General features: G+C 71.8%; 94 protein-coding genes and 3 pseudogenes (2 of these 97 only partly in view). 58 read left to right on the top strand and 39 right to left on the bottom strand.

The window, feature by feature from the left end:
* The 3 genes from BEK98_RS04515 to BEK98_RS04505 form a co-directional block, all read left to right on the top strand.
* Positions 1 to 242, top strand: the 3' end of a protein-coding gene (locus BEK98_RS04515) for an 8-oxoguanine deaminase (protein WP_094215035.1). 1,138 nt of this gene lie to the left of the window's left edge; 242 of the gene's 1,380 nt are visible here — the last part of the coding sequence; its start codon lies off the left edge, out of view; its stop codon occupies positions 240 to 242.
* A 93-nt stretch (positions 243 to 335) separates the two neighbouring features.
* The gene (locus tag BEK98_RS04510) at positions 336 to 1,862 is read left to right on the top strand and encodes a nucleobase:cation symporter-2 family protein (RefSeq protein WP_279635450.1); all 1,527 of its coding nucleotides are present in this window, start codon (positions 336 to 338) and stop codon (positions 1,860 to 1,862) included.
* Positions 1,863 to 1,930: 68 nt separating this feature from the next.
* Positions 1,931 to 2,551 carry a TMEM175 family protein gene (locus BEK98_RS04505; RefSeq protein WP_244201743.1) on the top strand — a complete coding sequence of 207 codons (621 nt, stop codon included), beginning with the start codon at positions 1,931 to 1,933 and terminating at the stop codon, positions 2,549 to 2,551.
* A gap of 4 nt (positions 2,552 to 2,555) precedes the next feature.
* On the opposite strand, the gene BEK98_RS04500 is transcribed toward BEK98_RS04505, so the two are convergent.
* Both BEK98_RS04500 and BEK98_RS04495 read right to left on the bottom strand, forming a co-directional pair.
* Positions 2,556 to 3,416, bottom strand: coding sequence for a DUF427 domain-containing protein (locus tag BEK98_RS04500; protein ID WP_094215034.1), 861 nt, complete (start codon positions 3,414 to 3,416; stop codon positions 2,556 to 2,558).
* Positions 3,417 to 3,453: 37 nt separating this feature from the next.
* Positions 3,454 to 4,323, bottom strand: coding sequence for an alpha/beta fold hydrolase (locus BEK98_RS04495; RefSeq protein ID WP_094215033.1), 870 nt, complete (start codon positions 4,321 to 4,323; stop codon positions 3,454 to 3,456).
* 302 nt (positions 4,324 to 4,625) lie between these two features.
* On the opposite strand from BEK98_RS04495, the gene BEK98_RS04490 reads away from it, so the two are divergent.
* Positions 4,626 to 6,386, top strand: a complete 1,761-nt coding sequence (locus BEK98_RS04490; RefSeq protein ID WP_094215032.1) for an MOSC and FAD-binding oxidoreductase domain-containing protein — start codon at positions 4,626 to 4,628, stop codon at positions 6,384 to 6,386.
* 18 nt (positions 6,387 to 6,404) lie between these two features.
* On the opposite strand, the gene BEK98_RS04485 is transcribed toward BEK98_RS04490, so the two are convergent.
* Both BEK98_RS04485 and BEK98_RS04480 read right to left on the bottom strand, forming a co-directional pair.
* Positions 6,405 to 7,007, bottom strand: coding sequence for a 3'-5' exonuclease (locus BEK98_RS04485; protein WP_094215031.1), 603 nt, complete (start codon positions 7,005 to 7,007; stop codon positions 6,405 to 6,407).
* 43 nt (positions 7,008 to 7,050) lie between these two features.
* Positions 7,051 to 7,848: a helix-turn-helix domain-containing protein gene (locus BEK98_RS04480; protein ID WP_094215030.1), complete on the bottom strand. Its 798-nt coding sequence runs from the start codon at positions 7,846 to 7,848 to the stop codon at positions 7,051 to 7,053.
* A 96-nt stretch (positions 7,849 to 7,944) separates the two neighbouring features.
* Here BEK98_RS04480 and BEK98_RS04475 point away from each other — a divergent pair, with 96 nt between their 5' ends.
* Positions 7,945 to 8,799 carry an SDR family oxidoreductase gene (locus BEK98_RS04475; RefSeq protein ID WP_425276583.1) on the top strand — a complete coding sequence of 285 codons (855 nt, stop codon included), beginning with the start codon at positions 7,945 to 7,947 and terminating at the stop codon, positions 8,797 to 8,799.
* Here the strand turns inward: BEK98_RS04475 and BEK98_RS04470 are convergent.
* Positions 8,786 to 10,243 carry an MFS transporter gene (locus tag BEK98_RS04470; RefSeq protein WP_094215028.1) on the bottom strand — a complete coding sequence of 486 codons (1,458 nt, stop codon included), beginning with the start codon at positions 10,241 to 10,243 and terminating at the stop codon, positions 8,786 to 8,788. The two genes, BEK98_RS04475 and BEK98_RS04470, sit on opposite strands and share 14 nt — an antisense overlap.
* Before the next feature lie 91 nt (positions 10,244 to 10,334).
* Between BEK98_RS04470 and BEK98_RS04465 the strand changes: the two genes are divergently transcribed.
* Positions 10,335 to 10,736 (top strand): winged helix-turn-helix transcriptional regulator, encoded by a 402-nt coding sequence (locus BEK98_RS04465; protein ID WP_179851447.1) that lies wholly within the window; start codon positions 10,335 to 10,337, stop codon positions 10,734 to 10,736.
* Between the two features lie 13 nt (positions 10,737 to 10,749).
* On the opposite strand, the gene BEK98_RS04460 is transcribed toward BEK98_RS04465, so the two are convergent.
* The 7 genes from BEK98_RS04460 to BEK98_RS04430 all read right to left on the bottom strand — a co-directional run bounded on the left by BEK98_RS04460 (position 10,750) and on the right by BEK98_RS04430 (position 17,638).
* Positions 10,750 to 11,172, bottom strand: coding sequence for an acyl-CoA thioesterase (locus BEK98_RS04460; protein WP_094215027.1), 423 nt, complete (start codon positions 11,170 to 11,172; stop codon positions 10,750 to 10,752).
* A gap of 52 nt (positions 11,173 to 11,224) precedes the next feature.
* The gene (locus tag BEK98_RS04455; protein ID WP_094215072.1) at positions 11,225 to 11,851 is read right to left on the bottom strand and encodes a hypothetical protein; all 627 of its coding nucleotides are present in this window, start codon (positions 11,849 to 11,851) and stop codon (positions 11,225 to 11,227) included.
* Between the two features lie 692 nt (positions 11,852 to 12,543).
* Positions 12,544 to 13,143 (bottom strand): histidine phosphatase family protein, encoded by a 600-nt coding sequence (locus BEK98_RS04450; protein ID WP_094215026.1) that lies wholly within the window; start codon positions 13,141 to 13,143, stop codon positions 12,544 to 12,546.
* 88 nt (positions 13,144 to 13,231) lie between these two features.
* Positions 13,232 to 13,777 carry a DUF4232 domain-containing protein gene (locus BEK98_RS04445; RefSeq protein ID WP_094215025.1) on the bottom strand — a complete coding sequence of 182 codons (546 nt, stop codon included), beginning with the start codon at positions 13,775 to 13,777 and terminating at the stop codon, positions 13,232 to 13,234.
* Positions 13,778 to 13,809: 32 nt separating this feature from the next.
* Complete coding sequence (locus tag BEK98_RS04440) at positions 13,810 to 15,522, bottom strand: trypsin-like serine peptidase (RefSeq protein WP_244201742.1); 1,713 nt, start codon at positions 15,520 to 15,522, stop codon at positions 13,810 to 13,812.
* 401 nt (positions 15,523 to 15,923) lie between these two features.
* Complete coding sequence (locus tag BEK98_RS04435; protein ID WP_094215023.1) at positions 15,924 to 16,355, bottom strand: SRPBCC family protein; 432 nt, start codon at positions 16,353 to 16,355, stop codon at positions 15,924 to 15,926.
* 74 nt (positions 16,356 to 16,429) lie between these two features.
* Complete coding sequence (locus tag BEK98_RS04430; RefSeq protein ID WP_094215022.1) at positions 16,430 to 17,638, bottom strand: pyridoxal phosphate-dependent aminotransferase; 1,209 nt, start codon at positions 17,636 to 17,638, stop codon at positions 16,430 to 16,432.
* Positions 17,639 to 17,720: 82 nt separating this feature from the next.
* Between BEK98_RS04430 and BEK98_RS04425 the strand changes: the two genes are divergently transcribed.
* Entirely contained in the window at positions 17,721 to 18,347 is a 627-nt protein-coding gene (locus BEK98_RS04425; protein WP_094215021.1) for a winged helix-turn-helix transcriptional regulator, read from the top strand.
* A gap of 223 nt (positions 18,348 to 18,570) precedes the next feature.
* On the opposite strand, the gene BEK98_RS04420 is transcribed toward BEK98_RS04425, so the two are convergent.
* The 3 genes from BEK98_RS04420 to BEK98_RS04410 are packed head-to-tail and all read right to left on the bottom strand — an operon-like array spanning position 18,571 to position 22,154.
* Positions 18,571 to 19,371 carry a hypothetical protein gene (locus BEK98_RS04420; RefSeq protein WP_094215071.1) on the bottom strand — a complete coding sequence of 267 codons (801 nt, stop codon included), beginning with the start codon at positions 19,369 to 19,371 and terminating at the stop codon, positions 18,571 to 18,573.
* Positions 19,371 to 20,633 carry a VWA domain-containing protein gene (locus BEK98_RS04415; protein WP_094215020.1) on the bottom strand — a complete coding sequence of 421 codons (1,263 nt, stop codon included), beginning with the start codon at positions 20,631 to 20,633 and terminating at the stop codon, positions 19,371 to 19,373. Before BEK98_RS04415 ends, BEK98_RS04420 begins: the two co-directional genes overlap by 1 nt.
* Positions 20,634 to 20,651: 18 nt before the next feature.
* The gene (locus tag BEK98_RS04410; protein WP_094215019.1) at positions 20,652 to 22,154 is read right to left on the bottom strand and encodes an IucA/IucC family protein; all 1,503 of its coding nucleotides are present in this window, start codon (positions 22,152 to 22,154) and stop codon (positions 20,652 to 20,654) included.
* An 86-nt stretch (positions 22,155 to 22,240) separates the two neighbouring features.
* Here BEK98_RS04410 and BEK98_RS04405 point away from each other — a divergent pair, with 86 nt between their 5' ends.
* On the top strand, positions 22,241 to 23,746 hold the full coding sequence (locus BEK98_RS04405; protein WP_094215018.1) for an IucA/IucC family protein: 1,506 nt from the start codon (positions 22,241 to 22,243) through the stop codon (positions 23,744 to 23,746).
* Here the strand turns inward: BEK98_RS04405 and BEK98_RS04400 are convergent.
* Entirely contained in the window at positions 23,743 to 24,957 is a 1,215-nt protein-coding gene (locus BEK98_RS04400) for an FAD-dependent monooxygenase (RefSeq protein WP_094215017.1), read from the bottom strand. The two genes, BEK98_RS04405 and BEK98_RS04400, sit on opposite strands and share 4 nt — an antisense overlap.
* A 268-nt stretch (positions 24,958 to 25,225) precedes the next feature.
* Here BEK98_RS04400 and BEK98_RS04395 point away from each other — a divergent pair, with 268 nt between their 5' ends.
* Genes BEK98_RS04395 through BEK98_RS04385 form a run of 3 tightly spaced genes read left to right on the top strand, consistent with a single transcriptional unit; the run spans position 25,226 to position 30,019 of the window.
* A complete protein-coding gene (locus BEK98_RS04395; protein WP_094215016.1) occupies positions 25,226 to 26,140 on the top strand; it encodes a HipA family kinase in 915 nt (304 codons plus the stop codon).
* The gene (locus BEK98_RS04390) at positions 26,137 to 26,415 is read left to right on the top strand and encodes an Rdx family protein (protein WP_094215015.1); all 279 of its coding nucleotides are present in this window, start codon (positions 26,137 to 26,139) and stop codon (positions 26,413 to 26,415) included. The genes BEK98_RS04395 and BEK98_RS04390 overlap by 4 nt, the downstream gene beginning before the upstream one ends.
* A 28-nt stretch (positions 26,416 to 26,443) precedes the next feature.
* The gene (locus tag BEK98_RS04385) at positions 26,444 to 30,019 is read left to right on the top strand and encodes an nSTAND1 domain-containing NTPase (protein WP_094215014.1); all 3,576 of its coding nucleotides are present in this window, start codon (positions 26,444 to 26,446) and stop codon (positions 30,017 to 30,019) included.
* A 43-nt stretch (positions 30,020 to 30,062) separates the two neighbouring features.
* On the opposite strand, the gene aceB is transcribed toward BEK98_RS04385, so the two are convergent.
* Both aceB and BEK98_RS04375 read right to left on the bottom strand, forming a co-directional pair.
* Positions 30,063 to 31,688 carry a malate synthase A gene (gene aceB, locus BEK98_RS04380; RefSeq protein ID WP_094215013.1) on the bottom strand — a complete coding sequence of 542 codons (1,626 nt, stop codon included), beginning with the start codon at positions 31,686 to 31,688 and terminating at the stop codon, positions 30,063 to 30,065.
* Between the two features lie 184 nt (positions 31,689 to 31,872).
* Entirely contained in the window at positions 31,873 to 32,490 is a 618-nt protein-coding gene (locus BEK98_RS04375) for a nucleotidyltransferase family protein (RefSeq protein WP_094215012.1), read from the bottom strand.
* 130 nt (positions 32,491 to 32,620) lie between these two features.
* Between BEK98_RS04375 and BEK98_RS04370 the strand changes: the two genes are divergently transcribed.
* The 3 genes from BEK98_RS04370 to BEK98_RS04360 all read left to right on the top strand — a co-directional run bounded on the left by BEK98_RS04370 (position 32,621) and on the right by BEK98_RS04360 (position 36,768).
* Complete coding sequence (locus BEK98_RS04370) at positions 32,621 to 32,947, top strand: DUF5955 family protein (protein WP_094215011.1); 327 nt, start codon at positions 32,621 to 32,623, stop codon at positions 32,945 to 32,947.
* Between the two features lie 117 nt (positions 32,948 to 33,064).
* Positions 33,065 to 33,511, top strand: a complete 447-nt coding sequence (locus BEK98_RS04365; protein WP_244201741.1) for an effector-associated constant component EACC1 — start codon at positions 33,065 to 33,067, stop codon at positions 33,509 to 33,511.
* A complete protein-coding gene (locus BEK98_RS04360) occupies positions 33,508 to 36,768 on the top strand; it encodes a caspase, EACC1-associated type (RefSeq protein ID WP_107428251.1) in 3,261 nt (1,086 codons plus the stop codon). Before BEK98_RS04365 ends, BEK98_RS04360 begins: the two co-directional genes overlap by 4 nt.
* Positions 36,769 to 36,820: 52 nt before the next feature.
* On the opposite strand, the gene BEK98_RS04355 is transcribed toward BEK98_RS04360, so the two are convergent.
* Positions 36,821 to 37,615 carry an IclR family transcriptional regulator gene (locus tag BEK98_RS04355; protein ID WP_094215009.1) on the bottom strand — a complete coding sequence of 265 codons (795 nt, stop codon included), beginning with the start codon at positions 37,613 to 37,615 and terminating at the stop codon, positions 36,821 to 36,823.
* A 273-nt stretch (positions 37,616 to 37,888) separates the two neighbouring features.
* Here BEK98_RS04355 and allB point away from each other — a divergent pair, with 273 nt between their 5' ends.
* Together allB and alc are read left to right on the top strand one after the other, a co-directional pair.
* Entirely contained in the window at positions 37,889 to 39,226 is a 1,338-nt protein-coding gene (allB, locus tag BEK98_RS04350) for an allantoinase AllB (protein WP_094215008.1), read from the top strand.
* A 53-nt stretch (positions 39,227 to 39,279) separates the two neighbouring features.
* Positions 39,280 to 40,410 (top strand): allantoicase, encoded by a 1,131-nt coding sequence (gene alc, locus BEK98_RS04345; RefSeq protein WP_094215069.1) that lies wholly within the window; start codon positions 39,280 to 39,282, stop codon positions 40,408 to 40,410.
* Positions 40,411 to 40,483: 73 nt separating this feature from the next.
* On the opposite strand, the gene BEK98_RS04340 is transcribed toward alc, so the two are convergent.
* Positions 40,484 to 41,233: an SDR family oxidoreductase gene (locus tag BEK98_RS04340; protein WP_094215007.1), complete on the bottom strand. Its 750-nt coding sequence runs from the start codon at positions 41,231 to 41,233 to the stop codon at positions 40,484 to 40,486.
* Between the two features lie 102 nt (positions 41,234 to 41,335).
* Here BEK98_RS04340 and BEK98_RS04335 point away from each other — a divergent pair, with 102 nt between their 5' ends.
* From BEK98_RS04335 to BEK98_RS04325, 3 genes are all read left to right on the top strand, one after another.
* Positions 41,336 to 42,160: an AIM24 family protein gene (locus tag BEK98_RS04335; RefSeq protein WP_094215006.1), complete on the top strand. Its 825-nt coding sequence runs from the start codon at positions 41,336 to 41,338 to the stop codon at positions 42,158 to 42,160.
* A gap of 74 nt (positions 42,161 to 42,234) precedes the next feature.
* Positions 42,235 to 42,867 carry a dihydrofolate reductase family protein gene (locus BEK98_RS04330; RefSeq protein WP_094215005.1) on the top strand — a complete coding sequence of 211 codons (633 nt, stop codon included), beginning with the start codon at positions 42,235 to 42,237 and terminating at the stop codon, positions 42,865 to 42,867.
* A gap of 150 nt (positions 42,868 to 43,017) precedes the next feature.
* The gene (locus tag BEK98_RS04325) at positions 43,018 to 43,407 is read left to right on the top strand and encodes a guanyl-specific ribonuclease (RefSeq protein WP_094215004.1); all 390 of its coding nucleotides are present in this window, start codon (positions 43,018 to 43,020) and stop codon (positions 43,405 to 43,407) included.
* Positions 43,408 to 43,461: 54 nt separating this feature from the next.
* On the opposite strand, the gene BEK98_RS04320 is transcribed toward BEK98_RS04325, so the two are convergent.
* Entirely contained in the window at positions 43,462 to 43,662 is a 201-nt protein-coding gene (locus BEK98_RS04320) for a hypothetical protein (protein ID WP_094215003.1), read from the bottom strand.
* A 179-nt stretch (positions 43,663 to 43,841) separates the two neighbouring features.
* Here BEK98_RS04320 and BEK98_RS04315 point away from each other — a divergent pair, with 179 nt between their 5' ends.
* The 3 genes from BEK98_RS04315 (at position 43,842) to BEK98_RS04305 (ending at position 47,416) form a co-directional block, all read left to right on the top strand.
* On the top strand, positions 43,842 to 45,104 hold the full coding sequence (locus tag BEK98_RS04315; RefSeq protein ID WP_425276582.1) for a sensor histidine kinase: 1,263 nt from the start codon (positions 43,842 to 43,844) through the stop codon (positions 45,102 to 45,104).
* Positions 45,105 to 45,475: 371 nt separating this feature from the next.
* Positions 45,476 to 46,153 carry a response regulator gene (locus BEK98_RS04310; protein WP_094215002.1) on the top strand — a complete coding sequence of 226 codons (678 nt, stop codon included), beginning with the start codon at positions 45,476 to 45,478 and terminating at the stop codon, positions 46,151 to 46,153.
* 72 nt (positions 46,154 to 46,225) lie between these two features.
* A complete protein-coding gene (locus tag BEK98_RS04305; protein ID WP_167444084.1) occupies positions 46,226 to 47,416 on the top strand; it encodes a cytochrome P450 family protein in 1,191 nt (396 codons plus the stop codon).
* Positions 47,417 to 47,427: 11 nt separating this feature from the next.
* On the opposite strand, the gene BEK98_RS04300 is transcribed toward BEK98_RS04305, so the two are convergent.
* Complete coding sequence (locus BEK98_RS04300) at positions 47,428 to 48,450, bottom strand: Gfo/Idh/MocA family protein (protein WP_094215001.1); 1,023 nt, start codon at positions 48,448 to 48,450, stop codon at positions 47,428 to 47,430.
* Positions 48,451 to 48,580: 130 nt separating this feature from the next.
* On the opposite strand from BEK98_RS04300, the gene BEK98_RS04295 reads away from it, so the two are divergent.
* From BEK98_RS04295 to BEK98_RS04240, 12 genes are all read left to right on the top strand, one after another.
* Positions 48,581 to 49,318, top strand: coding sequence for a GntR family transcriptional regulator (locus tag BEK98_RS04295; RefSeq protein ID WP_094215000.1), 738 nt, complete (start codon positions 48,581 to 48,583; stop codon positions 49,316 to 49,318).
* A gap of 164 nt (positions 49,319 to 49,482) precedes the next feature.
* Positions 49,483 to 50,487 carry a sugar ABC transporter substrate-binding protein gene (locus BEK98_RS04290; RefSeq protein ID WP_094214999.1) on the top strand — a complete coding sequence of 335 codons (1,005 nt, stop codon included), beginning with the start codon at positions 49,483 to 49,485 and terminating at the stop codon, positions 50,485 to 50,487.
* On the top strand, positions 50,484 to 51,524 hold the full coding sequence (locus tag BEK98_RS04285; protein ID WP_094214998.1) for an ABC transporter permease: 1,041 nt from the start codon (positions 50,484 to 50,486) through the stop codon (positions 51,522 to 51,524). The genes BEK98_RS04290 and BEK98_RS04285 overlap by 4 nt, the downstream gene beginning before the upstream one ends.
* A complete protein-coding gene (locus tag BEK98_RS04280) occupies positions 51,521 to 52,291 on the top strand; it encodes an ATP-binding cassette domain-containing protein (protein ID WP_094214997.1) in 771 nt (256 codons plus the stop codon). The genes BEK98_RS04285 and BEK98_RS04280 overlap by 4 nt, the downstream gene beginning before the upstream one ends.
* Positions 52,292 to 52,431: 140 nt before the next feature.
* Complete coding sequence (locus tag BEK98_RS04275) at positions 52,432 to 53,577, top strand: ROK family glucokinase (RefSeq protein WP_094214996.1); 1,146 nt, start codon at positions 52,432 to 52,434, stop codon at positions 53,575 to 53,577.
* A complete protein-coding gene (locus BEK98_RS04270) occupies positions 53,574 to 54,155 on the top strand; it encodes a sugar kinase (protein ID WP_094214995.1) in 582 nt (193 codons plus the stop codon). Before BEK98_RS04275 ends, BEK98_RS04270 begins: the two co-directional genes overlap by 4 nt.
* 96 nt (positions 54,156 to 54,251) lie before the next feature.
* Positions 54,252 to 57,098 carry a DEAD/DEAH box helicase gene (locus BEK98_RS04265; protein WP_094214994.1) on the top strand — a complete coding sequence of 949 codons (2,847 nt, stop codon included), beginning with the start codon at positions 54,252 to 54,254 and terminating at the stop codon, positions 57,096 to 57,098.
* A gap of 530 nt (positions 57,099 to 57,628) precedes the next feature.
* Positions 57,629 to 59,434: an SWIM zinc finger family protein gene (locus BEK98_RS49845; RefSeq protein ID WP_425276584.1), complete on the top strand. Its 1,806-nt coding sequence runs from the start codon at positions 57,629 to 57,631 to the stop codon at positions 59,432 to 59,434.
* Between the two features lie 124 nt (positions 59,435 to 59,558).
* Positions 59,559 to 60,848, top strand: a complete 1,290-nt coding sequence (gene pcaDC, locus BEK98_RS04255; protein ID WP_094214993.1) for a bifunctional 3-oxoadipate enol-lactonase/4-carboxymuconolactone decarboxylase PcaDC — start codon at positions 59,559 to 59,561, stop codon at positions 60,846 to 60,848.
* A 44-nt stretch (positions 60,849 to 60,892) separates the two neighbouring features.
* Positions 60,893 to 61,528 (top strand): MBL fold metallo-hydrolase, encoded by a 636-nt coding sequence (locus BEK98_RS04250; protein WP_094214992.1) that lies wholly within the window; start codon positions 60,893 to 60,895, stop codon positions 61,526 to 61,528.
* Between the two features lie 36 nt (positions 61,529 to 61,564).
* Positions 61,565 to 62,344, top strand: coding sequence for an exodeoxyribonuclease III (locus BEK98_RS04245; RefSeq protein WP_094214991.1), 780 nt, complete (start codon positions 61,565 to 61,567; stop codon positions 62,342 to 62,344).
* Positions 62,345 to 62,359: 15 nt separating this feature from the next.
* Positions 62,360 to 62,779: a DUF6278 family protein gene (locus tag BEK98_RS04240; RefSeq protein WP_094214990.1), complete on the top strand. Its 420-nt coding sequence runs from the start codon at positions 62,360 to 62,362 to the stop codon at positions 62,777 to 62,779.
* Positions 62,780 to 62,900: 121 nt separating this feature from the next.
* On the opposite strand, the gene BEK98_RS04235 is transcribed toward BEK98_RS04240, so the two are convergent.
* Both BEK98_RS04235 and BEK98_RS04230 read right to left on the bottom strand, forming a co-directional pair.
* Positions 62,901 to 64,466 (bottom strand): CocE/NonD family hydrolase, encoded by a 1,566-nt coding sequence (locus BEK98_RS04235; RefSeq protein WP_094214989.1) that lies wholly within the window; start codon positions 64,464 to 64,466, stop codon positions 62,901 to 62,903.
* A gap of 99 nt (positions 64,467 to 64,565) precedes the next feature.
* Positions 64,566 to 65,303 (bottom strand): hypothetical protein, encoded by a 738-nt coding sequence (locus BEK98_RS04230; protein WP_094214988.1) that lies wholly within the window; start codon positions 65,301 to 65,303, stop codon positions 64,566 to 64,568.
* A 142-nt stretch (positions 65,304 to 65,445) separates the two neighbouring features.
* On the opposite strand from BEK98_RS04230, the gene ggt reads away from it, so the two are divergent.
* A complete protein-coding gene (gene ggt, locus BEK98_RS04225) occupies positions 65,446 to 67,245 on the top strand; it encodes a gamma-glutamyltransferase (RefSeq protein ID WP_208642999.1) in 1,800 nt (599 codons plus the stop codon).
* Positions 67,246 to 67,248: 3 nt separating this feature from the next.
* On the opposite strand, the gene BEK98_RS04220 is transcribed toward ggt, so the two are convergent.
* Positions 67,249 to 69,786 (bottom strand): ATP-dependent Clp protease ATP-binding subunit, encoded by a 2,538-nt coding sequence (locus BEK98_RS04220; protein ID WP_094214987.1) that lies wholly within the window; start codon positions 69,784 to 69,786, stop codon positions 67,249 to 67,251.
* Between the two features lie 160 nt (positions 69,787 to 69,946).
* The gene (gene map / locus BEK98_RS04215) at positions 69,947 to 70,714 is read right to left on the bottom strand and encodes a type I methionyl aminopeptidase (protein WP_094214986.1); all 768 of its coding nucleotides are present in this window, start codon (positions 70,712 to 70,714) and stop codon (positions 69,947 to 69,949) included.
* A gap of 63 nt (positions 70,715 to 70,777) precedes the next feature.
* Between map and BEK98_RS04210 the strand changes: the two genes are divergently transcribed.
* From BEK98_RS04210 to BEK98_RS04170, 10 genes and pseudogenes are all read left to right on the top strand, one after another.
* Positions 70,778 to 71,029, top strand: coding sequence for a helix-turn-helix domain-containing protein (locus BEK98_RS04210; protein ID WP_094215064.1), 252 nt, complete (start codon positions 70,778 to 70,780; stop codon positions 71,027 to 71,029).
* 148 nt (positions 71,030 to 71,177) lie between these two features.
* Positions 71,178 to 71,687, top strand: a pseudogene (locus BEK98_RS51245) (hypothetical protein); the annotation flags it as partial.
* A gap of 1,131 nt (positions 71,688 to 72,818) precedes the next feature.
* A complete protein-coding gene (locus BEK98_RS51240) occupies positions 72,819 to 73,454 on the top strand; it encodes a hypothetical protein (protein ID WP_425276586.1) in 636 nt (211 codons plus the stop codon).
* Between the two features lie 158 nt (positions 73,455 to 73,612).
* Entirely contained in the window at positions 73,613 to 74,455 is an 843-nt protein-coding gene (locus BEK98_RS04200) for a nitrilase-related carbon-nitrogen hydrolase (protein WP_094214984.1), read from the top strand.
* Positions 74,452 to 75,735: an aspartate aminotransferase family protein gene (locus tag BEK98_RS04195; RefSeq protein ID WP_094214983.1), complete on the top strand. Its 1,284-nt coding sequence runs from the start codon at positions 74,452 to 74,454 to the stop codon at positions 75,733 to 75,735. The genes BEK98_RS04200 and BEK98_RS04195 overlap by 4 nt, the downstream gene beginning before the upstream one ends.
* Before the next feature lie 17 nt (positions 75,736 to 75,752).
* A complete protein-coding gene (locus BEK98_RS04190) occupies positions 75,753 to 77,330 on the top strand; it encodes a PucR family transcriptional regulator (protein ID WP_094214982.1) in 1,578 nt (525 codons plus the stop codon).
* 155 nt (positions 77,331 to 77,485) lie between these two features.
* Positions 77,486 to 78,328, top strand: a complete 843-nt coding sequence (locus BEK98_RS04185; RefSeq protein WP_094214981.1) for a nitrilase-related carbon-nitrogen hydrolase — start codon at positions 77,486 to 77,488, stop codon at positions 78,326 to 78,328.
* 31 nt (positions 78,329 to 78,359) lie between these two features.
* A complete protein-coding gene (gene hydA / locus BEK98_RS04180; RefSeq protein WP_094214980.1) occupies positions 78,360 to 79,802 on the top strand; it encodes a dihydropyrimidinase in 1,443 nt (480 codons plus the stop codon).
* A gap of 11 nt (positions 79,803 to 79,813) precedes the next feature.
* Positions 79,814 to 80,833, top strand: a complete 1,020-nt coding sequence (locus BEK98_RS04175; protein ID WP_094214979.1) for a TIGR03842 family LLM class F420-dependent oxidoreductase — start codon at positions 79,814 to 79,816, stop codon at positions 80,831 to 80,833.
* Between the two features lie 130 nt (positions 80,834 to 80,963).
* On the top strand, positions 80,964 to 82,499 hold the full coding sequence (locus BEK98_RS04170) for an NCS1 family nucleobase:cation symporter-1 (protein ID WP_167444083.1): 1,536 nt from the start codon (positions 80,964 to 80,966) through the stop codon (positions 82,497 to 82,499).
* Between the two features lie 461 nt (positions 82,500 to 82,960).
* Here BEK98_RS04170 and BEK98_RS04165 read toward each other — a convergent pair whose 3' ends face one another.
* Both BEK98_RS04165 and BEK98_RS04160 read right to left on the bottom strand, forming a co-directional pair.
* Entirely contained in the window at positions 82,961 to 83,617 is a 657-nt protein-coding gene (locus BEK98_RS04165) for a hypothetical protein (RefSeq protein ID WP_094214977.1), read from the bottom strand.
* On the bottom strand, positions 83,614 to 83,931 hold the full coding sequence (locus tag BEK98_RS04160; protein WP_244201739.1) for a hypothetical protein: 318 nt from the start codon (positions 83,929 to 83,931) through the stop codon (positions 83,614 to 83,616). Before BEK98_RS04160 ends, BEK98_RS04165 begins: the two co-directional genes overlap by 4 nt.
* A 303-nt stretch (positions 83,932 to 84,234) precedes the next feature.
* Between BEK98_RS04160 and BEK98_RS04155 the strand changes: the two genes are divergently transcribed.
* The 3 genes from BEK98_RS04155 to BEK98_RS04145 are packed head-to-tail and all read left to right on the top strand — an operon-like array spanning position 84,235 to position 89,617.
* Positions 84,235 to 88,293 (top strand): CHAT domain-containing protein, encoded by a 4,059-nt coding sequence (locus BEK98_RS04155; protein ID WP_094214976.1) that lies wholly within the window; start codon positions 84,235 to 84,237, stop codon positions 88,291 to 88,293.
* Entirely contained in the window at positions 88,290 to 88,955 is a 666-nt protein-coding gene (locus BEK98_RS04150) for a hypothetical protein (protein WP_094214975.1), read from the top strand. The genes BEK98_RS04155 and BEK98_RS04150 overlap by 4 nt, the downstream gene beginning before the upstream one ends.
* On the top strand, positions 88,955 to 89,617 hold the full coding sequence (locus tag BEK98_RS04145; protein ID WP_094214974.1) for an RES family NAD+ phosphorylase: 663 nt from the start codon (positions 88,955 to 88,957) through the stop codon (positions 89,615 to 89,617). Before BEK98_RS04150 ends, BEK98_RS04145 begins: the two co-directional genes overlap by 1 nt.
* Positions 89,618 to 89,697: 80 nt before the next feature.
* Here BEK98_RS04145 and BEK98_RS04140 read toward each other — a convergent pair whose 3' ends face one another.
* From BEK98_RS04140 to BEK98_RS04130, 3 genes are all read right to left on the bottom strand, one after another.
* On the bottom strand, positions 89,698 to 91,320 hold the full coding sequence (locus BEK98_RS04140) for a hypothetical protein (RefSeq protein ID WP_143684072.1): 1,623 nt from the start codon (positions 91,318 to 91,320) through the stop codon (positions 89,698 to 89,700).
* Positions 91,295 to 92,059: a hypothetical protein gene (locus tag BEK98_RS04135; RefSeq protein ID WP_094214972.1), complete on the bottom strand. Its 765-nt coding sequence runs from the start codon at positions 92,057 to 92,059 to the stop codon at positions 91,295 to 91,297. The genes BEK98_RS04140 and BEK98_RS04135 overlap by 26 nt, the downstream gene beginning before the upstream one ends.
* A gap of 86 nt (positions 92,060 to 92,145) precedes the next feature.
* Positions 92,146 to 92,802 (bottom strand): hypothetical protein, encoded by a 657-nt coding sequence (locus tag BEK98_RS04130; protein WP_094214971.1) that lies wholly within the window; start codon positions 92,800 to 92,802, stop codon positions 92,146 to 92,148.
* 239 nt (positions 92,803 to 93,041) lie between these two features.
* On the opposite strand from BEK98_RS04130, the gene BEK98_RS04125 reads away from it, so the two are divergent.
* A complete protein-coding gene (locus BEK98_RS04125; RefSeq protein WP_094214970.1) occupies positions 93,042 to 93,719 on the top strand; it encodes a 4Fe-4S single cluster domain-containing protein in 678 nt (225 codons plus the stop codon).
* Here BEK98_RS04125 and BEK98_RS04120 read toward each other — a convergent pair.
* Positions 93,694 to 94,887, bottom strand: a complete 1,194-nt coding sequence (locus BEK98_RS04120; protein ID WP_094214969.1) for a macro domain-containing protein — start codon at positions 94,885 to 94,887, stop codon at positions 93,694 to 93,696. The two genes, BEK98_RS04125 and BEK98_RS04120, sit on opposite strands and share 26 nt — an antisense overlap.
* Before the next feature lie 177 nt (positions 94,888 to 95,064).
* Here BEK98_RS04120 and BEK98_RS04115 point away from each other — a divergent pair, with 177 nt between their 5' ends.
* The 4 genes from BEK98_RS04115 to BEK98_RS49840 are packed head-to-tail and all read left to right on the top strand — an operon-like array spanning position 95,065 to position 102,123.
* Positions 95,065 to 97,899, top strand: a complete 2,835-nt coding sequence (locus tag BEK98_RS04115) for a protein kinase domain-containing protein (RefSeq protein WP_167444082.1) — start codon at positions 95,065 to 95,067, stop codon at positions 97,897 to 97,899.
* Positions 97,896 to 99,518 (top strand): hypothetical protein, encoded by a 1,623-nt coding sequence (locus BEK98_RS04110; RefSeq protein ID WP_143684071.1) that lies wholly within the window; start codon positions 97,896 to 97,898, stop codon positions 99,516 to 99,518. Before BEK98_RS04115 ends, BEK98_RS04110 begins: the two co-directional genes overlap by 4 nt.
* A gap of 60 nt (positions 99,519 to 99,578) precedes the next feature.
* Entirely contained in the window at positions 99,579 to 101,588 is a 2,010-nt protein-coding gene (locus BEK98_RS04105; protein WP_094214966.1) for an AAA family ATPase, read from the top strand.
* Positions 101,563 to 102,123, top strand: coding sequence for an FHA domain-containing protein (locus BEK98_RS49840; RefSeq protein WP_244201738.1), 561 nt, complete (start codon positions 101,563 to 101,565; stop codon positions 102,121 to 102,123). Before BEK98_RS04105 ends, BEK98_RS49840 begins: the two co-directional genes overlap by 26 nt.
* On the opposite strand, the gene BEK98_RS04095 is transcribed toward BEK98_RS49840, so the two are convergent.
* A complete protein-coding gene (locus tag BEK98_RS04095; RefSeq protein WP_094214965.1) occupies positions 102,120 to 102,605 on the bottom strand; it encodes a DUF3515 family protein in 486 nt (161 codons plus the stop codon). The two genes, BEK98_RS49840 and BEK98_RS04095, sit on opposite strands and share 4 nt — an antisense overlap.
* A 115-nt stretch (positions 102,606 to 102,720) precedes the next feature.
* Here BEK98_RS04095 and BEK98_RS04090 point away from each other — a divergent pair, with 115 nt between their 5' ends.
* The gene (locus tag BEK98_RS04090) at positions 102,721 to 103,263 is read left to right on the top strand and encodes a TlpA family protein disulfide reductase (protein WP_167444081.1); all 543 of its coding nucleotides are present in this window, start codon (positions 102,721 to 102,723) and stop codon (positions 103,261 to 103,263) included.
* Positions 103,264 to 103,269: 6 nt separating this feature from the next.
* Here BEK98_RS04090 and BEK98_RS04085 read toward each other — a convergent pair whose 3' ends face one another.
* Both BEK98_RS04085 and BEK98_RS04080 read right to left on the bottom strand, forming a co-directional pair.
* Positions 103,270 to 103,935: a hypothetical protein gene (locus tag BEK98_RS04085; protein WP_094214963.1), complete on the bottom strand. Its 666-nt coding sequence runs from the start codon at positions 103,933 to 103,935 to the stop codon at positions 103,270 to 103,272.
* Between the two features lie 238 nt (positions 103,936 to 104,173).
* Positions 104,174 to 105,292 (bottom strand): annotated as a pseudogene (locus tag BEK98_RS04080) (helix-hairpin-helix domain-containing protein); the annotation flags it as partial.
* Between the two features lie 41 nt (positions 105,293 to 105,333).
* On the opposite strand from BEK98_RS04080, the gene BEK98_RS49535 reads away from it, so the two are divergent.
* From BEK98_RS49535 to BEK98_RS04060, 4 genes are all read left to right on the top strand, one after another.
* Complete coding sequence (locus BEK98_RS49535; protein ID WP_208642998.1) at positions 105,334 to 106,797, top strand: site-specific integrase; 1,464 nt, start codon at positions 105,334 to 105,336, stop codon at positions 106,795 to 106,797.
* Between the two features lie 140 nt (positions 106,798 to 106,937).
* Positions 106,938 to 108,701 (top strand): hypothetical protein, encoded by a 1,764-nt coding sequence (locus BEK98_RS04070; RefSeq protein ID WP_143684070.1) that lies wholly within the window; start codon positions 106,938 to 106,940, stop codon positions 108,699 to 108,701.
* Entirely contained in the window at positions 108,698 to 110,854 is a 2,157-nt protein-coding gene (locus BEK98_RS49835; protein WP_094214961.1) for a hypothetical protein, read from the top strand. The genes BEK98_RS04070 and BEK98_RS49835 overlap by 4 nt, the downstream gene beginning before the upstream one ends.
* Positions 110,854 to 111,285: a hypothetical protein gene (locus tag BEK98_RS04060; protein WP_094214960.1), complete on the top strand. Its 432-nt coding sequence runs from the start codon at positions 110,854 to 110,856 to the stop codon at positions 111,283 to 111,285. The genes BEK98_RS49835 and BEK98_RS04060 overlap by 1 nt, the downstream gene beginning before the upstream one ends.
* A 77-nt stretch (positions 111,286 to 111,362) precedes the next feature.
* Here the strand turns inward: BEK98_RS04060 and BEK98_RS49830 are convergent.
* The 4 genes and pseudogenes from BEK98_RS49830 to BEK98_RS49825 form a co-directional block, all read right to left on the bottom strand.
* Positions 111,363 to 111,539 (bottom strand): annotated as a pseudogene (locus BEK98_RS49830) (IS701 family transposase); the annotation flags it as partial.
* A gap of 140 nt (positions 111,540 to 111,679) precedes the next feature.
* Positions 111,680 to 113,419, bottom strand: a complete 1,740-nt coding sequence (locus tag BEK98_RS04055; protein ID WP_094214959.1) for an AIPR family protein — start codon at positions 113,417 to 113,419, stop codon at positions 111,680 to 111,682.
* Positions 113,420 to 113,579: 160 nt separating this feature from the next.
* Positions 113,580 to 115,037 (bottom strand): UvrD-helicase domain-containing protein, encoded by a 1,458-nt coding sequence (locus BEK98_RS04050; protein WP_094214958.1) that lies wholly within the window; start codon positions 115,035 to 115,037, stop codon positions 113,580 to 113,582.
* A gap of 9 nt (positions 115,038 to 115,046) precedes the next feature.
* On the bottom strand, positions 115,047 to 115,343 hold the 3' portion of the coding sequence (locus BEK98_RS49825; RefSeq protein ID WP_094214957.1) for a hypothetical protein. The gene runs 204 nt beyond the window's last position; only the last 297 of its 501 coding nucleotides appear in the window; its start codon lies beyond the right edge, outside the window; it ends in the stop codon at positions 115,047 to 115,049.

Below are 115,343 nucleotides of genomic sequence, written 5' to 3'. Positions count from 1 at the left end.
CGCTGGAGGCCGGCAAGCTGGCCGACCTGGTGCTGTGGAAGCTGGACACCCTCGCCCACGCCTCCATCGCCGACCCGGTGACCGCGCTGGTCTTCGGCGCGGCGGCCCCGGTCACCGCCTCCTTCGTCAACGGACGTCAGATCGTCGAGAACGGCCGCCTGCTGACCGTCGACGAGGACGCCATCGCCCGTTCCACGCGGGACGAGGCCCAGCGCCTGGCGCGCATCGCCGCCCAGGGCTGAGCCCCACAGGACACCGGCCGGGAGGGACGGCTCCCGGTCGGCAGCCGTGGACCCGAGCGGGGTCCATGGCGGCCGTCTCCGGGGCGCGCGTTCATGCGCGCGCCCCGGAACGGTCACCGTCCCCAGGCCCCTCGAGGGGCCTCCGGTCCCGCACGACCGTCGCGCATTACCTCCTTGAAACCCACGTCAGAGCTGACGTGTCTAACCGCGACCGGAGGAGCCGCTGTGACCGCTCAGATCGTTGACCCTGTCGACGAGATCCACCCAGTCGACGAGAAACTCCCCGCAGTCAAGATGGCGACGAGCGGCCTGCAGCACGTGGCCGCCATGTACGCAGGAGTCGTCGCCCCACCCCTGATCGTCGGCGCGGCCATAGGCCTGACCGGCACCGAACTCACCTTCCTCACCGGCGCCTGCCTGTTCACCGCGGGCCTCGCCACCTTCCTCCAGACGCTCGGCATCTGGAAGATCGGCGCCCGGCTGCCCTTCGTCAACGGCGTCACCTTCGCCGGGGTGGCCCCCATGACGGCGATCGTCGCCTCCGCGCACGACAAGTCCGACGCACTGCCGATCATCTACGGCGCCGTGATCGTCGCGGGCCTCCTCGGCTTCGTGGCAGCCCCCTTCTTCAGCAAGGCGGTCCGCTTCTTCCCGCCCGTCGTCACCGGTACGGTCATCACCCTGATCGGCGTCTCCCTCCTCCCGGTCGCCTTCAACTGGGCCCAGGGCCCCAACCCCGCCGCGCACGACTACGGTTCGACCACCAACCTCGGCCTGGCCGGCATCACCCTCCTGATCGTCCTCGCCCTGCGCCGGTTCACCCGGGGCTTCGTGAAGCAGATCGCGGTCCTGCTGGGCCTGGTCGCGGGCACGCTGGTGGCGATCCCGTTCGGTGTCACCGACTTCGGCCCGGTGGCGGACGCGGACGTGATCGGCTTCCCGAGCCCGTTCCACTTCGGCGCACCGCAGTTCCAGGTCGCCGCGATCCTGTCGATGTGCGTGGTGATGGTGGTCTCCATGACCGAATCCACGGCCGACATGCTGGCGCTCGGCGAGATCGTCGAACGCCCCGCGGACGAGCGGACCATCGCGGCGGGCCTGCGCGCCGACACCCTCGGCTCGGCCCTCAGCCCCCTCTTCAACGGCTTCATGTGCAGCGCCTTCGCGCAGAACATCGGGCTGGTCGCGATGACGAGGATCCGCAGCCGGTTCGTCGTCGCCACGGGCGGCGCCTTCCTGGTCCTGATGGGCCTGTGCCCCATGGCAGCCTCGCTGATCGCGGTCGTACCCCGCCCGGTGCTGGGCGGCGCGGGCGTGGTCCTGTTCGGCTCGGTGGCGGCCAGCGGCATCCAGACCCTGGTCCGGGCCGGCCTGGAGAAGGACAACAACGTCCTGATCGTCGCGGTGTCCCTGGCGGTGGGCCTGATCCCCATCACGGCGCCGGACTTCTACCACGCCTTCCCCGAGACGGCGCGGATCGTCCTCGACTCGGGCATCTCGACGGGGTGTGTGGCGGCGGTCCTGCTCAACCTGGTCTTCAACCACCTGGGCCGGGGCCGCGAGGCCGAGGACGTCACCCACCCGATGGAGTCGGGCGAGGAACTGGCGCCCGCGCACTGAGCGCTGTTCGCCCAGGGGGTACGGCGAACAGCCGTACCCCCTGCGGCGGATGGTGCACCCTGTGTGCCATGTTGAACGAGTCGAGCCGTGTCGAGGCCTTCAGCGACGGTGTGTTCGCCATCGCCATCACCCTGCTCATCCTGGAGATCAAGGTCCCCGAGGTCGGCGAACACGGCGGCCTCTGGCAGGCGTTGGGCGCTCAATGGCCCTCCTACGCCGCCTACGTGGTGAGCTTCCTGGTCATCGGCATCATGTGGGTCAACCACCACCAGGTCTTCAGCTACGTCGCCCGCGTCGACCGCACGCTGATGTTCCTGAACCTGCTGGTGCTGATGGTGGTCGCCGCGGTGCCGTGGCCGACGGCGATGCTCGCGGAGTACCTGCGCGAGGACAAGGCCTCGCATGTGGCGGCCGCGGTCTACAGCCTGGTGATGGTGCTGATGGCCGCCGCCTTCCAGGCCCTGTGGTGGCATCTCACCCGCACGGGCCACCTCTTCGACGCCCGCGTCGACGTCCGGGCGGCCAGAGCGACCCGGGCCCGCTTCGCCCTGGGCTCACTGGCCTACCCGGTGACGGTGGGCCTGGCCTTCGTCTCGGCCCCCCTCACCCTCGCCGCGCACGGCCTGATCGCCCTCTACTACGGCTTCAACCAGGTCCCGGTGCCGACCGTGTCCAGGCAGCCCGAGTGACCGGTCAGCCGGCCTTGACCTCGTCGACGTCGAGGCCGCGGTCGACGCCGTGCGCGATGACGTTCTGCCCGGGTTCGAGGTGCAGGCGCGTGCCGTCGAGATACACCTCGACCTTGTCCGGTTCGAACGACACCAGGTCGCTGATCCGGTCGACCTCCCGGTAGGCGTCGCGGTACGTCCAGGCGGCGCGACGCGCGTCGCCGATGTCGTAGTAGTCGCACAGGCCCTTGTAGGGGCAGAACGTCCGGTCGTCGACGGGGCGCAGCCGGGTCTCGTCGATGTCGGCGCGGGGGACGTACCAGCGCGGGGCGAATCCCGACTCGAAGAGCACGACGGGGTGCTCGGAGCGGGCGATCACGGCGTCACCGAGGCGGACTTCGAGGGTGCGGGAGGTGGTGCGGATGTCGATGCGGTGGTACGGGTCCGCCGCATGACCGAGGATGCGTTCGTCCTCCTCGTAGAAGGCGTCCATCGCCCGCCAGGCGAAGGCGATACGGCCCTGGAGCTCGGCGGCGTGCTTGGGCAGTGCGGTGAACTCCCAGGCGGCGCGTTCGGCGGTGCGCCCTCCTGCGTGCACCGCGTACCAGGCGGTGTCGCCGAGGTCCTTGTGGTGGGTGACCTTGCCGCTGGTGACCAGGGTCTGCTCGTTCACGTCCTCTCGGGGGAAGTAGGCGACGGGATAGCGGCCCGGCTCGTGGAGCAGGACGACGTTCTCGCTGTCGGCGATCCAGGTGTCGTCGAACCGCACGCGCATACGACGGCGCAGCCGCTCGGCGAACAGGAGGCGCTCGGGGAGGGGTTCGGGGGTGAGGAAGTGTCCGATCGCGCCGGCGGAGAGGGGGCCTTGCTGCCAGGACAGTCCCATGACGGATTCCTTCCGGTTACGGCGTGCGCCCCGCGCGTCAGACGAGGACGCGGGCGAGGAAGTCGCGTATGTGCTCGGTGATGGCCCCGAGGTGGCTCTCCAGGGCGAAGTGTCCGGACTCGAGCAGGTGGATCTCGGCATCGGGCAGGTCCTGGCGGAACGCCTCCGCACCCGCGGGGCCGAAGATCTCGTCGTTCGCGCCCCAGACCGCCAGCAGCGGGACCTGGGAGTCGCGGAAGTACTGGTGGACCTGCGGGTAGAGGTCCACGTTGGTCGGGTAGTCGCGGAACAGCCTGAGCTGGATCTCGTCGTTGCCGGGCCGGTCCAGCAGCGCCTGGTCGTGCACCCAGTTGTCGGGGCTGACCAGGCTCGGGTCGGCGACCCCGTTCACGTACTGCCACCGGGTGATCTCGGGAGTCAGGGCACCGCGCATGGGGGCCTCCGTGTCCGGGCCCGGGGTCCTGGCATAGGCGAAGACGCCCTCCCAGAAGGGCTTGACGAAGCCCTCTTCGTAGGCGTTGCCGTTCTGGGTGATGATCGCCGTGATCCGGTCCGGGGCCTGGAGCGCGAGCCGCCAGCCGATGGGGGCGCCGTAATCCTGCACGTACATCGCGAACCGGTCCACGCCCAGCTGCCCGAGCAGGCCGGAGGTGACCTCGGTGAGGGCGTCGAAGGAGTACGGGAAGTCCTGCGGGGAGGGCATCGCGGACTGGCCGAACCCGATGTGGTCGGGGGCGATCACGTGGTACCGGTCGGCGAGCGCCGGGATCAGGTGGCGGAACATGTGCGAGCTGGTGGGAAAGCCGTGGAGCAGTACGACAGCGGGCGCCTGGGGGTCACCGGCCTCTCGGTAGAAGACGTCGAGGCCGTTGACGGTGGCGGTGCGGTGGTGGACCGGGGAGACCATGGCACTAACCCTTCTTTTGCGATTCACCGGTTAGATCTCCAGTCGAGCATCCTCGATCTAACCTGTCAAGACGCTTTTGATGGTTAAGTGAACGCCGCCCTGCCTCCAGGCTCCGTCCTTGCGCTGTCATCGGCCAGCTCAGGAGGAGTGCGCCGAGCCGGCGGCGAGCCAGACAAGGGCGAGCCGGAAGCGGTGATCACGGAATCGCGGCGGCACTGACACGGAACTACGATCGGTTCGAGCGCTCACGTCACGGCGCCATGAGGGACTGCCCCGGCCGGCCACCCCGCAGGAGGTCCGCAATGGCGACGCTGCTGTCCGTCAACGTGGGGATGCCCCAGGACGTGTCCTGGCAGGGAAGGACCGTCCACACCGGAGCCTGGAAGGCCCCCGTCCAGGGTTCTCGTATGGTCCGGCGGCTGAACGTCGAGGGAGACGGCCAAGGGGATCTCGCCGGGCACGGCGGCGAAATGCGCGCCGTCCTCGTCTACCAGCTCCAGTCCTACGAGTACTGGCGGAAGCAGCTCGGTCGCGACGACCTGACCTTCGGGATCTTCGGGGAGAACCTCACGGTCGACGGCCTGCCCGACGACGAGGTGTGCATCGGCGACCGGTACCGCATCGGCGAAGCCGAGTTCGAAGTCACCCAGCCGCGCGTCACCTGCTACCGCGTCGGCATGCGCCTGGGCGAACCCACCATGGCCTCCCTGCTGGTCGCCCACCACCGCCCCGGCTTCTACCTGCGTGTGATCAGCGAGGGACACGTCCAGGCCGGCGACGAGATCACCCTCACCCGCAAGGGCCCGGAAGAGCTCAGCGTCGCCGACACCGACGCGCTGCTCTACCTGCCCGACCGTGACCCGGCACAGCTGCGCAGGGCACTGAACATCCCTGCTCTCAGCCCCGGATGGCAGCAGTCCTTCCGTGAACTCGCCGCCGCCCAGCAGCCCAAGCAGGAACCGGGATGGCCCAGTGAACGCGCCGGCACCCGGCAGCCCGGAGAGGGGCCGGGATGGCCGGGCTTCAAGGCCATGCGCGTCGCCCGCATCGTTCCCGAGACCCCCACCATCTCCTCGGTCTACCTCGACATCACCGACGGCACACCCCTGCCCGAGAACCGCCCGGGCCAGTACCTCTCCGTCCGCCTCGCGGTCGGCGACGCCGCCCCCACGGTGCGCAGTTACTCCCTGTCCTCCGCACCCACGGCCGGCACGTACCGCATCAGCGTCAAGCACGAGCCCCACGGGCAGGTCAGCCGCTACATCCACGACACGCTCCGGCCCGGCGACCTCCTGGACGTCGCCAGCCCGCGCGGGACGTTCGTACTCGACGAAAACACCCGCCCCGTCGTCCTCGTCTCCGCGGGGATCGGCGCCACTCCCGTGCTCTCCATGCTCCACCAGCTCGCCGCCACGATGGACCCACGCCCCGTCTGGTGGATCCACACCGCCCACGACCGCGCTCACCACGCCTTCGCGGACGAGAGCCACGCGCTCCTGGCGCAACTCCCCGACGCCCACGAGCACATCTACTACACCGCCGAAGCCCCACATCCGGACGAGGACCACATCACCCAGGGCCGCCCGAACGCCCGGTCGCTCGCGGCGCTGGGCATCCCCGCCGACGCGGACGCCTACCTCTGCGGACCGGTCGCCTTCATGGACGACCTCGGCGGCTTCCTGCGCGACCACGGTCTGCGCCCCGAGCGGATCCACACGGAACAGTTCAGCGCCCTCCCGGCCATCAACCCCGGCATCACGCCCACGGCCGCCGTCCGACCGCACCAACCACCCGGCCCCCCGGGCACCGGCCCGCTCATCACCTTCGCCCGCAGTGGCATCACCACCACCTGGTCACCGGCCCACGCCTCACTCCTCGACCTCGCCGAGGCCTGCGACATCCCCACCCGCTGGTCCTGCCGCACCGGCGTCTGCCACACCTGCGTCACCCACCTCGTGGCAGGCGACATCACCTACACCACCCCACCCCTCGAACTCCCCGAACCCGGCACCGTCCTGGTCTGCTGCAGCGAACCGACTTCCGAGGTCGTCCTCGATCTCTGATCGGCCTTTGCCACGGCTTCAACCCGACCCGGCAGGCCCCGGCCAGGCCATGAGGTTGGCCAGCAGTTCGGCCTGTTCGACCGCGTCGTCGAGGGCATGGTGCGTGTGACGGCGGCGGGACAGCAGATGCCTCGGCATGGTGCCCTTGGCCACCGCCCGCAGCGGCAGGCCCGCCTTGGCGGCGTACAGCGTCTTCATGTCCAGGCAGCCCGAGTGACCGAAGGGGCTCTCGCCGGTGAAGCGGATCAGGTACCAGTACAGAAACGTCCAGTCGTACGACGCCGGGTAGCCGCACATCACCGGCTGCGCGCCGACGCTGACCTCGCGGACCCAGGTGGAGAACTCGGTGAGGGCGACTGCCGGTTCCACGCCCTCGGTCTGCAGCCGCGCCCGGTCCAGGCCGCTGACCGCCAGCGCCTCCGGGACGAACTCATCGGAGATCGGCCGGAGTTCGCGGTAGAAGGTCCACTCCTCGGGGTCGGCCGGGCGGAACCCGTCGGCGTCCTGGGTGCCGGCGACGGCCGCGCCCAGGCTCAGCATGGAGTACGGCCCCGGGATCGGGCCGTCGGCCTCGATGTCGACGGAGATGTAGCGGCTGGGCTTGACGCGTCGTGCGGGCATGGGACCGGAGCATGGCAGCCGGGGCTGTCCTGCGCATCCGAATTCAGGCGCGGGGCCCCGCCTGGCACGGCATTGACGAAGGCAGCCGGCCGGTGAAGTACGAGCGGGGCGGTACGCCCATCAGGGTGCGGAAGTCGGTTGTCATGTGGGACTGGTCGTAGTAGCCGGTGGTGGCGGCCAGTTCGGACCAGGGGGCGGTCGTGGCGCGGTCGATGACCGTGCGGACGCGGTTGATGCGGGCGTAGTGCTTGGGGGAGACGCCGACGCCTTCGGTGAAGAGGTTGCGCAACTGGCGTTCGCTGACGGCCAGTTCGCGGGCCACGTCACGGACCTGGGCGGGTGCGCGGTTCGTGTGGACCGACAGGGCGTCGACCCCGGCCCGCAGAAGGGCCGTCCGGGCGGGGTCCGTCGCGGCGGACAGCAGCTCGGGCAGTGCCTCGGCGAGGTGCGGCACCGCCTCCCGCGGATCCAGCCACCGCACCTCGCGCGCGAGCCGGTGTGCCGTCCGGCCCGGCAGCTCGTCGAGCGGTACGACCCGGCCGACCAGGTCGGCTGCCGGGACGCCCAGCAGGGGGCGGGCCGTGCCGGGCGCGAGGTGCAGCTCCACACAGGAGACATGGGCCTTGCGCTCGTAGTACCCGGCACGCACCCGTGGCCCGACGGCCAGCACATCGCGGTGCCCGTCCGGACCCACGCGGAGCACCACCTTGGTGACCGCGTCGGGAAGGTGGACGAAGGCCTCGACGGGCGGGTCGGTGACGGACACGGTCCGCACCCCCGCGATCCAGGGGCGCAGGGCCTCGGGCGTGGTCAGGGCCTGCTCGGCGGTGGCGTTCGGCACCCCTCCACCGTAAGGGCGCCGCACCGCCTTCCGGGCGGGCGAACCGTGCCGGAATCTCCAAGAGTCGGGCGCCCGGTTCACCCCACCGTGGACCTCATGATTCTGGTGACGGGTGCCACGGGCACCATAGGAAGCGACGTGGTACGACAGCTCGCGGCGCGCGGCGAGAAGGTGCGCGCCCTGACCCGCGACCCGGCGAAGGCCCGGGTGCCCGCCGGGGTGGAGGTGGTGCGCGGGGACTACCTCGACCATGGCTCCCTGGCCGGCGCGATGGCGGGGGTGACGGCCGCGTTCCTGTTGCGTCCCCCCGGCCCGGAGGAGGGGCACGACCTGGGGCTGGTCGAGGCGGCGCGGGCCGCGGGGGTGCGCAGGCTGGTGAAGCTCTCCGCCATCGGGACCGGCGATCCCGAGGTCGGCCCGGCCGGTGTGTGGCATGTGGAGGGAGAGCGGGCGGTGCGGGAGAGCGGGACCGAGTGGACGGTCCTGCGGCCCTCGTCGTTCGCCTCCAACACGCTCAGCTGGGTGCGGGAGGTCGGGCGGGGCGAACCGGTGCCGAACATGACCGGCGACGGGGAGTCGGGTGTGATCGACCCGCGGGACGTGGCCGAGGCGGCGGTGCGGGCGCTGGTCGACGGCGGGCACGCGGGGCGGACGTACACGCTGACCGGGCCGGAGGCCATCAGCGTTCCCGGCCAGGCCACGGTGCTCGCCTCCGTCCTCGGCCGCCCGGTCGCCACCCGGGACCTCTCCCCGGAGGAGACCCGCGAGCATCTGCTCACCGCCTGGGGCTTCGACGAGGCGCAGGCGGACGGCGTCCTGACCGGCACCGCCTTCGTCCGCGGTGGGGGCAACGCGATCGTCACCGAGGACGTCCGCCAGATGCTGGGGAGGCCGGCCAGGACGTACCGAGAGTGGGCGCAGGACCACAGGGAGGCGTTCAGCGGGGAGTGACAGGGGAGTCGGTGCCCGGCCGCAGCACCGCCGCCGCCAGTACCAGAGCCGCCACCGCGATCCCCGTGGCGACCCGGAACGCCAGCCGGTAGCCCTCCGCCGTGGCCGGGATCAGGTCCGCGCCCCGGCCGAGCACGGTGTCGGTGCGGCTCGCGGCCAGCGTGGTCAGGGCCGCCAGGCCCAGCGAACCGCCCACCACCTGCGTGGTGTTGAACAGTCCCGACGCCAGCCCCGCGTCCTCCTCCCGCGCCCCGGACATCGCCAGTCCGGTCAGCGCGGGCATCGCCGCCGCGAACCCGGCGGACAGCAACAGCAGCGGCGGCAGGACGTCGACGGGGTACGAGCCGTCGACGGGGGCGCGGCTCAGCAGGGCCATCCCGGCGGCGATCAGCACCAGGCCGGCGAGCAGCACCCGGTAGCCGCCGAACCGGGCGACGGTCCGCGCCGACAGACCCAGCATCAGCACACCGATGGCGATCGGGGCCGGAAGGAAGGCGGTCCCGGTCGCCAACTCGCCGTAGCCGAGCACACGTTGCAGATACAGCGCGCCGATGAACTGGAAGCCGTACATCGTGCCGATCATCAGCACCTGGACCGCGTTCGCGCCGGTCAGCAGCCGGGAGCGGAACAGGCGCAGGCGCAGGAGGGGGCGGGTCGCCCGGGCCTGGCGCACGGTGAACGCCGTGAACAGGGCGAGCGCCAGGGCCGCCATGAGGAGGGTGGCGGTCAGGGAGCGGTTGCCTGCGCCGACGATGTCGTACACCGTGAGCATCAGCGCACCCGTGACGAGCGCGGCTCCCGGGTAGTCGGCACCCCTGCCGAGTCCGCCACCGCGCTCGGGCGCGAGGACGCGCACCGCCGCCAGCCAGGCGACCGCGCCGATCGGCAGGTTGATCAGGAAGATCCAGTGCCAGTTCAGGGCCTGGGTCAGGGCGCCGCCGAGGAAGGTGCCGAGCGCCCCGCCCGCCGCGCCGACCGCGCTGAACACCGCGATGGCGCGGGCCTGTTCCCGCGGCTCGGGGAAGAGAGCGACCAGCATGCCGAGGACCACGGCCGAGGCCATCGCCCCGCCGACACCCTGCAGCGCCCGGGCCGCGATCAGCACACCCTGCCCGGTCGCCGTCCCGCACAGCACCGAGGCCGCGGTGAACACGGCGAGCCCCGAGGTGAACATCCGCTTGCGGCCCACCAGGTCACCCATTCGGCCCACCAGCAGAAGCAGCCCGCCGAAGGCGATCAGATACGCGTTGACGACCCAGGCGAGCCCCGGTCCGCTGAAACCGAGGTCGCTCTGGATGGCGGGCATCGCCACGGTGACGATGTTGCCGTCCAGGATCGTCATCAGGGTGCCCGCGCACAGAACTGCGAGGGACGTCCAGCGGGAGTACGTTCGTGACGGTGCCACCGTCGCCGGTGACGGGCTGTTGTCGATCGCGGTTGACATGGCTCCCCGTTCTTCATGCGCACCTTGGTGCACGACTTGTAACGGGGTTCATCGTGGGTGACCATGGAGGTCGGCGTAAGGAGGCAGTCCGATGTCCCAGAGGAACACCGGTGTTACCGTCCAGGCAGTCAACGCGCAGGCGTGCCCCGTCCGGGAAGTTCTTGACAGGGTGGCCGGCAAGTGGAGTGTGCAGATCCTTGTCGCGGCCGCTCAGGGGCCCATCCGTTTCACGGAGTTGGAGCGCGGTATCGAGGGCATCAGCCGCCGCATGCTGACGCTCACCCTTCGCAACCTGGAGCGCGACGGCCTGGTCACGCGTACCGTGCATGCGACGGTGCCGCCGAAGGTGGAGTACGAACTCACCCCGGTCGCCCTCGAGTTGCACCAGACGCTGCAGCGGCTGACCGACTGGGCCGAGAACAACAGGGTGTACATCGCCGAGGCACGGGCGACCTACGACGCCGAGCACCAGCCCGAGTTGCTCGACGCGTAGGCGGCTCGGACGGCTAGAGGCCGAAGAGGCTGAGGTCCGCGGACAGTTCCTTGAACACCGCGTCGGGGTCGGCGATCAGCTTGCGCTCCTCCAGGTTCAGCAGGCCGCCCACCGCGGTGATCTCGGCCGCCACCGTGCCGTCGGTCTTGCGTATCTCCTGCCGGATCCGGAAGGTCTTGCCGCCGCTCCACTCGAACGCGCAGGTCACGTCGACCTCGTCACCGGCCAGCAGCTCGCGTTTGTAGCGGATCGTCGTCTCCAGCGCCACCGGGCCGACGCCCCGGCCGACGAGGCCTGCCTGGCTGATGCCGGCGGCCTGGAGCAGCGACCAGCGGGCGTGCTCCGCGTAGTTGATGTACACCGCCTGGTTGAGGTGCCCCTGCACGTCGGTCTCGTAGCCGCGGACGGTCACACGGACGGAAAACGGTTCGGCCACTGCTTGCCCTTCTCGCGTTCGGATCTTCGGTCAACCGATCCTGGCACGCCGCTCACACCCGGCGTGGAGAGGCCAGCAGATAGCGGACCCGCGTGCGCGGCTCGGTGTACTCGCCGGTCTGCCAGCCCGCCCGCTCCAGCGTGGCCGCACACGCCCGCAGCCTCTCCTCGTCCGGCGCGTACACGGCTACCGCCTCCGGCTGCGGGGTCGCGCGCACCCGGTAGCCCTCGCCGTCCGGGCCCGACGGCCGATGCCCTGCCGCCTCCAGGGTGAGCGCTGCGGCCCGCACCAGATGCGTCCGCTCCCAGCCGCAGGGGCGGTCGGTCGCACCGCCCGGGTTGGTCATCCGGCGCAGCTCCAGCAGCCCCTGCCAGGCGCTGTGCACCTCCCGCAGCCGGGCCGCCTCCGACGCGGGCGCCTCCTCCTCGCCGCCGACGCGCGCCGCGAACACACCGGCGGACGGCGCCGGCTCTTCCGGGGCCTCGGGCACCGACTCCGCCTCCCGTATGCGATGCCCTGCCGGGGTCAGGAAGTGATCGTGCGGCGGGCGCGGGTGCCGGAAGGCGAGCCCCCGCTTCACCAGCGCGGCCAACTGTGCCTCCGTCCCGCGCAGCCGCCCGGTGACCTCGTCGGCGCCCTCGATCACCCGCCGCTGCGCGGCGCTCGGCGCTCGGCTCACGGCGTGCTCCCTCCGCTGTGTCGTCACCTCGGATCCGCCAGGTGAGCGGCCCCTTCGAAGCGTACGACCGGGGTCTGACAACGGGCCGGGGCTGCCGAGTCTTGCCGACCGCCGGGCGGCACGCCCTGGACCGGCGACGGGCTGGGGTCGGCCCAGAACCTCGGGGGTTGCAGCTGGGCGGGGGTGGGCCGCGCGACTCGGCGCTGACGAGGTGCCGCCGCGCCCACCCGTGCCGCCCCAGCGGCACGACTGCCCGCAGCTGGGGCGGTCGGCACAGCAGACGCCCGCTGCCTGCGGCTGGGGCGGCCGGGGTGGCAGGCGCTCGATTGCCCGCGCCTGGGGCGGTCGGCACGGCAGGACTCGATTGCCTGCGGCTGGGGCGGCTGGGGCGGCTGGCACGGCGGGCGTCCGATGGCCTGCGGCTTGGGCGGTCGGCGCGGCGGGCGTCCGATGGCCTGCGGCTTGGGCGGTCGGCGCGGCGGGCGTCCGACGGCCTGCGGCTTGGGCGGTCGGCGCGGCAGGCGCGCGACTGCCCGCGCCTGGGGCGGCTGGCAGGCGGGCGTCCGACTGCCTGCGGCTAGGACGGCCGGCACGGCAGGCGCCCGACTCCCCGCAGCTAGGGCGGCCAGCGCGGCAGACGCGCGACTGCCCGCGGCCAGGGCGCGCGGCACCGCAGATGCCCGTCGGGGCGGTCAGGTGGGTGGGCGGACGTTCCAGCCCGCCACCACCGGGCGACCGTGCTCCGTGCCGAGGCGGGACAGGGTGCCTGTCGCCAGTTGGAAGAGGGCGCCGTGTTGGGGGCGCAGGCCGAGGCGGCGGGCGGTGAGGACGCGGAGGAAGTGGCCGTGGGCGACCAGGACGACGACCCCCTCGGTGTTGGCGAGCGCGGCGTCCACCTTGCCCAGCATCCGGTCGGCGCGCTCCCCGACCTGCTCCGGACTCTCCCCGGGGTGCTCGGGCGGGCCCGGCGCGACCCCGTCCGTGAACAGGAACCAGTCGGGCCGGGTGCGCTGGATCTCCACGGTGGTGATGCCCTCGTACCCGCCGTAGTCCCATTCGCGCAGGTCGGCGTCGACCCGGGCGTCGTGGATCCCGATCAGTTCGGCGGTCTCCCGGGCCCGCTGCAGGGGGCTGACGAAGGCGGCGCCGACGCGGTGCGAGCGGATCAGCGGCACCAGCCCGCGCGCCTCCTCCCGGCCGTGCTCGGTGAGCGGTACGTCGGTCCAGCCGGTGTGCCGTCCGGACCGCGACCACTCGGTCTCACCGTGCCGGACGAGAAAGAGGTCACCCACGTCAGCGCCCTTCCCGCTCGCTTCCCAGCACCGTGTCACACGGTCGCGGCGCCCCGCAGGGCGGACTGGGCCAGACGGGCCGCAGCGCTCAGTTCCCGGCCGGCGTGCGGTGCGGTGGCGCCATGGACAGGGTTTCGCCGCAGGCGTCGATCACGGCGGTCCTCCGGTGCCGGTCCAGGACCGGGACGACGGTGCGGTCGGAGTCGTGCGGGGCCCAGACCACCGCCTCGCTCTGCCGCACGCACCAGTCGTCGGCACCCTTCGTGCCGTAGGGCGTGTAATGCAGGTCGACGGTGACCGTCGCCTTCGCGGAGAGGGGGAACGAGGCGGGGTGCCCCGGTCCGGCGCCGTCGATGCTGTCCGCCTTCCCGTTGTGGATCTCGATGCCCGGGTAGCCGTCGAACACACAGCTGTCCGGGCTCTTGTTGACGGCGGTCAGCCGTGCGTCGGCCCGGCTGCCGCCCTTCTCCTTGCCGAGCAGGACCAGCGTCCACTTCAGGGATCCGGTCCGGCAGTTGCCCAGTGGCGTGTCGTCCGCTTCGGAGGTGGTACCGCAGGCCGTCAGGGCCAGTCCGGCCATGAGGATGGTCATGAGGACGGCCAGGCCGCCACTCAGACGAGTCGTCGTTCGCATCGTTCCCCCTGAACCTGTGCGTGGGTGAGTGGTCAAGTGCCGGGATAGACCAGCGTGTTCTCCGCGCCGAGTGCCTTCGCGCCGGTGTCGGCGTACAGCGTCGTCTCGCCGTCGGACCAGCGGACGATGAGGTCGTCCCGGGTGCGGTTGGGGGTGTAGTCGCCCGCCGTCATGACCAGGTCGTGCTTCCACAGGGCGTTCGGGCCGCGCAGCCGCGACTTGGTGCCCAGTCCCGCGGCCGAGGTGCCCGGATAGGCGTCGAGTTCGCCGTCCGCCCAGCGTACGAGGACGTCCCAGGTGGCCTTGCCGCTGAAGTTCCCGCTGGTGAGCAGAGTGGTGTTCTTCCAGGCGCCGTTCGGTGCCAGCAGGCGCTTCTCGGTGCCGAAGGTGCCGGCGCCGACCGAGGTGTAGAGGGTCAGTTCGCCGTCGGACCAGCGCACCAGCAGGTCGGTGGCGTTCGTGCCGCCGTGGAACTGCCCGGCCGAGATCTGCACGGCGTTCTTCCAGACCGAGCCGGGCTTCGCCATCCGGACCTCCTGGCCCAGGCCCGCCGCGCTGACGTCCGGGTAGAGGGTGACCTCTCCGTCGGACCAGCGCACCAGCAGGTCGGACAGATCGCCGCCGGCGAAGTCCCCGCCGGTGATGGTCCGGGCGTGCGTCCAGGTGGAGTTGGCCCGCTGGAGCCGCTTCCGCGGCAGGAATCCGCCCTTGCCGTCACCGGGGTACAGCGTGGTCTCGCCGTCGGACCAGACCACGACCAGGTCACTGCGGTGATCGCCCGTGTAGTCACCGGAGGCGGTCAGCCTGGCGTGCTGCCACCGCCCCGCTCCGCCCGGGAGCTTGGCCTCGATCCCCTTGTACGGGGGCAGGTCGGACGGCGGATCCTGCCCCGCGACGGCGTAGGCGAGGAGGTTGGCGGCGTCGGTGCCGAACGCCGGGGCGTAGCTGATGTAGTCGACGTTCGCGTCGTTGCCGCCGCCGTTGTAGCCACCGAGGTTGCCGATGACGTGACCGGTGGTGGCGCCGTCCTTGTAGTCGGTGATCCAGGGGCTGCCGGACACACCGCCGTAGTAGCCGCCGCAGGTCATGGACATCTGCCGGTACCCGGGGAGTTGCTTCGTCGGCACGGTGCACTTGAGGGCGCGTCCGGCGCCGTTGTGCGCGTGCGACGGGTACCCGACCACCGTGACGTTCCGGTGCGTGTAGCCGGACGGCTTGGTGAAGGTCAGCCCGCCTCCCACGGCGTCCTGGAGCTGCTTGCCCTGCTGGTTGGCCGAGACCCGGGCGAACGCGGTGTCCAGGTCGGACCAGGGCTTCCGGGTGGTCGTCGAGCCGTTGTCGGGGACGTAGCGCGGGTCGAGGAAGATGTGCTGGATGTGGAAGATGCCGTACGGCTGCCGGTCGGGGCCCGCTCCCTTCACGAACTTCGGGACGAAGATGTAGTCGTTCTTCATGCTCAGCCCGCAGTGGGCCGCGGTGAGCACGATGTTCTTCGAGGCGGTGGCGATCACGCTGCCGGTGCAGTGCCAGGCGGTGCCGCTCGGCCCGCTGGAGCCGAAGAACGTTCCCACGAGCCGGGTCCCGCCGTACGGAGTCCCCTTGGGCGGGGCTGCCGCCGCAGCACCCGGCTTCCCGGACGCGGACGGCGCCGAGCGGAACCCGTCCAGCGGCCGGGCGTCCGCCATGCGCCGCGCGGTCCAGAACCGGGCGGCTTCCTGCGCCTCCCGCCCCGCGTCCGCCGTCACGGGCGGGGTCGGAGACGGCGAAGGCGAAGGCGATGCGGCCCGTGCGGCCGGAGCCAGGAGCCCGAGTATCACCGCGGACAGGACGGTGACGACCGTCCGGCCCCTTCGGTACGACAACAAGTACGTTCCCCCCGGTGTCACGAAAGCCGGACCAGGAGGACGAGCGGCCGCCGGTGCGACGCTGGTCAGGCGCGCACACGGGCGACTTCGCCACGAACTCCGGTGGATCCCCCTGGTCGTGCCCGCCGCAGGATGACGACGGGACCCAGGCGATCTTCGCATACGCCTGTTCGACGGCGTGCGTGACACAGGCAGCCGCCCGCGGGGCGTACGAAAGCCCCCTGTCGGTGATCACATACGGCGTTCACCGACAGGGGGCAGTGGCCCGGCTTTCCTCCGCCTCACCGTCCCTGTTCCGCGTACTCCTTGAACTGCTCCAGATCACTGCGGACGAGCCGTTCGATCGCGGTCGCCTGAGCGAATCCCTTCGGCCCGCCGAATGTCTCCCGGACGGTGTCGGGGTCGTACTCCAGCCGTGCCTGGACCCGGGTGTGGCCCTGGTCGATCGGCTGCAGGGAGAAGGAACCTCTCAGCTCCGGGGCGCCCGTGGTGCGCCACTCCATCACGCGTTCCCCCGTACGGTCCGAGACCTGGGCGTCCAGCTCCCGGGTCCCGCCGCTCGCTTCGACGTTCAGATGCGTACGGCCTCCCTCCTCCGTGCGGGCGTTGCGCACGCCGGCCACGAAGCGTGAGTAGTCCTCCACCCGGTGGAGGCTGTCCCAGGCCCTGTCGATGGTCACCCCGACGTCGACGTGTTCTTCCAGCGTGCTCATGGCTCACCTCCGGGGTCGGATGCTGGCCCGTACCTTCTGTTTCCAGTGTGCGCCCGGCACGGGATCACGCATCGTCACTGTCGGTAGCCGCTCAGGAACCGTCCGATCCGTCCGATCGCCGCCTCCAGGTCGTCCGCGTGGGGGAGGGTCAGGATGCGGAAGTGATCGGGCTTCGGCCAGTTGAAGCCCGTGCCCTGGACGACCTGGATCTTCTCCCGCAGCAGCAGGTCCAGTACGAACTTCTCGTCGTCGTGGATCTTGTGGACCTTCGGGTCCAGGCGCGGGAAGGCGTACAGCGCGCCCTTGGGCTTCACGCAGGACACGCCCGGGATCTCGTTGAGCTTCTCCCAGGCCACGGTGCGCTGCTCGTACAACCGGCCGCCCGGAGCGGCGAGTTCGCCGATGGACTGGCGGCCGCCGAGCGCGGCCTGGATGGCGTACTGGGCGGGCGCGTTGGCGCACAGGCGCATGGAGGCCAGCATGGTCAGGCCCTCCAGGTAGTTCTTCGCGTGCTGCCTGGGGCCGGTCACCACCAGCCAGCCGGAACGGAAGCCCGCCACCCGGTAGGTCTTCGACAGGCCGCAGAAGGTGAGGACCACCAGGTCGGGGGCGAGGGCGGCGGCCGAGTGGTGGACGGCGTCGTCGTAGAGGATCTGGTCGTAGATCTCGTCGGCGAAGACCATCAGGCCGTGCCGGCGGGCCAGGTCGAGGATGCCCTCCACGACCTCCTTCGGATACACCGCGCCGGTCGGGTTGTTCGGATTGATGATGACCACGGCCTTGGTGCGGTCGGTGATCTTCGACGCCATGTCGGCCAGGTCCGGGTTCCAGTCGGCCTGTTCGTCGCACAGGTAGTGGACGGCCTTGCCGCCGGCCAGGGTCGTCACCGCCGTCCAGAGGGGGAAGTCCGGCGCGGGGATGAGGATCTCGTCGCCGTCCTCGACCAGGGCCTGTACGGCCATGGACACCAGCTCCGAGACGCCGTTGCCGAGGAACACGTCGTCGACGCCGACCTCCAGGCCCAGGTTCTGGTAGCGCTGGGCGACCGCGCGGCGGGCGGAGAGGATGCCGCGCGAGTCGGTGTAGCCGTGCGCCTGCGGCAGCATCCGGATCATGTCCTGGAGGATCTCCTCCGGCGCCTCGAAGCCGAACAGCGCGGGGTTGCCGGTGTTCAGGCGCAGCACGCTGTGGCCCGCCTCCTCCAGTGCGTTGGCGTGCTCGATCACCGGGCCGCGGATCTCGTAACAGACCTCGCTGAGCTTGTTCGACTGCCGGAACTCCATGCGTCCCTCCGGGGAACTCGTGTTGCTTGGTTTTACCAAGTAGGAGCTTGGAAAGTCCAACGACATGTCTAGACTGCGGGTCATGTCACCTCGCCGAAGCTACGACCAGTACTGCTCCGCAGCCCGCGCGCTCGACCTCGTCGGCGACCGCTGGACCCTGCTGATCGTCCGCGAACTGCTGGCCGGCCCCCGCCGCTACACGGACCTGCACGCGGACCTGCCCGGCGTGAGCACGGACGTACTTGCCTCACGGCTGAAGGACATGGAACGGGACGGGCTGACCAGCCGGCGGCGGCTGCCGCCGCCCGGTGCGGCCTACGTGTACGAACTCACCGGGCGAGGGCGCGAGTTGCTGCCCGTGCTGCAGGCGCTGGGCACGTGGGGCGAGGGCGAGCTGGGCGAGCGGCGGCCGACCGACGCGGTGCGCGCACACTGGTTCGCGCTGCCCTTGCTGCGCGCGTTGCAGGGGGAGGGAATCGTCGAAGTGCGGCTGGAGGAAGGGGAGTTCCACCTGTACGCCGGGGCCGAGGAGGGGCCGGTGTACGGCGACGGGCCCGCGCCCGGTGAGGCGGACGCGCAGTTGGCGATGGACGCGGGGACGTGCGAGGCCGTGGCCCGCGGAGAGATGACCCTCACGGACGCCGTCCGGGCCGGGCGGGTCACGGTGACCGGCGAGGGCACGGTCGCCAAGGCGCTGCGGGAGGCGTGAAACGGGGATCCCGGGCCGGGCCGAGCGCACGGGGCGGCGGGGCCGGGGCCGGGGCCGGCAGCCCGCAGCGCTCCGGCCAGGCGCCGCGCGACGGCGGGCCGGGCGGCCGACGCGCGTGCGCCGTGCCGCCGCCCCGGACCACGACTCTTCAGCCGACCGAGTCGGGCGGTCCGGTGGGAAAGCGGAAGGCCCGCCGGCGGGCGGGCCTTCGGCCACAGCGGGCTCAGACGTTCGACGGTACCCGGGACGGCCGCCCCGAGCCCCGTGTCAGCGCATACCCGCCGATCCCCGCGAGAGCGGCGAGCATGCCCCCGATAGCGGTCCACACCCACCGGTCGGACCACCAGCCGGAGGACCAGCCGTCGTCGGGTTCGAGGCTCGACAGCACCGCCGTCTTCGCATCGTCCTCCTTCGCCTGGGACTTGACGGCCACGCCCGGCACGAGCGGCTCGGCCAGCGAGCCGTCCACGGCCGCCGCGCCGCCGATGTCCTTGGAGTCGACCCGCACCTCGGCGCTCACCGGCTGGCCCAGGTCGGAGGCGCCCAGGTCCACCACGGTCAGGCGGACGTAGTACGTGCCCGGCAGCGGGTCGTTGGCCCACGGCTCCGACCAGGCGCGCACCGTGCGCAGCACACAGGCCAGCTCGACCGAGGACGCCCCCTCGGCGGCGGTGCGGGTCGCCGCGCCGTACTGGCAGGACTGGCGGCGCCGCAGACCGTCGTACACGTCGATCTGCCAGTTCTGCGTCCCGTGCGTGGCGGGCAGCTTCACGGTCGCCTTGACCGTCGGGCGCTGCCCGGCGTCAGCGGGGAACGACCAGTACAGGTAGTCGCCGGTGGAACCGGACGCGGTGGCCTGCTGCCCCTGCTCGATCTCGGTCGCCGTACGGAAGGACGTGCCGGCCCGGGTGGGCGCCTTGCCGTCGTCCGTGGCGCTCGGCGACGGGGAGGAGTCGGCGGCCGCGGGTCCCGCGGCCAGCCCGAGCGCCAGCAGCGCGGTGCTCAGTACTCGCGTGATACGCATCAGTTCGTCCTCCAGACCGCGACCCGCCAGCGCGACAGCCAGCCCCACAGCAGACCGGCCAGGAAGCCGGCCAGCACCAGCGCACCCAGCAGCCACCAGCCGCGCCCGAGGCCGAAGGAGGCCACGTCGCCCGCCTTGCTCGGACCGTCCACGACGTCCACGGTCAGCTCCAGCGGCAGACCCGGGGACGTCTTGACCCCCGCGGCGGCCGAGAAGGAGTTGGTGACCTGGAGACACACGGTCTCGGCGGTGGCGGTGTCGTCGTCGCTCTCCGGCTTCGGGTAGCGCAGACCGGTCGAGATCACGTCCGTCCGGCCGGTGCCCGCGGCCTCACCGCGCACGATCTCGCGGCCGTGCACGGTGACCGCACGCAGCAGCACGCCGTAGTCCGGGTTCACCGCCCGGTCGTCCGCCACGCTCACCGAGGCGCGCAGCTCCTGGCCGGGGTCGACGTCCACCTTGTACCAGCGCTGCCGGCCGAACTCCTCACGATCCGTGTAGAGCCCGGACTTGAGCGACGGCGCCTTCGCGCACTCGGCCGCGCCCTCGGTGGCCACCGGCGTCACCACCGGATCGGCGGCCCGGTCGACCAACTCCCCGACCCGGTCGCTGAGTTCTTCCTTGTGCCGTACGTCGGTGTAGGTGCCGCCCGTCGCGTCCGCGATGCAGCTGAGCTGGTCGCGGGTCTTGGCGTCCGGCACCAGGCCGAGGGTGTCGATGGTCAGCCCGATGCCCTTGGCGGCGATCTCGCGGGCCACCTCGCACGGGTCGAGCGGCTGGCAGGTGTCCTCGCCGTCGCTGATCAGGACGATACGGCGGGTGCCGTCACCGCCGTCGAGGTCGGCGGCCGCCTTCTGCAGCGCGGGGCCGATCGGCGTCCAGCCGGTCGGCGCCAGGGTGGCCACCGCGGTCTTCGCCTCGGTCCGGTTCAGTGGGCCGACCGGGTAGAGCTGAGCGGTGTCCTTGCAGCCCGTTATGCGGTCGTTGCCGCGGTAGTTGGCGCCCAGGGTGCGGATGCCGAGCTGGACCTCCTCCGGGGTCGCGTCGAGCACCTCGTTGAACGCCTGCTTCGCGGCGGCCATCCGGGAGCCGCCGTCTATGTCCCGCGCCCGCATGGAACCGCTGACGTCCAGCACGAGTTCGACCTTCGGAGCGGGCTGCTCCGTCTCGTCGGCCACAGCCGTGGACGGGACGGCGAGCCCGGCCGTCAGGGCGGCGAGCAGAGCGCAGACGCCCGCCGCCAGCCGTTGTCTTCTGATCATCGGCGGATCTTATTGATCTCAGGCGCCGGGCTCCAAAACGAGCGGGTTCGGCAGCAGGGCCCACTGGTCGCCGGGGGTGTCCGGGGACAGCCGCATCAGCGTCAACGCCTTGGTGGGCAGCGGGCCTTCGCACAGGGCCGTCAGGTCGGGGGTGCGGGGCAGGTCCGGCAGTGCGGCCCTCAGGGCCGCGCCCAGGGCGGGCCCCGAGCCCGCCGTGCCGGCGAGTGCGCCCGCCACCAGGGAGCCGAACAGCTTGCGGCGCAGGGTCGGCACGTCGTCCGTGATCAGCCGGCCGGTCAGGGCCGGCGGGGTGATGCCGTGACCGGACAGCCGGGCCGGGCTGATGCGGATGTCGGCGAGGTCGCGGTAGACCAGGCGGAGCGGGGAGTTGTCCGCCGAGAGGACCACCAGGAGGTTCTGGCCGTGGGCCTCCAGGGCCACCCCGAGGTCCAGCAGGCGCAGACCGACCGTGAGGGCGAGGCGGGCGAACTCGGCCAGCCAGGCCGGGGAGTCCGGCAGGTCGGTGGTGGCCAGCGCCGCCACCGGCAGCACCCGCTCGCCCGGGCCCGCGTACGCCTCGGGCGACTCCCGCAGCACCGCGGCCAGATCGGGGGAGTGCGCCGCCGCGCCCAGGGTGCGGGTCATGTGCAGCAGCCCGTCCGTGCGCGCTGCCAGCTCCGTGGCGAAGGCCGACAGGGTCGCGGCCGCCCCGACGGAGTACGCGGAGATGTCCCGCACCGAGGAGGTCAGCCGGGCGCTCAGCGCGGTCTTCACATGCGGCCCGTCGGGCAGGGCGAGGGTGCGCAGGGCCATCAGCGGGTGCGCGGGGCGCCAGGGGTCGTACGGCCGCTTGAGCACATGGGCCGCCTGCCAGGGGTGCACCGGCAGCAACAGGCGCTCGCTGTCCCGCAGTTCCTCCGGCCAGTCCCCGGACACCAGGCACTCGGCGGCCGGTACGGCGACCGTGCCGAGACCGACCACCGGCCGGTGCTCCGGGCCGTACGCCAGCTGGTCCGCCACCGAGAAACCCGGCCGGGACCGGCAGTTGGGGTGGAACGGATGGCCGTCCACCACCCGCTGCTCCCACTCCCACTCCCGCTCGGGCCACTCCTTCGGATGATCCGCGCCGGCCCGGGACAGCGCCAACGAGGCCACACTGTGCCCGAGTTCAATCGCCAGACCCGCCGCGTGCGGCACCGCGAGGTCGCTCATCAGGCGTGCCGGATCGTCGTAGCGCTCCCGGTCCAGGCGGACGGCGGTGACGTACCCGCCGGTCGCGTACGGGTCCGCGTGCGGGCCGTGCAGGGTGCGGCCGTCGGCCAGCCGCAGGGCCAGGCTGTGCGCCCCCCGGAGCCGGCCGGTGACCCACGGCAGGGGCTCATGGGCGAGCCCCCGCCACAGCCGGGTCAGCACCGCCGCGCGGGCACCCGGCAGCTCGGCCGTGTACCGGGGCAGCAGGCCGGGCCGGACGGCGGCCAGCTCCTCGGCGATCTCGGCCTCTGCGGTGGGGGAGTGGTACACGGGGGCTCCTCGGATGCGGGCAGCTCGGGGCACGATTGTCAGGGACGGCATTCATACTTGTTGCTCGGGCCCAGGACGAAGAACGAATGGATCGCGTGGACCTCAAGCCTCCCGCCGACACCGTCGGACAGCGTGCCGACGCGTACGCGGCCGCACCCCTGCTCAACTGCCTGCTGCGCGAGGTCGCCGAGCCGCATCAGTCCCCAGGGCCACGGCCGGTCTTCCGGCTGCCCGGCACCGGCCGCCTGCTGCGCGTAAAGCCGGGGCGGCGGCCCGCCGACCCCGAGGTGCACGCTGCCGGGGACTGGCACCGCCTCGGCCACTCCGAGCTGGTCAAACTGGTCGCCGAGGAGCTGCGCCGGCACACCGGGCTGTCCAACGGCGACCTGCCCGCCGAGATGATCGACAGCCGGGACGCGATCGCCGCCCTGCTCACCGCCCGTACCCGGGCCACGGCGCCCGAGGACCCGTACCTGCGCTCCGAGCAGTCCCTGATCACCGGCCACCCCTACCACCCGGCTCCCAAGGCCCGCGGCGGCGGCCCGGTCGCGTCCTGGCTGCCGTACGCCCCCGAGGCGCACGCGCACTTCCCGCTGGTGCTGCTCGGCGTCCGCGAGGACCAGGTGGCCGAGGAGGGCGACACCAGCGCCCTGGACGCCCTCGGCACGGCCCCGCCCGGCTACCGGCTGCTGCCCGCCCACCCCTGGCAGCTCGACCTCGTCGCCCGCGACCTCGCCCCGGCCTTCGCCGACGGCCGCCTGGTCCGGCTCGGCACCACCGCCTTCGACGCCTGGCCGACGGCGGCCATCCGCACGGTGTACGAGCCCCGGCGCGACCTGTTCCTGAAGTTCAGCCTCGACGTGCGCATCACCAACGACATCCGCCGGCTGTGGCGCCACGACCTCCTGAAACTGCACCGCACCGACACGGCCGCCGGCGCCGCCTTCGCCGCCATGGGCCCGCCCGCGGCCTGGCTGAGCGACCGCGGCTACCGCACCGCCGCCTTCGCCTTCGAGGAGCTGGCCGTGCTCGTGCGGGACGGGCTGCGCGGCCACCTCCTGCCGGATGCCACCCCGCTGCTCGCGGCCGGGCTCGCGGAGGGCTTCGAGGGCAGCCCACTGGCCGCCACGGCCGATCCGGACGCCTGGTGGGAGGCGTACCTGCGGCAGGTGATCCCGCCCGCCCTCACGGCGTTCGACGCCCACGGGGTCGTCCTCGAGGCGCATCTGCAGAACACCCTGGTCGCCGTGGACGCGGCCGGCACGCCCGTGCAGGTACTGTTCCGGGACGCCGAGGGCGCCAAGGTGCTGCCGGACGTCCCCCGGACCGCCGGCTGGGAGCGACTCGTCTACTGCCTGGTCGTCAACCATCTCAGCGAGATCGCCGCCGCCCTCGCCGAACACCACCCCGGCCTCGACCCGTGGCCCGCCGCCCGCCGCGAACTCGCCCGCCACGACCTGCCCGAGATCCCCGCCCTGCTCACCGCACCGACCCTGCCCGGCAAGACCAACCTGCTGCTGCGCTGGACACACGCGGACGGCGCGGACGCCCGCTATCTGCCGCTGCCGAACCCGCTGGCCGAAAGGGGTTAGTCCGTCAGCTCCCGCCCGCCGAACGCCCCGGTCCCGTCCGCCTGCTTCCACCAGGTCTCCAGTCCCGTCCGGTCGAGCGTCCGCCAGTCCGGGGTCTCCTGGACCAGGGCCCGGCCGAGCCGTCGCCCCAGGTCGACCATGACCCGGCCGGCGGGCGCGCGTGCGGCGTCGTAGGCGGCCAGGGCGTCGGACCAGGTGGCCGTCGACGTCAGGGCCGACTCCAGGACCGTGGCGTCCTGGAGCGCCTTGACGGCACCCGCGCCGGTGTGCGGGCGCGCGACAGCGGCCGCGTCGCCCATGAGCAGCGCGCGGCCCACCGCGTAACGGGGCGCCGTGAAGTCGTACATGGGCTGGAGGAACAGCTCGTCGTGGGTCGTCGCCCGTACCAGGTCGCCCCAGTAAGGAGGCAGCAACTCGGCGGCGACGTACGCCAGATGGGTGCGCAGTCCGTCGCCCGCGGTGCCCGGAGGCAGGCTCGTGGGGGTCTGGAGGCCCTGGTCGAGGCCCGGCGGCGGGGCCGTGTACAGGACCCAGTTGACCCGGTGGCCGCCGTCGGTCCCGTCCGGGATCCGGTACACGATGAGATGGCCGCCCTCGAAGACGACGTAGCCGCACTCGTCCTCGGCCCACAGCTCGGGGTCGCGCAGCCGGGCCGATGGGTAGGCGCCGCGCCAGGCCAGGTATCCGGCGTACTCGGGGCGGACATCGGCGCACACGGCCGTACGCACCGCCGAGCGGTAGCCGTCCGCGCCGATCACCACGTCGTACCGCTCGGTGCGCCCGCCGGCGTGCACCTCGGCGCCGTCCGGTGTCACCTCGACCGCCTCGACCGCCGAGCCGGGCCGGAAGTCCGCCGCCTCGGGCACCCGGCGACGCAGTGCGTGCCAGAGCGGGCCCCAGTTGTAGGTGCGGAACGGGAAGGGCATCACGGCGATCTCGCGGCCCAGCGGGCCGTTCGCCGCCGTGTCGTCCCGGACGTACCAGCGGCGGCGCACGAGCCGGACCCACGGCATCGAGGCGTCGAGATGGCCCGCCGCCTCCAGTTCCGCGTAGCGGGCGTTGTGTACGGCGAGCCCGACTCCGCGGTCGGCCAGGCGGCCCGCCGCACGCTCGTACACCGTGATCCCCTCGGCCCCGCCCCGCCCCAGCGCGAGCGCCGCCGCGCATCCCGCGATGCTGCCGCCCACGACCGCGACCCTGCCACCACGCATTGCGAGTCTCCTCGTCGTCCCCCGGCGCCGGTCCGGTACGCCGCGCGAGACCATGCTGCCAGCCCGGCGATCACCCGGCCTCCGGAATCCGCACCGACGGCCGGATCCCGCCCCGGCTCACTCCGGCCGGTGCGCCGCAGCGCCCCGTGAGGGGCGCGGGGCTGTGCTCGACATGCGACTCCGTGGCGGGCGCGACCAGCCACAACGGCGCATCGGCCGACCGACGGCCCATCGCGGCACCCCACGCGGAGCGCTTACGCTGGCCGGTGTGCTGCGCGACGTGACTGCTGTTCGATACGTGACCCCGCTCAGGTCCGGCGGCTCCGTGCCCGGAGTCGTCGAGGCCGACGACCTCGGCACGTACGTCGTGAAGTTCACCGGCTCGGCACAGGGCCACAAGGCACTGGTCGCCGAGGTGATCGTCGGCGAACTCGCCCGCGCGCTCGGCCTGCGCTTCCCCGAACTGGTCCTGGTCCACTTCGACCCGGCCATCGCCGACGACGAGCCGCACCAGGAGGTGCGCGACCTGCACGGGGCCAGCGCGGGCGTCAACCTCGGGATGGACTATCTGCCGGGTGCGAAGGACTTCACGCCCGAGATCGCGAAGGTCTTCCCCGTGGACCCCCTGGAGGCGGGCCGGATCGTCTGGCTCGACGCCCTCACCGTCAACGTGGACCGCACGGTCCACAGCTCCAACCTGATGGTCTGGCCGACGCTCGGCACCGTGCCCCCGCGCCTGTGGCTCATCGATCACGGCGCCGCCCTCGTCTTCCACCACCGCTGGGACACCACGACCCCGGGCAAGAAGTACGACTTCCGCCACCACGCCCTCGGCCACTACGCCCCCGACGTCCGGGCCGCCGACGCCGAACTGGCCCCCCGCGTGACCGAGGAACTGCTGCGGGCCGTCGTCGCCGAGGTGCCGGACCCCTGGCTGGCCGAGGACGCCGGTTTCGCCACGCCCGACGACGTACGCGCCGCCTATGTCGACTACCTCCTCACGCGCGTACGGCTGTCCCAGGAGTGGCTGCCCACCGACTTCCCGAGCCGCGCGGAACTCGCGGCCGAGGAGGCCGCCCGCGCGGCGAAGACCCAGCAGGGCCGCCCGGCCTGGCTCAAGCGGGTCCCCGACCTGCACGGCAAGCCGGCGGCGGAACAGGATTGGTCGGTGCACCTCGGATGACCCACCGCGTCCAGATCGAGTACTGCACCCAGTGCCGCTGGCTGCCCCGCGCGGCCTGGCTGGCACAGGAGCTGCTCACCACCTTCGAGACCGAGCTGACCGAGCTGTCGCTCAAGCCCGGCACCGGCGGTGTCTTCGTCGTCCGCGTGAACGACGAGGTCGTCTGGGACCGCCGCGAACAGGGCTTCCCGGAGCCGACGGCGGTCAAGCGCCTCGTCCGCGACCGGGTGGCCCCGGGAAAGCCGCTGGGCCACTCGGACAGGGCCGCCGAGTGATACCGGCCCGGCCGGCGGCCGCCGCCCGGTGAAGGTAACCCGGAGGACGAGCCTCGACCTCACGTCGCTGCTTTTAGGACTGGTCTTCGGCGTCGGCACCAACCTCCTCACCGCGGACCCGGACGGCTGGTGGGCGCCGCTGCGCGCCGTGAACCGCTACGCCGCCGTGTGGCTTCCGGCCGGCGTCGCCGCCGTGGTCGCCCGGGAACTCGGGCAGCGGTGGCGGGAGCGGCGCCGGGTGCCCTGGACGCGGGACGACAGCCCGTATCCCGGTCTGGAGGCCTTCGCCGAGGACCGCGCGGACGTCTTCTTCGGCCGTGAGGACGAGACCCGGGACGCGGTGCGCGCCCTGACCGCCGCCCGCTCGCCCGCGCAGCGCGTGCTCACCGTGGTCGGCCCGTCCGGCTGCGGAAAGTCCTCGTTCGTGGCGGCGGGACTCCTGCCGGACCTCAGGCGCCGCCGCTGGGCGGTCCTCGGCCCGCTCAGACCCGGCTCCAGCCCCTTCCTCGCCCTGGCGCAGGCCCTGACCCCGCGCTCCGCCGAACGGCAGGGCGACACGGCCGTACGCCTCGCCCGCGAGTTGCGCCGAGAAGCTTTGACCGGAAGCGAACTGACGGTCTTTTCGGCCGCGCTGGGAGCGGCCGCCCAGGGACACCGGGCGCGGATCGTCCTCGCGATCGACCAGTTCGAGGACGTCGTCCGGATGACCTCGCCCACGGAACGCGAGCTGTTCCTGCGGGCGTTACGGACCGCCGTACGCTCCCACCCGCAGCTCCACCTGGTCCTCACGCTGCCGTCCGGCTTCCTGCACGACCCCGAACTGCGGCCGTACGACGACCTCCTGCGCACCCGCTTCCCGCTCGGCACGCTCACCTCGCGGCAGACCCGGGCGGTCATCGCGGGCCCGGCGCGGGCCGCGGGCGCGGACATCGCCGAGGAGGTGGTGGACGACCTGGTGGTCGAGGCCACCGAGGGCGACGCCCTGCCCCTGCTCGGCCAGGTCCTGCGCGATCTGTACGAGGCGGCGGGCCCGGACCACGTCATCGGGCCGGACCTGCTGGCGCGGACCGGCCCGCTGTCCCAGGCCATCGCCCGGTACGCGGAGGGCACCTACGCGCGGCTCGTCGCCGAGCATCCCGAACAGCGGGTGGAGGCGGTGCTGCTGAGGTTCGTCGCCTGGGACGAACGGGGCTTCTCCCGGCAGTCCGTGCGCAGAGCGTCCCTGGACGCGGCCGGACTGGCGGTCGTCGAGGACCTGCGCCAGGCCCGTCTGGTGACGGACGTCGACGAGGGCGAGGCCTGTGACCTGGTCCACGAGGCGCTGCTGCGGCACTGGCCCCGGCTACGGGAGCTGACGGAACGTCACCGGGACGTACTGCGCCGCCTCACGGACCTCGAACGCCGGGCAGCGGCCTGGCTGGCGAACGACCGGTCCGCGGATGACCTGCTGCACGGGCAGCGGCTCGCGCAGGCACGGGAGCTGGTCGCTGTGCACGGCACCTCCCCGGCCCTCGCCGAGCTGGTCGCCGCCTCCCGGGCCAGGGCGGAGACGGCCGCAGGGGAGCGCGCCGACGACCTCGCGGAACGGGCACAGCAGGCCTACGCGCTGCGCGGGGAGCGCCGGTTGGCGCTGGGGCTGGTGGCCGCGGCGGCACGGGAGTTCAGGGCGACCGAGAAGGTCGCGCTGACGCTGTGGGGGATCGGACACGACCCGGTGGTCGACAGCCTCGGACTCGGGCACGCGGGGGAAGTTCTCGCGTTCGGCTGGGATCCGGGGAGCGGGCAGCTGCGGACGATAGGGGCGGAGGGCGATCTGTGTACCTGGACGGCTCGTGGTGACCTGGTCGCCCAGGAGTCCTTGGGGCTCGGGGAGTTGCGAGGCGCGGGCATCGGCGGGGACGTCTACTGGGTGGACACCCGTGAGAAGCTCGCCGTAAGGCGCTTCGACGCTCCGGAGTTCTGGTCCGCCACGGCCGCGGCAGGTCCCTTCGGAGACCGGGCGCTCGGGCTGTCACCGGACGGCTGGCGTGCCGCCGCCCAGCTGGCCCACACCGGCGTCGACATCATCGACTTCACGCCGGTGCCGCAGGGACGGCTCGCGGAGGTGCGGCACTCCTACGAGGCGCCGCCGGTCAAGGCGCTGGCGTGGTCGCCCGACGGCTCCCGCCTCGCGCTGTTCGCCTGGAACGAGCTGAACGTCGTACGCCTGCCGGACGGCGACCCGGCCTGGCGTCTCGTCAGGGGCGACGACGAACTCCCGGGCACCACCTCGTGGTTCGCCTGGGCCCCGGACGGCCGTCGAGCGGCCGAGGTGTCCGGCCGGACCCTGCGGATCAGGGCCGCCGAGGACGGCACGGTCCTGGACGAGTGGGACACCGGAGCGGAAGTCGGTGGTGTCTTCTGGTCGCCCGACGGAGAGCTGGTGGCCGCGGCGGTGTCCGACGCCGGCCGGGGAGCGAGCGCGGCGATCACGGTGTGGCGGGTCGCCGACCACACGCTGCTGCGCCGGCTGCGCGTCCCCTGGGGCGCCGAGGAGATCGCCTGGCGCGCCGACAGCGGCTGCTTCGCCTGGCGGTCGCGGTTCAGCGGCGTGTGGATCGGTGATCACGGCTCGTGGCGTCCCCGGCCGCTGCCGGGCGGTCTGCTGCGCAGCGTCTCGTCGGAAGCCGGGCGGGTGGCCGCCACCGTGCAGGGAGGCGATGCCGTGCATGTGACGGAGCCCGGCACCGGCGCCGGACCGCGGAAGGTCGTCACGGCTCGCGATCCGAAGCCGGTGCTGCTCGCCTGGCGGCCGGGGGCGGACCGGCTGGCGGTCTCCTTCGCCGGCGGCCGGGTGGAGATCGTGGACCCCGCCTCGGGCCGCTGTGCTGCCGCGATGTCCACGGCGTACGACATGGTGGACGGCGTGCTGTGGTCCCCGGACGGTTCGCTCCTCGCCACCGTCAGCCATGACTTCGTGACGGCCACCTACCGCATCGAGGTCTGGGACCCCGTGACCGGGAGCCGTACCGCCCGGACCGAGGACATCGAGCGCGGCACCGGGATGCCGGCCTGGAGCCCCGACGGCCGTCGTCTGGCGACCGCCGAGAGAGAGGGCCCCCTGGTCGTCCGGGACGCCTCGACCGGGCGTCGGCTGCTGGACATCCCCGTAGGAGAGGGGGCAAGCGCCGGCGCGGCCTGCTGGTCGCCCGACGGACGCCGGCTCGCCTTCCTCGACGGGGAGTCGGCCGTACGGATCTGCGCCGCCGGCGACGGCACACCCTTGGTGCGCTCCGCCGCCACCTACGGCAGGGCCGCCGTACTCCTGTGGTCCCCCGACGGACGCCTGCTCGCGACCGCGGGGGACGGGTGGGTCGCCTTCTGGCGGGCGGAGACGGGAGCGTGCCAGGCCGTGTCCAGGCTGGCGTGCCGGGTGCCGCTGGACGCGTACTGGTCCGGCGACGGCCGCTCGTTCGTCGTGATCGGCGAGGACCACCGCCGCTACACCTGGTCGCTGCCCGACGGCACGGACGCCCGGACTTGCGAAGCGCTCCTGGAACGGGTCGCGGCCGAGCCGGCCGAGCTGACCGCCGAGGAGCGCCGGCGCCACGGGCTGCCCACGTGAACGCCCCCGGCGCCGAGCGGTGCCGGGGGCGTTCTCCGGGATGTCAGCCGCGCAGCTGCTCGTACGCCGGCAGGGTGAGGAAGTCGGCGTAGTCCTCGTCGAGGGACACCTGGAGCAGCAGGTCGTGGGCCTCCTGCCAGTGGCCGGCCGCGAAGGCCTCCTCGCCGATCTCCTTGCGGATGGCGTCCAGTTCCTCGGCGGCGACCTTGCGGGCCAGCTCCGGGGTGGCCCGGTCGCCGTTCTCGAACTCGACGCCCGCGTTGATCCACTGCCAGATCTGGGAGCGGGAGATCTCGGCGGTGGCCGCGTCCTCCATCAGGTTGAAGATGGCGACCGCGCCGAGGCCGCGCAGCCAGGCCTCGATGTACCGGATGCCGACCTGGACGGCGTTGACGAGACCGTGGTACGTCGGCTTCGCCTCCAGCGAGTCGATGGCGATGAGGTCGGCCGCCTCGACGCGGACGTCCTCGCGCAGTCGGTCCTTCTGGTTGGGCTTGTCGCCGAGGACCCGGTCGAAGGACTCCATGGCGATCGGGACCAGGTCGGGGTGGGCGACCCAGGAGCCGTCGAAGCCGTCGTTCGCCTCGCGGTCCTTGTCGGCGCGGACCTTCTCGAACGCGACCTTGTTGACCTCGGCGTCCCGGCGCGACGGGATGAACGCCGCCATGCCGCCGATCGCGTGCGCGCCGCGCTTGTGGCAGGTGCGGACGAGGAGTTCGGTGTACGCCCGCATGAACGGGGCCGTCATGGTCACGGCGTTGCGGTCCGGCAGCACGAACTTCGCCCCGCCGTCACGGAAGTTCTTCACGATGGAGAACAGGTAGTCCCAGCGGCCGGCGTTCAGACCCGCGGCGTGATCGCGGAGTTCGTAGAGGATCTCCTCCATCTCGTACGCCGCCGTGATCGTCTCGATCAGGACGGTGGCGCGGATGGTGCCCTGCGGGATGCCGAGGTAGTCCTGCGCGAAGACGAACACCTCGTTCCACAGGCGGGCCTCGAGGTGCGACTCGGTCTTGGGCAGGTAGAAGTACGGGCCCTTGCCGAGGTCCAGCAGGCGCTGGGCGTTGTGGAAGAAGTACAGGCCGAAGTCGACGAAGGCGCCGGGGACCGGCTTGCCGTCGGCGTCGACGAGGTGGCGCTCGTTCAGGTGCCAGCCGCGCGGGCGCATGACGACGGTCGCCAGCTCCTCGTTCGGGCGCAGGGCGTACGACTTGCCGGTGCGCTCGTCCGTGAAGTCGATGGTCCGGGTGTAGGCGTCGACCAGGTTGATCTGGCCGAGGACCACGTTCTCCCAGGTGGGCGCGGAGGCGTCCTCGAAGTCGGCGAGCCAGACCTTGGCGCCCGAGTTGAGCGCGTTGATGGTCATCTTGCGGTCGGTGGGGCCGGTGATCTCGACGCGCCGGTCGTTCAGCGCGGCCGGGGCCGGGGCGACCTTCCAGGAGTCGTCCGCGCGGACGGCGGCCGTCTCCGGGAGGAAGTCGAGCGTGGAGGTGCGGGCGATCTCGGCGCGGCGGTCCGCTCGGCGGGCGAGGAGGTCGTCACGGCGCGGGGTGAACCGCTGGTGCAGCTCCGCCACGAAGGCGAGCGCCGCGTCGGTGAGGACCTCCTCCTGCCGGGGCAGGGGCTCGGCGTCGACGATGGCCAGCGGGGACGGCGCTGGTGCGGACATGAGCTGTCACTTCCTTCAGCGGTGGCACCGGGTGCCAAGTGGCACGAATAGGGCGGTGAGCGCCCGCTGTGCGGTCGGACGCTTCTGAGCAGTGGATACTAGTTTCCTCATTGTGGAACTTCAATGGTTTGTTGATATCGAGATTCTCTGGGTCGAGGCAAGGTGGCGCTCGGTGCCACCCCGTTCACTCAAGGTGGCTCAGGTCGGCCTCGGTGTCGATGTCGTACGGCTCGGCCACGTCCGCACACTCCACGAGCCGGACCGCCGAGGCGTGTTCCTTCAGGTAGGCGCGGGCCCCGCGGTCGCCGGTGGCGGTCGCCGCGATGCCCGCCCAGTGGGCCGCGCCGAACAGGACCGGATGCCCGCGCTCGCCGTCGTAGGCGGCCGAGACCAGCGACCCGTCGCCCTCGTACGCACCGAGTACCCGGGTCACCGCATCCGGCCCGATCCCCGGCTGGTCGACCAGGCTCACCAGCGCCGCGCGCACCCCCGTACCGGCGAGCGAACCGAGCCCGGCGCGCAGGGAGGAGCCCATGCCCTCGGCCCAGTCGGGGTTGTCGACCAGCACGCAGCCGCTCAGCTCGGCCCGCTCCCGGACGTCGTCCGCCTGCGCCCCGAGCACGACGTGGATCCGGCCGCATCCGGCCGCGCGCAGCACGCCGACCGCGTGTTCCACCAGGGGGCGCCCCCGGTGCTCCAGCAACGCCTTGGGCCGCCCGCCGAGCCGTCTGCCGCCGCCGGCCGCGAGCAGCAGCCCGGCGATCTGCTCGTGTGGGTCCCGTGGGTCCCGCTTGTGCGTCATGCGTCCTGCATACCTGACGCGGGCCGCGGCGGCCGGTTTCCTTGGGCTGAATTTCGGTCCGCGCTGTGGCGCCGCCGCACGGCGTGGCGTTTACTGGCCCGCGCACGAGGGCGTGCGAGGGGGGAGGGCTGTGTTGCGGAGCTTGGGGCAGAGGTCGGTGACCGGCAGCGACGAGGACACCAGAGTGGCGGAACTGCGGACCGCCGTGTCCCGCCTGCGCCGCGAGCTGGCGGCACTCCCGTCGGAGTTCCCCGACCGGGACATAGCCGAGGACGAACTGGCCACCCTGGCCGCGATGGCCGCCGGCGGTATGCCGGAGATCCCACGCCTGCGCAGGTCCCTGTTACTGATAGCGGGTGCGATCGGCTCGGTGAGCGCGCTGGCGCGGGGCCTGTCGGGGGTGCGGGAGGCGGTGGACCTGTTCGGGGAGCCGCCGCGCGACCGGCCGGGCGGTTGAACCGGCCTTCCGTCAAGCTCGGTTGACAACTTCCACGAAAGACTGCGGCCGTCTCCTCCAGCCCGCCACACTGTCGATACGCCGCGTCGATGGTCATACGAAAACGGGGGGCTGTGTATGAACGCGACGAGCCTGTGGGACGAGTCCGCCCCGGACCCCGAACCGACCGTATGGCTTCGGATCGACCTGGATCCGGACACCGACCCCGCCAGAGCGGACCGGATCACCCGGCAACTCCGAAGAGAGATAAAGGAGTTGAGGGGCGTCATCTCGGTCGCCGCGGAGTCGGCCGGACCGCCGCCCCCGCCCGGCGCGAAAGGCGACCCGGTCACCATCGGCGCGATCATCGTCGCGCTGAGCGCTTCCGGTGGCGTACTCACGGCACTGGTCGGCACCCTCAGCGACTGGCTCGCGCGCCGCTCCGAACGGGACGTCCTCGTCGTCACCATCGACGGCGACACCCTGGAACTCCCGGGTCCCACCGATGCGGAGCGGGCCGCCCTCGTCGAGGCCTTCGTACGCCGCCACACCGACGGACACCGCACGGACTCCGACGCGTCATGAGCCGCCGGTTGGCGCTGCTGATCGCCACCTACGAACACGAGGACCCAGGGCTGCGGCGGCTGACCGCCCCGGCCCACGACGTCGAGGCGCTCGCCGCGGTGCTGCGCGACCCGGAGATCGCCGGATTCGACGTCAGAACGCTCGTCAATGAACCCCACCACCGGGTCGGCGAGGCGGTGGCCGACCTCTTCGAGGGCCGCCGCACCGACGACCTCGTGCTGCTCTACTTCACCGGCCACGGCCTCAAGGACGAGGACGGCCGCCTGTATCTGGCGATGCGGAACACGCGCAGGGAACGCCCGCTGTTCACCTCGCTGCCCGCCGCGCAGGTCGACCAGGCCCTGTCCGACTGCGCCTCGCGCCGCAAGGTGCTGATCCTGGACTGCTGCTACAGCGGGGCCTACCCGGAGGGCCGCGTCCCCAGGGCCGACGACGGGGTGCACACGTTCGCACAGTTCCACGGCTCGGGCCAGATCGTGCTCACTGCGTCCGACGCCATCAGGTACGCGTTCGAGGGCGACCGGCTCAGCGGCTCCGCCGACCAGTCGGTCTTCACCCGCCACCTCGTCGAGGGCCTGCGTGAGGGCAGCGCCGACCTGGACGGCGACGGCAACATCACCATGGACGAGCTGTACCGCTACGTCCACGACCACGTGATCGACGAGATGCCGCAGCAGCGGCCGATGATGCGGAACAGCGTCGAGGGCCGGATCGTCATCGCCCGCAACGTCAACTGGTCGCTGCCCGCCCATCTCGGCCACGCCCTGGCGAGCCCGCTCGCGGCCGAACGCCTGTCCGCGCTGGAGGTGCTCGACCATCTGCGCCGGCTGGGGAACGAGGTGGTCCGAGCCAAGGTGGAGCAGGAGATCGGGCGGCTGGCGGAAGACGACAGCCGCATGGTGTCCCAGGCGGCGGAACGGCTGCTGGGCGGGGCGGGCACCGCGACGCCGGTGGTGGTCCCGCGGCCGGGTGGGGAGGGTGTGCGGGAGAGGCCGGTGCCGTCGCAGCCGGCTGGGGAGGGTGTGCGGGTGACGCCGGTGCCGCCGCAGCCCGGTGGGGTGGATGCGCGGGTGACGCCTGTGGGATCGCAGCGGGGTGGCGCGGGGGCCCGGACGCCGGTGGGTTCGCAGTCCGGCGGGGAGGGTACGCAGGCGACGCCGATGGGATCGCAGCCCGGTGGGATGGGTGCGCGGGTGACGCCGGTGCCATCGCGGCCCGGCGGCGCGGATGCCCGGACAGCGCCGTCTCCGCGGGCGCAGGGCGACGCGCCCGCGGAGACCGGACCGCTGCCGACGGCTCTCGTAGTTGCGCTTGTCGAAGCGTGGGTGGTCTTGGCGGACTGGTGGCCTGCAGCCGCGTCGAGCGGCCTGCAGTGGCTCCGAACGCTCACGCGCGCGTTGAGTCTCCGGACGCTCTGCGGTGGGTCGGCCCTGCTCGCGGTCGCGCTGACGATGGGAGCGCTGCTGCAGCGCAACGAGGCATACGCCCGGTTCTCCTCCGAGGAGTGGGGCAGCATCACCTGGTACTTGGCCGGCCTGGCCGGGGTCGCTCTTGCCGGGGGAGTGTGCACCCTGGTCCCCCGCGCTGGAGCGCTGACCGGACCGGGCCTGGTGCTCGGGGCCGCGACCGCCTCGCTGTGGGGGCTGGTGTACTTCGCCGGGTCGGCCGCCGGTGATCCGCATGCGCCGGACGCGGCCATCCCGTTGGGACTCGCCGCGCACGCCGCACTCCTGGCCGCCGCATGCCTCGCCCTGGCCGCCCTGATCAGGAACCCGGAGGTGCGCTTCGACCTCCGGCCGCCCCGGGCGCTGTGGAGCTACGTGGTGGTGGGCACGGCCTGCGGTGTGGCCGTCGTCGGAGCCCTGGCCGGCGTACTGCTGCTGGACGAGTCCGCGGGGCTGCGGGAGTACTTCGACTACCCGGATCTCGCGCTGAGCTCCCACGCCTTCGTGGTGGTCGTGGTGGCCGCGCTCGCGGTGCCCGGGTGCGCGGCGGCCGTGGCTCCGCGCCGGTTCGGCTACTGCCTGGTGCTGGGCTGGGCCGCGGGCACCCTGGCGGTGGCCGCCGCCACCCGGGCGCGATTCACCTCGTTCTACCAGGAGTCCCTCGACAACGTCGCGCTCGCCGCCGGGGCCCTGGTGGCCCTGCTGCTGCTCACGACCGTACTGGCCCGCTGGGCCAGGACGGCCGAGCGGCCCGTGGCGCGACCGCGAGGGAGAGTTCTGATGGCGGCGCTGGTCGTCCTGCCCCTGCTGGCGGGCTCGGCCGGTGCCGTCGTCGATGTCCGGCTGCACCGCGCGCGTGTCGCGGTGCAGCCGCTCGACCTGGTGCTCAGCCCGCACGGCGACCGGCTCTATGTGGTGAGTCTGCTGCGCCGGGCCTCGCAGGAGAAGCCCGAGGGTCTGTCGGGAGAGGTCACGGTGCTGGATCCGGCGACGGGCCGGACGACCGGGCGCCGCACGCTCCTCGTGAAGGCCGCGAACGACGCGGCGCTCACGAGGGACGGACGCTATCTGTATCTGGCCCAGCCCTATGGCGGCACCGTGACGGTCGTCGCCACCGAGGAGATGGAGCCCTTCGGCGATCCCCTGCGACTGAGCGGCAGGCCCTCCATGATCCACGTCACCACCGGGGACCGAGCCTGGGTGGCCGGCACTCCCTCCGGGGCCTGGTCGGCGATCGACACCAAGAACGTCAAGCTCACCGTACGTACCGTCACCCCCGGCAAGGGGTGGCAGGTCGCCGCGGTGAACAACGAAGGCACCCGGATCTACACGGGCAAGGGCAGCACGGTCACCGGGTACGGCCTGGCCGACGGCAAGCCCGTCGGCAGCCCCGTCCAGCTCGCCGACGAGGCCGTCGACCTGGCTTTCGACCCCATCGACGACTCCCGCCTCTACGTGGTGGAGGACGGCAAGGACACCAGCACCGTCGTGGCCGTGGACACGCGGACCGGCACGGTCGAGGGCCGGACGAGCGTGCCACTGAGCTTCTTCGGTCACCGGGTGGCGGTCAGCCCCGACGGCCGCCGCCTCTACGTGGCAAACCAGGACTACGACGGACAGCTCTTCGTCATCGACACCGCCACGATGAGGACCCTGGCCAGGCCCGTCGATCTCCCCGGCCTGGCCTCGGACATCGCGGTCAGCCCGGACAGCAGCCGTGTCTTCGTCGCCCTGACCGACAAGGGCGAGGTCGTCACGTTCCCGGCGAACGACCCCCACGCGATCTCACGCTTCACCTTGAAGCAGCCCTGACGCCGGGGGGCCGCACACCCGCGGCCACGCGACGATCCGCGGTCCGCTCCCCTCAGGTGCCAGAACTCGCCAGCGCCTGGGAAAGCTCCACGGCGATCCCCTGCAGTACCGGCACGATCTTGTCCGTCGCCGCCTCGGTGACCCGTCCCGCGGGCCCGGAGATCGAGATCGCCGCCGCCGTGGGCGAGTCCGGCACGGACACCGCGAGGCACCGCACCCCGATCTCCTGCTCGTTGTCGTCCACGGCGTAACCCAGCCGACGTACATCCTCCAGCGCGGCCAGGAACCCGTCCGGCGTGGTGATGGTCTTCTCCGTCGCGGCCGGCATGCCGGTGCGGGAGAGAAGCGCGCGCACCTCCGCGTCGGGCACGGAAGCCAGCAGCGCCTTCCCCACACCCGTCGAGTGCGGCAACACCCGCCGGCCCACTTCCGTGAACATCCGCATCGAGTGCTTCGACGGCACCTGCGCCACGTACACGATCTCGTCACCGTCCAGCAGCGCCATGTTCGCCGTCTCGCCGGTCTCCTCGACCAGGCGGGCGAGGTACGGTCGCGCCCAGGTGCCGAGCAGCCGGGACGAGGATTCGCCGAGCCGGATCAGCCGAGGGCCGAGCGCGTACCGCCGGTTCGGCTGCTGGCGTACGTAGCCGCAGGCCACCAGCGTGCGCATCAGGCGGTGGATGGTGGGCAGCGGCAGCCCGCTGGTCGCGGACAGCTCGCTGAGGCCGACTTCGCCGCCCGCGTCCGCCATCCGCTCGAGCAGGTCGAAGGCACGCTCCAGGGACTGGACCCCGCCGCTGGCGGAGGATTTGGCGGAGTCGGTGGTGCTGGCGTTGGACGTCGGCACGGCGCGTTCCTTTCGGGACTGGCAGGAAGGGCAGAAGCCTACCCGGCAGTCGGTTGACTCCCTGCTTGTACGTAGCTACGTTCTGCTTGCTGGAATTCTAATTCCGCTTTGTGGAAACGTCCAGAGTGGGCACTCGTGGAGTACTGCCCAGAAGTGTGCCTCTTGACGGCGGGGTGGCGGGAGTGAAGACTCCTTCAACAGAACGTTGAATTCCGTTACGTGGGTGTAAATCCCGTTTCCTGGAAGTAAACGGCGGCAGAGAGAGGGGTTCGGGTGTCCGACGCTGAACTGGTGCTGCGCTCGACGCGCGTCATCACTCCGGAAGGGACGCGGGCCGCCACGGTCACCGTGTCCGCCGGCAAGATCACGGCCGTACTGCCGTACGACGCCGAGGTCCCGGCCACGGCACGCCTGGAGGACTTCGGCGACCACGTCCTGCTGCCCGGCCTGGTCGACACCCACGTGCACGTCAACGACCCGGGCCGCACCGAGTGGGAGGGCTTCTGGACCGCCACGCGCGCGGCGGCGGCCGGCGGCATCACGACGCTCGTCGACATGCCCCTCAACTCCCTCCCGCCGACCACGACGGTCGAGAACCTGCGGGTGAAGCAGCGGGTCGCCGCCGACAAGGCGCACATCGACGTCGGCTTCTGGGGCGGCGCCCTGCCCGACAACGTCAAGGACCTGCGCCCGCTGCACGACGCCGGGGTCTTCGGCTTCAAGGCGTTCCTGTCGCCGTCGGGCGTGGACGAGTTCCCGCACCTCGACCAGGACCGGCTCGCCCAGTCCCTGGCGGAGATCGCCGGCTTCGACGGCCTCCTCATCGTGCACGCCGAGGACCCGCACCACCTCGCCGCCGCCCCGCAGCAGGGCGGCCCCAAGTACGCCGACTTCCTGGCCTCCCGCCCGCGCGACGCCGAGGACACGGCCATCGCGAGCCTCATCGCCCAGGCCAGGCGCCTGGGGGCGCGCGTGCACATCCTGCACCTGTCCTCCAGCGACGCCCTGCCGCTGATCGCCGCCGCCCGCGAGGAGGGCGTCCGGGTCACGGTCGAGACCTGCCCGCACTACCTGACACTGACGGCCGAGGAAGTCCCCGACGGCGCCAGCGAGTTCAAGTGCTGCCCGCCCATCCGCGAGGCCGCCAACCAGGACCTGCTCTGGCAGGCGCTGGCCGACGGCGTCATCGACTGCGTCGTCACCGACCACTCGCCCTCGACGGCCGACCTGAAGACCGACGACTTCGCCACCGCGTGGGGCGGCATCTCCGGCCTCCAGCTGAGCCTGTCGGCCGTGTGGACCGAGGCCCGCAAGCGCGGCCACGGTCTCGACGACGTCGTCCGCTGGATGTCCACGCGGACGGCCGCCCTGGCCGGCCTGCGCGACAAGGGAGCCATCGAGGTCGGCCGTGACGCCGACTTCGCCGTGCTCGCCCCGGACGAGACCTTCACCGTCGACCCGGCCGGCCTCCAGCACCGCAACCGGGTCACCGCGTACGCCGGTAAGACCCTGTACGGCGTCGTGAAGTCCACCTGGCTGCGCGGCGAGCGCATCGTCACCGACGGCGAGTTCACCGAGCCGAAGGGCCGGCTGCTCTCCCGCCCCCAGTGAGCCACCTTCCGCACCCGCACCCCGCCGACTCCCGAAAGGAACCCCTGATCACCGTGACGGCGCAGCAACATTCGAGTTGGGCCAGCTTCACCGGCGACGCGAACCCGTACGGAGGAGGCGACCCGTACGCGGACTACCGCACCGTCGACTTCCCCTTCACCCAGTACGCCAACCTCGCCGACCGGCAGCTCGGCGCCGGAGTCATCGCCGCCAACGACGAGTTCTTCGCCCAGCGGGAGAACCTGCTGCTGCCCGAGGCGGCCGAGTTCGACCCCGAGCACTTCGGCCACAAGGGCAAGATCATGGACGGCTGGGAGACCCGCCGCCGGCGCGGCGCCTCCGCCGAGCACCCCTGGCCCACGGCCGAGGACCACGACTGGGCGCTGGTCCGCCTCGGCGCACCGGGTGTCGTGCGCGGCATCGTCGTCGACACGGCCCACTTCCGCGGCAACTACCCCCAGGCCGTGTCGGTCGAGGGTGCCTCGGTGCCCGGCTCCCCGTCGCCCGAGGAGCTGCTGTCCGACGACGTGAAGTGGACGACGCTGGTCCCGCGCACGGCGGTGGGCGGCCACGCGGCGAACGGCTTCGCCGTCTCCGTCGAACAGCGCTTCACCCACCTGCGCGTCAACCAGCACCCCGACGGCGGCATCGCGCGCCTGCGCGTGTACGGCGAGGTCGTACCCGACCCCGAGTGGCTGTCGGTCCTCGGCACCTTCGACGTGGTCGCCCTGGAGAACGGCGGCCAGGTCGAGGACGCCTCCAACCTCTTCTACTCCCCGGCCACCAACACCATCCAGCCGGGCCGCTCCCGCAAGATGGACGACGGCTGGGAGACCCGCCGCCGCCGCGACCAGGGCAACGACTGGATCCGCTACCGGCTGGCCGCCCAGTCCCAGATCCGCGCGATCGAGATCGACACGGCCTACCTGAAGGGCAACAGCGCCGGCTGGGCCTCCGTCTCCGTCAAGGACGGCGAGAGCGGCGAGTGGACCGAGATCCTCCCGCGCACCCGCCTCCAGCCCGACACCAACCACCGCTTCGTGCTCCCGCAGCCGGCCGTCGGCACACACGCGCGCGTGGACATCTTCCCCGACGGCGGCATCTCCCGCCTGCGCCTCTACGGCACCCTGACGGAGACGGGCACGACCGCCCTGTCGACCCGCCACCAGGAGCTGGGCGGCTGATCCACCCTCACACGCGCGTGGGGCGCACCGGCCTGGACAGCACTGGCGCGCCCCACGTGTCCGCCGGGAAGGCTCAGGCCGCGTGTCCCCCGTCGACCGCGAACTCCGCGCCCGTCACGTAAGCCGCCTCCGGCCCCGCCAGGTAGGCCACCATCGAGGCCACCTCGTCGGGAGTCCCGAACCGCCCCAACGCCGTCATCCCCGCCTGCGCGGACGCATACGGCCCGGACGCCGGGTTCATGTCCGTGTCCGTCGGCCCGGGATGAACGATGTTCGCGGTGATCCCCCGTTCCCCCAGCTCGCGCGCGAGCGCCTTCGTCAGCCCGACCAGCGCCGCCTTGCTCGTCGCGTACAGCGTCCCGCCCGGCCCCGGCACCCGCTGCGTCATGCACGTACCGATCGTGACGATCCGCCCGCCGGCCGGCATCCGCGCGGCCGCCGCCTGCGAGGCCAGGAACACCCCGCGCACGTTCACCGCGAGCACCCGGTCGACGTCCTCCAGAGTGAGCGTGTGCAGCGGGCCCAGCAGCCCCACGCCCACGTTGTTCACCAGCACGTCGAGCCCGCCGTACACCTCCGCCGTACGCTGCGCCGCGCCCGCCGCCTCCCCGGCGTCCGCCGAGTCGGCGCGCAGGGCCACCGCCCGGCGCCCCAGCGCCTCCACGGCCCGTACCACGTCCTCGGCCGCCTCCTTGCCGTGCACGTAGGTCACCGCCACATCCGCACCCGCGCGCGCGAGCCGCAGCGCGACCGCCGCCCCGATACCCCGGCTGCCGCCGGTCACCAGGGCCACCTTGCTCTTCAGACTTCCCTGAACTGTCATGCCTCCATCTCAGCGGCGGCGCAGTCCGTCCGCTGGCGGCGAACGGACACCGAATCCGGCCACCGTCGGAACTCTTCGCTCCATCTCCCGCGTTCTCCCCGCGTGACCCTTCAGCAAGAGATCGTCGGCAACGCCATGCAGATGGCGGTCGTCAACCTGCACCCCGGCCAGACCGTGTACTGCGAGGCGGGGAAGTTCCTGTTCAAGACGACGAACGTGACCATGGAGACCCGCCTGTCCGGCCCCTCGGGCAACGGCAACGGCAACGGCGGTCAGCAGAGCGGCTCGGGCGGCGGCATGGGCGGCATGCTGCGCCAGGCCATGGGCACCGCCATGCAGGTCGGCCAGCGCATGCTGGCAGGCGAGTCGCTGGCGTTCCAGTACTTCAGCGCCCAGGGCGGTGAGGGCACGGTCGGCTTCGCGGGCGTGCTGCCCGGCGAGATGCGCGCCCTGGAGCTGGACGGCACGCGCGCGTGGTTCGCCGAGAAGGACGCCTTCGTGGCCGCCGAGTCCACCGTCCAGTTCGGCATCGCCTTCCAGGGCGGCCGCACCGGCATGAGCGGCGGCGAGGGCTTCATCCTGGAGAAGTTCACCGGGCACGGCACGGTGATCATCGCGGGCGCGGGCAACTTCATCGACCTGAATCCGGCGGACTTCGGCGGCCGCATCGAGGTGGACACCGGCTGTGTGGTCGCCTTCGAGGAGGGCATCCAGTACGGCGTCCAGCGCGTCGGCGGCCTCAACCGCCAGGGCATCATGAACGCCGTCTTCGGCGGCGAGGGCCTGTCCCTGGCCACCCTGGAGGGCAACGGCCGGGTGATCCTGCAGTCCCTCACCATCGAGAGCCTCGCCAACGCCCTGAAGAAGGCCCAGGGCGGCGACAAGCAGGGCCCGACCGGCGGACTGTTCTCGACCCACACCGGCTGAACCGATGAGTTGCGGGTGTGTGCGAGGTCTGAGGTGATGACAACAGATCCCGCACCCGGAAGAAGGCACCCGCCATGGGCAAGCTCGTCTCCACCATCTTCGTCACCCTCGACGGTGTCTACCAGGCGCCCGGCGGTCCCCAGGAGGACACCAGCGGCGGCTTCGACCAGGGCGGCTGGAGCTTCACGTACGGCGACGACGACTTCGGCCGGTTCGTCGTCGAGGTCTTCGACCGCGCGGGCGCCTTCCTGCTCGGCCGCCGTACGTACGACATCTTCGCCGCCTACTGGCCGAAGATGACCGACCCGGCCGACCCGATCGCCGGCAAGCTGAACGCCCTGCCGAAGTACGTCGTCTCGTCCACGCTGACGGCACCGGAGTGGTCCGGCACCACCGTGGTCGGCGGCGACCTCGCCAAGGAGGTCGAGGCCCTCAAGGAGCGCACGGACGGCGAACTCCAGATCCACGGCAGCGGCGCCCTGGTCCGCTCCCTGCTGGACCTGCGGCTGATCGACACGCTGCACCTGGTGACCTTCCCGGTCGTCCTCGGCGCCGGCCGCCGCCTGTTCGCGGAGGGCGCGGTCCCCACCCGCTTCCGGCACACCGGCGGACGCGTCACCGGCGGGGGCGTCTCCATCCAGTCGTACGACCTGCTGGGCGCCCCGGAGTACGGGTCCTACGAACTCCCCGAAGACGCCCAGGCCTGAGGCGAGCCACGGCTGGCCGGCGGCCCCTGTGGGGACGGTGTGGGGGTCGCCGGTCGGGAGGTTAACTTCCTGAAAACTCATCGGACTTGACGGGAAAATCTTCAACTTTGTCGTTGACATGCCAACGTCTACGCGCGTCATCATGGAGCCATGAGATTCCCCCCACGCGCAACACGCATCGGCGCTGCAGCCGCCCTCCTGTCCGCCCTCCTCGTGGGCGGCACCGTCTCCGCCACGACGGCGAACGCCGCCTCGGTCGGGAGCATCTGCTACAGCGCCCTGCCGTCGCAGGCGTACGACACCCTGGACCTCATCGACCAGGGCGGTCCCTTCCCGTACTCGCAGGACGGCACCGTCTTCTCCAACCGTGAAGGCGTCCTGCCCAAGCAGTCGTCCGGCTACTACCACGAGTACACGGTGAAGACCCCCGGCTCCTCCACGCGCGGTGCCCGACGCATCGTCACCGGTGAGGAGACCCAGGAGGACTACTACACCTCGGACCACTACGCCACGTTCGACCTGATCGACTTCGGCTGCTGAGCCGTACGGTCCGGTCCTAGGGAACGGTGCGCCCGGCCGGGGTCCGGTCCGCGCTCAGCCGGACCTCCGGCCGTCCGCGACGGCGAACAGCGCGAACGCGAGCAGCACGAGCGCCACGCTCGCGTAGACCTCGTAGCCGTCGAGGAAGCCGATCCGCTGCACGAGACCCACGTGCCAGTCGGTGAACTCGTGCACCAGGCCCAGCACGCCCTGCACCAGGGCGATGAATCCGAGAAGTTCCAGCAGTTGTCTCATGGCACGACCCTCGCCCCGCGGCCTCCCCCCACACATCGGCCGCGGGGTGAGTCGCGTGTGCCGCAAGGCTGACGTCCCGCCCGGGCGGAATCACCGAAAGTCCATGGCGGTGCGACTTTGGTCGGCGATCCGCAGCGGGGGGCGGTCGCCGGAGCCGGTGCTGCGTAGATTTGTCGATCGTGAGTAGTGACGAACCGGCGCGGGCGCCGCAGGAGTTCGCGGGCCGCCGGTGGCTGTTCCCGTCCGCCCTGATGCACGAACTGGACCCGGACGCCGAGTCCTCGGGCCGACGGCCGCGGCGCACCGCGCGCGACTGGGTCGTCGACTTCTCGTGCTTCCTGCTGGCCGTCGTCCTCGGCCTGGCGGCAGCGGACGCCCTGCCCAAGGAAGCCGGACTGCCGCACTCCGCCGCCGTTCTCGACCAGACGCTGGGCGCACTCGCCTGCGGGGCGCTCTGGCTGCGCCGCCGGTGGCCGGTCGGGCTCGCCGTCGCGATGATCCCGTTCGGGTTCCTGTCCAACACCGCGGGTGGCGCCGCGATGGTCGTCGTCTTCACCCTCGCGGTGCACCGGCCCTTCCGCTACGTCGCCTGGATCGGCGGCGTCGACCTCGCCCTGCTGCCGCTCTTCTACTGGCTGCGCCCCGACCCCGAACTGCCCTTTGCCGGTGTCGTCGCCTTCAGCGTGCTGCTCACCGTCTCCCTCGTCGGCTGGGGCATGTTCGTCCGCTCCAAGCGGCAGCTCATGCTGAGCCTGCGCGACCGGGCCCGGCGCGCGGAGACCGAGGCGCGGCTGCGCGCCGAGCAGGCGCAGCGGCTCGCCCGCGAGGCCATAGCCCGCGAGATGCACGACGTGCTCGCGCACCGGCTCACCCTGCTCAGCGTGCACGCCGGAGCCCTGGAGTTCCGGCCGGACGCGCCGCGCGAGGAGATCGCGCGGGCCGCCGGGGTCATCCGGGAGAGCGCCCACGAGGCGCTGCAGGACCTCCGGGAGATCATCGGCGTACTGCGGGCCGGGGAGTCCGACGACGCGGCCGGGAGCCGCCCGCAGCCGACGCTGGCCGCGTTGGACGCGCTGGTCGCCGAGTGCCGTGAGGCGGGCATGAAGGTCACCCTCGACCAGCGCGTCACCGACCCGGCCGCCGTCCCCGCCTCGGTCGGCCGCACCGCCTACCGCATCGCCCAGGAGACCCTGACCAACGCCCGCAAACACGCCCCCGGCACCGAGGTCACCGTCCAGGTCACCGGCACCCCCGGGTCCGGCCTGACGGTCACCGTGCGCAACCCCGCCCCCGAATCCGACGTCCCGCCGGTCCCCGGCTCCGGCCAGGGCCTGATCGGCCTGACCGAACGAGCCACGCTGACCGGCGGCCGCCTGGAGCACGGGGCGACGGCGGACGGGGGCTTCGAGGTGCGGGGGTGGCTGCCGTGGGGCGGGGACTAGGGCCACTCCGGCGGAGGGGGCGTGGCCGGCGTCCAGGGTGGAGGGGGCGTGGCGGGTGTCCGGCGGAGGGGCCGTGGCGGGTGTTGGGTCGAGGGGGCGTGGCGGGCGTCGAGTGGAGGCGCTGTGGCGGGCGTTGGGCGGAGGGGCCGTCGCCGGGGTCGGGCGGAGAGGCTATGGCCGGGGTCGCGCCGAGGGGCCGTAGCCGAGGTCGCGCCCAGGGGCCGTAGCCGGGGTCGAGCGGAGCGGCTGTGGCCGGGGTCGGGCCGACAGGCCCTGACCGGCGTCGAGCCGACAGACCCTGGCCGGCGGCCGGCCGCCGTCGTGGCCGGGACCTGCCCGCCACCCCGCATCCCCGTGATTACGTAACCCCCATGACTGCGACTCCGATCAGACTCCTCCTCGTCGACGACGACCCCTTGGTGCGAGCCGGACTTGCGCTGATGATGGGCGGGGCCGGGGACATCGAGATCGTCGGGGAGGCGGCCGACGGCGGTGAGGTCGAGGACGTGGTCCAGCGGACCCGGCCGGACGTCGTGCTCATGGACATCCGGATGCCCTCGGTGGACGGACTGACGGCCACGGAGCGGTTGCGCGGCCGCAAGGACGCCCCGCAGGTCGTCGTGCTCACCACCTTCCACGCCGACGAGCAGGTGCTGCACGCCCTGCGCGCGGGGGCCGCCGGGTTCGTGCTCAAGGACACCCCGCCCGCCGAGATCGTCGACGCGGTGCGCCGGGTCGCGGCCGGGGAACCGGTGCTGTCACCCGCCGTCACCCGCCAGTTGATGCGGCACGCGGCCGGCACCGCGGCGGACTCCCGGCAGGCACGCGCGCGGGAGCGGCTGACCGCGCTCAACGCGCGCGAGCGGGAGGTCGCCGTCGCCGTCGGCCGGGGCCTGGCCAACGCCCAGATCGCCGCGGAGCTGTTCATGAGCGTGGCCACCGTCAAGACCCACGTCTCCCGCATCCTCGCCAAGCTCGGCCTGAACAACCGGGTCCAGATCGCCCTGCTGGCCTATGACGCGGGACTCCTCGACGAGGACGGGCACTAAGCGGGAACCCCGCGCGTTGTCCCTGCACCGGGAGGTGCCCGGTGGGCCTCGGGGGAGTCCGGAAGGGGAGCGATGGACAGGCAACACGTGGTCGATCTGGGGGAGTTCGGGGACGCGTTCCGCCGGGACCCGCATCCGGTGTACGAGCGCCTGCGCGAGCAGGGTCCGGTGCACCGCGTCCGGCTGCCGGGAGCGGACGAGAACTACGAGACCTGGCTGATCGTGGGGTACGAAGAGGCGCGGGCGGCCCTCGCCGACCCCCGGCTGGCCAAGGACGGCTCCAAGATCGGCGCGGCCTTCCTGGACGAGGAGATGATCGGCAAGAACCTGCTGGCCACCGACCCGCCGCAGCACACCCGCCTGCGCGGCCTCGTCACCCGCGCGTTCACGATGCGCCGGGTGGAGCTGCTGCGCCCGCGGATCCAGCAGATCACCGACGACCTGCTGGACGAGATGATGCCGCGCGGCCACGCCGACCTCATCGACGCGCTCGCCTTCCCGCTGCCCATCACCGTCATCTGCGAACTCCTCGGCGTCCCGGACATGGACCGCGCCGAGTTCCGGAAGCTGTCCACCGAGGTGGTCGCACCGACCAACGGGAACACGGAGTACGAGGCGATCATCCGCCTCGGCGAGTACCTGACCGAGCTGATCGAGGACAAGCGGTCCGCCGGACCGACCGACGACCTGCTCAGCGACCTGATCCGTACGACCGCCGAGGACGGCGACCGGCTCTCCCCGCAGGAACTGCGCGGCATGGCCTTCCTGCTGCTCATCGCCGGCCACGAGACCACGGTCAACCTCATCGGCAACGGCGTCCTGGCCCTGCTCACCCACCCCGACCAACTCGCCGCCCTCCGCGCCGACATGAGCCTCCTGGGCGGCGCCGTCGAGGAGATGCTGCGCTACGACGGTCCGGTGCAGAGCGCCACGTTCCGGTACGCCGCCGAGCCCCTGGAGATAGCCGGCACGGCGATCGAGCAGGGCGAGCACGTGGTGGTCGGCCTCACCGCCGCCCAGCGCGACGGCGACCGCTACGGCGACCCGCACCGGTTCGACATCCGCCGCGACACCCGCGGCCACCTCGCCTTCGGCCACGGCATCCACTACTGCCTGGGCGCACCCCTGGCCCGCCTGGAGGGCCGCACGGCCATCGGCTCCCTCCTGGAGCGCGCCCCCGGACTGGCGCTCGACGGCTCCCCGGGCGAGTGGCTGCCGGGCCTGCTGATGAGAGGGATGCGCAGCCTTCCGGTGCGCTGGTGAGCCGACCGGGCTCAGCCGTACGAGGGCTGGGCCCGGCCCTGGATCTCCGCCAGCCGGACGGGGCGGCGCTCCCGCCGGGACACCTCGCAGGCCTCGGCGATCCGCAGCGCCTGCAGGGCCTCCTGGCCGTCGCACGGGTTGGGCCGCTGGCCGCGCAGCACGTCGACGAAGGCGCACAGCTCGGCCTCGTAGGCGGGCCCGAACCGCTCCAGGAAACCGGCCCACGGTTTGTCCGCGGGCGGCGGCCCGGTCGGCTCGGTGGATGCGACGGGCGTACGGTCGTCCAGGCCCACCACGACCGTGTCCCGCTCCCCGGCCAGCTCCATGCGGACGTCGTAGCCGGCGCCGTTCAGCCGGGTCGCCGTGGCCGTGGCCAGCGTGCCGTCGTCCAGCGTGAGCAGCGCCGCACCGGTGTCGATGTCACCGGCCTCGCGGAACATCGCGGGGCCGGCGTCCGAGCCGGTCGCGTACACGTCCACCACCTCACGGCCCGTCACCCAGCGCAGCACGTCGAAGTCGTGGATCAGCGTGTCCCGGAACAGCCCGCCGGACAGCGGCAGCCACTCCGGCGGGGGAGGGGACTGGTCCGAGGTCATCGCCCGTACGGTGTGCAGCCGGCCGAGCCGTCCCGAGCGCACCGCCTCCCGGGCGCCCGTGTACCCCGCGTCGAAGCGCCGCATGAAGCCCATCTGGAGGACCGTGCCGGCCGCCTCGACCTCGGCCAGCGCGGCCAGCGTGCCCGGCAGGTCGAGGGCGATCGGCTTCTCGCAGAAGACCGGCAGGCCCGAGCGTGCTGCCCGACCGATCAGTTCGGCGTGCGCCGCCGTGGCCGTGGTGATCACCACCGCGTCCACGCCCCACTTGAAGATCTCGTCCACCCCCGGCGCCGCCGTCTCGCCCAGGCGGTGGGCCAGCCCCTGTGCCCGTGCCGGATCCGCGTCCGTCAGGATCAGTGATCCGACCTCGCGGTGGCGGCTCAGCGTGTTCGCATGAATGGTGCCGATGCGGCCCGTACCGATGACCCCGATGCGCATGGAAACAAAGTGAGGGCGGACCCCGTACGCTGTCAATGCAAATGTCCGGACAATCTGACTACACAACTTCCCGTCAACCGAGCACAGGGCTACGCTCGGGCCCGTGCCGAAACCAGATGTGGACCCGACCGTGTCACTCGACCTCCGTGTGGACCGTAGTTCCCCGGTGCCGTTGTACTTCCAGCTCTCCCAGCAGCTGGAGGCCGCCATCGAGCACGGCAGCCTCACGCCCGGCAGCCTCCTGGGCAACGAGATCGAGCTGGCGGCCCGGCTCGGCCTGTCCCGGCCCACCGTCCGCCAGGCCATCCAGTCCCTCGTCGACAAGGGCCTGCTGGTCCGCCGCCGGGGCGTGGGCACCCAGGTCGTGCACAGCCAGGTCAAGCGCCCCCTGGAGCTGAGCAGCCTCTACGACGACCTGGAGGCGGCCGGGCAGCGGCCCGCGACCAAGGTTCTGGTCAACACCGTCGTCCCCGCCTCCGCCGAGGTCGCCGCCGCGCTCGCCGTCGCCGAGGGCAGCGACGTCCACCGCATCGAGCGCCTGCGCCTCGCGCACGGGGAGCCGATGGCCTACCTGATCAACTTCCTGCCGCCCGGCCTGCTCGACCTGGACACCAACCAGCTGGAGGCCACCGGCCTGTACCGGCTGATGCGCTCCGCCGGGATCACCCTGCACAGCGCCCGCCAGTCCATCGGAGCCCGCGGTGCCACGGCCGCCGAGGCCGAGCGGCTCGCCGAGGCGGAGGGCGCCCCGCTGCTCACCATGCAGCGCACCACCTTCGACGACACCGGCCGCGCGGTCGAGTTCGGCGACCACACCTACCGTCCCACCCGTTACTCCTTCGAGTTCCAGCTGCTCGTACGGCCCTGAGCGCACACCGGTCATTCGTCGCAATGTCCGGACAATGCGACGGGTGGGCGCTCCCCGGTCGTGTCAGCAGTGTTCCCCGTGTTCGATACTGGAGCGTTTGGGGCCGCTGAGGTCATCACCGGCCCCTTGCGTACGAACGGACACGGCAAGAAGGGCACGGCCTCGTGGCACGGTTTCGGACCTGGGTAGGCATAGCGCTGGCAGGGGCACTCTCCGTGTCCCTGGCGGGGTGCAGCAGCACCGGCGGCAAACGGGCCGAGGACGCCCGCAAGGCCGCCGCCGCCCAGGGCAGGGCGGCGGTGAACACTCCCCGCTGGACCTTCGCGATGATCACCCACTCGGGAGACGGCGACACCTTCTGGGACATCGTGCAGAGCGGCGCCAAGCAGGCCGCCGTCAAGGACAACATCAACTTCCTGTACTCGCACGACGACGAGGCCCAGCAGCAGGCCCAGCTGGTGGACGCGGCGGTCGACAAGAAGGTCGACGGCATCATCGTCACCCTCGCCAAGCCCGACGCCCTCAAGGCCGCCGTGGCCCGCGCCGAGAAGGCCGGCATCCCGGTGATCACGGTGAACTCCGGCTCCGCGGAGTCCAAGTCCTTCGGCGCTCTCACCCACATCGGGCAGGACGAGACCGTCGCCGGCGAGGCCGTCGGGGACGAGCTGAACAAGCGCGGCCGCAAGAACGCCCTGTGCATCCTGCACGAGCAGGGCAATGTCGGCCACGAGCAGCGCTGCGACGGCGTCGCGAAGACCTTCCGCGGCAAGGTCGAGAAGCTCTACGTCAACGGGACCAACATGCCCGACGTGCAGTCCGCGATCGGTGCCAAGCTCCAGGCGGACAAGTCCGTCGACGCCGTCGTCACCCTCGGCGCCCCCTATGCCGACACCGCCGTGAAGGCGAAGGCCGACGCGGGCAGCAAGGCGGAGGTCGACACCTTCGACCTCAACGCCAAGGTCGCCGCCGAACTGAAGGACGGCACCCTCGGCTTCGCCGTGGACCAGCAGCCGTACCTGCAGGGCTACCAGGCCGTCGACCTGCTGTGGCTGTACAAGTACAACAGCGACGTTCTCGGCGGCGGTCAGCCGGTCCTCACCGGCCCGCAGATCGTCACCAAGGACCAGGCGGCCGCCCTCGCGGAGTACACCGAGCGGGGCACCCGATGAGCGCCACCGTGGAACGGACCGTTGACGAAAGGATTCTGCAGACCTCGCCGCTGCGGAAGCTGCTCTCCCGCCCCGAACTGGGCTCGATCGTCGGCGCGCTCGCCGTCTTCGCCGTCTTCGGCTTCGCTGCCGACGGCTTCCTGCGCGCCGCGAGCCTCAGCACGGTCCTGTACGCCTCCTCGACGATCGGCATCATGGCCGTACCGGTGGCCCTGCTGATGATCGGCGGCGAGTTCGACCTGTCGGCAGGCGTCCTGGTGACGTCGTCCGCGCTGATCTCCTCGATGTTCAGCTACCAGATGACGGCGAACACCTGGGTCGGCGTGGGCGTGTCCCTGCTGGCCACCCTCGCCATCGGTGCCTTCAACGGCTTCGTGCTCACCCGCACCAAGCTGCCCAGCTTCATCGTCACGCTGGGCACCTTCCTGATGCTCACCGGCATGAACCTGGGCTTCACCAAGCTGATCGACGGCACGGTCTCCACCAAGACCATCGCCGACATGGAGGGCTTCCCGAGCGCCCACGCCGTCTTCGCCTCGACCCTCACCCTCGGCGGCGTCGACATCAAGGTCACCATCCTGTGGTGGCTGGGCCTGGTCGCGCTCGCCTCCTGGGTCCTGCTGCGCACCCGCGCCGGCAACTGGATCTTCGCGGTCGGCGGCAACCAGGACGCGGCCCGCGCGGTCGGCGTCCCGGTCGCCAGGACCAAGATCGGCCTCTACATGGGCGTGGCCTTCGGCGCCTGGATCTCCGGCCAGCACCTGCTCTTCTCCTTCGACGCCGTCCAGTCCGGCGAGGGCGTCGGCAACGAGCTGATCTACATCATCGCGGCCGTCATCGGCGGCTGCCTGATCACCGGCGGCTACGGCAGCGCGGTCGGCTCGGCGGTCGGCGCGCTCCTGTTCGGCATGACCAGCAAGGGCATCGTCTTCGCCGAGTGGAACCCCGACTGGTTCAAGTTCTTCCTCGGAGCGATGCTGCTCCTCGCGACCCTCCTCAACCACTGGGTCCGCAAGCGTGCGGAGGCCACCAAGTGACTCTCGTCGAGCTGACCGACGTCAGCAAGCATTACGGCACCGTCCGCGCCCTCGAAGGTGTCTCCCTGGAGGTCCACCCCGGCGAGATCACCTGCGTCCTCGGCGACAACGGAGCCGGCAAGTCCACCCTCATCAAGATCGTCGCGGGCCTGCACCAGCACGACGGCGGCACCCTGAGCATCGAGGGCGAGGAGACCACCCTCTCCTCGCCGCGCGAGGCCCTGGACCGCGGTATCGCCACGGTCTACCAGGACCTGGCGGTGGTTCCGCTGATGCCGGTCTGGCGCAACTTCTTCCTGGGTTCCGAGCCCCGCCGGGGCAAGGGCCCCTTCAAGCGCCTGGACATCGACTTCATGCGCGAGACCACCCGAGCCGAACTCCTCCGCATGGGCATCGACCTCCGCGACGTCGACCAGCCCATCGGCACCCTCTCCGGCGGCGAACGCCAGTGTGTCGCCATCGCGAGGGCGGTCCATTTCGGCGCGAAGGTCCTGGTCCTGGACGAGCCGACGGCGGCACTGGGCGTGAAGCAGTCAGGTGTGGTCCTGAAATATGTGGCCGCGGCACGCGACGCGGGCCTGGGTGTTGTCTTGATCACCCACAACCCGCACCATGCGTACTTGGTGGGCGATCGCTTCGTACTCCTGAGGCGCGGCACGATGGTGGGCAATTACACACGGGACGAAATCACCCTGGACGAGCTGACCAAGCAGATGGCAGGCGGCGCCGACCTGGACGCTCTGGTCCACGAACTGCAGCGCAGTTGAGGGGCGCGGGGCCGCATCATGTGCGGCTCCGCCTCGGGGCGCGACCAGCCACCGACTGCCCGCACTCGGCCATGGACGCGCGCCCCCTCCCCCTGCCCCGCGCAGCACTCACCGTGAGCGTGCGGCAGAATCGACAGACGATGAGCACCTACCGCGACCTCACCGCCCCCATCGGCTCCCGCCGGGCCCCCGTGCTCCGAACGGTCGGCACCAGGGAACGCCGCTCACACCTGACCGCACCCCGTGTCCCCACCGTAGGCATCGACATCGGCGGCACCAAGGTCATGGCAGGTGTGGTGGACGCGGACGGCAACATCCTGGAGAAGCTCCGCACGGAGACCCCGGACAAGTCCAAGAGCCCCAAGGTCGTCGAGGACACCATCGTCGAACTGGTCCTGGACCTGTCCGACCGCCACGACGTGCACGCGGTCGGCATCGGCGCCGCCGGCTGGGTCGACGCCGACCGCAACCGCGTCCTGTTCGCGCCCCACCTGTCCTGGCGCAACGAACCGCTGCGGGACCGCATCGCCGACCGCCTCGCCGTTCCGGTCCTGGTCGACAACGACGCCAACACGGCCGCCTGGGCCGAGTGGCGGTTCGGGGCCGGCCGCGGCGAGGACCACCTGGTCATGATCACGCTCGGCACCGGCATCGGCGGCGCCATCCTGGAGGACGGCCAGGTCAAGCGCGGCAAGTACGGCGTCGCGGGTGAGTTCGGCCATATGCAGGTCGTGCCCGGCGGCCACCGCTGCCCGTGCGGCAACCGCGGCTGCTGGGAGCAGTACAGCTCCGGCAACGCGCTCGTCCGCGAGGCCAAGGAGCTGGCCGCGGCGGACTCCCCGGTGGCCTACGGGATCATCGAGCACGTCAAGGGCAACATCGACGACATCACCGGCCCGATGATCACCGAGCTGGCCCGCGAGGGCGACGCCATGTGCGTGGAGCTGCTCCAGGACATCGGCCAGTGGCTCGGCGTCGGCATCGCCAACCTCGCCGCCGCCCTCGACCCGTCCTGCTTCGTGATCGGCGGCGGCGTCAGCGCCGCCGACGACCTGCTCATCGGCCCCGCCCGGGACGCCTTCAAACGCCACCTCACCGGCCGCGGCTACCGCCCCGAGGCCCGCATCACCCGCGCCCAGCTCGGCCCCGAGGCCGGCATGGTCGGCGCCGCCGACCTGGCCCGGCTGGTCGCCCGGCGGTTCCGGCGGGCCAAGCGGCGCCGGGTGGAGCGGTACGAGCGCTACGAGCGGTACGCCCAGGCCCGCCGCGACCAGGACAGCGCATGATCGCATCGCTGCCTCATCAGGCCGCGCCCCCGGACGAACCGCGCAGGCCGGCCGAGGACCCGCGGCACAAGGCGAAACGCAGGGCGCTCACCCTGCTGCTCATCGGGCTGCTCATCGGTGTCCCGGCGGGCTATCTGGTGATCTCCGCCAACCAGAGCCGCAACAGCGGCAAGGACAAGGAGGCGAAGTACTCGGCGACCGGCCTCACCCCCGGCTGGCCGTCCAAGGTACAGCGCCGCCTCTACCAGGTGCCGGTCCCGCACCCCGCCGACTACATCGCCTACTACGAGACCAACAACTGGAAGACCAGCCGCCTCTACGTGCAGTTCCGCACCAACAGCGCCGGCCTGGACAGCTTCCTGGGGACCATGGGCCTGCGCCGGGACGCCCTGAAGAAGGACGACATCACCATCGGCTCCCGCGACCAGAAGATCTCCGGCTGGAACTTCACCGGCCCCGGCCCCTGGTCGGGTCTCACCCGCAAGCAGAAGAACCCGGCGCCCACCCAGGACGTGGTCGTCAACATGTCCGACCCGAACTATCCGATGGTGTACGTCGTCTCCCGCACGGTCCCGTAACGGGGGCCTTCGCCGGCCGTCGGAGCCGATTGTCAGACCCCGCCCGTAGAGTCGAAGACGTCTGATCCGACGCATGGACGGGAGGTGGCAGGACGTATGAGCACAGGCACGGTCGCGGTGGCCGAGCGCGCGGGAGGTTCCCGGGAAGCCGGGGACCTCGTTCCGGTGCGCCTCGCGTCCGTCTACCTGCCCGCGCAACTCCCGCGCGAGGGCCGCGTCGCCTTCTGGGACCCCGACGGCGGCCCGCTGCCCGCCGACGGCGACACCGACGAGCTGACCGTCGTACGACCCCATGGAGCGAGCGTGCGCCGCCGGCAGGTGCCCGCGCTGACCCTGCCGCTCGCCGAGGCCCTGCCGCTGCTGGTGCGGGCCCGCCGCGACCCGTCCGCCCACCCGGCCACGGCCTGCTGGGGCGCCGCCGCCCTGCACGCGCTGCGGCTGGTCGCCCGCGGCCGCCTGCTGCCCGGCCTGACCCCGAGCGGCCACGACGCCTGGCGGGCCGGCCCGCTGGAACCCGACGACATCGCCCACCTGCGCGCGGTGGCCGCGGCCCTGCCGCCGGAGGGCCACGCCGTGCCGCTGGCGGACCCCGGGCCGCTCCGGCTGCCCGAGCCCGAGGCCCTGGTCCGCTCCTTCCTGGACGCGGTCGCCGACACCCTGCCCCGTACCCCGGCCGCCCCCCACACCGCCGGCGGCCCCTTCGCCGCCCGCGAGCCCCAGGCACTGCCCGCCGCCCACGACTGGGCGGCGGAGGTCGCCGCCGGCATGGACGCGGGGGTACGGATCTCGCTGCGCCTGGACCTGTCCGCGTACGACGTCTTCGACGCCGGTGCCGTCGAGGGCGCCCGCGCCGCGGGCGCGGCCATCGTCCAGGTGCACAGCCTCGCCGACCCGACCCTGATGGCCGACGCGGCGGCCCTGTGGGCGGGGGAGGCCGACGCGGCCTTCGGGCCACGCGCGCGCGTGGACGCCGCCCTCGCCGTCCGGCGCGCGGCCCGCGTGTGGCCGCCCCTGGACCGGCTCGCCGAGCAGGACGCCCCCGACGTCCTCGCGCTGTCCGAGGAGGAGCTGAGCGAGCTGCTCGGCGTGGCGGCCTCCCGGCTCGCCGCCGCCGGAGTCGCCGTGCACTGGCCCCGGGACCTGGCCCGCGACCTCACCGCCGCCGCGGTGGTCCGGCCCGCGCCCGGCTCGGCGACCGACGGCACCGGGTTCTTCGAGAGCGAGGACCTGCTCCAGTTCCGCTGGCAGCTGGCGCTCGGCGGGGATCCGCTCAGCGAGGCCGAGATGGACACGCTCGCCGAGGCCCACCGGCCGGTCGTACGGCTCCGGGACCGCTGGGTGCTGGTCGAACCGGCCCTGGTCCGCAAGGCCCGCAAGCGGGAACTGGGCCTGCTGGATCCGGTGGACGCGCTGTCCGTCGCGCTCACCGGCACCGCCGAGGTCGACGGCGAGACCGTCGAGGCCGTCCCCGCCGGCGCACTGGCCGCGCTGCGCGACCGCCTCACGGCGGGCCTCGGCCCGGCCGAACCGCCCGCCGCGCTCGCCGCCACCCTCCGCGACTACCAGCTCCGGGGCCTGGCCTGGCTCGACCTCATGACCTCCCTCGGGCTCGGCGGCTGCCTGGCCGACGACATGGGCCTCGGCAAGACGATCACGCTCATCGCCCTGCACCTGAAGCGGGCCCGCACCGAGCCGACCCTCGTGGTCTGTCCCGCGTCCCTGCTGGGCAACTGGCAGCGGGAGATCACCCGGTTCGCCCCCGGCGTCCCGGTGCGCCGCTTCCACGGCCCCGACCGCAGCCTGGACGGCCTCGACGGCGGTTTCGTCCTCACGACGTACGGCACGATGCGCTCCGCGGCGGCCCAACTCGCCGAGCGGCCCTGGGGCATGGTCGTCGCCGACGAGGCCCAGCACGTGAAGAACCCGTACTCCGCGACCGCCAAGGCGCTGCGCACCATCCCGGCCCCCGCGCGCGTGGCCCTCACCGGCACCCCGGTGGAGAACAACCTCTCCGAACTGTGGGCCCTGCTCGACTGGACGACCCCCGGTCTCCTCGGCCCCCTGAAGTCCTTCCGCGCCCGGCACGCGCGCGCGGTGGAGAACGGCGAGGACCAGGAGGCGGTGGAGCGACTGGCCCGCCTGGTCCGGCCGTTCCTCCTGCGCCGCAAGAAGTCCGACCCCGGCATCGTCCCCGAGCTGCCGCCGAAGACCGAGACGGACCACCCGGTGCCGCTCACCCGGGAACAGGCCGCGCTGTACGAGGCTGTGGTGCGCGAGTCGATGCTGGCCATCGAGACCACGGAGGGAATCGCCCGCCGGGGCCTGGTCCTCAAACTGCTCGGCGCCCTGAAGCAGATCTGCGACCACCCCGCGCTGTACCTGAAGGAGGACACCCACGCCGACCGGCTGCCGGCCCGCTCCGGCAAACTCGCCCTCCTGGACGAGCTGCTGGACACCGTGCTCGCCGAGGACGGCTCCGTGCTGGTCTTCACGCAGTACGTCGGCATGGCCCGCCTCATCACCGCCCACCTGTCCGCCCGCGCGGTCCCCGTGGACCTCCTGCACGGCGGCACCCCGGTGGCCGAGCGCGAGCGCATGGTCGACCGCTTCCAGGACGGCGAGACCCCCGTCCTCGTCCTCTCCCTCAAGGCCGCCGGCACGGGCCTGAACCTCACCCGCGCCGGCCACGTCGTCCACTTCGACCGCTGGTGGAACCCGGCCGTCGAGGAACAGGCCACCGACCGCGCCTACCGCATCGGCCAGACCCAGCCGGTCCAGGTCCACCGCCTGGTCACCGAGGGCACGGTCGAGGACCGCATCGCCGAGATGCTGGAGGCCAAGCGCGCCCTGGCCGACGCCATCCTCGGCTCCGGCGAGTCGGCCCTGACCGAACTGACGGACCGCGAGCTGTCCGACCTGGTCTCGCTGCGGAGGACCTCGTGACGACCGGCGACGAGCGACCCGGCGACGCCGCCCGGCGTGCCCTGCGGGCGGCACGGGAGCGGGCGGAGGCCGAGCGCGAGGAGACCGCGCAGGACAAGGCACCCGAGCAGGCCGCCACGGCGCGCCCGAGGCCCGCGGACGCCGCCCGCGCCGCCCTCCGGTCGGCCACGCCTGCCCGACGGGATCCGGACACGGCGACGACCGAGCGAGGCGACTCCCTCGGGCTCGGCGACAAGGACGAGACCAGGGCCACGGGTGGGGTTGTCGGTGGCGCGGTGGATTCCGGTGGCCAGGATGGGTCCTGGGCCTCGGTGGAGTCGGGCGAGCGGGGTGGTTCGCGGGCCTCGGTGGGGTCTGGTGTCTGGGTTGGGGCTGGTGGCGCGGCGGTGTCCGACGAGCGGGATGGGGCCTGGGCCTCAGCGGAGTCGGGCGGCCGGGATGAGTCCCGGGCCTTGGTGGAGTCGGGCGGCCGGGGTGGTTCGCGGGCCTCGGTGGAATCTGGTGTCTGGGCTGTGGCCGGTGGCGCCGCGATGCCCGGTGACCGGGACGAGTCGGCTGCCACGGCGGAGTCCGGTGACCGGGACGAGACCGGTGACCGGGATGAGTCCGTTGCCACGGCGCAGTCCGGTCACGCGGGCGACCGGAGCGCGTCGGAGTCCGGCCACGCGGCCGACCGCAACGCGTCGCAGTCCGGCCACGCGGCCGACCGCAACGCGCCGCAGGCCACCGCACGCCCCGCCGACGCGGCCAGGGAAGCGCTGCGGGCCGCCCGGCGGGAGGCGGTGCGTGCCGAGGCGGAGGCGGCAGGGGCCCGGCGTGGGAGGCGCGCACAGGCGCGGCCCGTCGGTTCTGCACGCCCCGGCGCCGAATCCCGGACCACCGCCCGCGTCCAAGCCGCCCACGACATGCGCCAGTTCCTGGCGAACGCCTTCCGTATGCCGTCCGTTGCCGACGCGGCCGACACGCCCGAGGCGGTGGACGACACCGGTAGGGACACCACCGTCGGTGAAACCGACCGCAGTGAGCCCCGCCCCCCGGCGCCGGCACCCCCGCAGGTCCCCGCCACCATGGCCACCCCCCACCGCGACACCGTACTCCGCCGTACCTTCGCGGCGTTGCCGCCCCGGCCGGATTCGCCGGAGGACCGCGGGTTCGCCGAGACCTGGTGGGGGAACGCCTGGGTCGACGCGCTCGAACAGGGCGCGCTGGACGTCAAGCGGCTGGTCCGCGGCCGGGGTTACGCGGACCAGGGCCATGTGGACGCGATCACCGTGACCCCGGGGCAGGTGCTGGCGTATGTGCGGGGCAGCCGCCCGCGTCCGTACCGGGTGCAGGTGCGGCTGCGCACGCTGGAGGACGCGGACTGGGAGCAGTTCCTGGACGCGGCCGCCGACCGGCCCGGGCACATCGCGGCGCTGCTGGACAAGGAGTTGCCCCAGTCGCTGGCCGACTGCGGTGTGCCCCTGCTCCCCGGCCCCCGCGACCTCGCCCCGCAGTGCAGCTGCCCCGACTCCGGCCACCCCTGCAAGCACGCGGCCGCCCTCTGCTACCAGACGGCACGCCTGCTCGACGCCGACCCCTTCGTGCTGCTCCTGCTGCGCGGCCGGGGCGAGAAGGGCCTCCTCGACGCGCTGTCCCGCCGCAGCGCCGCCCGCGCGGCCCGCGCCGCCCAGGAGGGAGCGCCGCGGTCCCTGCCCGGCGTCCGCGCGGCCGACGCCCTCGCTCCGCGTCGCCTCCCGCCGCTGCCGTCGCCGTTGCCCGTGCCGCCGCACCCCGAGCAGCCCCCGGTCTACCCGGCGGCGCCCGGCGGACCGGACCCCTTCGCCCTGGACCAGCTGGCGACCGACGCCGCCGCCCGCGCGCACGCGCTGCTCGCCACGGGCCGCGACCCGGTCGGTGAGCTGACCCTGTGGCAGGACGCGGTACGCCTCGCCGCCGCCCGCCCCGGTTCCGGCCTGACCGCCACCACCCGCAGCCTGTACGCCACGCTCGCCGCGGCCACCGACCGCACCCCGGCCGACCTGGCCCGCGCGGTCGCCGCCTGGCGGCAGGGCGGCCCGGAGGGGCTGGCCGTGCTGGAGGAGCCGTGGGATCCGCCGGCCGGCCGCTTCGACCGGGCCCGCCCGCTGCTGCTCGCCGCCGACCTCCCGGCGTTCCGCCCCTGGCGCAACCGCCTCACCCACCCCGGCGGCCACGTCCAGCTCCGCCTGGGCCGCGACGGCCTGTGGTACGCCTACGAGTCGGAGCCCGGCCAGGACGACTGGTGGCCCCGCGGCACCCCCGACCTGGACCCGGTCGGCGCCCTCACGGGCCTGGGCACACCGGACGACCTCTGAGCCCGTCGGCGCCCCCACCCCAGGTGAAGGCCGTGTGAGAGTTCCCCGGTGATTCCGAGGGGTCCGGTGTGGACAGTGGGGGCCCGTGAGCCGCGCGCTCGGCGGTGCCGGTTAGCGTGGAGCAGTGAGTGAGACGAAGACCCCCGCCCTCCAGTACCGCTTCGACGGCCCCGAAGACGCCCCGGTCCTCATCCTCGGCCCCTCCCTCGGGACGACGTGGCACATGTGGGACCGGCAGGTCCCGGAGCTGACGAAGCAGTGGCGGGTCTTCCGGTTCGACCTGCCGGGCCACGGCGGCGCCCCCGCCCACCCGGCCGGTTCCGTCGGCGAGCTGGCGGCCCGCCTGCTGGTCACGCTGGACACGCTCGGCGTGCAGCGCTTCGGCTATGCCGGCTGTGCGCTGGGCGGCGCGATCGGCCTCGAGCTGGCCCTGCGCCACCCCCAGCGCCTCGCCTCGCTGGCGCTGGTCGCCACCTCGCCCCGGTTCGGCACCCCCGACGAGTTCCGCCAGCGCGGGGTGATCGTCCGGACCAACGGGCTCGACCCGATCGCCCGGACCTCGCCCGAGCGCTGGTTCACCGGCGGGTTCGCCGCCGCGCAGCCCGCCATCACCGAGTGGGCCGTACAGATGGTGCGCACCACCGACCCGGGCTGCTACATCGCCGCCTGCGAGGCCCTCGCCGGGTTCGACGTGCGGCCCGAGCTGGCCCGGGTCGACGCGCCGACCCTGGTGCTGGTCGGTTCCGACGACCAGGTCACCGGACCGGCCGAGGCCCGCACCCTGGTCGCGGGGATACCGGACGCCCGGCTCGCGGTCGTGCCCGGCGCCTCCCACCTGGTGCCGGTGGAACAGCCCGCCGCCGTCACCGACCTGCTGGTACGGCACTTCTCCACCGCCTGGCAGCAGCCCTTCGACACCGGCCAGACGGCCCTTCCGGCCGCTCCGGTCAACCCGGCGCTCACGGCGGCGCCGCAGGTCGTACCCGTCGCCGAGATCGCCCCCGCCGTCGTACCGCCGCAGCCGCTCGGGCCGCCCGACCGGTACGAGACCGGGCTGAAGGTCCGCCGGGAGGTGCTGGGCGACGCGCACGTGGACCGGGCGCTGGCCCAGGCCGACGAGTTCTCCGGCGACTTCCAGGAGTTCATCACCCGCTACGCCTGGGGCGAGATCTGGGACCGGCCGGGCCTGGACCGCCGCACCCGCAGCTGTGTCACGCTCACCGCGCTGGTCGCGGGCGGTCACCTGGACGAGCTGGCCTTCCACACCCGCGCCGCCCTGCGCAACGGCCTCACGCCGGACGAGATCAAGGAAGTGCTGCTGCAGGCGGCCGTGTACTGCGGTGTCCCGGCGGCGAACAGCGCGTTCCGGGTGGCCCAGCAGGTCATCCGCGAGGAGACCACCCCCGCCGAGTGAGCCGGGTGAGCCCCGGTCCGGCGCAGACGGCAGGATGGGGAGACATGAAGCTCACCAAGAAGTCCCACGCCTGTGTCCGCCTGGAGAAGGACGGGCGGACGCTCGTGATCGATCCCGGCGGGTTCAGCGAGCAGGACGCGGCGGTCGGCGCGGACGCGATCCTGGTCACGCACGAGCACCCGGACCACTTCGACGAGGGCCGGCTGCGGGCCGCCCTGGAGACGAACCCGGCCGCCGAGATCTGGACCCTGAAGTCCGTGGCCGACCTGATCACGGCGGCCTTCCCCGGCCGGGTGCACACCGTCGGCCACGGCGACACCTTCACCGCAGCCGGCTTCGACGTGCAGGTCCACGGCGAGCTGCACGCGGTGATCCACCCGGACATCCCGCGCATCACCAACGTCGGCTACCTGATCGACGGCGGCAGGGTCTTCCACCCCGGCGACGCCCTCACCGTCCCCGGCCGGCCCGTCGAGACGCTGATGCTCCCGGTCCAGGCACCCTGGAACAAGATCTCCGAGGTCATCGACTATCTCCGAGAGGTGAAGCCGCAGCGCGCCTACGACATCCACGACGCCCTGCTGACCGACCTCGCCCGTCCGATCTACGACCGCCAGATCGGCGCCCTGGGCGGCACCGATCACCAGCGGCTCACCCCGGGGGCCTCGGCGAACGTCTGAGGGACGTTGTCAGACCCGCCAGGTAGGTTGTGAGGCATGCGCATCGCTACCTGGAACGTGAACTCGATCACCGCCCGCCTCCCGAGGCTGCTCGCCTGGCTGGAGAGCAGCGGCACCGATGTGCTCTGCCTCCAGGAGGCCAAGGTCGCCGAGGAGCAGTTCCCGTTCGAGCAGCTGCGCGAGCTGGGCTACGAGGCGGCGGTCCACGCGACCGGCCGGTGGAACGGGGTGGCGGTGCTCTCCCGGGTCGGCCTGGAGGACGTCGTCAAGGGCCTGCCCGGCGACCCCGGCTACGAGGGCGTGACCGAGCCGCGCGCCCTCTCGGCGACCTGCGGCCCGGTCCGCGTCTGGTCGGTGTACGTGCCCAACGGCCGTGAGGTGGAGCACCCGCACTACGCCTACAAGCTCCAGTGGTTCGAGGCCCTGAAGGCCGCCGTCGCCGGTGACGCGTCCGGCGGCCGCCCGTTCGCGGTGCTGGGCGACTACAACGTGGCGCCGACCGACGACGACGTCTACGACGTGGCCGCCTTCGAGGGCCTGACCCATGTCACCCCCGCCGAGCGCGCCGCCCTGGTCTCCCTCCAGGAGGCGGGCCTGTCGGACGTCGTCCCGCGCCCCCTGAAGTACGACCACCCGTACACGTACTGGGACTACCGCCAGCTCTGCTTCCCCAAGAACCGCGGCATGCGCATCGACCTGGTGTACGGCAACGAGCCCTTCGCCAAGGCCGTCAAGGACGCCTACGTCGACCGCGAGGAGCGCAAGGGCAAGGGCGCGTCCGACCACGCGCCGGTGGTGGTCGACCTGGACGTGTGATGCCACGCTGGGTCCATGCACCTTCCGTTCCTGGGCCACCGGCACCACAAGAGCGGAGACGCGGCGCTCCCGGCCGACCCCGAGTCGATCGCCGCGCTCCTGTCCGAATGTGAACTGCTCCGCTCCCAGGCGGCCCAGGCGGATGTCGGCCTCGACGACACCCCGGCTTCCCTGGAGGCGCTGGACCAGCTCGTCCCGCGCTGGCGCGACGACGCGGAGACCCTGCCCTGGCTGGGCAACGACGCGGGGCTGTACCTGGGCACGGTCGTGGTGCGCACCGTGCCCGGGGCCACCTGGGAGATCAGGTCCGACGGCGAGCCCGTCCTGCGGCTCGCCTCCGGCCGCGAGGTCGAGGTCGTGGACGCCGGCCGGGCCTGGGCCGCGAGCGGCGTCCCCGAACTGTCGCAGCTGTACGCGGAGATCGCCGAGACCTGACGCCGACTACGTCTGCGTCGTGGACCTCGACTACGATGAGCCGTTCATCCCAGTGGTGACGGTGATCTCGCCGAACCGCACCGGGATACATGGGCCAGGCTCGTCCGGCGGCAGCCGATGATCACTGCTCGCGCACGGGGACGGACACGTACGACGGGTCGTCCGGCGGCGAGGAGAAGGTCAGCTGCGCGCCGGACGGGTTGTGCTCGATGTAGAGCGGGTCGACCGTGTCGACGACCAGCGCCAGGCGGTGTCCGGCGGGGACGTCGTAGGCCGTGGAGAACAGGTCCAGGTTCACGTCGAACGGCTCGCCGGGCGTCTTGTCGTGCCAGGTGTAGGGCGCGTTGGTGACCAGCTTCCCGAAGCCGAGCGGCCCCACGTCGTACAGATAGGTGATGAGGGTGCCGCTCTCCTTGGTCGGGGTGAGCGTGGTGTGCAGCGTGGCCGTGCCCCGCACCTGCTGGGCGGTGCCGTACCGCTCCGACTGCCACACGGCCGCCCAGCGGCGCGGCAGCAGCGGGATCGAGGCGACGGGCGGCAGTTGGGCGACCTGGTCCAGGATGCTGGAGAGGAAGACGATCCCGCCGTCCGCGCCCGAGTCGACGTTGGCGTGGATGGTGGTGGAGCCCGCGAGCGCGAGCTTGCGGCGGGTCGCGCCGACCGACTTCCAGTCCGGGTAGCCCTCGTATCCCCCCGCGCTACGGGACTTCAGCTGGACGGGCTGTTCGCGGTCGATGCCGTTGTCGGCGCCCTTGAGGTAGTGGTCGAACCACCGCCCGGTGTCCGTCCACACGTCGTTGGGCAGCCCGAACAGGCCGGTCGCCTCGGCGGTGGCGTGGTCGCCGGGGCGCATCTCGAGCCGCTTCGGGACCGTCAGCTTCTCGTAGAAGTCGGCGTACTGGTTGGCCGGGAAGATGGTGTCGCCCCAGGCGTTGGCCATCATGACCGCGGCGCCGTTCTTGTTCAGCTGGTCGACGTAGGTTGCGACGGAACGTTTCCGCCCCCAGTCGATCATCTCCTGTTCCTTCGTCAGGTTGGACGCGTAGAAGTTGTCGAAGATCTCCCTGAGTTCGGGGCTCTCGCGGCCGGTGAGGATGCCCGCGCCGTCCAGTAGGGCGGCCGCCTGGACGTGCTGGGTGCGGCCCGAGTAGATCGAGTCGATCAGGTCGGCCCAGCCGCTGAGCGCGGCGACCGCCTTGATGCGCTTGTCGTGGGCGGCGGCCAGCAGGCTGATGCCGGCGCCGTAGGAGACGCCCGCCATGCCGATGTGCCGAGGGTCTGCGGGGGTGTTGGCGAGCGCCCAGTCGATGACCTTGGAGGCGTCCGCTATGTCCGGCGGACCCGCCACTTCTATCTCGCCGCCTGACTGCCAGAACCCGCGCACGTTGTACGTGAGCACCACGTACCCGGCGTCGGCGAGCTTCTGCGCCTGCGCGAAGTACTCCACCTGGGGCAGGCCCCAGCTCGTGGGCAGCACGATGAGCGGGTAGCTGTGCGAGCCGTCGGCGCCCGCGGGCGTGACGACGTTCGCCTTCAGTACGGTGCCGCCGTCGCCGCTGATGTCCACGAAGCGTACGGACGGGGCGGCCTGCGCGGCCGGAGCCAGGCCGACGACGGTCCCCGCGATCAGCGCCGCGGAGACGACTCCTACGGCGGAAGTCCGCAGGGTGGTGCGACCGTGTCCCATGGGTCACTCCTCACTCGTGTCAGTGCAAAGTGACTCGACGGTAACCGGCGGACCTTACCGTAAGTAACCCGTCGGTAAGTTACGCACCGGTAAAGGTTTTTACGGCTGCGCGGGCTCGGGTTTCGGCAGTGGCGTCTGTGCCGCCCGCGTCACGTCCGCGACCAGCTCGACCAGATCGGGGCCGTACGCCTGGGAGTTGACCACCTTCAGCAGGATGACGAAGGAGTTGTTGCCGTGCTTGCGGTGCAACCGCTCGTGGTTGCGTGCGAGATAGCGGGTGGCGGCCTGGTTGGTGATGGCCCGCTGTCCGCAGAAGAGGAACACCGGCCGGGTCTGCCCTCCGGTGCTGAGCCGTGCGAGCAGGACGTACTCGGTGAAGCCCGGCTCCATGCGGTACCGCTCGCCGCCGATCTGGAAGGCGCCCCGGTCCGGGCCGGGTTCGGGGTCGATGTTCACGCGGATGCCGGGGAGCATCGCCGCCATGTGGGCCAGCATCCTGCGGTTGGACGCCGGGCCGCCCACGCAGAACTCGGTGCGCTCGCCGAACCCCTGGTGGGTCGCGTCCTGCGTCACCATCTGCAGGTTGGCCCCGCAGTCCTTGATGAGGGCGGACAGCTCCAGGAGCGCGAAGACGTCGAAGCGGTGGACGGCCGGCTCCGCGGTGGCCGGGTCGCGATTGACGACGAGCAGGGACTCCGAGTTCTCGGGCAACCCGAAGAACGCCTGCTTGCGGCGCAGTTTGCGGCGCCACAGATACGTACGGGCGAGCCAGCCCAGCGAGGCCGATATCCCGGTCGCCACCAGGCCCAGGACGATGTTGCGCACGTCGTCGTTCATGGCCGCGCATGGTAGCGGGCGCGGGCGACGGCTACGTACCCGTGTTCGATGTGTGACAGTCGTGTGGCGGGCGACCGAGGCGTACTGTTGGCGTTACGGCAATCTGGTTACGCTGCGCGGACGGTCCCGACGGGAGGTACGGATGGGTCGGCCTGGCGCGCGGAAACTGGCGGTGGTGGCGGTCTCGGCCGCAGTGGTGTCGGTGGGAGCGGCTGCTCCGCCCACCCCGACGAGCGAGACGCCTGCGAAGGTCCCGGTGGCCGTCGGCTACGGCGGCGCCGTGGCCAGCGTCGACGCGGACGCCTCGGCCGCCGGCATCGAGGTGCTCAGGAAGGGTGGCAACGCGGTCGACGCGGCCGTCGCCACCGCGGCGGCGCTCGGCGTCACCGAGCCCTACTCGGCCGGCATCGGCGGAGGCGGGTACTTCGTCTACTACGACGCCAAGTCCCGTACGGTGCACACCATCGACGGCCGCGAGACCGCGCCGCTGACCGCCGACTCCACCCTGTTCACGGAGAACGGCAAGCCGCTCGCCTTCGCCGACGCCGTCAGCAGCGGCCTGAGCGTCGGCACCCCGGGCACGCCCGCCACCTGGCAGACGGCGCTGGACCAGTGGGGCAGCAGAAACCTCGGTACGGTCCTGAAGCCGGCCGAGCGGATAGCCAGCGACGGCTTCACCGTGGACGACACCTTCCGCTCGCAGACCGCGTCCAACGAGACCCGGTTCCGCTACTTCCCCGACACCGCCAAGCTGTTCCTGCCGAACGGACAGCTCCCGGTCGTCGGCTCCACCTTCAAGAACCCGGACCTGGCGCGCACTTACCAGGAGCTGGCCAGGAAGGGCGTCGGCGCGATCTACCACGGCGACCTCGGCGACGACATAGTCGACACGGTCAACAAGCCGCCGGTGGACCCCGGTTCGGGCTGGAATGCCCGCCCGGGCAAGCTGACCGAGAAGGATCTGGCCGCCTACGGCGCCAAGCTCCAGAAGCCCACCCGGACCTCGTACCGCGGTCTGAACGTCTACTCCATCGCGCCCTCCTCCTCCGGCGGCACCACGGTCGGCGAGGCGCTCAACATCCTGGAGAAGACCGACCTTTCGAAGGCCAGTGAGGTGCAGTACCTGCACCACTACATCGAGGCCAGCCGCATCGCCTTCGCCGACCGCGGCCGCTGGGTCGGCGACCCCGCCTTCGAGGACGTACCGACCAAGGATCTGCTGTCGCAGCGGTACGCCGACTCGCGCGCCTGCCTGATCAAGGACGACGCGGTCCTCAGCAGCCCGCTCGCACCCGGTGACCCGCGCCACCCCGCCGCCTGCGACACCGGCGGCACGGCGGCCCCGACGACGTACGAGGGCGAGAACACCACCCATCTGACCGTGGCCGACAAGTGGGGCAACGTCGTCTCCTACACGCTCACCATCGAGCAGACCGGCGGCAGCGGCATCACCGTGCCCGGCCGGGGATTCCTGCTCAACAACGAGCTGACCGACTTCTCCTTCGCCCCGGCCAACCCGGCCGTGCACGACCCGAACCTGCCCGGGCCGGGCAAGCGGCCGCGCTCCTCCATCTCGCCGACCATCGTCCTCGACCGGCACAACAAGCCGGTGGTGGCGCTCGGTTCGCCCGGCGGCGCGACCATCATCACCACCGTGCTGCAGACCCTCACCGGGTTCCTCGACCGGCACCTGCCGCTGGTCGACGCCATCGCCGCCCCGCGCGCCAGCCAGCGCAACGCGGCCCAGACCGAACTCGAACCAGGCCTGTACAACAGCGACTTGAGGACCCAGCTGGAAGCCATCGGGCACAGCTTCAAGCTGAACCCGGAGATCGGCGCGGCGACCGGCGTCCAGCGGCTGCCGGACGGCAGGTGGCTGGCCGCCGCCGAGAAGGTACGACGCGGCGGCGGCTCGGCGATGGTGGTGGATCCGGCGCCGTAGCCCTCACACCTCGGGAGCGGACGGCTGCGCCTGCTCGGCACGGAAGTCCAGCCGTCCGTCCCTGACGTCCACCGTGACCCGGCCGCCCTGGGAGATCGTGCCGTCCAGCAGCAGCCGGGACAGCTGGTTGTCGACCTCCCGCTGGATGGTGCGGCGCAGCGGGCGGGCGCCGTACTCGGGCTGGTAGCCGCGCTCGGCGAGCCAGTCGACGGCCGCGTCCGTGAACTCGACCGTGACGCCCTGGCCGTCCAGAAGGCGACGGGTGTGCTCCAGCAGCAGATCGGTGATCTGCCGCAGTTGCTCGCTCGTCAGCTGCCGGAAGACCACGATCTCGTCGATCCGGTTCAGGAACTCCGGCCGGAAGTGCTCGCGCAGCGGCCGCAGGACCTGCTCGCGCCGCGCCTCCTCGTCGGCCTCCGCGCCACCCGGCCCGAAGCCGATCCCGGCACCGCGCCGGATGATCACGTCGGAGCCCAGGTTGCTGGTCATCACGATGACGGTGTTGGTGAAGTCCACCGTGCGGCCCTGGGAGTCGGTCAGCCGGCCGTCGTCCAGGACCTGCAGCAGGATGTTGAAGACGTCCGGGTGGGCCTTCTCCACCTCGTCGAGCAGAAGCAGCGAGTACGGGTACCTGCGCACGACCTCGGTGAGCTGGCCGGCCTCCTCGTGGCCGACGTACCCGGGCGGAGCGCCCACCAGCCGGGAGACGGTGTGCCGCTCCTGGTACTCGCTCATGTCGAGGCGGACCATACGGTCCTCGCTGCTGAACAGGGCCTCGGCGAGCGCGCGGGCCAGCTCGGTCTTGCCGACGCCGGTCGGGCCGAGGAAGAGGAAGCTGCCGATGGGACGGTCAGGGCTGGAGAGCCCGGCGCGGGACCGCAGCACGGCCTCGGCGACCACGCTCACCGCCTCCTCCTGGCCGATCACCCGCTGGTGCAGATGCGCCTCCAGGCCCAGCAGCCGCTCCTTCTCCTCCTGGGTCAGCCGGCTGACCGGGATGCCGGTCTGCCGGGACACCACCTCGGCGACCGCCTCCGCCGTCACCTCCAGGTTCTGCCCCTCGTCGGCCTCGTCCTCACCGCTGGCCTCGGCGATCCGCTGCTTCAGCGCGCCGATCTTGTCCCGCAGCTGGGTGGCCCGCTCGTACTGCTCGTCGGCGACCGCCTGGTCCTTGTCACAGACGAGCTGCTCCACCTCGCGCTCCATCGCGCGCACGTCGGTGCCCTTCGTCCGGGCGCCCAGGCGCACCCGGGCGCCGGCCTGGTCGATCAGGTCGATCGCCTTGTCGGGCAGGTGCCGGTCGGTGAGATAGCGGTCCGACAGCTCCACGGCGGCCACCAGCGCCTCGTCGGTGTAGCGGACCTGGTGGTGGGCCTCGTACCGGTCCCGCAGGCCGCGCAGGATCTCGATCGCGTCCTCGACGGTCGGCTCGGGCACCAGGATCGGCTGGAAGCGGCGGGCCAGCGCCGCGTCCTTCTCGATCCTGCGGAACTCCTCCAGCGTGGTCGCGCCCACGATGTGCAGCTCGCCCCGGGCCAGTGCGGGCTTGAGGATGTTGCCCGCGTCCATCGCACCGCCCTCGCCGCCCGTACCGGCGCCGACGACGGTGTGCAGCTCGTCGATGAAGACGATCAGGCGGTCGGAGTGGGCGCGGATCTCCTCCACGATGTTGTTCATGCGCTCCTCGAAGTCGCCCCGGTAGCGGGTGCCCGCGACGACCCCGGTCAGGTCCAGGGCGACCACCCGGCGCCCGGCCAGCACGTCCGGTACGTCCCCGTCCGCGATGCGCTGGGCCAGCCCCTCGACGATGGCCGTCTTGCCGACGCCCGCGTCGCCGATCAGCACGGGGTTGTTCTTGCCGCGCCGGGACAGCACCTCGATGGTCTGCTCGATCTCCTCGTCGCGGCCGATCACCGGGTCGACACGGCCCTGCCGGGCCAGGTCGGTCAGATCGCGGCCGTACTTGTCGAGCGTCGGCGTGGAGGTGGGCCGCTGGCGCTCGGTGCGGACCTGGGTGGCCTCCGGGGCCTCGGGGGGCGGGCCCGCCGAGAAGCGGGCCGCGTGCAGGATGTGCCCGGCCGCCGAGTCCGGGTTGGCGGCCAGCGCGCTGAGCACGTGCTCCGGGCCGATGTACCCGGCCCCCACCGACCGGGCCAGGTCGTGCGCGTCCAGCAGGGCGCGCTTGACGGCCGGGGTGAGCGAGAGCGACGTCGGCGGGGGCGCCTCGCCCGGCGGGTGCTGGACGGGGCCCGCGCGGTCGTCGATCTCCGTGGCGAGCGAGTCGGGATCCGCGCCGGCCCTGCTCAGCAGGGTGCGGGTGGGCTCGGCGGACAGGGCCGCCCGCAGCAGATGCTGGGTGTCCAGGTCCCGGCTGCCGTGCTCGGCGGCGTACTGGGCGGCCCCTCGCACCATCTCCCGGGCCGGCTGGCTGAGCAGGCGGCCGATGTCGATGTGGCGGGGGCCTTGGGCTCCGCCTTGGGCTCCGCCGAGGAAGCGGCCCAGGAAATCACCGAAGGGGTCGGGAGGGTAGCCGTTGGTCATGGCGTTCCGTTCCTTTGGTGCGTGTTCCTAACACCTTGGCACGAGTTGTCTGCGACGGCATGTGCGGGGCGCCTAGTGATGAGGGGCCTGGTGTGGTGTGGCGGCTGCGGGTTTTGTTGTGGCTGGTCGCGCAGTTCCCCGCGCCCCTGGGTTGGCTGTCCTACCGTTGCGTGAGAATGCGCGGGCCCGCTTCCGTGATGGCCACGGTGTGCTCCGCGTGGGCCGCACGCGAACCGTCGTTCGTCCTCAGTGTCCAGCCGTCGAGTGCCTCGTGGTAGCCGTCCTTGCCGCCGGCGATCAGCATGGGCTCGATGGCCAGGGCCATGCCGTGGCGCAGGGGGAGGCCCCGGCCTGGGCGGCCCTCGTTGGGGACCCCTGGGTCCTCGTGCATGTGGCGGCCGATGCCGTGGCCGCCGAAGCCCGCCGGAATGCCGTAGCCCGCCGTGCGGCACACCCGGCCGATCGCGTGTGCGATGTCGCCGATGCGGTTGCCGACGACGGCTGCCTCGATCCCGGCCGCCAGGGCGCGCTCGGCGGTGTCGATGAGGCGCTGGTCCGCCGGGCGGGGGCGGCCGACCGTGAAGCTGATCGCCGAGTCGCCCACCCAGCCGTCCAGGTCGGCGCCGCAGTCGACGGAGACGAGGTCGCCGTCGCGGAGGCGGTAGCGGGTGGGGATGCCGTGCACGATCGCGTCGTTGACCGAGGTGCAGATCACCGCCGGGAAGGGGGTCGGGGCGAAGGAGGGGCGGTAGCCGAGGAACGGGGAGGACGCCCCGGCCTCGCGCAGCACCTCCCGGGCCACCTCGTCCAGCTCCAGCAGGGAGACGCCGACGTCGGCGGCCTTGCGTACGGCTGTCAGGGCTCGCGCGACGACCTGGCCCGCGGCGTGCATCGCGTCGATGGATGTGTCTGTCTTCAGTTCCACCATGCCAATTACTATACCGGTATTTGAATGGGGGGCGGGGATGGGGGCGGTATTAGAATGGGCGCCATGGTGCGTACCCCTCTTACCCCTGAAGAGCGTGAACGTGGCGAGCTGCTCGGGCGGTTGCTGCGCGAGGCGCGCGGCGGGCGGAGCATGGTCGAGGTCGCCGCCGAGGCGGGCATCTCGGCCGAGACCCTCCGCAAGATCGAGACCGGGCGGGCGCCGACCCCGGCCTTCTTCACGGTGGCCGCGCTGGCCCGGGTGCTCGGACTGTCCATGGACGAGCTGGTGGTGCGGTGCGTGCTGGCGGGTGTCTGAAACACGCCTGTGGCGGCTCTGTCCGCGCAAGAGTCAAGATCGCGTAATGAGCCGCCCGCACACTCCCGGAAAACTCTGCGTAGCAAGCCCGTAACACAGCTGGTGTTGCCTAACGGCCGGAGTGCTGGCAGTCGGGCGGGAGTCGAGCATGGCTGTGGATCAACTCCCTCTTCGGGTACGGGAGTTCGCGAACTACCTGGACGGCCTCCTGGGGCGCCTGGATCAGGGCGGGGGGTGGTGCGGGGTCTTCTGGCAACGCGACCCCGAGGGCATGCAGGCCTGCCTCGACGGGCGTGAGGTGCCGCCGTGGGACGTGGTGGAGGCACTGCTGCAGGACCTCGGCGGGGTGTACGGCCCCGCCGCGGCCGCGGCCGAGCGGGAACGCGCCCGCGCCCTGCATGGCGCTGCCATTTCTGCGTACGACGCCCGGCCCGGCGCCCGGGACGCCCTCGGCGACCGCCTCGACGTCATGCTCCGCGAACAGCGGTACGCGGCGGAACGCCAGGCCGAACTGAGCCGCCTGCTCACCGAGGCACCCTCCCGCGAGGAGGCCGACGCCCTCCGCCTGGACCTCGCCTGGGCCCAGGACGACCACGAACGAGCCACCGCCCGCTGCGCCGAACTCCAGGACCGGATCGAGGAGTTGGACCGCAGGGCGGTGGGAGTACCGATCCTGGACGGGTCGGAGGCCCGGGGTGGGGGCGATGGGGGAGTGCCGGGTGCCGAGGGTGCACCGGCGATGCCGGAGGCGCATGCGGGCGGTGCCGGGGCCTTCGGCGGCGCCATGGGCGTGGAGGACGGCGGTGGGCCGCGGGGGTCGCGTCCGGAGGGCCTGGGGGGTGCCGGGACGTTCGGCGACACCGGTGGGCCGGGTGCGTCGCGGGCGTCGCGTGGCGCCTTTGGTGGTGCCGGGGCGGGCGGCGATGGTGGATCGCGGGTGCCTGCAGCGGAACGCTTCGGTGGTGCCGGGGCCGTGGGTGGCCCCGGTGGGTCGCGAACGCCACATGCAGGGGGCTTCGGCGCGGCCGTGGGGGCGGGTGGCGATGACGTCCCGAGTGTGCCCGGTGTAGAGGGCTTTGGTGGTGGTCGGGCTCGTACGTCTCGTGCGGAGGGCCTTGGGGGTGTCGCGGCAGCCGGGGGTGGCGGGTCTGCCATGTCCGGAGGGGGAGGGGCTCCAGGTGCCGCCTGGCGTGGCGCCGGGGCGGAGCCGTACCAGCCCCTCGATCCCCAGGCCGCCGGCCACGATGGGCGGCTCGCCGGGTCGGCCGGAGGTCGCGACCCCTGGTTCGCCGAGCAGTCCCCTCGGCCAGGCGGGTCGGATCCCGGCCCCGTGGTTCGTCGGGCGGAGTCCGGGGTGGACCCGGGCCCTTGGCCCGCCGCGACGGATGCCGGCCCGGCCTGGTCCGCGGCCGATCCGGCAGCCGCTCGCCCCGCCGCGCCGGCGACGGACGGCCGCCCGGCCTGGTCCGCCGCGGATCCGGCAGCCGCTCGCCCTGCCGCGCCGGCGACGGATGCCGGCCCGGCCTGGTCCGCCGCCGACCCGGCAGTCCCTCGCCCCGCCGCGCCGGCGACGGACAGTCGCCTGGCATGGTCCGCCAGCGACCCGGCAGCCCCTCGGTCCGCCACGCACCCCACCGCATCCCCCACCCATGAGGTCACCCCGGGGTCTGCCCCTGAGGCGACCGCCCCCGCCAAGCCCCGCAAGCGGCGTCGCGGGAGTGCCCGTTTCGCCGGGATGGTTGAGGATGCGGGTGCCCCGGTTGCCGTACCGCAGGCTCCCGTTGCCGCCGTGCCGGAGGTGTCCAGCGGGCGGCGTAACCCGCGGGGGGCCCGGTTCGCCGGGGCGGCGGAGGCTGTCGAGGCGGTTGAGGTGCCCGTGGCGGCGGTGGTGGACGCCGAGGCGGGGGCGGCCGTGGCGGGGGCCGTGGAGCGGCTGGTGCGGCTGCGGACGGAGGGGCGTACCGGTGAGGCGCATGTGCTGCTGGTCGAGATCGCGCAGTGGCCCGCCGCTCGGTTCCCGCTGCTCGCGGACCGGCTGCAGCGGGCCGGGCTCGGTGCCGACTGGGCCACGCTGCTGTGGGAGGCCGCCTCGCTGCCCGCCGAGCGGCTGGTCGCCGCCGCCGACGCGCTGGAGGCGGCCGGGCGGGTCGCGGACGGGCAGCAGATGCTGCGGCAGGGGGTGGCCAGGCCGGCCGAGGAGATAGGGGCCGCCGTGCTGGGGCTGGACGGGGAGGGGCGGGGGCGGGAGGTGCGGGCCCTGCTGGACGCCTATGTGCGCGTGCGGACGCCGGAGGAGGCCGCACGTAGTGTCGCCGCCGATCCGCGTCGGCTCGTCCCGCTGCTGCTCGAGGCCGCCCAGGGTGTCTCCCAGGAGCGCCACTGGGACCTGGTGCATGCCCTCCGGGTCGCCGGCTTCACCGCCTGAGCCGTCCGCCCGCTCACCCTATGGAGTGCGAAACGTGATCGACTCAGCGGGTTAACGACGATGGTCTTGGCAAGGACTTCCCCGAGGCTTACTTTCGTCCCTCTACGGACCGTTTCTACGGGCGTAGAGGCTCGGACGTCGCGTCGAAGGAGCAGCTCATGGCCAACGTCGTACGTGCCGCACTGGTCCAGGCCACCTGGACCGGCGACACCGAGTCCATGGTGGCGAAACACGAGGAGCACGCCCGCGAGGCGGCCCGTCTGGGTGCGAAGATCATCGGGTTCCAGGAGGTCTTCAACGCCCCCTACTTCTGCCAGGTCCAGGAGCCGGAGCACTACCGCTGGGCCGAGCCGGTACCCGACGGGCCGACCGTCCGCCGGATGCGGGACCTCGCCCGCGAAACCGGCATGGTGATCGTCGTACCGGTCTTCGAGATCGAGCAGTCCGGTTTCTACTACAACACCGCCGCCGTCGTCGACAGCGACGGCACCTACCTCGGCAAGTACCGCAAGCATCACATCCCGCAGGTCAAGGGCTTCTGGGAGAAGTACTACTTCAAACCCGGCAATCTGGGATGGCCCGTCTTCGACACGGCCGTCGGCAAGGTCGGTGTCTACATCTGCTACGACCGGCACTTCCCGGAGGGGTGGCGGCAACTCGGGCTGAACGGCGCACAGTTGGTCTACAACCCGTCCGCCACCCACCGCGGTCTGTCCTCGTACCTGTGGCAGCTGGAACAGCCTGCCGCGGCCGTCGCCAACGAGTACTTCGTCGCCGCCATCAACCGGGTGGGACAGGAGGAGTACGGGGACAACGACTTCTACGGAACGTCGTACTTCGTGAACCCGCGCGGGCAGTTCGTCGGTGACGTCGCCAGCGACAAGGACGAGGAACTCGTCGTCCGGGACCTGGACTTCGACCTCATCGAGGAAGTGCGGCAGCAGTGGGCCTTCTACCGCGACCGCCGTCCCGACGCCTACGAAGGGCTGGTGCAGCCGTGAACGACCTCTACACCCGTCACCGCAACGTCCTGCCGGACTGGCTGGCCCTCTACTACGACGAGCCGCTGGAGATCACCCACGGCGAGGGGCGGTACGTCTGGGACTCCGCCGGAAACAGGTACCTGGACTTCTTCGGCGGCATCCTCACCACCATGACCGCGCACGCCCTGCCCGAGGTGACCAAGGCGGTCAGTGAGCAGGCCGGCCGGATCATCCACTCCTCGACGCTCTACCTCAACCGGCCGATGGTCGAACTCGCCGAGCGCATCGCCCAGTTGAGCGGTGTCCCGGACGCCCGCGTCTTCTTCACCACCTCCGGCACCGAGGCCAACGACACCGCCCTGCTCCTCGCCACCGCCTACCGGCGCAGCAACACGGTCCTGGCCATGCGCAACAGCTACCACGGCCGCTCCTTCAGCGCCGTCGGCATCACCGGCAACCGCAGCTGGTCCCCGACCTCGCTGTCCCCGCTGCAGACCCTGTACGTCCACGGCGGTGTCCGTACCCGGGGCCCGTTCGCCGCGCTGGACGACCGGGCGTTCATCGAGGCGTGTGTGGAGGACCTGAAGGACATCCTCGGGCACACCCGCCCGCCGGCCGCCCTGATCGCCGAGCCCATCCAGGGCGTCGGCGGCTTCACCTCCCCGCCGGACGGGCTGTACGCGGCCTTCCGTGACGTGTTGAAGGAACACGGCATCCTGTGGATCGCCGACGAGGTGCAGACCGGCTGGGGCCGCACCGGCGACCACTTCTGGGGCTGGCAGGCGCACGCCCGCAGCGGCCCGCCGGACATGGTCACCTTCGCCAAGGGCATCGGCAACGGCGCGTCCATCGGCGGGGTGATCGCCCGCGCCGAGATCATGAACTGCCTGGACGCCAACAGCATCTCGACGTTCGGCGGCACCCAGATCACCATGGCCGCCGGCCTCGCCAACCTCGCCTACCTCGTCGAACACGACCTGCAGGGCAACGCCCGGCGCGTCGGCGGACTGCTCATCGAGCGGCTGCGGGGCGTCGCCGCCCAGCTGCCGGGCGTGCGGGAGGTGCGCGGGCGCGGGCTGATGATCGGCGTCGAGCTGGTCAGGCCGGGGACGGACGAGGCCGATCCGCAGGCTGCCTCCGCCGTCCTGGAGGCGGCCCGCGAGGGCGGACTGCTGATCGGCAAGGGCGGCGGCCACAACACCAGCGCCCTGCGCATCGCCCCACCGCTGTCACTGACCGTCGCGGAGGCCGAGGAGGGCGCGACGATCCTCGAACGCGCGCTGAGGAGCGCTTACTAGAGAACGGGTGTACCACCATGACCACCACCTCGGTGACTTCGCACACCGGCTTCGAACCCGCCCTCTCCGTCCGCCAGGTGCTCACCCTGGAGCGGGTGCAGGCCGGGGAGCCCGAGGTGGTGGCCGGGGCCGGGCAGCTCGACCGGCCGGTGCGCTGGGTGCATGTCGCCGAGGCCGCCGACGTCGGCGTGATGCTCAGCGGAGGCGAGATGGTGCTCACCACCGGTGTGCTGCTCGCCGGTGACGAGGCCAAGCAGGTCGAGTACATCCAGTCCCTGCACCGGGCGGAGGCCGCGGCCGTCGTGCTCGGGCTCGGCCGGGCCTTTCCCGCGCCGCCCGAGGTGATGCGCCGGGCCGCCGAGCGGTGCGGGCTGCCCATGGTCGTCCTGCACCGGCCGTTCCCCTTCGCCGAGCTGACCGAGGAGGTCCAGTCCCGGCTGGTGCGGCGGAAGTTCGCCGCCGTGAGCCTGTCGGAGACGGTACGGACCGCCCTCACCGGGCTGATCACCGCGGGCGCTCCGCTGCAGCGGCTGCTCGACGAGGTCGCCCAGCACAGCGGCTGCCCGGTCGTCGTCACCAACCTCGCCCACCGCGTCCTCGCCACGGCGGGGGAGCGGCCCGCGGTGGACGACGTGCTGCGCGACTGGGAGCGGATCGCCCGGCAGGCCGGCGGCAGCGTGGGCGACGGCTGGATCCACGCCGAACTGGGCGGCCGCGGGGAGCGGTGGGGCCGGCTGCTGCTGTGCGGGTACCGGGGCGACACGGCCACCGGGCGGCTGCTCGCCGACCGGGCCGCCGAGGCCCTGGTGCTGCACCGCATGCTCGGCGGCGGCTCCGCCCACAGCTGGGAGGAGCAGTCCGCGCAGAGCCTGGTGACCGACCTCGTCTCCGGAGTCGTACCGGCCAGGCAGCTGTTGCCCCGGGCGCGGGCGGCCGGGCTGCCGGTGAACCGGCGGACCTTCGTGCCCCTCGTCGTCCCGGGCGGGGAGTCGGGCCAACTCGAGCGGGTGCTGCGGGTGCTGGGCCTGTCCGGGCTCGTCGCGGAGCTGGCCGACGGTGCCACCGCGGTGCTGCTCAGCCTCGCCCGCGACCAGCAGGCCGAGGTGCTGGCCGCGCACTTCGCGGCCCGGCTGCGGACCGAGACCGGGGAGCCGCACGCGGTGGTCGCCGCCGCCGATCCGCGCACCGACTGGGACGACGTGCCGGCCGGGCTGCGCGAGGCCCGGCATGTCGCCGACGCCGTGGCCGACTCGTCGGCCGCCCTCGACCTGCCGGCCGTCGTACGCCTCAGGGACGTCCATCTGCGCGGCCTGATCCGGCTGCTGAGGGACGACCCGCAGGTGCAGTCCTTCGCCGAGCGCGAGCTGGACGGGCTGCTGTGCGGGGCCGACCAGGAGCTGCTGAACGTGCTGCGCACCTACCTGGCGACCGGGCGCAACAAGTCCCGCACCGCCCAGCTCCACCATGTCTCCCGGCCCGCCCTCTACCGGCGCCTGGAGGCGATACAGACCCGGCTGGGCGTCGACCTCGACGACTTCGAGCAGGCGGCCTCCGTGCACATCGCGCTCCTCGCGCATGACGCGCAACAGGGGTGAAACATGCCACGACCTGGGAAAACGGCGGTGAAACATGCGCTCGCAGACGCGTGACACGGTGGCACGCCGACCGCCCGCAGACGTGACACGCTGCCAATCGAACGGCCCTTCCGGGCTTTCTAGGCTCGCCGTACACCGAGCTACCGGAGGTCCCGATGAGCCGAGTGATCCGTGCCGCCCTGTTCCAGACGGCCTGGACCGGCGACAAGGAATCCATGATCCAGGTCCACGAGCAGGCGGCCCGCGACGCCGCCGCGCAGGGCGCCCAGGTTCTGTGCTTCCAGGAGCTGTTCTACGGCCCCTACTTCTGCCAGGTCCAGGACAAGGCGTTCTACGAGTACGCCGAGCAGATCCCGGACGGCCCCACCGTCAAGCGCTTCCAGGCGCTCGCGAAGGAGCTGGGCATCGTCCTCGTCCTGCCGATGTACGAGGAGGAGCAGCCCGGTGTCCTGTACAACACCGCGGCCGTGATCGACGCGGACGGCTCCTACCTGGGCAAGTACCGCAAGACCCACATCCCGCAGGTCCAGGGATTCTGGGAGAAGTTCTACTTCCGCCCGGGGAACAGCGGCTGGCCCGTCTTCGAGACGGCCGTCGGGAAGATCGGCGTGTACATCTGCTACGACCGCCACTTCCCGGAGGGCTGGCGTGCGCTCGGCCTCGGCGGCGCCGAGATCGTCTTCAACCCCTCGGCCACCTCGCGCGGCCTGTCCCGCTACCTGTGGCAGCTGGAGCAGCCGGCGGCGGCCGTCGCCAACGAGTACTTCGTGGGCGCGATCAACCGGGTCGGCGTGGAGGACCTGGGCGACAACGACTTCTACGGCACCACGTACTTCGTGGACCCGGAGGCCCAGTTCGTCGGCGAGGTGGCGAGCGACAAGGAGACCGAACTCGTCGTACGCGACCTGGACCTGGCGAAGCTCCGCGAGGTCCGCGACCGCTGGCAGTTCTACCGCGACCGGAACCCGGCGGCGTACGGACCGCTGACCGCACCCTGACCGAACCGTTCATCCTGGGAGGAGAGGGATCATGAGCAGCCGTACCGTCATCCGCGGTGGTCTCGTCATCACCGCGTCCGACGAGATCCACGCCGACGTGCTGATCGAGGACGGCCGCATCGCCGCCCTCGCCGCCTCCGGCACCCCCGCAGCCGAGGCGTTCACCGCCGAGCGAAGCGAGATGGGGGCATCCCCGCCCGAAGGGTGGGGGAGGGTCATCGACGCCACCGGGAAGTACGTCATCCCGGGCGGCGTCGACGCCCACACCCACATGGAGCTGCCGTTCGGCGGCACCTTCGCCTCCGACACCTTCGAGACCGGCACCCGCGCGGCCGCCTGGGGCGGGACGACCACCATCGTCGACTTCGCGGTGCAGAGCGTCGGCCACACCCTGCGCGAGGGCCTGGACGCCTGGCACGCCAAGGCCGAGGGCAACTGCGCGATCGACTACGCCTTCCACATGATCGTCTCCGATGTGAACCAGGAGACGCTGAAGGAGATGGATCTGCTGGTGGAGGAGGGTGTCACCTCCTTCAAGCAGTTCATGGCCTACCCGGGGGTCTTCTACTCCGACGACGGCCAGATCCTGCGCGCCATGCAGCGCTCCGCCGACAACGGCGGCCTGATCATGATGCACGCGGAGAACGGCATCGCGATCGACGTGCTGGTCGAGCAGGCGCTGGCCCGGGGAGAGACGGATCCCCGGTACCACGGCGAGGTCCGCAAGGCCCTGCTGGAGGCCGAGGCCACCCACCGGGCCATCAGGCTCGCCCAGGTGGCCGGCGCGCCCCTGTACGTCGTGCACGTCTCGGCCATGGAGGCGGTGGCCGAGCTGGCGCGGGCGCGGGACGAGGGGCTGAACGTCTTCGGCGAGACCTGCCCGCAGTATCTGTTCCTGTCCACCGACAACCTCGCCGAGCCCGACTTCGAGGGCGCGAAGTACGTGTGCAGTACGCCCTTGAGGCCGCGCGAGCACCAGGCCAAGCTGTGGCAGGGCCTGCGCACCAACGACCTCCAGGTGGTCTCCACCGACCACTGCCCCTTCTGCTTCGTGGGCCAGAAGGAGCTGGGCCGCGGCGACTTCTCCAAGATCCCCAACGGCCTGCCGGGCGTCGAGAACCGGATGGACCTGCTGCACCAGGCCGTCGTCGACGGGCACATCTCCCGCCGCCGCTGGATCGAGATCGCCTGCGCCACCCCGGCCCGTATGTTCGGCATGTACCCGAAGAAGGGCACCATCGCCCCGGGCGCCGACGCCGACGTCGTCATCTACGACCCGCACGCCGAGCAGGTCATGTCCGCCGAGACCCACCACATGAACGTCGACTACTCGGCGTACGAGGGCAGGCGGACGACCGGACGGGTCGAGACGGTGCTCTCGCGCGGCGAACCCGTCATCACCGAGCGGGAGTACACGGGACACGCCGGGCACGGCGTCTACACCCCGCGCTCCACCTGTCAGTACCTCAACTAGGAGTGGCGCTCATGGACTTCGGACTCGTCCTGCAGACCGACCCGCCGGCCTCCCGCGTCATCAGCCTGATGAAACGGGCCGAGCGCAACGGCTTCACGTACGGCTGGACCTTCGACTCCGCCGTGCTGTGGCAGGAGCCGTTCGTAATCTACAGTCAGATCCTCTCCAACACCACGAAGTTGACGGTCGGCCCGATGGTCACCAACCCGGGCACCCGCACCTGGGAGGTCACCGCCTCCACCTTCGCCACCCTCAACGACATGTTCGGCAACCGCACCGTCTGCGGCATCGGCCGCGGCGACTCCGCGATGCGCGTCGCCGGCCGCAAGCCCAACACCCTGGCCCGGATCAGCGAGGCCATGAAGGTCATCCGCGCCCTGGGCCGGGGCGAGGAGGCCGACCTCGGCGGTACGGTCGTCAGGTTCCCGTGGATCAAGCCGGGCGCCGAACTCCCCGTGTGGATGGCCGCGTACGGCCCCAAGGCCCTGAAGATGACCGGCGAGGAGGCCGACGGGTTCATTCTCCAGCTGTCCGACCTGTACCTGACCGAGTACATGGTCAAGGCCGTGAAGGACGCGGCCGTCGCCGCCGGACGGGATCCCTCCGAGGTGAAGATCTGCGTCGCCGCCCCCGCCTACGTCACCGCGGACGACTCGCCCGAGGCGCTCGCCCACGCACGCGACCAGTGCCGGTGGTTCGGCGGCATGGTCGGCAACCACGTGGCCGACCTGGTCGCCAAGTACGGCGAGCACTCCGGCCAGGTCCCCGACGAACTCACCGACTACATCAAGGCACGCGAGGGGTACGACTACTCCCACCACGGGCGCAGCGACAACCCCGACACCGAGTTCGTGCCCGACGAGATCGTCGACCGGTTCTGCGTCATCGGGCCGGCCGAGAAGCACATCGAGAAACTCACCGCACTGCGCGAGCTGGGTGTCGACCAGTTCGCGGTGTACGACATGCACGACGCCCAGGAAGCCACCATCGACGCCTACGGCACGACGGTGATCCCGGCCCTCAACGCCTGACCGCAGCACACCCGTTGATCTCCCCCTTCCCGTCGTCCGGGGAAGGGGGCCAGGGCGCTCTCCGCGCACCCCCCACAGGAGCCACCCGCACGGCCTCTCCCCGTCCCACCCTTCTTTGATTGGCCTGCCCATGACCGACACCGCTCCCACGGCCATACCGCCGACCGCTCAAGTCACCCGCGCCGACGGCCGGGTGGAGATCGCCCCTGGTTCGCCGCAGCCCAGCGGCCCCTACGCCAACGAGGACCTGCTCCCCGTCCCCGTGGCGAAGCGCACCTGGACGACGTACAACTTCTCCGCGCTGTGGGTCGGCATGGCCCACAACACGGCCTCCTGGACCCTCGCGTCCGGGCTGATCGCGGTCGGCATGGACTGGAAGCAGGCCGTCTTCACCATCGCCCTCGCCAACCTGGTCGTGCTGGTGCCGATGCTGCTCACCGGGCACGCGGGCCCCAAGTACGGCATCCCCTTCCCGGTCTTCGCCCGTGCCTCCTTCGGGGTGCGCGGCGCCAACCTGCCCGCTGTCGTACGGGCGTTGGTGGCCTGCGGCTGGTTCGGCATCCAGACCTGGATCGGCGGCGAGGCCATCTACTTCCTCGCCGGCAAGCTGATCGGCGACAGCTGGGCCAACGCCTCGCACATCGGCGGCTACGCCTGGACCATGTGGCTGTCCTTCGCGATCTTCTGGGTGATCCAGGTCGCCATCATCTACCGGGGCATGGAGACCATCCGCCGCTTCGAGAACTGGGCCGCGCCCTTCGTGCTCGTCGGCGCGTTCGTGATGCTGTGGTGGATGAGCAGCAAGGCCGGCGGCGTCGGCCCGCTGTTCGACCAGCCCTCCAAGCTGGGCTGGGGCGGCGACTTCTGGAAGCTGTTCTGGCCCTCCCTCATGGGCATGATCGGCTTCTGGTCCACGCTGTCGCTGAACATCCCCGACTTCACCCGCTACGGCAAGAGCCAGAAGGCCCAGACCTGGGGCCAGGCCCTCGGCCTGCCGACCACGATGACCCTCTTCGCCTTCCTCTCCGTGCTCGTCACCTCCGGATCGCAGGCGGTCTACGGCCAGGCGGTCTGGGACCCGGTCCAGCTCGCGGCCAAGACGGACAACGTGGTCGGCCTGGTCTACGCCCTGGTCACCGTGCTGGTGGCGACCCTCTCCGTGAACATCGCGGCCAACCTGGTCTCCCCGGCCTTCGACTTCTCCAACGTCGCGCCCCGCAGGATCAGTTTCCGCACCGGCGCCCTGATCACCTCGGTCCTCGCCGTGCTGATCTTCCCGTGGAAGCTGTACTCCGACCCGCAGGGCTACATCTTCACCTGGCTCGGCCTGGTCGGCGGCCTGCTCGGCACGGTCGCGGGCATCCTCGTCGCCGACTACTGGATCCTGCGCCGCACCCGCCTCGTCCTCGCCGACCTGTACCGCACGGGCGGCCGCTACTGGTACGCGGGCGGCTGGAACTGGCGTGCCGTGTTCGCCTTCGTGGTCGGCGGCGTCCTAGCGATCGGCGGCGCGGACTTCCATCCGCTGATCGACGGCCGGCCCATCCCGGCCCTCAAGTCCCTTGCGGATTACGGCTGGGCGGTGGGCCTCGGGACGTCGCTGGTGCTGTACGTGGTGCTGACGCTGCTGACCGGGCGGAGGGAGGTCGCGGCGGAGGCCGCCTGAGCGAGGGCCCGTTTCGCCGCTCGGTCCGACCGGTGGCCGGGTCTGAGCGGCGGCTGGTCCGACCGGTGGCCGGTCTGCCGGGTGCCGTCGACGGTGGGGCGTACCAACGGGAAGCGGCCCGCCCCAGCGCCGGTCCGACCGGTGGCCGGTCCGTCGGGAGCGGTCGGTGGCGGGGCGTACTACCGGAGGGATGTGCGTTCCCGCCGAGGCCCCGTCCCGGCGGCCGGGGTCATTCGGCGGGCGGGCCCCCGGGGCAGTCGTCGACCGCGGCCAGCGCCTCCGCCCAGGCGTGGTGCTGACGCTGCTGACCAGGCGGAGGGAGGACGCGGCGGAGGCCGCCTGAGCGAGGGCCGGCCCCGGCGCCCGGTTCGACCGGTGGTCGGTTTGCCCGGTGCTGTCGGCGGCGAGGCGTGCCACCGGAGGATGGGCGTCGCCGCCGCGGCCCGTCCCGGCGGCCGGGGTCATTCGGCGGGCGGGCCCCCGGGGCAGTCGTCGACCGCGGCCAGCGCCTCCGCCTGGGCGAGTCGTACCGTGACCTCGCCGGTGTCCGTCTTGACGAGCAGGCGTCCGGCGTCCGTGCGCACCGGCTTGCCGCACACGTCCCCGGACGGGGTGCGCACCAGGATCCGGGGTCCGTCCTTCTCGGGGCCGTACCAGGTCAGCGCCACGCCGGCGACGAGCATCGCCCCGCAGGCGATCGTGAGCACCACCCCACGGGTGAGGGCCCGTACCGTGCGGCGGGTCTCCATGTGGTCGCCCAGGTGCAGCGCGGTGGCCGCGGCGGGTACGCCGGCGGGCAGCCGTACCCCGGCGGGTGCCCCGTGCGCCGCCCGGAGCAGCAGCAGCGCGCCGAGCGTGCCGAACACCAGGCACAGCAGCAGCGCGCCGCCCACCAGGGCGTCGTACGGAGAGGCCAGCTTCCCCACGTCGGTACGGCCCTTGATCAGGCCGAAGCCGAGCAGTCCGACGAAGAGGGCCGCGAGCCCGTTGCGCCAGGCGAGCGCCGCCTCCCGGGCGCGGGCCAGCTCCCCGCTGAGCAACTCCCGGGTCAGCCGTGCCGCGTGGCGGTCGGCACGGGTCGCGGGAGGGCCCGGCCGTACGCTCCACCGCTGGGTCATGCCCGCTCCACGAGGACGTTCCAGTAGGCGCCGCACCCCTTCTCCTCGGGCGGCCGCCCGGGGTGCTCGGCCTCGCACTCGCAGAGCACCGGGACATGCGTCGGCCGGGGGGTCCGGCGCGGGGAGCGGAAGACCCGGTCGGTGTGCGTGTAGCTGAACACGCAACCGCAACGGGGACACCGGCCGTGCAGCACGGCCACCCCGTCGTCGGCGGCCTCGACCCGCAGGCCGGTCGTGTAGTGCGCGGCGTAGTCGGCCCGCGTCATCTCCACGTACGGTTCCGGGGTGCCGGGCGCCGGTGCGGAGTTCGTCACCGTATCCCCTCCTTCCAGGGCGTGCGTGTCCGGCCGGTCCGGGACCGGCTCCGAACGACCGCTCACGATGTCCCACCTCAACGGGCCACCCAGCATGCCGACTTCGGCCCTCCGGCGCCACGGACAGCGGCTGGCACGCCCCGAACACGCCCACCCGGGACCACCGGTGGCCCCGGACGCCTCATGGATCGGGCGGAATCCGTCCGGAAGCCGGGCGTTGTCCGGCAGGATGCCGATCAGGCGCGCGAGACCCGGCCGCCGGATCCGGGGGAACGGGCACCATGGCGGGGGAGGGGATGACGCATGAGTGAAGCCGGGGCCCTGCCGGTGGCCGAGCGGACCGCCACCGCGCTCGCGCGCACGGCCGGGTTGGCCGTACCGCTCGACGCGGACGAGTACCAGGGGACACGAGGGCCGGAACTCGACGCGCTGACCGGCGAACTGGAGCTGGTCCTAGCCGAGTTGGTGCAGTCGGAGGGCCGTGACGCGACGGTCGCGGCGGTGGAGGCACGTCTCGGGAGATGCCTCGCGCTGAGGTTCGTCCTTGGGGGCGCCCCGGCCGACCGGGAGCGAGCGCTGCCCCTGCTGGACGGGGCCCGTACGTCGGCCCTGCTCGGCGACGAGGACCGGGAGGCCGCGCGCCGGGACCTCGTGATCCTGCTCGGCTCGCGGCTGGTGCGGCTGAACCAGGAGACCTCGCCGGATTCCGAGAGTCAGTGGACCATCGACCAGTTGATGTCCATGCTCACGGTCGGAGTCCCGCTCGCCCAGGGCGGTTCGGGCATGGTGGAGGACACCGGCCTGCTCGTGCGGCTGCTGCTCGAACGCGAGCAGGGGCGCATGACACCCGAACTGCGGGACAACCTGCTGGGTTTGGGCGCGCTGATCGACGCGCTGCTGAAGGGCGAGACGGGTGCGGTCGTCAGCGGGGCCCGGCACCTCCTCGACACCATGCCGGGCATGGGGATGCCGCCACCGCTGCACGTCCTGATGCCGTCGCTGTTCTCGATGATGGAGGACGCCCTCGCCACGCTCCCACCCGAGACGGCGGGGACGGCCCCCGTGTGGGCCGAGGACCCCGACGACGCGCGGGAAGACCAGCACGTGCGCACCCAACTCCTCGCCCTGGCCGAGGTGATGGCGCCCGGGACCATCGCGACACAGGAGCTGCCCAAGCTCGTCGCCGAACTCTCGGGAGCGCGGGACGGTGCCACGGGGGAGGCCGACGACGCACCTCTGGCGTCCAGGATGATCGCCGCCCTCTTCCACACCGCCCTCGCCGCCCGTACCGGGGACATGGAGGGGTTCCGGGAGGCGCTCCGGCTGATGCACGAGGCGCATGCCAAGGGGGAACTCGACAGCCGCGTCCACCGTGAATGGCTCCGTACCGTCGTGCCCGGACTGCTGGTCGCGGCCTCCCTGACCGGTGGCAGCCTGCAGGACGAGGACATGGCACGGGCCCTGCTCGAGGCGCAGCAGTGGGACGACGACCCCGCGAGCGGCCTGGCCGCCACCCTGCGCCTGTGCGGGGAGGCCACACGGCTCCACGGGCGGGCGGTGGCCGCACTGGAGAGCGGCGACGACGAGGCGGTCGAGGACGTCATCGACGCCCTGTGCGAACTGGAACTGGACGAGGCCTATGACGGCGCCGAGGAATGGACCGGCGCGCTGAACGGCTACGTGCTCGGCTTCGCCTGTCTGGGCCGCGTGGTGCACGCCACCTCGCCGGACGACAGGACGGCCCACCTGCGTGCGGCCGCCCATCACATCCAGCGGGCCGTGGAGACGTCGGTGCAGATGCCCGCCCTGCGTGGCCTCCTCGACGCCACCTGGGCCCCGCTGATCGCCCTGACGGCGATCGCCGAGTCGGACCCGAGCCGTATCGCCGAGGGCGTGCGGCGCACCAGGGAAGCCCTGGCGAGCCCCGGATTCACCGCCGACTTCCGGCCCAGGGCGCGCGGCGGCATCGCCATCGCCCTGGACACCCTGTATCTGCTCACCGGGGACCCCGAGGCGCTGGACGAGGCGATCGCGGAGCTGGAACAGGCTCTGACGGAACTGCCCGACGGCACGCCCAGCGGCGCCCGCCTCACCTGGGACCAGGCCACGCTCCGCGCCAAGCGCGCCACCCTCCGGGCGGGCACGCCCGGCTCCGACGAGGACCTGCGTGCCGCCGTCGACCTGGCCCGCACCTCCCTCCGGCTCGCCGCCGACGACGTACTGCTCCAGCAGGGCGTCGGCCGCGGCCTGCGCATGGCCCGCGTGGCGGCCGACCGGGGCCGCAGCGCGGCCTTCTGGGCGTTGCGGGCCGGGCTCGCGGAGGAGGCGATCGCGTGTCTGGAGGCGGGCCGCTCGCTGGTGCTCGGCGCGGCGGCCGTCTCGGCGGGTGTCGCCGACCGCCTGGCGGCCCTCGGCGAGACCGAACTGGCCGAACGCTGGCGCAGCGCGGCCTCCGACCGCTCCTGGGACCACTCCGACGACCGCTCCCTCCTGGAACTGTCGGCCGCGGCGGGGGCGGGTGCCTCCGGCGGTCGTGGTGATGTGCGGGGTCGCTCGCCGTTGGATGCGCCGGCCGAGGGGGACGCGGGGACCCCGGGTCGCTCTGGCGACGTCCGGGACCGCTCCCCGCTGGATGTGCCGGTCGAGGCGGATGCGGGTGCCCCCGGCGGTCCCGGTGATGTGCGCGACGGCTCCCCGCTGGATGTGCTGGCCGAGGCGGATGCGGGTGCCCCCGGCGGTCCCGGTGATGTGCGCGACGGCTCCCCGCTGGATGTGCTGGCCGAGGCCGATGCGGGCACCCCCGGCGGTCCCGGTGATGTGCAGGACCGCTCCCCGCTCGATGTGCCGGCCGAAGCGGGTGCGGGTGCCCCCGGCCGTCCTGCCGACCTGCAAAGCCGCTCCCCCCTGGACGTGCTGGCCGAAGCAGGCGCGGGCGCCCCTGGGCTGCCCGGTGACGTGCGGCGCCGTTCCTTGGACGTGCTGCGTGGGGAGGGCGGTGCCGATGTGCAGCCGTTGTTCGCCTCCGCGAGCGACCTGCGTGCCGGGCTGGGGGAGGCGGGAGCGGACGCGCTGCTGTACCTGGTGCCCGGCGTCGACGGTCCGGACGGGGCCGTCCTGGTCGTCACCCGTGACGGTCCTGTCGAGGCGTTGCCCCTGCCCGGCCTCGCCTCCGCCGGCCGCGGAGCCGTGGCGGAGTACCTGGAGGCCGGCGCGCACCGGCAGCGCCTGGAGGCCGCCCTCTACGGCCCCGACCGGGACACTGTCAACGCGCGGGAGGTGCAGCGCGCCGAGCGGCGCTGGACCCGCGCCCTGGACGGCATGTGCGAGTGGGCCGGTGACGTGCTCGGCCCCGCACTCGACCACCTCGGCGTCTGGGACCGCGCCCTCACCGAGGCCGGCTTCCTCGACGCCCCGGCCGATGCCGTCGGCCCCGACGCCGTACGGCTGGTCCTGGTGCCCTGCGGCGAACTGGGCGTCGTGCCCTGGCAGGCGGCCGTCCTGCGCCCGCCCCGCCCCTACGACGCGACGCGCGCCGTGCGGGCCTGCGAGGTCGCCGTCCTCACGCACGCGGCCTCCGGCAGGGAGTTCCTGCGTGCCGTGGCCCGCCGGCGTATGAACCCCGCAGACCGGCCGGCCCTGGTGTTCCACGCGGCGGACGACCTGGAGTGGGCCGAGGACGAGATCGAGACCCTGGCCACCGTCTACCCGCGGGCCGTGATCCACCGCCCCGACGACAACCCCGCCACCCCGGCGAAGGTCCTGGCCCTGCTCGGCGGCACGGCCACCGCCCCCGCTTCCCTGGTGCATCTCGCCTGTCACGGGCTCGCGGGCCCGGACCCCACGACATCGGCCCTCCGGCTGGCCGCGCCGGCCGGCGCCGGCGATCCGTCCCTTCCCGGCGCGGATCTCACGCTGAGCACTCTGCTGGAGACGCCCGCCGAGGGCGACGCCTTCCGGTCGGCCGGGCCGCTGGTCGTGTGCGGCGGCTGCGAGACGGACCTCACCACCCGCGATCACGACGAGGCCCTGACCGTCACCTCGGTCATGGTGCACCGGCTGGCCGCCGATGCCATCGGCACCCGGTGGAAGGTCGACGACGACCAGTCCGAGATCGTCATGCTCGTCCTGCACGACGCGCTCGCCCGGGGACTCGCCCCGCCCGACGCGCTGCGCGCCGCCCAGCGGTGGATGCTCACCCCGCCGGACGAGCGGCCGCCCGTCGGTGGCCTGAGGGGCGTCGCCGCCCGCCGCCTCGCGAAGGACTTCCGGGACCGGCCCGACACCTGGGCGGCCTTCGTCCACCACGGCAACCCCGCACCGGCGGCGTCTTTCGACCGGCCCCAGGAAGGAGAGCGCGCATGACGTCGGAGGATCTGCTCAGGCTCCTGGAGAGTCACTGGACCACCGTCATCACCGGGCTCGACGACGACGACCTGGGCCAACTCGCCCGCAGCCTGCGGGAGATGAAGGAGGAGGCCGCCGCCGAGAACCCACCGGGTGTCGCCCGCGCCGTACGCCGGCTGCGGCGGACGCTGTCCGCGCTGCCGCCCGACCACCCGGTGTCCGAGGAACTCGGCGGCCACCGCTATGCCTCCGGCACCCATGAACTGCCCAGCCTCACGACGATCGACGCGGTGATCGACGTCCTCGGCACCCCACCGCCCGACCCCGGTGAACTGCTGCGGGCGGCCCGGCTACGGCTCCTCGCCGCACCGGCGCTGACCGAGGCCGAACACGCCGCGCTGCACCACGGCCCGGACACGCCCGCCTGCCTCATCGGGCTCCGCGACCCGGAGCACGGAATCCGCTATCCCCGCTTCCAGTTCAAGGCGGGCACGGCCGAACCGCTGCCCGTCGTCCGCCGGATCAACGAACTCCTCCGGGCCGACCGCGACCCCTGGGGCGCCGCCGACTGGTGGCTGGGCGGCAACCGGTGGCTGGGCGGTGTCCCCGCCGACCTGCTCGGCATCGTGCCGGACGACGACCTCGAACACGCCGCCGCCGAACTCGTGGGGGCGTTCTGATGGTCGGTCAACTTCCGCCCAAGAACGCCGTGATGGAGCCGCTGCTCACCGACGTGCCGAAGGGCACCCTGCTGTGGCGGTGCCACGAGGAGCAGTACGCGGCCGGCGAGTTCAACCCGAGCGTCGCGCACGAGTTCTTCAAGGGCAGCCGCTTCGACCCCACCGAGAAGGATCCCTACCCCTACCTCTACGCGGCCCTCGACCCGGTCACGGCCCTGTCCGAAGTGCTGCTGAGGTCGGTCGAGTTCAGCGACGGCAGCGGAGTGCGCCAGATTCCCTGGGCGCAGGCGTCCCGGTACGTCCTCTCGGCGATCCGCACCACGGCCGACCTCACCCTGGTGGACCTCACGACCGCGGAGGGGCTGGCGGCCGTCTGGCAGGACGACTGGCTGATCGACACCGAGGAGTACGCGGGCACCCGGTACTGGGTGCGGGTGATCCGGGAACGCGCCGACGACGTGCAGGGACTGTGGTGGACGTCCAAACGCTGCAGGCCGCGCCCCGCGCTCCAGCTGTTCCAGGACCGCTGTCCGGACACACCTCTGGCCGCCCGCCCGCAGGAGTGCCTCCGGCTGGCGTCGACGGACGACGTGCGCAAGGTCAACCGGCTGCTGGCGCCGCTGCGCGCGGTCATCTCCGCCACGGAGGACGACGGCAGGTGACCGTACGCGGATGCCCCGACCCGTCGAGGTGGGTCGGGGCATCCGCGTACCTGCGTACCGGGCCGGTGTTCCCCGGCCGTTCAGCCGTTCCGGGCCGGTTCGTGACGGGCCGGGGCCGGCAGCAGCGGCCAGTTCCGGGACAGGCGCATCGCCGACTCGGACACGGCTGGATCCTTCGCCGCCGTCATCACCCCGAGCAGATACCGGTGCGTGGCGGCCTCGTACAACTGGCGGGCCGAGGCGATCCGCTCGTTCGCGGCCTCCCTGCGGTCGTTCTGCCGGTCCTCCGCCGTGCGCTGGGCGGCACGGGCCCGCTCGGTGGCGGCGATGCTCGCCTCGTGCCGCCGCAGCAGCCCCGTACGCCGCTCGACCGCCGTGCGGAAGGCGTCGAGGAAGGGGTGTTCCCGGAACAGGCCGAGCAGGAACCCGACACCGCCCGAGAGCAGGAGCAGTGCGCAGAACAACCAGGTCACCGTCTGGGTCGTCAGGTGCAGTCGGTCCACCAGGGTCGTGGTGTCGCCGGACGCGCCGCCGATCCCCCGGAAGCCGTCGGTCCCCCCGGAGGCGGGGGCCGGACTGTCGTGCTGCGTCACGAACTTGGCGCGGAGCAGGCCCAGCAGCCCGGTCAGGCCGCCCCACACGCCGAGCAGCGACAGGGCGGGTACCCACCCACCGCGCGGCGATCCCGTCCCCGAGCGCCACCGCAGCATGAGCCCCGCCAGGTGCGGCACGATCAGCATGATGACGGCGGACGAGATCGCCAGCGCGCCGGACATGGTGTCCCCGCTCACGCTGCCGACCCCGTGGAAGGGCTGGTACGCGACCCAGTAGATCGGCACCTCGACGGCCATGATGACGAGGAGCAGCGCCCAGGTCATCCACCGGGGCAGACCGGGACGGGTCTGCAGGCCCTCCCAGCCGTAGCTCGACGCGGCGTCGCGCGTCTCGGCGCGCGCGGCGCGTACCACCTCCCGCATCGCCGCGGACGCGGTGCCGTCCGCGGCGGCGCCCGTCGTGGACACCGACTGCCAGTCGTCGCCGCCCGGGTCGGCCGCGTCCTTGTCGGCAGCCTGCCCGGGTTCGCCCTCCTGCAGGCCGGGTTCCGCCGCGCCCGGGGAACCGGAGACCGGCGGCGCGGCCGCCTCCGGGAAGCGGGCGAGCAGCCAGCGTTCCTCCACCCGCTCGCGCAGACTGTCCCGGAAGCGGAGCCAGCGGGCCGAACGGACCGCGAGCAGGTCGAGCTGGCGGCGGGCCGTCTCGATCTCCTGCTGGGCCTCCCGCAGGTGCTCGACCAGGATCCTGGTCTCGGCCTCCCCGGCGGTCACGTCGGAGGTCGCCTGGGCGTCCCGCAGCCGTGCCGTCTCCTCCTGGAGGCGCAGCTCCTCCTCGATCCGGTGGACGACGGCGTCCCGCACGGACGCCAGTTCCGCGAAGTACGGCACCCGGTCGCCGCTGTTCAGCACCCACGGGTCCAGCGTGCCGCGCCGGGCGGCCTGCCGGCCCCTGCGCTCGGCGTCCCGCAGGAGTCCGAGTTCGCCTCGGTCGTCGACGACCAGGGGCACACGGCTGGAGCGCACACCGGGGGCGGCCCCGGGCCGGGCACCGGTGCCGGGCTGTGCGGTCCGGCCCGTGAACGGCAGATAGCGCGTGAGCCGCCGTCGGCGCGGTTGCGGCTCCTCAGCGCTTGTACTGGTTGTCGACATGTGCCTTGGCCCTCCCTTCGAGTGCCTCGACCCAGAAGGACTCGAAGTCGTCGGCCTCGCTGGGCTTCGCCGAGTACTGCATGCCGAGCCCGACGGGGAAGACGTCCATCCCCTTGATGCCGGGCAGGCCACGCTTCTGCACGAGCGTGTCGATGACCTTGTCGCGGTCGGCCTTGGTGGAGATGTTCTGCCGCGACAGGTGGAACTCCGGGTCGGCCTGGTCGAAGTCGCTCACCACGAGCAGCTTCGGCGTCGGGCCGTCGCTGCGGAAGGCCTCCCCGATGCGGGCCAGGCCTCCCCACACGTCCGAACCGTTCTGTGTGCGGGCGCACTTCAGCTCGGCGAGCGCCGCGGCGGCCGCGTTCCGCTGGGCGTTGGCGCGCTGGACCTTCTGGTCGGTCTGCGCGTCGTGCGGCGGGTCGAGGTCCACCCGGTCCTGCCGGCAGGAGGAGCTGCGCGAGGAACGGGTGATGGGGGCGAAGTCGAGGGTTCCGCACTTCTGGTCGGTGAGGAATCCGATGAGGCTGTCCTTCAGCTTGGCCTCCGAGTCGAATCCCTCCTTCACCGCGGCGGCCGACCCCGAACCGTCGACGACCAGCCCGCAGGGTGTGGTGAGGGCTTCCTCCTGCTTGGTGCAGGACACCAGGGTGGAGAGCACGCACACCAGCGGGGCGATGACGGCGAGCCGGCGGGCGGTGCGGATGGTGGACCGACGACCGGTCCGGGCCGAGTGCTGCACGATGATGGTCCTTGGCCTTCCTGGGAGACGGGGAGCGGTGATCACCTGCGGATGCCGTTCGTGGCATCGCCGTTGCGCGCCGGACCCTAACGGCCGCGCCCCGACTGGTGGTCGAGAATGTGCAACGCCTGTGCGACCGCCGACGGGTCGGCGTCGTGTCCCACCGTGTCCGGGACGTACCAGCGGTCGCTGAGCAGTCCGTCGTCGAGGTGGTTCCAGGTACGGTCCAGGGTGATCCGCCCGGGCAGCAGGCCCGTGGGCCGCTTCTCGTCGAGGTCGCTGCCCTGCCGGTACCGGGCCCAGGCGGCGTCCCAGTAGCAGGCGAGCAACTGGTTGCCCTCGTCGGCGAGTTGCTGGGCCTGCTGACGGCAGACGGAGGCGGCCGAGCGCCACTCCGCGACCCACTGCCCGAACCGGGCGAGCGCGGCCGGTGCCTGCTCCCCGCGCACGGTGTACTGGGTCACCACCCGCACCGACTCGGCCTGAACGCGGACGTGCAGGGCGCGGTGCGACGCCAGCGTGCGGGACCGCAGCCGTGCGGTGCTGCGCAGCACCTGCGCGCGCAGGCCCAGGACGTAGGGCGGCAGGTTGGTGTCGGTGGGTGCGCTTCCGGCCAGGACATCCGTCAGCAGACCCCGCAGACCGTCCGCGTCCCGGCGGCCGTGGAACCGGGCCCGTAACGACGAGAGGTACCCGGCTCTCAGCCGCCTTCCCCGGACACCTATTCGACCTTTGCTGATCATTTTCGAAGATCCCCCATTCCTCGCGGGCGGTCCGGGTGGGAAGGCGCCGCGATGGGGGAGAGAGTAGCGGAGCAAAACCCCTAGAGGGATGGGGATTCCAAGTGAATCGATCATTCTCTTCGGGAGATCCGGAAAACAACCGGATCCCGCCCGGCGAACAGCCGGATGGGCGCCTTCCGCCAATTGCGGCCGCACATCGGCGCACTGGATACTCCAAGCCGGTGCGAGGAGGAGATGCCGTGGAAATACGCCTCGACGGGACCCACTACCCGTTGGAAACGCTGGGGCCGGGAAAGCGGTTCGGCGTCTGGTTCCAGGGCTGTTCGCTGGCCTGTGCGGGATGCATGTCCCGGCACACCTGGGACCCGGAGGCGGGGACGGTCACCACGGTCTCCCAGGTGCTCGGGCTGTGGCAACAGGCCCTCGCCGACGGGGCCGAGGGCCTCACGGTCAGTGGTGGCGAGCCCCTGCAGCAGCCGGCGGCGCTCGCGGAACTCCTGTCCGGCGCGGCACACCTGAGGGACGAGGTCCGGCACCACGAGGGGAGCGCCGGACCCCGCCCCGCCGACCTGCTGGTCTACACCGGGTACGAGCCCGGGGAACTGACACCGGAGCGGCGCAGGGCCCTCAGTGGCGCGGACGCCGTGATCACCGGCCGGTTCCGGGTCGCGGAGCCCACCCGGCTGGTCTGGCGCGGCTCGGCCAACCAGCGGATCCACGCCCTGACACCGCACGGCGCCACCCGCTACGCCCCGTACCTGGCACAGGAGTCGCAGGGGCCACGCCTCCAGATCGGCACCGGTGACGACCGGGAGCTGCGGATCTACGGGGTGCCGGTGCGCGGAGAACTCGCCGAGATGGAACGCCTGCTCAGGCAGGCCGGGGTGGGCTTCACCGAGCGGAGCTGGCGGCCATGAGCGTACGGGCGTGGCTCTCCTCGGGCGTGACCACCAGCACGGACCAGGACGGGTCCTGGCGCAGCGACTCCCTGATCGCGCCGAGCAGCGCGCGCGCCGCGGTCTCGACGGACAGGCCGCCCCGGCCGGTGCCCATCAGTGGAAAGCAGATCGAGGACATCGGCAGGGACAGGAACTCGCTCTCCCGGCGGGCCAGTTCGAAGGACGTCCGCACCGCCTCCGCCAGCACGGCGGGTGTCACGTGGTAGCGGTCACCGTCCCCGACCGGGGCCGCGATCGCCGCGTGGTGGATACGCCGTACCCCCTGCGCGGCCAGCGCGCCGGACGACGTGGCCACGACGGTGCCGGGCCGCACGGGCGCGCCCGCCCTGCCGTGCGTCCGCAGCCACACCCCCAGTTCGTGGGCCAGGACGTCGTCCACGATCTCGCCCGAGGCGTCCCGCAGGGCGGCGGCCCGCCGCAGCGCCCCGGACACCGTGGAGCGGAAGGTCTTGGACATCTCCAGGTACGTGTTCTCCGACGAGACGAGGATGTCCACGTCCCGCACCAGCTCGATCGGGCACACCCGGACGGTGATCCGGCCCGCCGGGGCCACCGGTGCGGCGGCTCCCGGCCGGGCGCCCGGGTACGGGCGGCGCTGGGGCGGGAAACCGGCGGCGCCAGGAGGTACGTGCACCGGGGGTGTCGTCGGCGCCAGGGTCACCAGCTCCTGCGGGCCACCGGTCCCCGGGCCGGCCGCGGCTCCCGCGCTCCCCTCCCGGGCCACGACCAGGACGGCCGCCGCGAGCTCGGCGACGACGTCGACCTCCTGGCTCTTGCGGAAGCGCTCGGTGGTCACCCCGTAGACATCCGCCGCCGCCTTCCTCCGGTCGGTGCCGGGGACTCCGCGGCGTGCGGGAAAGAGCCCGAAGGTGTGGGCGGCCGCGCGGGCCAGCGGGTCGCAGGAGTCGTCGTCCCGCACGGGGTGCCCCCCGTTGAGCCACCGCACCGCAGCGCCCAGCAGAGCCTCGATGCCGGTCTGTTCGTCCTGTTCCCCGGTGCACAGGCCGGCCGCGACGGCCGCCATGCGCAGCGAGTCCCAGGAACGTTGGCGCAGCCCGGGCAGACCGCGATGCCTCAGTTTCCGAAGTTCGTCGACGAGACTTTCGTGCGAGGGCAGCGGGTGCATGGCACGAATCGTAGTCCTGGCGGGGTGATCGCTGAAGATCCGGGAAACTCCCCGTCGCCCGAAGGGATTCGGGATATCTTCATCGTCCCGCGACCCCCGCGTCGGGCCGATTCGTTCTGTGCCGTGCTCCCCCTGGTCCATCCAGCGTGTTTCCCGGAAGGCCGGTAGATGACGACCATGCCGCCCACCCGAGTCGTCGACCCCGATGACGGCGGTTTCGCCCGGGTCGTGGAGACACGTCCGGTCCTCTCCGACGTGCCTCCCGGACTGTCGGACCGCTTCCCGCTCGTCGCCGTACTGTCCGCGGCGCGGCGCCCCGCCGAGCCCGTGGTGCTGCGGGTACGCGACCTGACGGCTCGTCACGGTGCGGCCGAGATACCCCTGGTCCTCAAGTGGTACCACCGGCGGCACGCCCCCGAGCCGGACGTCGAGCGGGAGTTGACGGAACTCGCCGAGCAGCCCGCTCCCCACCTGGAACGGCTCCTGGAGACCGGCGAGGCGCACGGGCACCCCTGGCACCTGTACTGGTCGCACGGCGAGGAGACCCTGGAGAGGTACCACGCCGACCACCCCGACGGACTGGCTCCCGAGGCCGTCAGGAGCATGGTCGGCCAGCTGTACGACGCCGTCACCGCGTTACATGAACGGGGCGTCGTGCACCGGGACATCACCCCCGATAACATCATGGTGCAGACCCGCCGCGCCGACACGGCCGACCTCGTCCTCATCGACTTCGGCGCCGCCGTCCACCGGCCCGACGAGGCCCTGGAGCCCCGGACCGACTGGCGCGGCAAACCCCTCTACCTCGCGCCGGAGGCGGGACTGCTGAGGCAGACCGTCTCCGAGGCCGGCGACTGGTGGTCGCTCGGCATGGTGATCGCCCAACTGGCCCTCGGCAGACACCCCATCGACTTCCGTCGCGACGAAGACGTACTGGCGGAGATCGCCACGCACGACCCCGACCTCGCCGGCATCGGGGACCGAAGGACCCGCCGGCTCTGCGAGGGCCTGCTCACCCGGGCCCCCGAGCACCGCTGGCACGCCGAGCAGGTGCGGGACTGGCTGGACGGCAAGGACCCCGACGTCGCCCCGCGCACCGACGGGCGCATCTTCGACGACGCCACGACACGCCCTGTGATCGAGCCCTTCCCGTTCATGGGGCAGGAGTTCACGGGCGCCGACCAGCTCGCCGTCCACCTGGACCAGAACCACGTCTCCGCGGCGCGCATGCTGGCCGCCGACGACGACCGGGCCCGACTCGTCACCTGGCTGCGCCAGTTCGAGACCATCGGCGACCGCAGCCCCGAGGAGCTGCGCCGGCTCGCCGAGCTGCGCACCGAGCTGGAGCGACCGCCGTCCGTCGCCGCTCTGGTACAGCTCCTGAACTGGCTCGGTCCCGGGCTCGACGTCTCCTGGCACGGAGCGGACCTGGACGTGCTGAGCATGCGCCGGCTGTGCCAGGGGGCCAGGGACGGGAACGCCGACGCCGTCGCGCTGATCCGGCACCTGGCGGACCACCCCGCCGTCCTGACCGGACTCGCCCAGCGGCCGGGCGGCGAGGGACTGGACGAGGCCGACCAGGCCTGGCGCACCCTGCGCGCCCGCTGGGAGCCCACCGTCCGGGAGATGCTGCGCAGCCACGAGACCGGCGGCAGGGGCCGAGCGGTCCGGACCGCCCTGCGGCAGAGCGTGGCGGTGGACGCCTGGCTCCTGCAGCTGGCGCGCGAACCGGAACGCACCAGGACCCGGCTCACCGACGCGGTGCTGCGCCGGCGCGCCCAGTTCCCGGAACGCGTGCCCTGGTTCGACGCGCTGCTCAACGCCGAGGACGACGACCTGCGCCTGCTCGCCGCCCACCTGCTCTCCGGCCACGCGCAGACCGAGGCGCACGGACTCAGGCAGCGGCGCGTCATCGAGGAGAGCGAGCGGCTGCTCGCCGCGGACCAGGACGGACTCGCCGCCGTACTGCGGCGGCTGGACCGCCTGCCCACCCTGGGCTGGGCCCTGCTCGGCGCGACCGTCGTCACGGCCCCCTGGATGTTCGTCACCGGCCTCGCGGACGTGCTGGGCCGCGCCTCCCAGGAGGCGGTCGTGATGGCATGGCTGGAGGCGCTGCCCGCGGCCGCGTTCGTCTTCGTGGTGGAGCTGTGGACCGCCGTGTACATCGGCCCGCCCTTCTACCACCCGGACCGGTCGCTGGCCGGGCTGCTGATCCGCAGCGCGGAGCGCCCCGGCCGGCTGGCGCGGACCCGGGCCGGTCGTTTCATCACGGCGGCACTGCTCCTGCTCGCCGTCTTCCTCGGCTTCTACGCGATCGTCTACGCGCCGTGGCTCTGGCCGCTCGCCTCGGCCGTCGCCGTCGGCGCATGGAGCGTGCGCCGCTGCCTGGCCTGGCGACGCCTGCGCCGCGGGAACCGGCCACGGCGCACGGTCGACTGGCGGTCCCTGTTGAACCCGCGCGTCTGGCTGGCTCGGTGGCGCAGACGTCGCGAGGAGCGGAGGGGGCGGGCGGGCGGCTGGCGGTCCGCGTGGGGCCTGCGCGGCCGCTTGGCCCGGTGGCGTACGCGCCGCGAAGGCGACCGGCGGTCCGTGTCGAGCCTGCGGGGCCGGCTGACCTGGTGGCGTGGGCGTCGCGAGGAGCAGGTGCAGGGGTCGGCTGACCAGCGGTCCCTGCGGAGTCTGCGTGGCCGCCTGGCTTGGTGGCGTACGCGCCGCGAAGGCGACCGGCGGCCCGTGTCGAGCCTGCGCGGCCGGCTGACCTGGTGGCGTGGGCGTCGCGAGGAGCAGACGCAGGGGTCGGCTGACCGGCAGTCCCTGTGGAGTCTGCGTGGCCGTCTGGCTTGGTGGCGTAGGCGTCGCGAACGTCGGACGGGCCGGGCGGCTGACCCGCGGTCCGTGTGGAGCCTGCGCGGCCGCCTCGCCTGGTGGCGCACGTTCCGTGAGTACCGGACGCGGCGGGCGGCCCGCCGGCGGTCCGTGACGATGCCCGAAGAGACAGGAGAACAGGGATGAGTTCGGGTCTCGCCTTACCGACGGTGGACGCCGTGGCGCCCGCCGTGGCCTTCCCGCCGCCCCCGCCGCCCGTCGATCTGAACGCGCTGCCGCACGTCGGGATAGTCCACGCGCACGACGCGGCCGGCCAGGTCTCCGCTCACCTCGCCGATGCGGCCCAGCACGCGGTGCATCAGGCCGCGGACGCGGCGCTGCAGGTGCTCGGCTCGCTCAGCGGCGTCCTGCTCGCCGGCCGGGCCGCCCTGGTCACCACCCGCGTCCTCGCCGCGGCGGCGGTACGGGCCGCGGACGAGCAGCGCTGCCTGGAACGTCAGCAGCAGCTGGCCGCCACGGCCGCGAAGCAGTGGGAGGACGCCGCGTTCGCCGCCGTCCGGATCAACGCCCGCAGGCGCGCCCTGCTGGCGCGGGTGGCCCGGGCCGCGGCCGCGGGCGGCCCGGACGGAGCCCCGCCGCACCCCGACCTGCCGGAGCCGTTGGACCCCATCGATAAACAGCTGTCCGATCTGCGGCAGAAGTTGGCCCGCAGCGAGGAGGCCGTGCGCCAAGCAGAGGAGCGGCACGCCGAGTGGGAGCAGCAGCGCCTCGCCGCCGTACTGCGGCTCGACGAGGAGGACGACGACTGGCAGCGCGCCCTGCGCGAGAGCCGGCAGCGCGCGCTGCTCCGGTTCTCCGAGGAGCGCACCGCCGAGGCCGAGGGCCGACAGGTACCCCGGCAGGCATCCGGCCCGCGCACCCCCACGGGCCTCGACGCGGAGGCGGTCCGCCGGACCGGGGCCGAGATCCTCGGTGAGCTGGATCCGTACGCCGCCTCCGAGACCGCCGAACTCGCCGCGGAGTCCGTCCAGAACGCCGTGCGCCGCGCGGCCGAGGACCCCCACCGGGCGCGCACCCACCTCACCGCGGCGCGCAAGTTCGTCCGCGACGCCAACAAGCACGCGCGCGAGATCCGGGAGGCCCAGGAACGCGCCGCGCTGCACTACGACTTCCTCGTCTACGAGACCCCGGAGGGTGCCGAGGACCTCGCCCCGGCACCGGAGGCCGTGGCCCTGCTCCGGCGCACCCTGGACGAGGGCGTCCCGCTGAACCGGGCCGAACGTGACCTGGTCGAGCGCAGCGTGGTCGAGCGCCGGAGCGCTCTGGAGGCCATGTACGTCCGGGAGCAGTGCGCCGGCGCCATCGCGGAACTGGCCAGGAGGTTCGGCGGCCACACGGAGTCCGGCCGGCCCGAGGGGCAGGAGATACGCCTCGACTGGACGCCGGACGGCTGGGAGCCCGACCACTGGCTCAGGGCGACCCTGGTCGAGGGCGAGCTGCGCGTGGCGACCATGTACCGCGGCGGCCCGGGGAAGCGGACCGTGGCGCAGAGCGCCCTCGACGACGCCCGCTGCAAGGAGACCCAGGAGCGGCTCGCCGAGTTGAAGAAGATCACCGGCACGCTGGGACTGGGCGTCGAGTTCACGGTCGAACGGACCGAGGGAGCGCTGCCGGGTGTGCTGGGGGAGGACGCCGTAGTGCTCAACGAGACGCCCGAAGAGGACACCGACCGGTCGCCGCACGTGGAGAAGGGGCCCCGGCAAGCTCCGCGACATCGGACCGTAGGCGGCGACGAACGCCGTTGAGACCACCACCGAGCACCGTACCGGCACGCGGCCTGAACCCGCGGCCACCGGGGAGGAACTATGGACCTGTCCAAGGAAGACCGGCTCCCGCCCTTCGTGGAGGAGCTGATCGGAACGCTCGGCGTGCACGCGCAGTACGTCCTGCACGGCAACATCCGTGACCTGCACCTGGTGCACCGGCGAGGCCGGGACAGGTTCCACTCGCTGTTCGACGTGCTGTGGAACCCGCTGCGGGAGGTCGGCTACCAGGCGCTGGTGCTCTGCGACCAGGTGGGCGGCTTCCGCGTGGCGGCCGGTGACGGCGACGCACAGGCGGCCGTCGAGGAACTGCTGCAGGGACCGCGCGAGTTCCCCGGCCAGACGGCGGCGCAACGCCAGTCGGCGCTGGAACAGGTGCGGAACATCACCACCGGGTGGGCGGAGCAGCGGGAGGAGATGCTGCGGGACGGACGCCGGCTGCGGCCGCTGCGGGTGGCGCTGGTGGTCGACCACGCCTCCCGTCTCATCACCGATCCGTCCCGGCTCACCCCCGACGAACGGGACTTCTTCCTCGCCTGCCTCAAACTCGCCCACGAGGCCAAGCCCCTGGAACCCTGGACCGGCACCCCCGTCGTCCCGAGCGGGCCGGGCCTGTTCAACCCGGTGATCTGGCTCGCCGAGGGGGAGCGGGACGTACCCGGATGGATGATTTCCGGCAGCGAGCGGATCCGTGCCGTCGCCGTACCCGAGCCGGACGCGGACGAGCGTACGACGATGGCCCGTCTCCTTCATGAGCGCTACGAGCGGTACGCCGGAAAGGGGTCACGCGGCGGGTCGTCCTCGCCCGCCGGCACGGACGAGGCGGAACGGCTGCGGTCCGTCGTCGCCTTCGCCCGGGCGGCTTCCGGCATGAGCCTGCGGGCCATGGAGGAGAGCGTGAAGCTCGCCCGCGCCCGCGGCTTGCCGTTCGCCGCCATGCCCGACGCCGTACGGATCTACCGGCTCGGCGTGGAGAAGAACCCCTGGAGCCGCGACGAGATCCGGCAGCGCATCCTCAGGGGGGAGGACCCCACGAACGACCGGTCCATCGCCCGCCGGGTGCTGGGGCAGGAGGCGGCCGTGGCGATGACCCTGGACATCCTCAAGCGTGCCGCGCTGGGGCTCTCCGGGGCGCAGGCGACCAGTCCGGGACACCGGCCGCGCGGTGTGCTGTTCTTCGCCGGCCCGACCGGAACCGGCAAGACGGAACTGGCGAAGGCCGTGGCCTCCGTCCTCTTCGACAGCGACCAGGCGTATCTCCGCTTCGACATGAGCGAGTTCTCGGCCGCCCACTCCGCCGACCGGCTCGTCGGCGCGCCCCCCGGATACGTCGGCTACGAGGCGGGCGGCGAACTGACCTCAGCCGTACGGGAGAACCCCTTCCGCGTCATCCTGTTCGACGAGATCGAGAAGGCCGACAAGGGCATCCTCGACAAGTTCCTGCAGGTGCTGGAGGACGGCCGGCTCACCGACGGACAGGGAGTCACCACCTACTTCAGCGAGTGCGTGCTCATCTTCACCTCCAACCTCGGCGTGCAGCGCACGGACCCGGAGACCCAGGAACGCGAGTGGATCGTCGTACCCGGCACGCCCTACAAGGAGTTGGAGGCCACCGTCAAGGACAACGTCAAGAAGCACTTCGACCTGGTCATCGGCCGGCCGGAGCTGATGAACCGGATCGGTGGCAACGTCGTCGTCTTCGACTTCATCTCCGACACGACCGCCGAGCGGATCTTCGATCTGCAGGTCGGCAACATCCAGCGCCAGCTGGCCCAGGGGCACCAACTGGCCCTGGAGTTCGAGGACAAGGCCCGACGCGAGCTGCTGGACCACTGCACCCGGGACAAGTGGAACGGCGGCCGTGGCATCGGCATGGTGCTGGAGACCCATCTGATCAACCCGCTCGCCCGGGAGCTGTTCGCGGCACCCGACCTCGGGCCGGGCACCACGGTGGTGGTGACGGACGTGCGGGAGACCGAGAGCGGACGGGTGGACACGACGGTGGTGCTCAAGAAGGGAGACGCCGGTGACGGAGGTACACGACTGGGATGACGAGGACGACGACGGGTGGGTGCCCGTCGTGGACACCGTCCCATCACCCCCGCGCACGCCCCCGTCCCCGCCGCCCATCGGTTTCCGCTGCGAGCGGTGCTCCACGGTCGTCCCCACCGGCATGGCCGACTGCCCCAGGTGCCTGGCCCCGGTCGGCCCACCGAGGCGCGGCGCGGGCCGGCCGGGCGGCGTGCTGCGGCTGGCCTTCCGGGGCGGGGGCCGTCACCTCGACGTGCCGCGCGGCTCGGAGATCCGGCTGGGGCGCGACGACAGCTGGGCCCCCGAGGCGTCCGAGTTCCTGGCCGACGAGGACACGGTGTCGGGCCGGCACGCGACCGTCGTCCACACTTCGGACGGGGCGGCCTGGCTGACCGAGGTCCCGCAGGGCGCCACCAACGGCACCCGCGTCAACGACCGCGTACTGGCCCCGGGTTCCCGGGTCCGCCTGAGCAACGGCGACCGCGTCGAACTCGGCCCCGAGGTCGACTTCGAAGTCCGCGGGATCGGGGAGGAGCCCGAGGAGGCGGCGCCCTAGCGCCCCTGGGAGTCCAGGCAGTGCGACCGCTGTGCGATCGGGGCGACGGCCTTGGACAGGTCGGTCAGTACCGAGTCCACGGCCCGCACGCCGGGCGAGATCGTCACCTCCACGGCGGGGGTGCGGCCGTAGGAGACGAGGACCTTCTTCCCCGACTGCCGGGACCGTGCCTGTTCGAGCAGCCAGTCCACGCCGTCCACGCTCACGCACGGGTCGGTCGACGGGCCGGGCGAGACCAGCCCGCACCGGGCCGTGACGGCGCCACCGCCCCAGGCCTCGGCGCCGGTCACCCCCACCCCCTCGCGGTCGTGACCGCCCAGCCGCCCGGGCCAGCGCCCGGCCAGGCCCGTACACGCCGGTACGGACGCCCGCTCGGCCGCGCGCAGCCCGTACCGCGCACCGCCGTCCTGCCCGGCCCACCACCCCCAGCCGCCCGCGGCCACCAGGACCGCCAGCGCCCCCGCTCCGACCGCGTACCGCATCCTCACTACAGCCCCCGTGTGTCGTGGTTCCGGCACCAGCCGGTGATCAGTCCCTTCGGAACCTACAGCACCCCAAGATCCGTCCCCCATGGGGCGGTTGAGATACTCGTTCCTCGTGAAGACGCGACCCCTGCTGTGGACCGCAGCCTGTCTGCTGCTGGCCTCCTGCCATGCCGGCATGGCCACCTCCGGCCCCGCCGAGGAGAAGAGCGGGCCCATCCCCGCCGCCCGGCGGGCAGCCGCGCCCGACCTCGCCGGCGACAGCCTGGACGGCAAGCCCCTGCGGCTGTCCGCCTACCGCGGCAAGGTCGTGGTGCTCAACGCGTGGGCCTCCTGGTGCGGCCCCTGCCGGGCCGAGGCGCCCGAACTCAACGCGGCGCAGAAGCACCTCGCCGCCCAGGGCGTCCAGGTGCTCGGGCTCAACACCGACAACGACGCCGGCAGCGGCCGGTCCTTCCAGCAGGACCACCACCTGTCCTACCCCAGCTTCAGCGACCCCTCCGGCCGCAAGGTGCTGACGTTCCCCAAGGGTTCGGTGCCGCAAGGGGTGCCCTTCACGGTCGTCATCGACACCCGGGGCAGGATGGCGGGCGTGCACAGCGGGCCCGTCACCGAAGAGCAACTGCGCGACCTGGTGCGGCCGCTCGTACGCTCCTGAAGGCCGTCAGCCGGATCCGCCGCCCTGCAGGGCGGCCACGGCGCTCTTCGCGGCCTTGATGGCCCCCTTGTTGATCTCGTCCGTGCTCGGGGCCTTCTTCGTCTCGAAGTCGCTGCCGTTGTACGTGACGATCACCAGCGCGTTGGAGACGCGGGCCATCACCACGCCCTCGCGGGTCTCCTGCTTGTCCTCGGTGGTGAGGTTCACGACGGAGTAGGCGGTGTCCCCGAGCCCCGGAACGGCCCCTCCGCCGCTCTTCTCGGTGACGCGCTGCTCGTACTCCTTCTTCGCCGCCTGGTCCGACTCGGCGACCTCGAAGGAGACGTCGAGCCAGCGGTAGTCGTAGCCCTGCAGGGCGTTCCAGGAGCAGGTGCGGCGCAGCTTGGCGTCGGTCGAGGGGATCTCCCTGCCCGCCGTCTTGGCCCCGGGCACCAGCGACTTGACGGTCGCCACGGGCACGCTGGTGCAGGGGGAGGGCGCGGTGTCGTACGACTTCGACACCGCGGTGGAGGACGGGGCGGAGGCCGACTGGCCGGGCGACCTCTGGACCGACCGGTGATCGTCGGCGGACGGCGTGGCCGGGCCCGACGTCATCGCCCAGCCGGCGCAGGCCAGCACGGCGACCGGCGTCAGACGCGCGGTGAGGGCGAGCGGCAGAGGAAGAGAACGCACGGCGCACTTCTCGTGGGGGAGGGGGTGCGGAAGGGGGTCCGCATGGTGGACTGCGACGACAGTGTCACACGACTCCCTGTGGGGCGGAAGTGCCAACTCGCTGTGTGCCTGTGTGGTCACGGAGCCCGGCACTTGAAGTCCCGTGTGTCCGTTTTTGTCCGTGAGTTGAGTGCGGACTCGTGTTCGTCGAGCGCGTGCAGCGCGGCTACGGCGCGCTGTCCCCGCCCTGGCCGAGGCCTCAGGTGAGGAGGTCGGCGACCAGGGTGGCGAATTCGTCCGGGGTGGCGAGGCGGATGCCGATCTGCTCGGCCTTGGCGCGCTTGGATCCCGCCCCTTCGCCCGCCACGACGAGGGTGGTCTTCTTGGAGACGCTGGAGGAGGAGCGTCCTCCGGCTCGTTCGATGAGTTCGTTCATCTCGTTGCGGGAGAGCTTCTCCAGGGCGCCTGTCATCGCGCCGGTGACCACCACGGTCATCCCCGCCAGGGGGCCTGCCTCCACCGGAGCGGCCGTCGCGCCGTCGGGACCGGTGGTGTCGGCTGGGGGAGGGGTGGCGCCGGGCTCGGTCATGTTGACTCCGGCGGCGGCGAGTCTGTCGATGAGCGGGGCGAGTTCGGTGAGTTCCGCGACGATGGAGGGGGCTTTCTCGGTTCCGATGCCCTCGACCTGCTGCATCGCTTCGGCGTCGGCGGCGCGGATGTGGTCCATGGTGGCGAAGTGGCGGGCGATGCGCCGGGACATGGAGCGGCCGGTGCCGCGGACGCCGAGCGCGCACAGCACGCGCGCGAGCGGCTGCTGCTTGGCGTTCGCGATCGCGGCGAGGAGGTTGTCGGTGCTGGTGTCGCCCATCCGGTCCAGGGCGAGCAACTGGTCGCGTTCGAGGGTGAACAGGTCGGCGAGATCGGTGACCAGGCCCGCGTCGACGAGCTGGATGACGCGGGTGGTGCCGAGGCCTTCGATGTCGAGCTGGTCGCGGCCCGCGGCGTAGGCGAGCGAGGCGACCAGGTGGCAGTTGCGGCCCTGGGTGCAGCGCCAGCGCTCCTCGCTCGTGTCGATGGCGGATCCGCAGCGTGGGCACTGTTCGGGGAAGGCGATGGGCTGTTCGTCGCCGGTGCGCAGGTGGGTGACGGGGGCCTCGACGCGGGGGATGACGTCTCCGGCGCGGTGGACCATCACGTGGTCGTTCAGGCGCAGGCCGCGTCGGGTGATGTCGGCCGGGTTGTGCAGGGTCGCGTAGGTGATGGTGGAGCCGTCGATCACGACCGGTTCGAGGACCGCGCGCGGGGCGATGATGCCGGTGCGGCCGACGTTCCACTCCACCTCCAGCAGTCGGGTGATCTTCTCCACGGCCGGAATTCTTTGTCGAGTGACTGTTGTTGTTCAGCTTCGTTGAAGAGGGTGTGACAGAGGAACTGGACATCCCGAGGCACTGGCAACTGCACCGGCTCGATCTGAAACGCGATCTTGGAGAGCTGGAGCCGTTCCTTGTCGGGGGTGTTGAGGATCTTGCACAACGGGCACGGCTACGCGGGGCTCGTCACAGGCAGGGGTTCGTGCTGGGCCCGGACGGACGGCCTGATCCGCGAGTCAATGCCTGCCTGACCTCGGCGAAGTGGCGCAATCTGGGTAGGGAGACGGAGAAGGATTACTCATACTCTCTGGTGGTGTGGCTCAACTTCCTGCACATCCTCGGCGCGCAGTGGTGGGAGGCCACCGAGGATCACGCGGAAGAGTTCCTGTTCTGGCGTGTCACGGACCCGGCGAACGGCGAGCGCATTCAGACGAACTCCTTCTCCCGGGACCTCGCCGGCTTGAAGAAGTTCTACAGGTGGGTCGGCCGAAAGTACGGGATCGCCAACCCGTTCGAGGACTTCGATGCGCCCCCGATCGCACGGAGGTCGAACGTCAAGTGGTTCGACCCTGCAGGCTTCGCCCGCTGGCTTGCCCTTGGCATTCGCGGCATGGACCTGGACGGGCGTCCCGACCAGTGGTGGCGGGGCCGCAACGAGCAGCGCGACACCGCGTTCTGTCAGGGCCTCTATGGCAACGGGCTCCGAGTCGCCGAGTGGGCAAGTGTCGTGATTCCGGAGCTTCCGCACTACGACCGACGGCGGCACTACTACGCGGGCCACCTTGCCGATGCCTGCGCGAAAAAAGGCTACGGACACCCGTACTGGACACCGCAGAGCGCGATGAGGGGGGTCTTGTCCTACATGGAGGGGCCGCGGGCGGCCGCAGTCCGCAGGGCTCAACAGGCGGGACGCTACGAGCGTGTCCAGGACCGGCGCACGGTGCTTGCCACCCACGGGACCGACGCGGTCACCTTGGAGCGCCCGGGGGGCGGCACTGAGAAGTGGCTGTGGAACGACGTTGGGAAGTTGACCCGGCTGCGGCTGTTTCGCCGGACCGAGCAGGGGCTGGAGCCGGTCGCCTTGTGGTTGAACGAGGACGGACTGCCGCGGGTCTGGACCGGCTGGGAGCACACGTTCAAGGCCGCGAACGAGCGGATCGAGGCGCTGGGGTTGGAAGGCTTCGTCTGCAGCGCCCACATGCTTCGTCACTCATGCGCCTTGAAGTGGTATTCGATCGGCAAGCTCGTGCGGGCGGCTCAGCTGGGACACCTGGGCGAGGAAGAACGGGCCGACTTCCGCGAGGAGTTCGGCAGCACATGGCACCTGGTCCAGACGATGCTCGGGCACCGCAGTGTCGAGACCACGAAAGAGGTCTACCTCGAACCGTTCAGGATCCTGGACGTTGAGGTGCTGCTGGCGCACGCGGAGGGCTTTCCCGTTGCTGCCTTCATGGCCGACGTGTTCGCCAACCACCCGCGCGTCCGCACGGATCCGCTTGCGGCGATCCGGTGACCGGTCGGAGGGCCTCACTACCCCTGGGCGGCCCGAGGACCAGACGGGGTCGCCTCGATGCCGGCCCGGACCGCATCGTGGTGCGGTGTTTCAGCGCGGACGGCTCCGAGTCCGAGGACTACGACTTCACGCCGCTGACCATGCCGGCGGAGCTGCGGGACGAACTGGTCGCTGCCTTCACCAAGCGCACCGCCCCCGGTGCCGGGCTGACGTCGCTCCACTCGATCAACCACGTCTTCAAGACCGTGCGGAACCTCGACCGCTACCTGGCGACGCTCCCCTGGCCGCCCCGGCAGCTGGCCCAGATGACGGTCGAGCAGTTTGACGGATTCCTCGACTTTCGTTCGACCGAGACCACCAATGCCGCAGAAGAACTAGGGCAGTTGAAGCTGCTGTTGTTGCATGGCGGGGGAGTATCGGACACGCTCGCGGCCCGCTTGGCCTCACGGCTTCCAGCACGGGACAGGACCAGGCCCGAGGAGAGTACGCCCAGCAGGCAGAGCTACAGCCGGACGGAGTTCCAGCGGATCACGGCCGCCGCGCGGGCCGAGTTGCGGGTGGCCGCATGCCGGATCAGGGCGAACCGGGACCTGCTGGAGCAGGCGAGGCAGGGCAAGGCGGCGGCTCGCACAGGTCCGTTGGCTTCCAAGATCCGACTGCTGGACTTCGTTGACAGCTACGGCGACGTTCCCCGAGAGCCTCGCCCCGTCGGTATCCACAAGGGGAAGTTGTTCCCGGCGAGGTGGGCCCAGAAGATCGGCTCGGTCAAGGAGATCGTTTCCTGGCTCCATCTGACGATCGAAGAGGCGGCGGCCGGGGCGGTGCTGCTGGCGGCGATGACCGGCGAGAACCCGCGAGTGATCTTCAAGGTCCCAGCGGCCCACCATCGCGCGGACGGCTACACCGGGCAGACCGGCACGGCGATTGTCGACCTACTCAAACCCAGACGCCAGCGCCGCGCCCACATGACGCTCGCGCTGAGCGACGTCCCAGACTGGATCAGCGTCCCGGACAAGCCCGAGGACCTCACCACCCGCGATGAACTGCACACGTCCTTTGGGCTCTACGTCCTGCTGCACGAACTGACGGCTCGGTCCCGGGCACTCGCAGGCGGAAGCCGACTCCTGGTCGGCTATGCCAGCGGCAGTAGCAACGGCGTCGGACCCGGCCTGCGACCCCTGAACCACAACTCGTACATCAAAGCTCGGGGCGAAGCGTGGGGCCTGGTCGCGGACCAGCACGACGAAGACGGAAAGACGGTCCCGCTGCCGCTGCGGCTCGATCTCTTGAGGCTCACACACATCGAGCTCTACCAGCGGCCGGTCGCACACACCGAGAAGACCGCCACGACCTACATGCTCCGCAACCGCGGCAATGTCAACGAGTACCGGCAGGTCGTGGCGAAGGCCCTGGCCGATGAGGTCGATAAGGCCCGCACCCGGGGACGGGTGGCCACCTTGTCCGCCGAGGACGTCGCCAGGGCCGAGGCCGACCCCGAGCGGATGGCCGCCGAACTCGGCCTGACGGCACAGACGCTCAGGCGCGTGATCGCCGGGGAGCTCGACACCGTGATGGCTGCCTGCAGCGACAACCTCGGCGGCCGGTATGGGCCGTCTGGGGAGCCTTGTCGGGCCTCCTTCATGCTCTGTCTGAGCTGCGAGTGCGCCAGGGCGCTGCCGCGGCACCTGCCGGTCCAGGTCCTGGTCCACGACCGGCTGGTGGAGCGTCGTGAGCAGATCGACGCGTTGCGCTGGGCCAGCCGGTTCGCGAGCCCGCACGCTCAGCTGGCCGACCTGCTGGCCGAGCACGACGAGAGTGCCGTCGCCGACGCCCGCGAGGGCGCCACCGAAGCCGACCACGCGCTGGTCGACCGATTCCTGAACAGGGAGCTCGACCTACGATGACGACGCCCGCCTCCGACCTCGATTGGGGAGAGGTCCCTGCCGGGACCTTCTGGCCCCAACCCGACACGCTCGTCCTGCTCAAGCGAGATCTGCGGCCCGACGCCGACCGGACGAAGCTGTCCTGCTTCGCCGACACTGTCTGGGACCTCAATGCGGCCATCTTCGAGGACCACTACCGGGCCACCTCGCTCAACTTCGACCTGATCCCTGCAGCCCTGCGGCTGGCCACCAAGCACTACTGCTGGCAGTTGCTCAACCACGGACGGCTCTGGGCCCCACCCGGCGCGAAGCGAACCCGGATCAGCGTCACGACCGTGCACGTGCTGTTCGTCAACGAGTTGCAGTTCATCATCGACTGGTTTGCCCAGCGGGGAATCACAGCCTTCTGCCAGGTCACCAACGAACTCCTGGACGCCTTCGTCGACGCGATCTTGGACGAGGAGGACCCGCTGACGGGAACCTCCCGCACGCTCACGGAGATCCGCCGGCTCTGGGGCCACCGCGAGATCCTCCCACCAGCGATGCGGCTGCCCCAGGCCCCGCCCTGGGCCGGCGAGGACACCGCCGAGATTCTCGGGACTGGCTCGACCGCCCGCAGAGAGAACCGCACCCCTCGCATCGCTGAGCCCACCATGCAGATGCTGCTGAGCTGGGCGGTCCGCTTCCTGGAGGTTTTCGCAGACCCCATCCTGGCCGCCCGCGACGAGCACGCCGAGCTATACCGGCGGACACCGGAAGGACGCCGCTTCACCGCGACCCAGAACCGGAACCGGAATCGCCCCGGCGACCTACTGCCGAAGGTCCACGCCTACCTCGACAACCTCCGCCAGCAGGGAGGATCGCTACCCGGTTCCCAGACCTCGGACGGTCGAAGGGTGATCCGCTGGCGCTACATCGCCCTGATCCTCGACTGCGCAGACTCCATCAAGGACACCGGGACCGGCCGCCTGATCGCCGAGTCGGGGCTCCCCATCGGCGACCAAGCTCTGCTGAACACCAAGTTCCCCCTGCCAAGCGGCGAAGGCCCCTGGCACCAGGACATCACCTACGACGAGGTGCCGGAGCTGGCTCGCTTGCTGAGCACAGCCTGCTTCGTGATCGTGGCCTACCTCTCGGGCGCCCGCGCCGGGGAGGTGCTCAACCTGCGGCGTGGCTGCGTGACACGGGACGCTGACACCGGGCTGTGGTTGATGCGGGGCCTCTACTTCAAGGGCGCCCTCGACCGATACGGCAACAAGATCCCCGAGGGGACCGTCCGACCTGACCCCTGGGTCGTCATCGAGCTCGTTGCGAGCGCCGTCGCGGTGCTGGAACGGCTCCACCCCAGCCCGCTTCTCTTCCCGACCCGCCTCGAGCCGTTCCACAAACGATGGGTAAACGAACGACGGCTCGGCGACGCCCGATCGGACGCCTCCATCGCCGGTGACCTGGGCGACTTCGTCCAATGGGTGAACGAGCAATGCGCTCGCCTCGGCCGCACCGACCCCATCCCCGACGACGGTCGTGGCCCGCTGAAAGCGAGCCGGTTCCGCCGCACGCTGGCCTGGTTCATCCGACGCCGACCCCGAGGCCTGATCGCCGCCTCGATCCAATACGGTCACGCCCACGTTCGCATGCTAGAAGGCTACGCAGGCACCTACGAGTCCGGCTTCCCGGACGAGTACGCCTTCCAGGACTGGCTGTACCGGCTCGAATGCTTCGCCGAGGACGAAGCCGCTCTTGCCGCGGGCGAGCACGTCAGCGGGCCGGCAGCCGACGCCTACCGCACACGAGTCGCAGCAGCGAACCGAGAGTTCGCCGGCCGCGTGCTCAAGAACGAACGGCAGGCCCTGGACCTGATCGGCAACCCGCTCCTGCAGATCCACCACGGCGAGGGCATGACCTGTGTCCTCAACCCGGCCACGGCAGCCTGCCAGCTACGGGGTGACGCCAACGACCCACTGGTCACCCCGGACACCGACGACTGCAGGCCCAAGTGCCCGAATCTCGCACGAACCGACCGCGACATCGAATACGTCCGGAAGAAGATCGCCGACCTCGCCGAAATCATCGCTGATCCACTCGCGCCACCCATTCGCCACCAGCGCGACTGCCACGAGCTCGACCGCCTGCAGGCCGCCCTCCGCGACCACGAGGAAGGAGCTACCTGTTGATGACCGCGATCCCGCTCAACGGCGAGACCGACCCGACCCGACGGGCGATCATCGCTGCCATGAACCGGCTCTTCGCCGGCACCCCCAAGCGATCGACCGGGCGCCTCAACGTCTCACAGCTGGCCATTGAAGCCGACGTCCAGCGCTGGCACCTGACTCACCAACACCAAGATCTCAAGGATCTCTTCCAGGCCCGGGCGGCAGCCGACGAAGCCAAACGCGTGACCCACGTCCGCGAGCAGGACGCCTACCAGGAACTCAAGAAGAAGTACGCCGACCTGAAGAAACACGCACGATTGCTCGAAGAGCGTCTGCAGCTATACGCCACGGCCGTCAACCTTCTCAGCCTCGAACTCCAGGCCGTCACCGAGCGCACCGAAGACACAGTCAAGGTCCGGGTCATGCCCCGTCGACCCCGACAGTTGCCCTGACGAAGACCAGGCCCACTGGGGAACCGACGGAATTCTTAGAAATTCTCCGCCAGTACAACAGCCGGTGATGTGGATCTTTATGGTTGAAGGGCGACTTGGCGGCGGTAGAGGCTGCGGCGGGCGCGGGCTTGGTGGCCTCGGCGCCAGATGGATCAGCGCCATCGGTGCGCGAGGTCGTGCACAGGCCGAACGAGTAGAGCGATGAACAGGCGCTGGATCTCGTTGCAGGTGAGCGGGATCAATTCGTCAAGGCTGGTCCCGTCATCGGCCGGGGCATGACTGGCCCGCCTCCACAAAGACATGGCCATAGTTCGGGCCCAGTAGGAAGAGGCAAACGTCTGCGGCGGCAAGTGCCTCCAAGCACGACTGCCGACTCAGCCTGCTCTGAGCCCGATTAACGTTCGATGTGGTAACGGCTTTGAGAGACAACGGTCTGGCGGAGTTTGGCGGCGAATTCAGGTGTGCGGGCGATGCGGTCGACACCGCCGGCTTTGCTTTGACGCAGGGCGCTCTTGAAGTTCTGTTCCAGTGAGCCCGTCATGCGGGACATGAGGTCGTCGCTGAGATGGGCGAGATCGATGTTGAGCAAGTCCCGCGGGGTGGGCTGCCTCAGTCGAGTGAGCGTGTGGGCGGACATGGCTGCCAGGGGGTAGAGCCAGTTCTCCAGGGTTTCGCCCAGTAGCGGCCGGTCTTCGGCGTAATGGGTGAGGAAAGCTCGTAGCCGGGTGTGGACGTCGAGGCAGAGGCGGTAGATGTCCAGGTCGTGACGGGAGGAGAAGATCTGGGTGTAGTGCTGATCGTCCAAGAGTAGTGCGTCCGAGTGCCGCAGAGCGATGTGTGGTTCACGCTGGACGAAGGCCGTGAACTCCCGGGCCAGGCGGGTCATGCTGACGACCCGGTCGAGAGGGAAGCCGAGGTTGCGGTAGTAGCTGGCGCGACGTTCGTAGTAGTAACCGCCGGCGTGGCCCAGGCTTTCCTCGATGTCTTTCTGGATGGCTTCGGTGGCTCGCAAGGCGCCTGCCGGGAGCTGCGTCTGGCTGTTCGTGGCTCGGATGATGCGGTCGCGAGCGGTGCCGGACTCGGGTGCGACCACGATCTTGACCAGAAGGGAGCGGTCGCGGTGATGGCCGCCATTCTGGAAGTAGCTGTAGATCTCATGGCTGGTCTGCAGCCCGTTGACGATCTGCGGCTCCTTGACAACGATTCGTTTGCCTGCGATCTGGGCAGCGTCCGCGACCACGGTGACACCGTTGTTGAACCACCAGAAATCCTCGCCCGTACCGGACTTGAGTGTCTCACCGATGGCGTTGTTCACCGCGGTTGACCCGGCGTAGTCACGCACGTTCGATTCGAACAGTTCAAGTCGCAGAGCTTCGTTGTCCGAGGTGATGAAGCGGTAGTACTCGTCCAAGCGTGCCAGGCACACGTACCCCTCGCCGAGGGAGGTGCTCATCGGGGTTTCGGTGAATACCAACTGCGCGACCGCTTTGGCGCCTCGGGCGGTGCGTTCGCGGAGGTCGGCGGCATTGAGGTACTCCAGGTCTGCCTTGGTGTCCGAAGTGATCTTCGCGAGCTCTCGCCGCAGCCGGTCTCCCTTGGCCTTCACGTTGGGATGCGGCGTCTCGGCGGCCTTGTTGGCGTAGATCACCTTGATGCGGACCTGCGGGAACGACGACGCCAGCTCCTCGAGGATGTGCAGGAAGCGCCGTGTTCGGTCCAGGAGCTTGGCATTCGTGTGTGGGGCCAGGTCCTCTTCGTCCCGGCTCATGTCCAGCAGTGTCGGCAGATGGAAGTGCAGCTTCTCGACCACCGTCTCCTGATAGCCCGATGAGGTCTTGGCCTGCAGGATCACCAACTCGATCTTGCCGGCGCGCGAGGGCAGGAATTGATGGGCATCAGCGGTGACGTAGCGCTCGTCGACGAAGGTCCAGATGCCGTCGATGCCGCAGTCGTGAGCCCCGTCCACGATGCCGTCCATGATTTCGTCGTTGTCGAGGTCCCAGTCCTGCAGGGCCTTGTCGGCAGCGAAGAATGTGAAGAAGTCATCCCTGCTCTTGTCCGGCGCCAACTTCCGGTGCTGGTCCTCCAGGATGCGATCGAGTAGCCGCTGGTCGTTATTCTGTGCGGACGTCATACAGCACCACCCCCCACCAAGGTGTCAAACCCGGACAACGATGTTGGCAGGCGAGTGATGCTGTGAACACCCCGCGTGCTGAGGAGAATTACGGAGAGACGCTGGTGCATCGAGTCGGTGACGCTCGCTGAGGCGGCGGGCGTGGTTGGGTGAAGGCCAATCAGGTGCCAAGGTGGCTGTCGATCCAGGAAAGTCCGCCAAGGTCGAGCCGGTGACGCGCCCGGGTGACCGCGACGTAGGCCAGGCGGGCGTCGGTGTCGTTGACGGGTTCTGGGATGGGATGGCCCTCGGCGTCCTGCTCGTCAGTGTTTTTGGGCGGTGGGAAGTCGTCCGCGATCCGTACGGAGGGCCACTCGCGGCCCTTGGCCTTGTGAGCCGTGGATACGGTGACGTCGGCGTGGTCCTCGTCTGTGAGTTCGTCGACCGCGGCGAGGATGGCATCAGGGCCGTGCGTGTCGACAAGGTCGACGAAAGGCTGAAGATCGCGACCAGCGGGGTCGTACACCGCATAGTCCTGCACCTCGCCCCAGGAGGCGAAAAGGACGAGCTCGGGGTGGCTGGTGCGTCGGCCGACTTTGAGATCCCGAGCAGCGAGCGCCAGTGCCGCCAGGGTGCTTCCTCCGCGGGCCAGCGCTACGCGGCGACCCGCGGCAAGGAGACGCATGACCTCGGCCATGGCGCCGACGTTGGTTCGGCACAGCACCGCGTCGGGGGTAGCGATGGCTCCAACCTCAGTGGGAATCGTCTCGCTTCCGGTCAGACGAATGGGTGCCTCGGCGAGTTCGAGCCAGCGATTGGCCTGTTCGGCGAGGAGAGGACCGAATCGGAAGGAGCGTGTCAGGGTGAGAGCGGTGGCGTCGAAGCCGGTCATCACATCGCGGGCGCCGCGCCAGCCGTAGATGGCCTGGGCGGAGTCGCCGACCATGACGAGTTGAGCGTGGTCACGCTGGGCCTTGAAGACCTGTTCCAGGACGGGGTTGGTGTCCTGGGCCTCGTCGAGGAAGAGGAAGTCCGCTTCGATTTTGGGCTGGGTCAGAGCCCACATCTTCAGGTAGTGATCGTGCTCGAAGCGGACCACACCGTGGTCGGGGTTTTGCAAGTCGGCCCAGGCCTTGGCCGCGAACGGCAACACGGCGTCGGCTAGTTCGGCGTGCTCAGCCGGTGTCGTGAGGAGGCGAAGACGCGGTACATGGTGGCAGGCCAGGGCGCGATCGGCGGAGTAGCAGAAGCGGGTCACGGCACGGAGCGCTGTGTGGGAGAGCGTCCTGTGGCTGATGTCGTGGTCGCCAATGCGAATGGGCCGGGTGATACCGAGGGCCTGGCCGGTCTTCCAGGCCGGCTGCCGGGGGCTGTTGAGTCTTCCGGCATAGCGGTGGCCGAGTGCCGCGTACGCGGTGGCGTGTGCCGTCTTGCACGTCACAGTGCGGGGGAAGCGTGTAACGGCGTCGTTGACGATGTCCTTGTTGAAGGCGAGGTATCGGCCATGTCGGTTGGTGCTGGCGGCGAGCATCGCGAGGGTCGTGGTCTTGCCGGTGCCGGCTCCCGCTTGCAGGACGAGGTGGTGTCCTGCTCGGAAGGCGTCGGCGGCCTGAACTTGCTCGGCGGTCGGGGCGGGCACGGAGCCTCCTCAGGAAGCAGTGGAGGAGGACTCGCCGCCCGACAAGCGGCGATGTTGGCTGATAGCGCTCGCCGCACAGAGCAGCAGTTCTTCCGGGGTATGTTGCATCAGCAGCTCTTCCAGTCGGGTCGTCAGGTGGTGGGCTTGCTCCTGTTGGTGCTGGGTGACGGCAGCGGTCACGGTGTGACGGACGAAGTCCCGGGGGCGCTGTCCGCGGACGGCCGCAGCCTGTCGGATGGCCGTACGGGCGGTCTGGCCGAGAGCGAAGTTCAGCAGGACGCAGCCCTGCTGGTCCGGGTAGTGGCT

Source organism: Streptomyces diastatochromogenes (assembly GCF_002242805.1).
In the GTDB taxonomy this organism is placed as follows: Bacteria; Actinomycetota; Actinomycetes; order Streptomycetales; family Streptomycetaceae; genus Streptomyces; species Streptomyces diastatochromogenes.
This window is presented reverse-complemented; position numbering and strand designations above follow the sequence as displayed.

Bases quoted from the DNA above. Each gene is read 5' to 3' on its own strand.
- BEK98_RS04510 (WP_279635450.1), top strand. From the start codon at position 336: ATGCGCGCGCCCCGGAACGGTCACCGTCCCCAGGCCCCTCGAGGGGCC.
- BEK98_RS04505 (WP_244201743.1), top strand. From the start codon at position 1,931: ATGTTGAACGAGTCGAGCCGTGTCGAGGCCTTCAGCGACGGTGTGTTC.
- BEK98_RS04500 (WP_094215034.1), bottom strand. From the start codon at position 3,416: ATGGGACTGTCCTGGCAGCAAGGCCCCCTCTCCGCCGGCGCGATCGGA.
- BEK98_RS04495 (WP_094215033.1), bottom strand. From the start codon at position 4,323: ATGGTCTCCCCGGTCCACCACCGCACCGCCACCGTCAACGGCCTCGAC.
- BEK98_RS04490 (WP_094215032.1), top strand. From the start codon at position 4,626: ATGGCGACGCTGCTGTCCGTCAACGTGGGGATGCCCCAGGACGTGTCC.
- BEK98_RS04485 (WP_094215031.1), bottom strand. From the start codon at position 7,007: ATGCCCGCACGACGCGTCAAGCCCAGCCGCTACATCTCCGTCGACATC.
- BEK98_RS04475 (WP_425276583.1), top strand. From the start codon at position 7,945: ATGATTCTGGTGACGGGTGCCACGGGCACCATAGGAAGCGACGTGGTA.
- BEK98_RS04470 (WP_094215028.1), bottom strand. From the start codon at position 10,243: ATGTCAACCGCGATCGACAACAGCCCGTCACCGGCGACGGTGGCACCG.
- BEK98_RS04465 (WP_179851447.1), top strand. From the start codon at position 10,335: ATGTCCCAGAGGAACACCGGTGTTACCGTCCAGGCAGTCAACGCGCAG.
- BEK98_RS04445 (WP_094215025.1), bottom strand. From the start codon at position 13,777: ATGCGAACGACGACTCGTCTGAGTGGCGGCCTGGCCGTCCTCATGACC.
- BEK98_RS04435 (WP_094215023.1), bottom strand. From the start codon at position 16,355: ATGAGCACGCTGGAAGAACACGTCGACGTCGGGGTGACCATCGACAGG.
- BEK98_RS04430 (WP_094215022.1), bottom strand. From the start codon at position 17,638: ATGGAGTTCCGGCAGTCGAACAAGCTCAGCGAGGTCTGTTACGAGATC.
- BEK98_RS04425 (WP_094215021.1), top strand. From the start codon at position 17,721: ATGTCACCTCGCCGAAGCTACGACCAGTACTGCTCCGCAGCCCGCGCG.
- BEK98_RS04420 (WP_094215071.1), bottom strand. From the start codon at position 19,371: ATGCGTATCACGCGAGTACTGAGCACCGCGCTGCTGGCGCTCGGGCTG.
- BEK98_RS04415 (WP_094215020.1), bottom strand. From the start codon at position 20,633: ATGATCAGAAGACAACGGCTGGCGGCGGGCGTCTGCGCTCTGCTCGCC.
- BEK98_RS04405 (WP_094215018.1), top strand. From the start codon at position 22,241: ATGGATCGCGTGGACCTCAAGCCTCCCGCCGACACCGTCGGACAGCGT.
- BEK98_RS04400 (WP_094215017.1), bottom strand. From the start codon at position 24,957: ATGCGTGGTGGCAGGGTCGCGGTCGTGGGCGGCAGCATCGCGGGATGC.
- BEK98_RS04390 (WP_094215015.1), top strand. From the start codon at position 26,137: ATGACCCACCGCGTCCAGATCGAGTACTGCACCCAGTGCCGCTGGCTG.
- aceB (WP_094215013.1), bottom strand. From the start codon at position 31,688: ATGTCCGCACCAGCGCCGTCCCCGCTGGCCATCGTCGACGCCGAGCCC.
- BEK98_RS04375 (WP_094215012.1), bottom strand. From the start codon at position 32,490: ATGACGCACAAGCGGGACCCACGGGACCCACACGAGCAGATCGCCGGG.
- BEK98_RS04365 (WP_244201741.1), top strand. From the start codon at position 33,065: ATGAACGCGACGAGCCTGTGGGACGAGTCCGCCCCGGACCCCGAACCG.
- BEK98_RS04360 (WP_107428251.1), top strand. From the start codon at position 33,508: ATGAGCCGCCGGTTGGCGCTGCTGATCGCCACCTACGAACACGAGGAC.
- BEK98_RS04340 (WP_094215007.1), bottom strand. From the start codon at position 41,233: ATGACAGTTCAGGGAAGTCTGAAGAGCAAGGTGGCCCTGGTGACCGGC.
- BEK98_RS04330 (WP_094215005.1), top strand. From the start codon at position 42,235: ATGGGCAAGCTCGTCTCCACCATCTTCGTCACCCTCGACGGTGTCTAC.
- BEK98_RS04325 (WP_094215004.1), top strand. From the start codon at position 43,018: ATGAGATTCCCCCCACGCGCAACACGCATCGGCGCTGCAGCCGCCCTC.
- BEK98_RS04320 (WP_094215003.1), bottom strand. From the start codon at position 43,662: ATGAGACAACTGCTGGAACTTCTCGGATTCATCGCCCTGGTGCAGGGC.
- BEK98_RS04310 (WP_094215002.1), top strand. From the start codon at position 45,476: ATGACTGCGACTCCGATCAGACTCCTCCTCGTCGACGACGACCCCTTG.
- BEK98_RS04305 (WP_167444084.1), top strand. From the start codon at position 46,226: ATGGACAGGCAACACGTGGTCGATCTGGGGGAGTTCGGGGACGCGTTC.
- BEK98_RS04300 (WP_094215001.1), bottom strand. From the start codon at position 48,450: ATGCGCATCGGGGTCATCGGTACGGGCCGCATCGGCACCATTCATGCG.
- BEK98_RS04285 (WP_094214998.1), top strand. From the start codon at position 50,484: ATGAGCGCCACCGTGGAACGGACCGTTGACGAAAGGATTCTGCAGACC.
- BEK98_RS04275 (WP_094214996.1), top strand. From the start codon at position 52,432: ATGAGCACCTACCGCGACCTCACCGCCCCCATCGGCTCCCGCCGGGCC.
- BEK98_RS04270 (WP_094214995.1), top strand. From the start codon at position 53,574: ATGATCGCATCGCTGCCTCATCAGGCCGCGCCCCCGGACGAACCGCGC.
- BEK98_RS04265 (WP_094214994.1), top strand. From the start codon at position 54,252: ATGAGCACAGGCACGGTCGCGGTGGCCGAGCGCGCGGGAGGTTCCCGG.
- BEK98_RS49845 (WP_425276584.1), top strand. From the start codon at position 57,629: ATGCCCGGTGACCGGGACGAGTCGGCTGCCACGGCGGAGTCCGGTGAC.
- BEK98_RS04250 (WP_094214992.1), top strand. From the start codon at position 60,893: ATGAAGCTCACCAAGAAGTCCCACGCCTGTGTCCGCCTGGAGAAGGAC.
- BEK98_RS04245 (WP_094214991.1), top strand. From the start codon at position 61,565: ATGCGCATCGCTACCTGGAACGTGAACTCGATCACCGCCCGCCTCCCG.
- BEK98_RS04240 (WP_094214990.1), top strand. From the start codon at position 62,360: ATGCACCTTCCGTTCCTGGGCCACCGGCACCACAAGAGCGGAGACGCG.
- BEK98_RS04235 (WP_094214989.1), bottom strand. From the start codon at position 64,466: ATGGGACACGGTCGCACCACCCTGCGGACTTCCGCCGTAGGAGTCGTC.
- BEK98_RS04230 (WP_094214988.1), bottom strand. From the start codon at position 65,303: ATGAACGACGACGTGCGCAACATCGTCCTGGGCCTGGTGGCGACCGGG.
- ggt (WP_208642999.1), top strand. From the start codon at position 65,446: ATGGGTCGGCCTGGCGCGCGGAAACTGGCGGTGGTGGCGGTCTCGGCC.
- BEK98_RS04220 (WP_094214987.1), bottom strand. From the start codon at position 69,786: ATGACCAACGGCTACCCTCCCGACCCCTTCGGTGATTTCCTGGGCCGC.
- map (WP_094214986.1), bottom strand. From the start codon at position 70,714: ATGGTGGAACTGAAGACAGACACATCCATCGACGCGATGCACGCCGCG.
- BEK98_RS04210 (WP_094215064.1), top strand. From the start codon at position 70,778: ATGGTGCGTACCCCTCTTACCCCTGAAGAGCGTGAACGTGGCGAGCTG.
- BEK98_RS04200 (WP_094214984.1), top strand. From the start codon at position 73,613: ATGGCCAACGTCGTACGTGCCGCACTGGTCCAGGCCACCTGGACCGGC.
- BEK98_RS04190 (WP_094214982.1), top strand. From the start codon at position 75,753: ATGACCACCACCTCGGTGACTTCGCACACCGGCTTCGAACCCGCCCTC.
- BEK98_RS04185 (WP_094214981.1), top strand. From the start codon at position 77,486: ATGAGCCGAGTGATCCGTGCCGCCCTGTTCCAGACGGCCTGGACCGGC.
- hydA (WP_094214980.1), top strand. From the start codon at position 78,360: ATGAGCAGCCGTACCGTCATCCGCGGTGGTCTCGTCATCACCGCGTCC.
- BEK98_RS04175 (WP_094214979.1), top strand. From the start codon at position 79,814: ATGGACTTCGGACTCGTCCTGCAGACCGACCCGCCGGCCTCCCGCGTC.
- BEK98_RS04170 (WP_167444083.1), top strand. From the start codon at position 80,964: ATGACCGACACCGCTCCCACGGCCATACCGCCGACCGCTCAAGTCACC.
- BEK98_RS04165 (WP_094214977.1), bottom strand. From the start codon at position 83,617: ATGACCCAGCGGTGGAGCGTACGGCCGGGCCCTCCCGCGACCCGTGCC.
- BEK98_RS04155 (WP_094214976.1), top strand. From the start codon at position 84,235: ATGAGTGAAGCCGGGGCCCTGCCGGTGGCCGAGCGGACCGCCACCGCG.
- BEK98_RS04150 (WP_094214975.1), top strand. From the start codon at position 88,290: ATGACGTCGGAGGATCTGCTCAGGCTCCTGGAGAGTCACTGGACCACC.
- BEK98_RS04145 (WP_094214974.1), top strand. From the start codon at position 88,955: ATGGTCGGTCAACTTCCGCCCAAGAACGCCGTGATGGAGCCGCTGCTC.
- BEK98_RS04140 (WP_143684072.1), bottom strand. From the start codon at position 91,320: ATGTCGACAACCAGTACAAGCGCTGAGGAGCCGCAACCGCGCCGACGG.
- BEK98_RS04130 (WP_094214971.1), bottom strand. From the start codon at position 92,802: ATGATCAGCAAAGGTCGAATAGGTGTCCGGGGAAGGCGGCTGAGAGCC.
- BEK98_RS04120 (WP_094214969.1), bottom strand. From the start codon at position 94,887: ATGCACCCGCTGCCCTCGCACGAAAGTCTCGTCGACGAACTTCGGAAA.
- BEK98_RS04115 (WP_167444082.1), top strand. From the start codon at position 95,065: ATGCCGCCCACCCGAGTCGTCGACCCCGATGACGGCGGTTTCGCCCGG.
- BEK98_RS04110 (WP_143684071.1), top strand. From the start codon at position 97,896: ATGAGTTCGGGTCTCGCCTTACCGACGGTGGACGCCGTGGCGCCCGCC.
- BEK98_RS04105 (WP_094214966.1), top strand. From the start codon at position 99,579: ATGGACCTGTCCAAGGAAGACCGGCTCCCGCCCTTCGTGGAGGAGCTG.
- BEK98_RS04095 (WP_094214965.1), bottom strand. From the start codon at position 102,605: ATGCGGTACGCGGTCGGAGCGGGGGCGCTGGCGGTCCTGGTGGCCGCG.
- BEK98_RS04070 (WP_143684070.1), top strand. From the start codon at position 106,938: ATGCCGGCGGAGCTGCGGGACGAACTGGTCGCTGCCTTCACCAAGCGC.
- BEK98_RS49835 (WP_094214961.1), top strand. From the start codon at position 108,698: ATGACGACGCCCGCCTCCGACCTCGATTGGGGAGAGGTCCCTGCCGGG.
- BEK98_RS04060 (WP_094214960.1), top strand. From the start codon at position 110,854: ATGACCGCGATCCCGCTCAACGGCGAGACCGACCCGACCCGACGGGCG.
- BEK98_RS04055 (WP_094214959.1), bottom strand. From the start codon at position 113,419: ATGACGTCCGCACAGAATAACGACCAGCGGCTACTCGATCGCATCCTG.